Source organism: Streptomyces sp. NPDC045899 (assembly GCF_056431485.1).
Genome location: NZ_JBWKKP010000027.1, coordinates 1 through 114,453, shown reverse-complemented (window position 1 = coordinate 114,453; position 114,453 = coordinate 1). Strand labels below are relative to the sequence as shown.

Genomic DNA, 114,453 nt, shown 5'->3' with positions numbered 1-114,453 from the left:
GAGCGCGAGGTAAACGGCGGCGAAATCCGTGATGGCGAGAAGCTCAGCGGCGCTCTCCAGCAGGCTGCTGCCCTCGGCCGGTTCGAGCTCGCTGAACGCCGTGTCATGGGCGAGCGCCAGCTCCCGGGCGTTCGGCACGGCCGAGACCTGGTTCACCGGCTCCTCGTGGAGCAGCACGATCCGGGCCCGCAGCGCCTCGGGCTCGTCGACCCGGTCGCGGAAGAAGTCGTCGGGGTCGGCACCGCCCGCGAACGACCCGGCCAGCAGCGTGCCGTGGGCGGCCAGCGCCCCCGGCAGCTCGGAGACCAGCGCGGGCCGCCCGGCGAGCGCCGCGATCAGCCCGGCGAAGCGCCGTCCGGTCGCGGCCGCGAGCGGGCCCTCGGTCCACAGCAGCGGCAGCGCGCCGGCCAGCTCGGCCGCGAGCGTCTTGGCCGGGTTGGTGTAGGTGGCGATCGCCGGGCCGCAGCGCTCGGCGACCTTGTCCAGCCGGTCGGCGACCTGCTGGAGCGCCGCGGGCGGCGCGGACACCAGGCCGATCCGGTCCACGAGCACCAGCAGCGGGGTGAGCAGCGCCCAGAGCGTGCCGGGCAGGGCCGGGCCGGTCACCTCGTCGGGTGCGGTGCCCGGCGGTTCGGTGTGCTGGTGCTGCGGGACGGCGGTGGTGTCGTGCGGCGGGGGCTCACCGATGGCGCCCTCGGGCGGCGCGCCCTCCGGCCGCGGGGGCTGCGGGGCGTCCCCGCCCTCGTCGCCGGCGTACGGACTCGTGGTGGACGGGCCGGTGGCGTACGGGTTGGTGGTGTACGGGGCCGAGGAGTTGGAACTCGCGGCCAGCGGCACCATCAGACCGCGCGCCTGCGCGACCGCGTCCGCCAGCGGTGAGTGGCCCGGCGCGACGGAGACGAGCGCGCAGCCCCGCCGGTACGCCTGCTCCACCAGCAGCGGCAGCCCCGGTTCCGTACCGTCCGGGGTCGCGATCACCAGCAGGTCCAGCGGGCCCGCCCAGCCGGGCAGGGTCCAGCGCAGTGCGCCCGGCGCGGGCGCGACCCCGGTGGGGGCGATCAGACTCACCGGGCAGTTGCCGCCGCTGAGCGCGCCGAGCAGGTCGGCGGTGCAACTCCCGGCCGCCCCGGGCCCCGCGACCAGGACCGTGCGCGGTCTGCCGTCCGGTTTGAGATCCCCCACCCCGGCCTCGGCGGCGTGCCGGGCGGCGGTACGGACCCGCGCCCCGGATTCGGCGGCTGCGCGGAGCAGTCCCCGGGTGTCGGCCCGTGCGAGGGCCTCCGGGGCATCCAGGAGGGATTCGTCGAGCATGGTGCTTCGGCCTCCGATCGCCGGTGGCGGGGCGGTACCGAGGGACCGCGGGCGTGACGGGACTGGGCTGACTGCGGCGCGGTCGGGGCGCCGCCGGGGCCTGCCGTCAGGCGGGGCGGCGCGCCTCGTCGACGAGCAGCACGGGGATGCCGTCCCGGACCGGGTACGCGAGCGCGCACCCCTCGCCCGTGCACACCAGCTCGGGGTTCTCCGGGGTCTGCTCCTCACGCAGCGGGGCGTGGCACGCCGGGCAGGCGAGGATCTCCAGGAGACCGGCTTCGAGCGGCATGGGATGTCCCTTCGGGTGTGGGTCCGGCCGGATACGACTCCGGCGTGGTCAGCGTACCGCCGGGCGGCCCCCCGGCGGGGACGGCCGCCCCGCCGGAACCGGACGGCCCGGCCCCGCCGCCCGGGCACCCGGCGGACGGGGCCCGGCGCGGCGGGGGAAGGGTCAGGCGCGGACGAGGGCGAGGACCTCGTCGCGGACGCGGTCGGCGGTCTCGGTGTCGCGGGCCTCGACGTTGAGCCGCAGCAGGGGCTCGGTGTTGGAGGGGCGGAGGTTGAACCACCAGTCGGCGGCGGTGACCGTCAGCCCGTCCAGCTCGTCGAGGGTGACGCCCTCGCGGCCCTCGTACGCGGCCCTGACCGCCTCGGCGCGTGCGGTCTGGTCGGCGACGGTGCTGTTGATCTCGCCGGAGGCGGCGTAGCGGTCGTACTGCCCGACCAGCTCGGACAGCGGTCCGTCCTGGCCGCCGAGGGCGGCCAGCACGTGCAGCGCGGCGAGCATGCCGGTGTCGGCGTTCCAGAAGTCCCGGAAGTAGTAGTGCGCGGAGTGCTCACCGCCGAAGATCGCACCGCTGCGGGCCATTTCGGCCTTGATGAAGGAGTGGCCCACCCGGGTGCGGACGGGGGTGCCGCCGTTCTCCTTGACGACCTCGGGGACCGACCACGAGGTGATGCAGTTGTGGATGATCGTTCCGCCCGGGTGCTTGGCCAGCTCCCGGGCGGCGACCAGGGCGGTGATGGCGGAGGGCGACACCGGCTCGCCGCGCTCGTCGACCACGAAGCAGCGGTCGGCGTCGCCGTCGAAGGCGAGGCCGATGTCGGCGCCGGTCTCCCGGACCCGGGCCTGGAGGTCGACGATGTTCTTGGGGTCGAGGGGGTTGGCCTCGTGGTGGGGGAAGGTGCCGTCCAGCTCGAAGTAGAGGGCGTCCAGGTCGAGCGGGAGGCCGTCGAAGACGGTGGGGACGGTGTGGCCGCCCATGCCGTTGCCCGCGTCCACGACGACCTTCAGCGGCCGGATGGCGGTGAGGTCGACCAGCGAACGCAGATGGGCGGCGTAGTCGGCCAGCACGTCCTGCTGGGTGATGGTGCCGGGCCGGGCGGCGGGCTCGGGCGCGCCGTTCGCGGCCCATCCCTCCACCAGCGAGCGGATCTCGGCGAGGCCGGAGTCCTGGCCGACCGGGGCGGCGCCCGCACGGCACATCTTGATGCCGTTGTACTGCGCGGGGTTGTGGCTGGCGGTGAACATCGCGCCGGGCAGGCCGAGATGGCCGCTGGCGAAGTACAGCTCGTCGGTCGAGCAGAGCCCGATCTCGGTGACGTCCACGCCGAGGGAGGCGGCGCCGCGGGCGAAGGCCCGCGACAGACCGGGCGAGGAGGGGCGCATGTCATGGCCGATGACGATCGCGTTCGCCTCGGTCACCCGGGCGAACGCCGCGCCGAAGAGTTCGGCGAGCGGTTCGTCCCACTGGTCCGGGACCACACCGCGCACGTCATACGCCTTCACGATCTGCGACAAGTCGGGCACAGCCAACCCCTTCTCGAGGTCTACTTGGAGGTCTCCACGGACCTCAGAACCTACCCGGAGGACTCCCGCGGCCACCACGAGGCCGATCGTGCGGCGCGGCACGCGGCGGAGGGCGGGGACGGACTGACGCCTCGTCGGGCTTCGCATCCGGGAACGCGGGGGCGGGCCGGTGCGGAGCGGACGGGGGTCAGGAGTCGGGTGAGCGCAGCACCCGCAGATGGCCCCGGCGCGGCACCTCGCGCGGATCGCCCTCGCGGCCGCCCTGTCCGCCGCCCCCGGACGGTCCGGAGCCGCCGACCGCGCCCGCGGCGCGCTCATGCGGCCGGGCGGCCTCACGCACCGCGTTGGCCAGGGCTTCGAGGTCATCGCTGCTGGGCCGGGGCGGACCGGTGTCGACGGCGAGCCGGACGACCTCCCAGCCGCGGGGTGCGGTGAGCCGCTCCGAGTGCTCGGAACAGAGGTCGTAGCAGTGGGGTTCGGCGTAGGTGGCCAGCGGCCCAAGGACCGCGGTCGAGTCCGCGTAGACGTACGTCAGCGTCGCGACGGCGGGGCGGCCGCAGGCGGTGCGCGAACAGCGACGTACAGGGCTCACGACGTTGGACGGTACCGCACTCTTGAGCGGGCCGCGACGACTCTCCACCAGCTCACTCCGCCGTGTCGTCCTGGTTCGCCCCGTGCACCCCATACGTGAACTTACTGGCTGACCAGCGGCTCCGTCCGGCGGAACGGGAGCCGCCGCCACTGATTCCGGTCAGCACACGCATGGAGAGGAGTCAGTCTGAGTCAAGGAAGCGAATCAAGAGACGTCCGTTTCTGGACGCAACCATGGCTGGAATGCTCATTTGGCGACATGCGCCAAGGCTGTCCGGGAAGCGCATGCCGGCCGCCCCGCGGCGGCTACCCTCAGGAGTGATGACCAGGTCCGTACCGCCCCACCAGTCCGAGCCGCGCCCACGCCGCCGCGATCGGCACGGTCGGGGTATGCGCGGTCCGATCGCGCCGCCCCAGGTGCCCCTTTCGGTCAGCCGCGCCGAATCCTTCGTCGATCTCGTGCAGGACTCGGCCGAGCGGCTGGAGAGACGCTGGCCGCAGCTGTCGGGCGTGGACTTCACCGTGCTGGACGTACCCACCTCGGGCAACGGCGGCGGAACCGGCTCCGGCGGACAGGACGGATGGGACGAGGAGTCCGTTCCGCTCGGACGCTTCATCGCGGCCCGCGGGGACACGCCGGACCGGATCGTGATCTACCGCCGTCCGGTCGAGATCCGGGCCAAGAACCGGGACGAGCGGGCGCTGCTGGTCCACGAGGTCGTCGTGGAGCAGGTCGCGGAGCTGCTGGGGCTGGCCCCGGAATCGGTGGACCCGCGGTACGGGCAGGAGTAGCCCCGCCCGCCGGTCACTTCCCGCCGTCGTTCAGCACCGACAGGTCCTGCCGGGCGTCGGGGACCACCACGGTCCCGCCGTCGTCCGGCATCCCCTGGATCGTGAACATCGGCACGCCGTCCTGCGGCAGCGCCAGCATCCGGGAGGCGTGCACCGGACCGCCCGAGAGCCGCTCGACGGTCACCGCGTAGCCGCCCTTGCCCGAGGCCGGACGGGGCGGGGTGACGGAGGTGCTGGTGCCGCCCTTGACCGTGTACGTCTTGCCGGCGGGGGTGCCGCCGCCGCTCGCCGCCGACGCGGTCACCCGCACCCGCGCGGTGGCGCCGGGCGCCACCAGGGAGAGCGTCGAACCCTTGGCACGGTTGTCCGCCGCGGTGGCGGTCCGGTCGATCCGGGCCGTGGCCGGGATGAACGCCGACTCCTGGGCGCTCCCCTTGCCGCGGGTGACCCGCAGCCCGGCGACCACCGGTGTGGCCCGGCCCTCGCCGCCCTCGGGGGTGAGCAGCAGGGAGCCCGGTTCGCCCTTGGTCACGTCGCCGAGGTCGATCGCCGCCGTCATCCCGCTCTTGACGTGCAGGGACTCATGTCCGGCAGGGGTGATCGAACCGGTGCGTCCGGCCAGCCGCACCTTCAGGTCCGCGTCATCGGACCCGGGCGCGAAGACGACCAGGCGGACCGAGGTCGCGTCGGCCGGGACACCGGGGAGCACCACGCTGGTGGCGGGCTCCGCGGAGGCCGGGATCCAGTCGCCGCCGGTCTTCTCGTCGGCCGACTGCACGGCGGCGCCGACCCGCCCGGTGCGGGAGGTCACGCGGAGCGAGACATCGGCGGCCCGCTGGTCGGTGAGGGTGGAGAGCAGCACCGGCACGGTGGCGCGGGGCGGCACGGTGATCGACTCGTCGGTCGACGGCTTGAGCCGGCCGCGTACGCCGTAGAGCTTGAGGTCCACCTCGGCCGCGGTCTCGTCCGGGTTGGTCAGGTGGACGAAGTCCTGGCGGCCGCGGGCGGTGCTGGCGCCGGGGAACCAGAAGTCGGTGTCGGGCGCCGTACACGCGGTGCCCATGATCCCGCGTCCGCTGCCCGCCGCGATCGTGGTGGTCTGCTGGACGGTCCAGCCGGGGGCGAAGCGGCCGTCGGCGGTGCCGATGAGGGCGGGGGCGTCGGAGCGGTCGGTGTCGGTGGTGACCGGCTTGCCGGGCTGCTTCAGCGGCAGCACCGGGGTGCCGTCACCCCCTGCCGCGGTCCGCCGCTCGCCCTTGCCGTCCTTGCCGCCCTCGCGGTCCTTTCCGCCGTCGTCCCCGGCGCCCGGACCGGTCACGTCGTCGGACGGGCCCTGGGCGGGCAGCAGCGCGGCCGCCCCGTCCCCGCCGCCCGTCGCGGCCGTACCGCTCCGCCGCGGGGTGTACGCGGTGTAGGTGGTGCCGGCCACCTCCGAGGAGGTGGGCGTCGGGCACAGCAGGGTGGAGCGTTCGACGGGCATCCGGCCGGCCGCCTCGGCCGAGCCGTCGGCGCCGTCCGGGGAGCCGCCGGTGAGCGTGGCGACGCCGGTGACGGCGGCCAGCGCGGTGGCGGCGCCGATCAGGGACAGGGTGGTGCGGTTCATCGCTGCTGATCGCTCCCGTCGCGGCGGTCCTCGGGCCCGGCGCCGTCGTACGTCGTGTCGCCCTGCTGGGGGTACGTCCCGTCGGCATAGGGCCGCTGCTGGTCGTAGCCGTACGGATCGGCGTACGGGCCGCCCGCGTACGGATCGGCCGGGTACTGGCCCTCCCGGTACGCGGCGCCCTCGGGGTACGAAGCACCCTCCTGGTACCCGGCCGGATAGCCGGTCCCCTGGTAGCCGCCCTGGTACGGATCGCCCGGGTAGCCACCGCCCTGCTGGTACTCGCCGCCCTGCTGGTACGGGTCGCCCTGGTACGGCCCGCCCTCCGGGTACGTGCCGTACCCGGGCTCCGCGTACGGCCCGCCGTCCCACTGCTGTCCGTAGCCCTGCTGCTGCGGCACCGCGTAGGGGGCGCCCGCCGGGGGCTGCGAACCGTCGTAGGGATCGGTGGCGGGCGGCGGGGCGGCCGGGGGCGCGGGCGGCTGCGCGGGGATGGTCACGCCCTCCCCGGGCACGGGCCCGTCCTCGGGTCCGGGCCGTCCGTCCGCGTCCGCCGGTGCCTGCTGCGCGGCCTGCGCCTCGGCGGCGGCCCGCAGCCGCCGCGCCCGGCGCCCGTCACCCGCCAGGTCCTCGGCGGTGACGGCCGGTGCGGCCGCGGTGCCGTCCGCCTCCGGGAGGTCGTCGTCGACCCGGCGGCGGCGCCCCGGCAGCGCGAGCACCACCAGCACCACGGCCAGCAGGCCCTGCGCCCAGACCCATGCGCTGTGGGTCATCGGCGTGTCATAGGTGAGGTCCAGCCGGCCGCCGTTCGCGGGGAGTTCGAAGCCCTGCGCCCAGCCGTCGACGGTCTTCGCCGTCAGCGGGCGGCCGTCCAGCGTGGCCCGCCAGTCCGGCGCGGCCTTGTCGGCGATCCGCAGTACCCGTCCGGCCGTGCCGTCGGGCACCGTGGTGTGCGCCTCGACGGGGCCCGACGCGACGTGCACCGGCGCGCCCGCCGAACCGGGGGCCGCCGACGCGCCCTTGGCGGACCCGGCCGGGACGATGGAGACCCGCGAGACCCGCTGGTCGACCCGCCACAGGACACCGCCGTCCGCCTTGCTGAGCTGGGTGAGGCCCGGGGTCGCGTTCAGCACCCGCGTCATCCCGTCCGGGGCGCCCTTCTGGACGTAGACGTAGCGCACCGCGTAACCGCCGAGCTGACGGGTCTGGTCGGCGCCGGAGCCCGCGATCAGATGGGCCACCACACTGTCGAGCCGGGTGTCGCGGCCGCCCTCCGCGGCGAGTTCCGCGTCGCCGAGCCGGGCGCCGGAGCCGCGCACCAGGACGTAGTCGGCGCGGGCCGCACCGCCGCGGCCGCTGAGCACCAGCGTGCGGGCCTGGTCCTTGGTGGCGCTCTCGGCCGCCACGAACGCCGGGACCTGCGAGGGGTTGTGCCGTCCGACCGGACCGTCCGCACCGCCCGTCATCCAGACGACGGCGGCGTACAGCGGGGCGGCGGCCGAGGCGACGGCGATGAGCAGGGCCACCGGCTGGCGCCAGCCGAAGTTCTGCGCCGCGACACGCTCCCGCGCGCCCTCGGCGCCGACCACGGCCGCGGTCAGCAGTGCCAGACCGTAGACGAGGGTCGCGGGACCGGCCCAGGCCGAGCCGTTGGCCAGGGCCGCGAAGAGGAAGCCGGTGAGCGCCACGGTCCAGGCCGCCCCCACCACGAGCTGCCGCTCACCGCGCATCACGGCGGCCAGCGCGGCCAGCACGAAGCCGATCAGCAGCAGACTGCCGCCGCCGCCTGGGCCGCCGGGGCTGAGCGAGAGCAGGTCCAGGGCGGAGGCGGAGCCGCCATCCGCGTCGAGCCCGGCCTCCTGGAAGAAGCGGCCGGGGTCGGTGAGGAGCCCGAGCGACCAGGGCGCGAGCACCACCAGCGGGGTGCCCAGCACGGCCAGGAACCGCAGTCCGTACGCCAGCAGCAGCTCACGGCTGGTCAGGGCGCGCAGGACGAGCACACCGATGCCCAGGACCAGCGCGATCGGCCAGACGACCGGGGTGAACGCCATGGTGAAGGTGAGCAGCAGCGCGTAGGCCCACGCCGCGCGCCAGCCCGGCGGCCGCCCGCCGGTGCCGCCCGCCCGGAGTCCGGCGGCCGCCGCGGCGGCCCGCGCCATCAGCGGCAGCAGGACGGCCAGGACGGCGGTGCCCAGCCGGCCCCCGGCGAGCGCGCCGGTGGCGGCCGGGAGGAAGGCGTACGCGACGCTGCCCCAGGCGCGCAGCAGCCGGGACTCGACCAGCGGCCGGGAGGCGAAGTACGCGATGAACCCGGCCAGCGGCACCGAGCACACCAGCAGCAGGGTCAGGGTGAATCCGGTGGAGCCCAGGAAGAGCGTCGCCAGGGCGGCCAGCGCCGCGAGATAGGGCGGGGCGGTCTGGGTGCCGCCGGTGCCGACCGGATGCCAGCCGTCCGCGTAGGCGCCCCAGAGGTCGGAGACCCGGTCGGGCGCCGGGAGCAGTCCGCCGCCCGACAGGGCACCGCCGCCGAACAGGTCCCGGCAGGCGACCAGCGAGACCACCAGCAGCACCACGAAGAGCATCGGACCCGGTTTGCGGGCGATCCGCTTGAGCCGGGCGAACTGCTCGACCTCCAGGAAGTCCGCGTCGTCGTCGCCCGGTCCGGACTCGACGGCGCCGTGCCGTCCGCCGGCGGACAGTTCGGGCTCCGAACGTCCGCCGACGTTGCTGGCGACCTGTTCCACGGTGGCCCGTACGGTCGCGCCGGGCGGCGGGAACAGCGGTCGCAGTTCGCCCTTGTCCAGCGTGGCGCGGCCCCTGCGCTTGCGGGCGGCGAGGATCCGCTCCGGCCGCAGCAGGGTGCCGAAGAGACCGGCGACCTCGTCCAGCGCCTGCCCCGGCACCTTGCCCACCAGATAGGCCAGGGTGCGCAGCAGGGTGCCGAGCAGCAGCCGCAGCATCACATACGGCAGCAGCGCGCCACGGGTGTTGACCAGCAGGGTGTAGACGGCCCCGGCCTTGTCGACGCGGTGGGGATTGGCCACCGACCGGCCCACGCAGTCGATGGGCCGCCGCTCGCGCGAGGACGCCTCGGCGTGGCGCAGCACCGCGTCCGGCGCCACCAGCACCTGGTGCCCGGCCTCGTGGGCGCGCCAGCACAGGTCGACGTCGTCCCGCATCAGGGGCAGCTTGGGGTCGAAGCCGCCGAGCCGCTCCCACACATCGCGGCGCACCAGCATGCCCGCGCTCGACACCGAGAGCACCGGGCGCACCTGGTCGTGCTGGCCCTGGTCCTGTTCGCGGCGCTCCAGTCCGGTCCAGCGGCGGCCGCTGCGGGCGATGCTGACGCCGACTTCGAGCAGCTGCCTGCGGTCGTACCAGCCGCGCAGCTTGGGGCCGATGATCGCGGGCTGCCGGTTGGCGGTCAGCTCGGCGTCGGCGACCCTCAGCAGCTCGGCCAGCGCGTCGGGGGCCGGGGCGCAGTCGTCGTGCAGCAGCCACAGCCACTGCACGGGCTCGCCGTGCGGCAGTTCCGGCATGTCGTAGGCGTCGTCCCGCCAGGCGCGGTTGACCGGGTCCCAGCCGCTGGGGCGCTTGAGGTACTCCAGTTCGCCGGGGCCGAGCACCGGGGCGGTGCGGACCGCCTCGGCGACGGCCGTGCCGAAACCGCTGCGGCGTGCGAGGTGCAGCACCCGCTCCTCGCCGAGGGCCTCGGTGAGCAGCCGGGCGGAGTCGTCGGCGCTGCCGGTGTCGGCGGCGATGACGTTCTGCACCGGGCGCTCCTGCCCGAGCAGACCGGACAGCGCGTCGGGCAGCCAGCGGGCGCCGTCGTGGGCGACCAGTACGGCGGTGACGACATGACGCGGGTACGCCGGTGCCTCGGCGGATGCGGACGCGGCGGTGGCGGCCGGGTATTGGGCCGCCGGATGGCTGTGCACGGACATCGAGGTACGGGCCCCGGTTCGCTGGACTGCGGTGGACGCGCGCGCCCCGTGGGGACGTTGGCGCGTCTCGGACGGGCCCCCACACTAACGGCTGCGTACGCAGGCGGTCCGCCGCCCGTCGCGGAGGCGCGGGAGGCGGACCGTTCGCCCGGTGGCCGCTTCGTCCAAGCGGTGCGGATATGTCAGACAGCGGCCTTCTTCAGTCGGCGGCGCTCCCGCTCGGACAGACCGCCCCAGATGCCGAAGCGCTCGTCATTGGCGAGGGCGTACTCGAGGCACTCGGACCGGACCTCGCAGGCGAGGCAGACCTTCTTCGCCTCACGCGTGGATCCGCCCTTTTCCGGGAAGAACGATTCGGGATCGGTCTGGGCGCACAGCGCGCGCTCCTGCCAACCGAGCTCCTCGTCCGCCTCTTCGACCAGCAGTTGCTGGAACAACTCGGTCATGTGCGCCCCTCGTCTGTTTTTGCGTCCCCATGTCCGTTGCCGTCGTGAAGCGGCAGAACGACACGAGTGAAATTACAAGTGTGCCGATCCAGGCCAGTCAAGCCGAGATCTGCTATTGGGCCTCTTATTCACTCTGCGGAACCAAGGCTGCGCGGAAAGTGTTCAAATCGGCCTAAACGAGACACTTCCCTGTTTGCCGCCCCGGGTTCCTCTCCGTGACTCACCAGAGAGGACGCCCTCGGCGCCGATCCCGTTGCGTGTCGCGTGCGGATGCTGCGCCACCTCTCCGCCTAACGCATGCACAAACCTTTCTGCCACGCCGGCTACCGGAAGAGGTGAAAGATTGCGCCAAACAGGAGATCAAGTTGACAGGACGGCGCGTGACCCGCTCTCCTTGTCCCATGTCAGTGACCCACGCGCCCCTCGCGACCCGTGCCCACGGGTTCCGCTGCGCTGTGCAGGCTCGCTGTCGCTGTTCCAGCTGTTGATGCCTCCGAGCTCCAGCTATCTCTGCGCCCTTCCCGCATCTTTTTCCTGCCGAGGAATCCCGCATATGAACAGCGACGTCCAGATCGCCGGTGACCCGCTCGCCATCCCGCATCTGCTGCCGCCCGTACCCGCACACCCCTCCACCGTCTCCGCCTTCGCCGGGCTCGCCCGCGCCGTCGCCGCCGACCGCGACGGCTGGGCCCCGCTCGTCCAGTACGACGCCACCAGCCGCTGGTACCACCGGCTGCGCACCGGCCCCGGCTATGAGGTCTGGCTGCTGAGCTGGGTGCCCGGCCAGGGCAGCGGCGCCCATGACCACGGCCGCTCCTCCGGTGTGCTCACCGTCCTCCAGGGCGAGCTGACCGAACGCGTCGGCCACCAGGGCACGCGCCACACCCTCACCGCGGGCGCCCAGCGCGTCTTCGCCCCCGGCTACGTCCACGACGTCGTCAACGACTCCCTGGAACCCGCCGTCAGCCTCCACATCTACTTCCCCGGACTGACCGAGATGCCGCTCCACCCCACCCAGAACGCCGGCGCCGGCGCGGCACCCGCGCTCGACGGCGTCAACGCGCTGGACGCGCTCGGCGGCTGACCCGCTCCGCTCCCACCTCCGCCGACCGCCCCGAACCTCCTCGGCACTCCGGGCGACTGCAAGACTGTCCCCCATGCGCATTGTGGTTCTGGCAGGTGGCATCGGCGGTGCCCGTTTCCTCCGCGGACTGAAGTCGGCCGCCCCCGACGCGGACATCACCGTCATCGGCAACACCGGTGACGACATCCACCTCTTCGGGCTCAAGGTCTGCCCCGACCTCGACACCGTGATGTACACGCTCGGCGGCGGCATCCACGAGGAGCAGGGCTGGGGCCGGACCGACGAGTCCTTCGCGGTCAAGGAGGAACTGGCCGCCTACGGGGTGGGACCCGACTGGTTCGGTCTCGGCGACCGTGACTTCGCGACCCACATCGTCCGCACCCAGATGATGGGCGCGGGCTATCCGCTGAGCGCCGTCACCGAGGCGCTGTGCGCCCGCTGGCAGCCGGGGGTGCGGCTGCTCCCGATGACCGACGACCGTGTCGAGACCCATGTCCTCATCGACACGGCGGACATCGGCGGCTCCGCCGCGGGTGAGGGCGACGGGCGCAAGGCCGTCCACTTCCAGGAGTACTGGGTCCGGCTGCGCGCCTCCGTACCCGCCCACGCCGTGGTCCCCGTCGGCGCCGACCAGGCCAAACCCGCGCCCGGCGTCCTCGAGGCCATCGCCGGGGCCGATGTCGTCCTCTTCCCGCCGTCCAACCCCGTCGTCAGCATCGGCACCATCCTCGCCGTGCCGGGGGTGCGCGAGGCCATCGCCGACGCCGGGGTACCGGTCGTCGGCCTCTCCCCCATCGTCGGCGACGCGCCCGTGCGCGGCATGGCCGACAAGGTGCTCGCCGCCGTCGGCGTCGAGTCCACCGCCGCCGCGGTCGCCCAGCACTACGGCTCCGGGCTGCTCGACGGCTGGCTCGTCGACACCGTCGACGCGGGCCGGGTCGACGCGGTCGAGGCCGCCGGGATCCGCTGCAAGGCCGTCCCGCTGATGATGACCGACACCGAGGCCACCGCCCGGATGGCGGCGGAGGCGCTGGCGCTGGCCGAGGAGGTGCGCGCATGAGCCCCTCCCCACGGCCCGGCGGGGCCCCCTCGTACCGGGTGTGGGCCCTCCCCGGCCTCCCCGAGGTCCGGCAGGGCGACGACCTCGCCAAGCTCATCGCCGACACCGCGACCGCCGACGGGCTGCCCGGACTCGCCGACGGCGATGTCCTCGTCGTCACCTCGAAGATCGTCAGCAAGGCCGAGGGGCGGATGGTCGAGGCCGCCGACCGCGAGGCCGCGATAGACGCCGAGGCGGTGCGGGTGATCGCCCGGCGCGGCGCCACCCGGATCGTGGAGACCCGGCACGGGCTGGTCATGGCCGCCGCCGGGGTCGACGCCTCCAACACCCCCGCCGGGACCGTGCTGTTGCTCCCGGAGGACCCCGACGCCTCCGCGCGCGCCCTCCGCGACGGGCTGCGGGACGCGCTCGGCGTCGAGGTCGGCGTCCTCGTCACCGACACCTTCGGGCGGCCCTGGCGCAACGGCGTCACCGATGTCGCCATCGGCGCCGCCGGGGTGCGCGTCCTGGACGACCTCCGCGGCGGCTCCGACGCCCACGGCAACCCGCTGAGCGCCACGATCGTCGCCACCGCCGATGAGCTGGCCGCCGCGGGCGAACTGGTCAAGGGCAAGGCGGACGGACTGCCGGTGGCCGTGGTGCGGGGGCTGCCGCATGTGGTGGCCCCGGACCGGGACGACCCCGACGCGGATGCGGATGCGGGTGGGGGTGCGGGTCCGCGTGGCGCGCGGGCGCTGGTGCGCGGTGCCGCCGACGACATGTTCCGGCTGGGCACCTCCGAGGCCGTACGGGAGGCCGTCACCCTGCGGCGTACGGTGCGCGAGTTCACCGACGAGCCGGTGGACGGCGCGGCGGTACGGCGTGCCGTGGCCGCCGCCGTGACCGCCCCCGCGCCCCACCACACGACGCCCTGGCGATTCGTGCTGCTGGAGTCCGCCGAGTCCCGGATCGCACTGCTCGACGCCATGCGGGACGCGTGGATCGCGGACCTGCGCGGCGACGGCTTCTCCGAGGAGTCCGTCGCCAAGCGGGTACGGCGTGGGGACGTGCTGCGCAAGGCGCCGTACCTGGTGGTGCCGTGCCTGGTCGCGGACGGCGCGCATACGTACCCGGACGCGCGGCGCAATGCGGCCGAGCGCGAGATGTTCGTGGTGGCGGCGGGGGCCGGAGTGCAGAACCTGCTGGTCGCGCTGGCGGGTGAGCGGCTGGGGTCGGCCTGGGTGTCGTCGACGATGTTCTGCCGCCCGGTGGTGCGGGAGGTGCTGGGCCTGCCGGAGGACTGGGACCCGATGGGCGCGGTCGCCGTCGGCCACGCGGCGGCTCCGCCGAGAGAACGGCCGGATCGGGACGCGGGGGCGTTCGTGGTGGTGCGGTAGGGGTTCGGTCTCGGTGCTGAGTGCGCCGCTGCGGCGCTCGGGGCGCGCGAGTGCGAGGTGCGCGCCGTGGGTGGGGGCGCGCGTTGTGCGGGGTGGGGTGCGGGGGTGCGGTGGGTGCGGGGCTGGGTGGCCGGGTGCGGGTGCGGGGCCTCCGGGGTACACGAAAGTGTCCAGGACCCCACCCCTGCGACCCCGCACCCTCCCGTCTCGTCGCCGACCACCCGCTGGACCGGGGCAAGAGGCGATGTGCGCGCCCCTTCCGTCTCGTCGCCGACCAACCGCGAGGCCGACGGACCAGCCGGGATGTCTCAGGAGGGTCGTAGGGTGGCGGCGTGTCTGTCAGCCGTACCTGGACGCCCTCGGGGCCCTATGACCTCGCGCGCAATCTCTGCGTACTTCAGCGGGGGCCGGGAGATCCGGCGTTCCGGGTCGATGGGGACGGCGCGTTCTGGCGAGCGACCCGGACCCCGGAAGGGCCCGGCACCCTCCACGTCGCACGCCGCGGCGGCGAGATCGAAGCACACGCCTGGGGACCGGGTGCCGCGTGGCTGCTCGACGGGCTTCCCTCGATGCTCGGGGCACACGACGACCCGTCCGGGTTCACCCCGCGCCACCTCCTCGTCCACGAGGCCCACCGCCGCAACCCCGGGCTGCGCCTGATCCGCACCGGACTGGTCCTCGAATCGCTGATCCCCTCGATCCTCGAGCAGAAGGTCACCAGCGACGAGGCGTACCGCGCCTGGCGGTTGCTGCTCCAGCGGCACGGCGAGCCCGCGCCCGGACCGGCCGAGCGGATGCGGGTGATGCCCGATCCGCGCGCATGGTCGCTGATCCCGTCCTGGGAGTGGCACAAGGCGGGCGTCGACTCCAAGCGCTCGGCGACGATCCTCCGGGCCGTCCGGGCCGCGCGGCGGCTGGAGGAGGCCGCGGCCATGGATCTCGCCGCCGCGTCCGCCCGTCTCCAGCTGATACCGGGCATCGGACCCTGGACCGCGGCCGAGACCCTTCAGCGCAGCAACGGCACTCCGGACGCGATCACGGTCGGGGACCTCCATCTGCCGCGCATCGTGGGCTACGCGCTCACGGGTCAGCGGGGTACGGATGACGCGGCGATGCTCGAACTGCTGGCCCCGTACGCGGGGCAGCGCCACCGGGCGGCCCGGTTGATCCTGCTGTCCGGCCGCACTCCGCCGCGCCGCGCGCCGCGCTTCGCGGTCCGGGACTTCCGCGCCATGTAGCGGGTCCGGCGGGTGGTCGGCGACGAGACGGGAGGGTGCGGGGTCGCAGGGGTGGGGTCCTGGACACTTTCGTGTATTTGTGGCGCCGATCTCCGGCCCAGGCGCACGTCTCCGGGCACCGGCGCCGTAAATAGACGGTCCAGGACCCCACCCCGGAGGCCCCGCACCCGCACCCGCACCCGGCCCACCGACCACCTACTGGTCGGAAGAGAACCGCACCGCACCCGCCGGGATGTCCGCCCCGCACCACACCCGTACGCCGTCGTGCAGTTCGTTGTCCGCGCCCACCACGGCGCCGTCGCCGATGACGGCGCCCTGGAGGACCGTGCGCGCTCCGATACGGGCGCCCGCGCCGACGAGGGAGTCGCGCACCTGCGCGCCCTCCTCGACGATCGCGCCCTCCAGCACCGCGCTGCCCTCGATACGGGCGCCCGCGCCCACCCGGGCACGGGGGCCGATCACCGTGCCGCCGGAGAGCTTGGCGTCGTCCGCCACGGACGCGCTCTCCAGGACCAGCCGCTCACCGCAGCGCCCCGGCACCGCCGGGGAGGGGGCGCGGCCCAGGACCAGGTCGGCCGAGCCGCGGACGAACGCCTGCGGCGTGCCGAGGTCCAGCCAGTACGTGGAGTCGACCATGCCCTGGAGGTGGGCGCCCGCCTCGAGCAGTCCGGGGAAGGTCTCGCGCTCCACGGAGACGGGGCGGTCGGCGGGGATGGCGTCGATGACCGAGCGGTTGAAGACGTACGCGCCCGCGTTGATCTGGTCGGTGACGATCTCCTCGGGGGTCTGCGGCTTCTCCAGGAAGGCGGTGACCCGGCCTTCGGCGTCGGTCGGCACCAGCCCGAACGCACGCGGGTCGCTGACCCGGGTGAGGTGGAGGGAGACATCGGCACCGGTGGTGCGGTGGGTGTCCACGAGGGCGCGGATGTCGAGGCCGGTGAGGATGTCGCCGTTGAAGATGAGGACCGGGTCGTCGGGGCCGGAGCGCAGCCGGGAGGCGACGTTGCGGATGGCTCCGCCGGTGCCGAGCGGCTCCTCCTCGGTGACGTACTCCAGATGCAGCCCGAGTGACGACCCGTCACCGAAGTAGGGCTCGAAGACCTCGGCGAGGTAGGAGGTGGCGAGCACGATGTGCTCGACCCCCGCGGCACGGGCACGGGCGAGTTGATGGGTGAGGAACGGCACGCCCGCCGCCGGGACCATCGGCTTGGGGGTGTGCACCGTCATGGGTCGCAACCGGGTCCCCTTGCCGCCGACCAGGAGGATCGCTTCTGGCGTTGATGGCGCTGTGGTCACGTATCGTCTCTGCTTCCTGCTGGGGCTCGCCGGGCCGGGCCAGTGTAGGCAGATCCGTGGACCGCGCCTGGTCAGCGCCCCTGGAGCCGGGCCGCCGCACGGCGCACCGGGCCGAGCTTGTCGTAGAGACGCCGCCCGGGGCAGTCGGTGGCGAAGCCGTCACGATGTCCGGAGACCACGTTGAACCTCACACTGGTGCCCTTTGTGTACTTGTTCCCGCCGCCGGACACCAGGTGGACCACGGCCTTCGGGTTCCTGTCGAAGAGACCCAGTTTCCACGCGGTGAGCCCGGCGATCGCGTTCACCGCCTTCTTGGACGGCCGCTCGGTGTCGAAGGTTCCGAGGACAGCGACTCCCATGCTCTTCGCGTTGAACCCGCGGGTGTGCGCGCCGATGACGGCTTTGGCCACACCGCCGGCGCGGCCTTCGTAGATGTTTCCGCACCGGTCGACGGTGAAGTTGTAGCCGTAGTCACGCCAGCCCATGCTCTTGACGTGGTAGCGGTAGATACCGCGCAAGAGGGAGGGGACTTCGGAGCAGCGGTAGGTGTTGCCCGTCACGGTGTGGTGGAGGAAGGCGACTTTGACCGTCCTGCTGTAGGCGTGCCCCTTCTCACGGAGGGTCTCGTCGGCCCCCCATGCGGCGCGGGTGATGATGCGGGGCCTGGGGGCGGTGTGCGGCGCGGCGGTGGCCGCGGGGGACGCGGCGGGGCGGTGCGCCGGGGGCGTCGACGGCTTCGCGGGCACCGCGGGCTTGAGGGGTTTGGCGGGTTTCACCGGGCGGACGGGCCGCAACGGTTTCGCGGGTCGCGCGGACCGCACCGGTTTCGGGGTGACCGCCGGGCCGCGCGTCACGGGTGCGGGGAGGGGGCGGTGCGCGGCCGGTGCGGCTTCCCCGGGGTTCACCAGGTCCAGCCGCATACCCGCGGGCAGTGCCGGTGCGGACCGGGTGGTGGCGGGCAGGACGCGCGCCTGCACCCCGTCGGCGTCGCCGACCCACAGCGGTGCCGTACCGCCGTGCGCGGGGGCGGTGCCGCGTTCGGGCAGGGCGGGGTCGGGGGCCTCGTCGCCGTACGGTGCGAGGTTCTGCCATGCGGACCACAGACCGGTGCCGGTGGCGCGCGTCCGTACCTGCACCTGGGCGCCGAGTTCCTGGTCGGCACGGTCCCAGACGACGCCGACCAGCGAGAACGGCCGTACGCCGCGTGCGGCGACCCCCTGGGCGCCGCCGGGCGCGACCGCGCTCCGCGCGAGGCCGCCGCCCAGGGCGCGCAGGGGCAGTGACTGGGTGCCGCCGGGCTGGACGGCACGGGGGTGGGCGGCGGCGCTGTGCAGGGCGAGCGGGACGACGAGGGCGGCGGTACAGACGACGCCGGTCGACAGGGCGAGAAAAGCGCGCATGTGAAAAATCGTGGACATACAGCAACAAGGCTGTCCATTCGGGAGCGGACGCCGCGCCGAGCCGGTCCGGGGGCCGGACGTGCGCATCCCCGTTCGGGGCGGACGGCGGCCGCGTACGCTTGCGCGCGTGAACGCCACCGATCGCACCCCTGCCGACCTGCTGCGATCCGCGCTCGCCGCGGATCCGGCCCGCCCGCTCGTGACCTTCTACGACGACGCGACGGGTGAACGCGTCGAACTCTCCGTGGCCACTTTCGCCAATTGGGTGGCGAAGACCGCCAACCTGCTCCAGGACGATCTGTCGGCCGGGCCGGGCGACCGGCTGGCGCTGCTGCTGCCCGCCCACTGGCAGACCGCGGTGTGGCTGCTGGCCTGCTCGTCGGTGGGCGTGGTGGCGGAGGTCGGGGGCGACCCGGCCACCGCCGATGTGGTCGTGAGCGGCCCGGACACCCTGGAGGAGGCACGGGCCTGTTCCGGGGAGCGGATCGCGCTGGCGCTGCGCCCGATGGGCGGGCGGTTCCCGCAGCCGCCGCCGGGGTTCGCGGACTACGCGGTGGAGGTGCCGAGCCAGGGCGACCGCTTCGCGCCGTACGCCCCGGTGGACCCGGACGCGCCCGCGCTGACCGTGGGCGGGCTGGAGCTGACCGGGGCCGGGCTGGTGGAGCGGGCGCGGGCGGACGCGGCGGCGCGGGGGCTCGGACCGGGCTCCCGGGTGCTGTCCGGGCTGGCGTACGACGGCTGGGAGGGGCTCTCGTACGGGCTGTTCGCCCCGCTGGCCTCGGGCGGCTCGGTGGTGCTGTGCCGCCATCTGGACCAGCTCGACGAGCGGGCGCTGGCCGGGCGCCGGGAGAGTGAGCGCGTCACCGAGAGCGCCTAGTTGCGGTCCGGGCGGCCCTCCCGGACCGCCCGGATCCCCCCTGACCCGTCCGGCGGACCCGCGGGCCGAGCCCACGCGCCCCGCCGTCCACCCCGCGCGATGATCGACGGATACGTACAACCATGTGCGGGGTTCGCATGTCTGTCCCAATAATTCGGGACCCCGGCACGCGACGCGAATCCGCCCTGCCGGGGTGGACCACGGGTTGGGAGGACGCGGACGTGACGAGTGACAGCCCGGACACGGCGCCCAGAGGTGGGCGTCGATGGCTGCGCGTGCTCGCGCTGGGCGTGGCCGTACTGGTGCTGTCGATCGCCGGGACGGGCTGGTGGTTCTACGAACGCCTGAACGGCAACATCCGCACCGACACCCGCACCGCGGACGAGCTGCGGAAGTACGAGGCGGAGCGGCCGGTTTCGGTGGTGCGGGACGCCCAGAACATCCTGCTGATCGGATCGGACGACCGCGGCGGCAAGGGCAACGGGAAGTACGGCCGGGACACCGGCACCCAGCGTTCGGACACCACGATCCTGCTGCACCTCCAGGCGAACGGCAGGGGCGCTACGGCCGTCTCGATCCCGCGTGACCTGATGGTGGACATCCCCGGCTGCGACCGCGCGAACGGGAAGCGGATGGCCCCCCGGTTCGCCCAGTTCAACTGGGCGTTCGAATACGGCGGGGCGGCCTGCACGATCCGCACGGTGGAGAAGCTGACCGGGATCCGCGTGGACCACCACATGATCGTGGACTTCAACGGCTTCAAGAAGCTGGTGAACGCGGTCGGCGGGGTGGAGGTCTGCCTCAAGGAGTCCGTCGACGACAGCGACGCGCATCTGCGGCTGCCGGCGGGGCGCCAGGTCCTCCACGGCGAGCAGGCACTCGGTTATGTACGGGCCCGGTACAGCATCGGTAACGGGAGCGATACCGAGCGTATCGGCAGGCAGCAGGAGTTCCTCGGCTCGCTTGTGAAGAAAGTGCAGAGCAATGGTGTACTGCTGAACCCGCGAAAGCTGTATCCCGTGCTCAACGCCGCGACCTCGTCGCTGACCACCGATCCGGGACTGGATTCGCTCAAGGACCTGTACGACCTGGCACGGGGGGTCCGGAACATCCCCCGGGATAAAATCCGATTCCTTACGATTCCGCGACAGCCCTATACGTACAACAGGAACCGTGATGAGCTCGTCCAGCCCGACGCCGACCGCTTGTTCCGGCAGTTGCGTCTCGACCAGCCGGTCTCGGTGACCCGTTCCGTCACGTCCACGACGGCGGAGGACCCGAAGGCGGTGGACCGCAACCCTTACCAGGGCACGACCGCGGCGCGTGACATCTGCGACTAACCGCGCGAAGCGTGGGGCACGGACTCGTGAAGGATGGCGAAAGGATTGGGCAGAATGCCCAGTTGTAGGGGAGTGGAATTTGTCACCGGCGTCACTAGGCGCTGAACTGGGCGGATAGTGTGAGCGATCCGGTGCGCTCTACGAGGTGGCCGCGCACTGCACAGAAGTACGGATGGGAGCGCCTTGAGGGGGAGGCGCCGCGTGGCACCAACGGAGGACACAGGCGACCGTGGACGCGCAAGGCCAGGGTGGGGCGGACGGTATCGACCCCGCCGACCAGTGGGTGTTCGATCCGAACACCGGGAACTACGAGCTGCGGCTGAACAGCGCCGGGACATCGGCGGACGCCGCCGAGCCGCCACGCGCCCCGAGAGCGAGCCGCCGCCGCGCCCCCGAGCCCGAGCCGGGGGGTCGGCGCCGGGCGGGGGGCAAGCGGGGGCAGGAGGCGCCCTCGGGGCCGGCGAGCCGGCGCAAACCGAAGCCGAAGAAGTCCAAGGGGAAGAAGGTCCTCTACTGGACCAGTGGCACGCTGGCCTTTCTGCTGGTCGGCGGGTCGGTGGCGGCGTATGTCCTCTACCAGCAGCTCAACGGCAACATCAACAAGGTCGATATCGGCGAGAACAACCCCGCGGTCTCCGACGGCCCGATGAACATCCTGCTCATCGGCACCGACCGGCGTGATGGCAAGGGGAACAAGGGCTATGGCGACGCGGGCAGCGTCGGCCATGCCGACACCACGCTGCTGTTCCATGTCTCGGAGGACCGGTCGAACGCGACCGTGCTGAGCTTCCCCCGCGACATGATCACCGATATCCCCGAGTGCAAGACCAAGCAGGACGACGGCTCGTTCAAGAAGATCCCGGGTGAGAAGGAAGTGCGCTTCAACACCAGCCTGGGACAGGAGGAGCGGGACCCCGGCTGCACCTGGCAGACCGTGGAGAAGATCACCGGCCTGAACATCGACCACTTCATGATGGCCGACTTCAACGCGGTCAAGGAGATGTCCACCGCGGTCGGCGGAGTCGACATCTGCCTCGGCAAGGACATCAACGACCCCAAGTCGCATCTGAACCTGAAGAAGGGGCGGCACACGGTCGAGGGTGAACAGGCCCTGGCGTTCGTCCGGACCCGGCACGCGGTGGGCTACGGCGGCGATCTGGACCGGATCAAGCTGCAACAGCAGTTCCTCAGTTCGCTGATGCGCAAGATGAAGGCCAGCGGTTCGCTCACCAGCCCGACCAAGACCTGGAAGCTGGCGCAGGCCGCCACCAAGGCGCTCACGGTGGACCCCGGGATCGGCACGCTCAGCAAGCTGGCCGATCTGGGCAAGAACCTGAGCAAGGTGGATCTGAAGAACATCACCTTCGCCACCGTCCCGGTCGTGGACAACACCGACGGTGCCACCGTGCTGCTCGACCAGACCAAGGCCGAGCCGCTGTTCTCCATGGTCCGGCAGGACATCTCGCTGACCGAGGTCAAGAAGAAGGAGAAGGCGGCCAAGAGCAAGCAGGCCGCCCTGCTCAAGGGCCCCAAGGCCGCGCCCGCGGACGTCCGGGCCAAGGTGCTCAACGGCAGTGGCAAGTTCGGCGCCGCACAGGAGACCGTCGACTGGATGCAGAACGTCCAGGGGATGCTCCGCACCAGCAACGGCGGCAACGCCGACGCGGAGCAGAAGAAGACCACCCTGGAGTACGCGCCCAACCAGGCCGACCAGGCCCGGCGGCTCGCGGACAGCATGGGGCTGCCCGCCTCGGCGATGAAGCGGGGCGCGAAGGACGCCGAGCCGATGGCGGAGATGACGCTGACGCTCGGGGCGGACTTCAAGGAAGCCGGTACGCCGATCGCCGCTCCGAAGAAGGCGCCGAAGGACATCCAGAGGGTCGAGGCCGACGACAAGAACCTCTGCGCCAAGTGACCGTCGCCGGCCGGCGGCGCAGCCTCGGACCGGCCCACAACTGAAGCAGGAGCCGGGGAGGCCCGATGCGGCAGAGCAATGTGCGGGGGGAAAGACAGCGGCACGCCGCCGTGCCCGAACCCCGCGATCCTGGTGGGGATGACAGCCCGCCGGAAGGGGAGGGCCCCGCGTCACACGGCGCGGGGCACCGCAGGGGCGGCTCGCGCCGTCCCCAGCGCGGCCGAGGCGTGCGAATACTGCGCTGGACCGCGCTGACCCTCGCCGTGCTGGTGCTCGGCGCGGCGGGGGCCGGATACCTCTACTACCAGCACCTGAACGGCAATCTGCGGAAGGAGGAGCTGGACCTCGGCGACAGCAAGATCGGCAAGCCCGAGCCCAATGCCGCGGGCCAGACCCCGCTGAACATCCTCCTCATAGGTTCCGACAGCCGTAACACCGCGGAGAACGTCAAGCTGGGCGGCGCCAAGCAGGACGCCGACCGCAAGCCGCTGGCCGATGTGCAGATGCTGGTCCACGTCTCGGCCGACCGCGCCAACATGTCGGTGGTCAGCATCCCGAGGGACACCCGGGTGACCATCCCCAAGTGCACCGACCCCGAGACCGGGAAGGTCTACCCGAAGACCGAGGCGGCCATCAACCAGTCGCTCCAGCACGGCGGTCCGGGCTGTACGGTCGCCGCCTGGAAGGAGCTGACCGGGGTCTACATCGACCACTTCATGATGATCGACTTCTCCGGGGTGGTGTCCATGGCGGACGCCGTCGGCGGTGTCCCGGTCTGCGTCCGGGACAATGTCTACTCCCATGACAGCAAGGGCCACGGCTCCGGACTGAAGCTCACCAAGGGCACCCACAGCGTCAAGGGCGTCCAGGCCCTCCAGTGGCTGCGCACCCGCTACGGCTTCGAGGACAACACCGACATCGGCCGGGCCAAGGCCCAGCACATGTACATGACCTCGATGATCCGTCAGCTGAAGTCGGGCACCAAGCTCAGCGACCCGGGCAAGCTGATGGACCTGGCGGAGGCCGCGACCGAGGCGCTGACCGTCGACCACGGCCTCGGCACCGTCAAGAAGCTCTACGACCTGGGCAACGACCTCAAGCGGGTGCCGGCGAAGCGCACCACCATGGTCACCATGCCCTGGGAGTACGGCGGCGGCGGTGAGTATGTGAAGCCCAAGCCGGGCGAGGCCGAGCAGACCTTCTCGCTGCTCCGCAATGACATCGCGATGGACGGCAAGGACAAGAAGAAGCCCGATCACACCCCGGCCCCCACCGCCCCCAAGGGCGAGCTGCCGGTGGTGGTGCAGAACGGCACCTCCAGCACGGTCCTGGGGCCGGTCTCGGGCCGCGCGGGGGTCATCACCTCCGAACTGGTCCGGCTCGGCTACGCCAAGGCCACCGCCAACACCGTCCTGACCTCACAGGCCGACACCACCGTGGCGTACCCCGATGAGGCCAAGCAGGGTGACGCGCTGGCCGTGGCCAAGGCGCTGAAGCTGCCGAAGTCCGCGGTGAAGTCGTCGAAGTCGGTCCAGGAGGTGACGCTCGTGGTCGGCAACGACTGGCGCGAGGGCGCCGTCTACCCCAAGCCCGCGAGCGAGGACGACAGCAGGACGCCGGAGAGCGCCGACGCCCTGAACGGCGAGGACAAGAAGGCGTGCATGAAGGTGAACCCGCAGTACACCTTCTGAGGACGACGGTATGACGAAGGGGCCGGACCCATGGCCGGGTCCGGCCCCTTCGCAGAAGAGCGGGAGAGCGGGAGAGAAAGCGGTCAGCCCTCGGCCATGACCGCCGGGCGGCGGCTGGCGATGACCTTCCTGGCGAGCGCCCGCGGGCTGGTGAGGAAGCCCCAGCCCCACGACATGTGCATGGTGGCCAGTGCGACCGGGATCCGCAGCCGGGCCGCGAGCGGCAGCCCCTTGCCCGCCGGGACCGAGCCCGCGGCGATGGCCGCCACATAGCCACCGGGGATCACCAGGGCCCACGGGGTGACGGCCGCGCCCACCACCAGGCCCGCCGCGATGGCGACCACGGCGGTCGGCGGGGCGAGATAGCGCAGATTGATCGAGCCCTGGTGGAAACGGGCCACGACATGGCGCCAGCGGCCGTAGTCCTTGTACTGCTTGGCGAGCGCCCGCACGCTGGGCCGCGGCCGGTAGGAGACCTTCAGCTCGGGCGAGAACCAGATCAGCCCGCCCGCCTCACGGATCCGGAAGTTCAGCTCCCAGTCCTGGGCGCGGATGAACTCCTCGTTGTAGCCGCCCTGTTGCTCCAGCGCCTCGCGGCGGAAGACACCCAGGTAGACGGTCTCGGCCGGGGCCGCCTCACCGCCGGTGTGGAACGCGGCGTTGCCGACCCCGATCTTGGAGGTCATGGCGGCCGCGACGGCGTGCTCCCAGTCGTTCTCGCCCTCGGCGTGCATGATGCCGCCGACGTTCTGCGCGCCGGTCTCCTCCAGCAGCCGCACCGCGGTCGCGATGTAGTCCGGGGAGAGCATGCCGTGGCCGTCGACCCGGACCACCACCGGATGGCGGGACGCCTTGATCGCGGCGTTCAGCGCGGCGGGGGTGCGGCCCGTGGGGTTGGGCACCGTGTGCACCCGGGGGTCCTCGGCGACCAGCTCGGCGGCGATCTCGTCGGTCCGGTCGGTGGACGGACCGAGGGCGATCACCACCTCCATCTCACCGGCGTACTCCTGCTCCAGGATGTGCCGCACGGAGTTGCGCAGATGGCGTTCCTCATTGAGCACCGGCATGATCACGGAGACGGCCGGGAGCTGATGCGGGGGCATGGCACCTCGGGGTATGTGGGGGTCACCCCCCAGCGGACTGCGGGTATCGGGCCCACGTTACCGCGTATGGGGGACACCGGAGCGCGCCGCCCGGGTGGCAGCGGACGGCACCGGCGGCGTGGGGCCGCCAAGGTGCTCATCGTATGGGCCTACGGTGAGGCGATTCGGCCCCGCCCGCCCGTCACGGAGGTCCCCGGAGTGAGAGCACCGGCCCGTTCGCCGCGCCCGTCGCGCACCCGCTCCGGCCGCCGGCCCCGCTGGGGGCTGCGGATCGCCGCCGGGGCCTCCGGCCTGGTGCTGGCCATCAGCGGTATCGGGCATCTGCTGGTCCGGGAGCTGGAGTCCGGGATCCACCGGGTCGATGTCTTCGACGATCTGGACAACCGGCCCCGGGGCGGCGGCGGGGGCGTCAACTTCCTGGTGGTCGGCACCGACGGCCGGGACCGGATCAGCCCGCGCGAGAAGGCGCTCTACCGGCTGGGCGGCGCGCCCTGCCACTGCACCGACACGATCATGCTGGTGCATCTGTCCGGCGACCGCCGCCGGGCCAGCGTGATCAGCCTGCCGCGGGACTCCTACGCCGATATCCCCGCGTACACCGACACCACCGGCAGGCGGCACCCCGAGCATCCACAGAAGCTCAACGCCGCGTACGCCGAGGGCGGGCCCGGTCTGACGGTGCGCACCGTGGAGCATCTGACCGGTGTCCACATCGACCACTACCTCGAGGTGGACTTCACCAGCTTCATGAAGACGGTGGACGTGGTGGGCGGGGTGAAGGTGTGTACCGCCCGGCCGCTGAAGGACGACCACACCGGGCTCGACCTGCCGGTCGGCAGCCATGTACTCAACGGTGGACAGGCGCTGCAGTACGTGCGCTCCCGGCATATCGACGGCACCTCGGACCTGGGGCGGATCCAGCGCCAGCAGCGGTTCATGGCGTCGGTGATCGAACAGACCACGGCCGGGGGCATCCTCTTCAACCCGGTGAAGTTCAACAGGGTGGCGTCCACCCTGCTGGGCTCGGTCCGCGCCGACCACGGTTTCGGGGCGGAGGACCTGGTGGAGCTGGGCCGGGCGATGCACGGGTTCACCCCGGCGTCGTCGGAGTTCGCCTCGGTCCCGGTGGATCTGCCGGGCACCCCGGTCAGAGGGGTCGGCTCCACGCTGCGCTGGAACGAGGAGAAGGCCGGGCGGCTGTTCACGGCCATCCGCGAGGACCGGCCGCTGACCGTGCGGCACGCCAAGAAGCCGCGTGGTGTCCCGGTGGACGTCGAGCCCGCCCGGGTCAAGGTCCATGTGCTCAACGGCACCACCGCGTCGGGGCTGGCCCGGCGCGCGGACCGGGACCTGCACGGCGCGGGCTTCGCCACCACCGGCTCCCCGGCCGACGCGGTGACATCGGACGTGGCGCGCACGGTGATCGCCTACGACCCGGTCTGGAACCGCTCGGTCCGCTCGCTGGCGGCCGCGCTGCCCGGTGCGAAGCTGCGGCCGGTCGCGGGACAGGGTGCCGTGATGCAGGTCACGGTGGGCAAGGACTACGACGGTGTCCGGAAGGTGCGGGCCGAGAAGCCGCACGCGGACAAGGACGGTATCGAGGCCGTCACCGGCGATGAGGTCGCCTGCTCATAACCGGGCGGCGGGCCGGTCCGCTTACAGCTCGATGCCCTCGGCGGTGCGGCGGGCCCGCAGCTCACGGATGGCGCGGCGGCGGGCGAGGCGGTGGGTGCGCCGGATCTCGGCCTCCTGGTAGCGGCGCTCGTCACGTTCGGTCTCGGGTATCACCGGCGGTACGGCGCGGGGCTTGCCGTCCGCGTCGACCGCGGCGAAGACCAGATAGGCGCTGCCGACCTGGGTGGCGGGGGTCGATTCGTTCCAGCGCTCGGCCAGCACCCGTACCCCGACCTCCATGGAGGACCGTCCGGTCCAGTTGACCTGGGCCTTCACATGGACGAGATCGCCGACCCGGACCGGCTCCAGAAACGCCATCTCGTCCATCGAGGCGGTGACGGCGGGGCCCTCGGAGTGGCGTCCGGCGACCGCCCCGGCCGCGTCGTCCACCAACTTCATGATCACGCCACCGTGCACGGTGCCGAGGAGATTGGTGTCACTGTTGGTCATGATGTGGGACAGCGTGGTACGGGAGGCGGAGGTGGGCTTGCCCGCAACCTCCGGTTCCGCTCCCTTGGCCTGAAGGGTCATGCCGCCCACCTTATGCGGACCGGATTCTTATCAGCTCTGCAACAGCCGGGCCCCGATCCCGCACCCGCCCTGTATGGGGACCCCCCGACCAGGCACACTCTCTTGCATGAGCGATTGGCCCCAGGGATGGACCGGCGACCGCAACGACCGGTACGGACGCGGCAGCGGCAGCTCCGAGCCGGAGGGGGCCCGCGCGATGCCGCAGGTCCGGCGTACGGCGCCGGGCGCGGGCGGCCCGCACGGCGAGCCACCGCTGCCGCCGAGCATGTCGCCGCGCGGCACGGTGCCGCGGCAGCAGCCGTCCCAGGGCTATGACGACCACGATCCGTACGACGACGGTTACAACACCGGTCAGGTCTACGGCCAGGGCGGCGGACCGGGCGCCGGCGGCCCCGGCGGCACCCCCGGCCCGGCGCGGCCCAAGAACTGGAAGCGCCGGATAACCATCGGCCTGGTGACCTTCCTCGTCCTGCTGCTGGCCGTGGGCATAGGCACCTACTTCTGGGCCGACTCCAAGCTGCGCCGCGAGGTCGACCTGAGCAAGGTCGAGGACCGGCCCGAGGGCGGCAAGGGCACCAACTACCTGATCGTCGGCTCCGACAGCCGTGAGGGTCTTTCCGCCGAGCAGAAGAAGAAGCTGCACACCGGCTCCGCCGAGGGCCGCCGCACCGACTCCATGATCCTTCTCCATGTCGGTGACAACGGGAACACCATGATCAGCCTCCCGCGTGACTCCTATGTCACGATCCCGTCCTTCACCGGCTCGGAGACCGGCAACCGGATCCCCGCGAGCAAGAACAAGCTGAATGCGTCGTACTCCTCCGAGGGCCCCTCGCTGCTCGTCCGCACGGTCGAGTACAACACCGGGCTGAAGATCGACCACTACGCGGAGATCGGCCTCGACGGCTTCGCCAACCTGGTGGACGGAGTCGGCGGGGTGGAGATCGACATCCCGCAGGACATGAAGGAGAAGAAGTCCGGGACCGACCTGAAGAAGGGCAAGCAGACGCTGGACGGCCAGCAGGCGCTCGCCTTCGTCCGGCAGCGCTACGGCCTGGCGGGCGGCGACCTGGACCGCACCAAGAACCAGCAGAAGTTCCTGTCGGCGCTCGCCAACGAGGCGGCCTCGCCGAGCACGCTGATGAACCCCTTCAAGCTCTACCCGACGATGGGCGCCGGTCTGGACAACCTGGTCGTCGACAAGGACATGGGCCTGTGGGACGTGAAGGACATGTTCTTCGCGATGAAGAGCGTCTCCGGCGGTGACGGCAAGCAGATGAACATGCCCGTCTCCAACCCCGGCCTCTCCACGCCCAAGGGCAGCGCGGTGCAGTGGGACATGGTCAAGGTCAAGGAACTGATGAGCCAGCTGAAGAACGACGAGAAGGTCACCGTCTCCTCCGGCAACTAGCGGATACGACGAAAGGCGGGGCATCGCGTCCGCGATGCCCCGCCTCCGTCGTATGTGCCCGCGGGCCCTACGGCAGGTTGCGCGCCATCACGATGCGCTGCACCTGGTTGGTGCCCTCGTAGATCTGCGTGATCTTGGCGTCCCGCATCATCCGCTCGACCGGGTAGTCCCGGGTGTAGCCGTAGCCGCCGAGCAGCTGTACGGCGTCGGTGGTGACCTCCATCGCCACGTCCGAGGCGTAGCACTTGGCGGCGGCGCCGAAGAAGGTGAGGTCACCGTCGACGCGCTCGGACTTGGCGGCCGCCGCGTAGGTCAGCTGACGGGCGGCCTCCAGCTTCATCGCCATATCGGCCAGCATGAACTGGATGCCCTGGAAGTCGGCGATGGCCTTGCCGAACTGCTTGCGCTCCTGGACGTAGCCCTTGGCGTAGTCCAGCGCGCCCTGGGCGATGCCGATGGCCTGGGCGGCGATGGTGACGCGGGTGTGGTCGAGGGTCTTCATCGCAGTGGCGAAGCCGGTGCCCTCGGCGCCGATCATGCGGTCGGCGGGGATCCGGACGTTGTCGAGGTAGACCTCGCGCGTCGGGGAGCCCTTGATGCCGAGCTTCTTCTCCGGGGCGCCGAAGGAGACGCCCTCGTCGGACTTCTCCACGACGAAGGCGGAGATGCCCTTGGAGCGCTTCTCGGGGTCGGTGACGGCCATCACCGTGTAGTACTCGGAGACCCCGGCGTTGGTGATCCAGCGCTTCACACCGTTGAGCACGTAGTGGTCGCCGTCACGCACGGCCTTGGTCTTCATACCCGCCGCGTCCGAGCCCGCGTCCGGCTCGGAGAGGCAGTACGAGAACATCGCGTCGCCCTTGGCGAGCGAGCCCAGGTACTTCTTCTTCAGCTCCTCGGAGCCGGAGAGGACGACCGGCAGCGAGCCCAGCTTGTTGACCGCGGGGATCAGCGAGGAGGAGGCGCAGACCCGGGCGACCTCCTCGATGACGATCACGGTGGCCAGGGCGTCCGCGCCCGCGCCGCCGTAGGACTCGGGGACGTGCACCGCGTGCAGGTCATTGGCGACGAGCGCCTCCAGCGCCTCCTGCGGGAAGCGGCCCTCTTCGTCGACCTCGGTGGCGAAGGGGGCTATTTTCGCCTCGGCGAGAGAGCGGACCGAGTCGCGGAGCATGTCGTGCTCCTCCGACGGCCGGTACAGGTCGAAGTCATTAACCGAGGACGCCAAGGTCTTCTCCACTCCCCTGAGTGTGCTAACTACCGTTAAGTAACTGAATTCTAGGGGTGCTGCCCCGACAGGTATACGTGAGTTAGCCGACAGCCGGGGCTCCGGCCGGGTGCGCGTCCCGACTATGCTCAGTCAGCGCATCTGCGACCGACCGCCCTGGAGCACTCCATGCCCCTCAAGATCACCGTGATCGGCACCGGCTACCTCGGCGCCACGCACGCCGCGGCCATGGCCGAGCTGGGGTACGAGGTGCTGGGTCTGGACATCGTCCCCGAGAAGATCGCGATGCTCTCGGCGGGTTCGGTACCGATGTACGAACCGGGCCTGGAGGATCTGCTGCGGCGCCATGTCGTCGGGCACGAGGGCGCGACCGGGCGGCTGCGCTTCACCAGCTCCTACGAGGAGGCCGGTGAGTTCGGCGACATCCACTTCATCTGCGTGAACACCCCGCAGAAGCACGGCGAGTACGCATGTGACATGAGTTACGTCGACTCCGCCGTGGAGTCCCTGGCCCCGCATCTGCGCCGTCCCGCGCTGGTCGTGGGCAAGTCCACGGTGCCGGTGGGCAGCGCGGACCGGCTGGCGGCCCGGCTGGCGGAGCTGGCCCCGGTGGGCGGGGACGCGGAGCTGGCCTGGAACCCGGAGTTCCTGCGCGAGGGCTTCGCCGTCCAGGACACCCTGCACCCGGACCGGATCGTGGTCGGCGTCACCAGCGAGCGGGCCGAGAAGCAGCTGCGCGAGGTGTACGCCACGCCCATCGCCGAGGGCTCGCCCTTCGTGGTCACCGACTACCCGACCGCCGAGCTGGTGAAGACCTCGGCCAACTCCTTCCTGGCCACCAAGATCTCCTTCATCAACGCCATGGCCGAGGTCTGCGAGGCCGCGGGCGGCGATGTGGTGAAGCTGGCCGAGGCCATCGGCCACGACGACCGGATCGGAAAGAAGTTCCTGCGGGCCGGGATCGGCTTCGGCGGCGGCTGTCTGCCCAAGGACATCCGGGCGTTCATGGCCCGCGCCGGTGAGCTGGGCGCGGACCAGGCGCTCACCTTCCTGCGCGAGGTGGACTCGATCAACATGCGCCGCCGCGGCCATATGGTCGAGCTGGCCCGCGAGGCCGTGGGCGGCGCCTTCCTGGGCAAGCGGGTGGCCGTGCTGGGCGCGACCTTCAAGCCGGACTCGGACGACGTCCGGGACTCCCCCGCGCTCAACGTCGCCGGGCAGATACAGCTCCAGGGCGCCCAGGTCACCGTCTTCGACCCCAAGGGCATGGACAACGCCCGCGCCCTCTTCCCGACCCTGGCCTACGCGCCGAGCGCGCTGGAGGCCGCCCGGGGCGCCCATGCGGTGCTGCACCTGACCGAGTGGCGCGAGTTCCGCGAGCTGGACCCGGCCGGGCTCGGCGAGGTGGTCGCCGAGCGCCGTCTGCTGGACGGGCGGAACGCCCTGGACCCGGACCACTGGCGTGAGGCGGGCTGGCAGTACCGGGCGCTGGGCCGCCCGCTGGCCTGACCCCGCGCGGACCTTCCGCGGACACGCCGCGGCGCCACCGGGTACGGTCCCGGCGGCGCCGTTCCGCGTCGGCCGACGGGGTCTAGGCCCTGCCGTCCAGCTGCTCGATCGTGGCCACCGAGGCGGCCCGGGATTCCCGCAGCCCCCGTGCCACATCCTCCGCGGAGCGCAGCGTACGGACCGCGTTCTCCCAGGTCAGCTTGGCGAGATCGGCCGGTGACCAGCGGCGGTCCAGCAGTTCGGCGATGAGGTTCGGATAGCCCGTGACATCGGCGAGGTCATCGGGGGTGAAGGCGGTGCCGTCGAAGTCGCCGCCGATACCGATGTGGTCGATGCCCGCCACCTCGCGCATATGGTCCAGATGGTCGGCGACGGTGGCGGCGGTGGCGCGCGGCCGCGGATTGGACTCCTCGAAGGCGCGGTGGACCGCTATTCCGGCCTCCGACATCTCCAGCGGGTGCAGTCCGTGGGCGCGCATGTTCTCGTCGGCCGCCCGGGTCCAGGCGACCGCCTCCGGCAGGACGAACTTGGGCACGAAGGTGACCATCGCCACCCCGCCGTTGGCGGGCAGCGAGGCCAGTACGTCGTCCGGGACGTTGCGCGGGTGGTCGCAGACGGCACGGGCGGAGGAGTGCGAGAAGACCACCGGCGCCTCGGTGACCCGGAGCGCGTCGCGCATGGTGTCGGCCGAGACATGGGAGAGGTCGACGAGCATGCCGAGCCGGTTCATCTCCCGGACGACCTCCTCGCCGAAGCGGGTGAGGCCGTTGGCGCGCGGCTCGTCGGTCGCCGAGTCCGCCCAGGGGACGTTGTCGTTGTGGGTGAGCGTCATATAGCGCACCCCGAGGTCGTACAGGGCGCGCAGGGTGGCCAGCGAGCAGTTGATGCTGTGGCCGCCCTCGGCGCCCATCAGGGAGGCGATCCGGCCCTCGGCGCGCGCGGCCTCCATGTCGTCGGCGGTCAGCGCGGGACGCAGCTGATCGGGGTGGGCCGCGGTGAACCGCCGGACCACGTCGATCTGTTCGAGGGTGGCGCTGACCGCGGTGTCCCCGCTGAAGTCGGAGCGGACGTAGACCGACCAGAACTGGGCGCCGACGCCTCCCGCGCGCAGCCGCGGGAGGTCGGTGTGGGTGTGGGCGCTCAGATCGGCGGCGATATCGCGCCGGTCGAGGTCATAGCGGACCTGCTCACGCAGGGCCCACGGGAGGTCGTTGTGGCCGTCGACCACGGGGTGGGTGGTCAGCAGTGCACGGGCTTGCGCGAGACGATCGGTCATCGTCACATCTTGCAATGTGGAATGACCGAAGTCACGCCCCATCAGTTCGGTTGCTTTCGCCCTGCTACGACACCGCTGACCAGCGCTTGATCAGTGCTTGACCCGCCGTTGACGCAACGGGCCAGGGGGACGGTCAGGCCCGGTCCGCCGCGCTCATTTGCCGAAGCCGAAGGAGCCGGAGCCGCCCACCTTGGCGCGCAACCGCTTGCCCTTCTCCGTGGCCTGCTGGTTGAGGTCCTCCTGGAACTCCCCCATCCGGGCCTGGAGCTCGGCGTCATGGGCGGCCAGGATCCGCACGGCCAGCAGTCCGGCGTTCCGGGCGCCGCCGACGGAGACCGTGGCCACCGGCACCCCGGCCGGCATCTGCACGATCGACAGCAGCGAGTCCATCCCGTCCAGGTACTTCAGCGGGACCGGGACGCCGATCACCGGAAGCGGGGTGACGGAGGCGAGCATGCCCGGCAGATGGGCGGCGCCGCCCGCACCGGCGATGATCGCCTTCAGTCCGCGGGGGGCCGCGTTCTCCCCGTAGGAGACCATCTCGCGCGGCATCCGGTGCGCGGAGACCACGTCCACCTCGTACGGGATCTCGAACTCGTCGAGGGCCTTGGCCGCCTCTTCCATCACGGGCCAGTCGGAGTCCGAACCCATGACGATGCCGATCGCAGGAGCGCTCATTCGGTGATGGTCCCTCTGAGGTAGTCGGCGGCGTGGCGGCCGCGCTCACGCACATCGGCCAGATCGTCGCCATAGGTGTTGACGTGGCCGACCTTGCGTCCGGGCTTCACGTCCTTGCCGTACATGTGGATCTTCAGCCCTGGATCGCGCGCCATGCAATGGAGATACGCCGCGTACATGTCGGGGAAGTCACCGCCGAGGACGTTGGTCATCACCGTCCACGGGGCCCGGGGGCGCGGATCGCCGAGCGGGAGGTCGAGCACGGCCCGCAGGTGGTTGGCGAACTGCGAGGTGACGGCGCCGTCCTGGGTCCAGTGACCGGAGTTGTGCGGACGCATCGCCAGCTCGTTGACCAGCAGCCGCCCGTCCCGGGTCTCGAAGAGCTCCACCGCCAGGTGTCCGATGACACCCAGCTCGGCGGCGATCCGCAGGGCCAGCTCCTGGGCCTGGGCGGACAGCTCGCCGGAGAGTCCGGGCGCGGGGGCGATCACCGTGTCGCACACCCCGTCGACCTGGATGGACTCCACCACGGGGTAGGCCACGGCCTGGCCGTGCGGGGAGCGCACCACATTGGCCGCCAGCTCACGGCTGAAGTCGACCATCTCCTCGGCGAGGACGGGCACCCCGGCGCGGAACGGATCGGCCGCCTGCTCCGCGTCCCGGACCACCCAGACCCCCTTGCCGTCGTAGCCGCCGCGCACCGTCTTCAGGACGACGGGGAAGCCGTCGCCCTCCTCGGCGAACCGCACCACGTCCGTGGGATCCGTCACGATGCGGTGGCGCGGGCAGGGCACCCCCGCGGCGCGCAGCCGCTCCCGCATCACCCCCTTGTCCTGGGCGTGGAGCAGGGCTTCCACCCCGGGGCGGATGACCACGCCGTCCGCTTCCAGGGCGCGCAGATGCTCCGCCGGGACATGCTCATGATCGAAAGTGACCACGGCACAGCCTTGTGCGAACGCACGAAGGGTGTCGAGGTCACGGTAGTCACCGATGACCACATCGCTGACCGCCTGGGCCGCAGAGTCCTGCGGGGTGTCACTGAGCAGCTTGAACCTGATACCGAGGGGGATGCCCGCCTCGTGGGTCATACGGGCGAGCTGGCCGCCGCCGACCATGCCGACTACCGGGAATGTCACCCTCCCAGAGTAACTTCCTCCCGCGACCACCCCTGACCGGCCTTGGAGGATCATCCAGAAACCGGGACCGGACCATGACGATGCCTTGCGGGCGAGAGCGCGGGGCGCTGGTTAGCATGGGGCCGTTGTTGAACGCTGACGGACGGGGCGGAACGATCACCATGAGTGAACGGCGCACACTCGACGGGCTGCGGGCCCGGGTGGGCCAACTCGCCCGCGAGATCGCGAAGTTCGGGGTGGTCGGCGGTGCCGGCGTCTTCGTCAACCTCGCGGTCTTCAACCTGGTCCGGGAGTTCAGCACGCTGCCGGTGGTGCGGGCGTCCATCGTGGCCACGGTGGTCGCGACGGGCTTCAACTACCTGGGCTACCGCTACTTCACCTACCGGGACCGGGACAAGCAGGGGCGCACCAAGGAGCTCAGCCTCTTCCTGCTGTTCAGCGCGATCGGCCTGATCATCGAGAACGGTGTGCTCTACACGGCCACCTACGGCTTCGGCCTCGACAGCCAGCTCCAGAGCAATGTGTGCAAGTTCGTCGGCATCGGGGTGGCCACCCTCTTCCGCTTCTGGTCCTACCGCACCTGGGTGTTCCGGGCGATGCCCGCCCGGGAGGCCGTGGAGTGTGCGGAGTCCTTTCTCACCGACGTGCCGCCCGCGCAGGCCACCCGCAAGCAGCCGGTCCGGAAGTGACCCGGCCGGGCGGATGCGCTGACCGGCGGATCAGGAACCGCCCTGGCACTCCGCCTCGCGGCTGAGGAAGAGCGCGAAGACCGGGGGATGCTGCTGGAGCAGCTCCAGCCGGCCGCCGTCCGCCTCCGCCAGATCGCGGGCGACCGCGAGCCCCAGACCGGTGGAGTTCCGTCCGCTGACGGTGCGCTCGAAGACCCGCGCACCGAGGTCGGGCGAGACACCCGGGCCCTCGTCGGACACCTCGACCACCGCCTGGTTGCCGGTGACCCGGGTGCGCAGCGCGACCGTGCCGTCCCCGTGCATCAGTGAGTTCTCGATCAGGGTGGCCAGCACCTGCGCGACCGCGCCCGGGGTGCCGACCGCCCGCAGCCCCTTCTTGCCCGAGCGGACGATGGCACGGCCCTCGCTGCGGGAGGCCGGGCGCCACTCCTCGATCTGCTGCTTGACCACCTCGTCGAGGTCGAAGGCGACCGCGGAGCCGCTGCGCGGATCGCGGGAGTTGGTCAGCAGCCGCTGCACCACGTCGGTGAGCCGCTCGACCTGTCCCAGCGCGATGGTCGCCTCCTCCTTGACCGTCTCCGGGTCGTCGGTGAGCGTGATCTCCTCCAGCCGCATGGACAGCGCGGTCAGCGGGGTCCGCAGCTGGTGCGAGGCATCGGCGGCCAGCCGCCGCTCGGCGGTGAGCATCCGGGCGATGCGTTCGGCGCTGGAGTCCAGCACGTCGGCGACCCGGTCCAGCTCCGGCACGCCATAGCGGCGGTGGCGCGGCCGGGGATCGCCCGAGCCCAGCCGCTCGGCGGTCTCGGCGAGATCGGTGAGCGGGGCGGAGAGCCTGCGCGCCTGCCGTACGGCCAGCAGGACGGCGGCCACGACGGCGAGCAGCGCCACCGCCAGGATGATCAGCATGGTGCGGCCGATCTCCCGGCTCACGGTGGAGCGGGACTCCTCGACCCGCACCACCTCGCCCTGCTCACCGTGCTCCTCGGCGGAGATGACACTGCCCTCGGGCCGCTCGCCGATCTCCACCGTGGGGTGGTCCGGGATCCGGATCAGGGCGTAGCGGCCGGGTTCGATCTGTTCACGCAGCACCTTGGCGGTGACGCCCTCACCGCCCAGCAGCCGGCTGTCCACGATGCTGACCAGCCGCACCGCGTCGGAGCTGACGCTCTCCTGGGCGCTGTTCTCGATGGTCCGCGTCTCCACGAGGACCAGGGACAGCCCGAAGACCGCGATGACGACGAGCACCACGGCGAGGGTGGAGTTGATCAGACGACGGCGCATGGTCCTACCGTCTCAGCCACCGTCAGCTCTTCTCGAAACGGAAACCGACGCCCCGGACGGTGGCGATGTAACGGGGGTTGGCGGCGTCGTCCCCGAGCTTCTTGCGCAGCCAGGAGATGTGCATGTCGAGGGTTTTGGTGGAGGACCACCAGGTGGTGTCCCACACCTCGCGCATCAGCTGGTCCCGGGTGACCACCCGGCCCGCGTCCCGGACCAGGACGCGCAGCAGGTCGAACTCCTTCGCCGTGAGCTGGAGCTCCTCCTCGCCCATCCAGGCGCGGTGCGACTCCACGTCGATCCGCACCCCGTGGGTGGACGGCGCCTGCGCATGGGTCTCGACGGCGCCGCGCCGCAGCAGCGCCCGGACCCGGGCGAGCAGCTCGGCGAGGCGGAAGGGCTTGGTCACGTAGTCGTCGGCGCCCGCGTCCAGCCCGACCACGGTGTCCACCTCGTCCGCGCGGGCGGTGAGCACCAGCACCGGGAAGCCGTGGCCCTCGGTGCGCAGCCGGCGGCAGACCTCGAGACCGTCCATGCCCGGCAGGCCGAGATCGAGGACGATCAGATCGATACCCCCTTGCAGCCCGGCGTCGAGCGCGGTGGGTCCGTCCTCCCGCACCTCGACCTCGTACCCCTCACGGCGCAGGGCGCGAGCGAGCGGCTCCGAGATGGACGCGTCATCCTCGGCGAGCAGTACTCGGGTCATGGAGTGATGGTAGTCCGCCGAGGTCGGAGCACGGGCCGCGCACGGGACCACAGCCGGGGCTCACATGGTTGCCCGCCCCATCCGTGAGGTATGTCTCATCGCTCCAGGGATGCGCGTAAGCCCTGTGTAAGGTGAATCTACGTCTGTAGCTCTTTCGGGGACCTTTGGCCGCTACACGCCGCCGAAGGTCTCTGTCGTGTCCGGAGCCGGACAGGGCGACCGAACTGACCACATGAGCGCCACCTGACCCCCCACACAAGGAACCCCCCATGGCGTCCAGCCTCACGAAGGGCGCCACCGCGCAGGGAACCCCTGCCGGCGGTGGCAAGACCTTCTTCGGCCACCCGCGTGGCCTGGCAACCCTCTTCATGACCGAGATGTGGGAGCGCTTCAGCTACTACGGCATGAGAGCCCTGCTCGTCGTCTACCTGATCTCCGGCGGCCCGGACGCCAAGAAGGGTGCTCAGGGCGGCGGCCTCGGGATGACCGAGGTCAACGCGGTGGCCATCTACTCGGTCTATCTGGCCCTGGTCTATCTGCTGGCCATGCCCGGCGGCTGGTTCGCCGACCGGGTCTGGGGCCCGCGGCGGACGGTGGCCATCGGCGCCGGTGTGGTGATGGCGGGCCATCTGTCGCTCGCCGTACCCGGGCAGGGCCCCTTCTTCGCCGGTCTCGCCCTGGTGGCCCTGGGCTCCGGGCTGTTGAAGGCCAATATCTCCACGATGGTCGGCCAGCTCTACGACGGTCCCCAGGACCCGCGCCGGGACGGTGGCTTCACCATCTTCTACATCGGCATCAACGTGGGCGCCTTCGGTGCCCCGCTGGTGATCGGCACCGTCGGCCAGAGCTACAACTGGCACCTGGGCTTCGCGCTGGCCGCGCTCGGCATGGCTCTGGGCCTGGCCCAGTTCCTGATCGGCACCCGCCATCTGAGCCCGCAGAGCAGTGTCGTCCCCACCCCGCTGGCGGCCGAGGAGCGGCGCGCCTGGCTGCGCAAGGGTCTGATCTGGCTGATCGCGACCACGGTGTTCTACGGGGCGGTCGTCCTCAGCGGCCACTGGACGCTGAACTGGGCGCTGGTCCCGATCACCATCGCGGGTCTGGTCATCCCCACCGGGGTGCTGATCCGGATCAAGCGCGACAAGGAGCTCACGGCGGTCGAGCAGACCAAGGTGAGCGGCTACATCTGGTTCTTCGCGGCCGCGGCCGTGTTCTGGATGATCTTTGACCAGGGCGGCTCCACGATGTCCGCCTTCGCCGAGACCAAGACCGCCGACAATGTCTTCGGCGTGCACTTCCCGTCCTCGTGGTTCCAGTCGGTGAACCCGCTGTGGGTGATGGCGCTCGCCCCGGTCTTCGCGTGGCTGTGGCTGTGGCTGGCCCGGCGCGACCGGGAGCCCAACACCACGGTGAAGTTCGCGATGGCCCTGGTCCTCATCGGGGCGTCGTTCTTCGTCTTCGTGGTGCCGATGGCGATGGCCTCGGACGGCAACACCGTCAGCCCGATGTGGCTGGTGTCGATCTACATGATCCAGACGATGGGTGAGCTGTGCCTCTCGCCGGTCGGTCTGTCGGTGACCACCAAGATGGCCCCGGAGAAGTACGCGAGCCAGATGATGGGCGTGTGGTTCCTCGCCGTCACCGCCGGTGACTGCGTCACGGGTCTGCTGTCCATCGCGGGTGTCGACATGAGCGGTACGGGTGTGATCGCGCTGGAGGCGACCCTCGCGGCGCTGGCCGGATTCGCGGTCTACCTGTACCGCAAGAAGATCGTGGCCCTCATGGCCGACGTGCACTGACACGTTCGCGGCCCGGGGATCGAGGGGCCCGGCGCGGGACGACCGCGCCGGGCCCCTCCTCCGTTCCCCGGTTCGCGTCAGCGGCTGCCGCGCAGCCTGCGCCACGGGGTGAGGGTGAAGACCGCGCCGCCGAGCAGCACGGAGGTGCCGGCGATCAGGGCGAGCGCCTTCAGCCCGCCGTGGTCGTTCGCGCCGGTCTCGGCCAGTCCGCCGCTGGTGCCACCGGACGAACCACCGCCGGACGAACCGCCGGTGCCACCGGAGGTGCCGCCGGAGCTGCCGCCCGAACCGCCGGAGGTGCCGCCGGACGTACCGCCGGGCTGGGCCGTGGTGTCCAGCTCCAGCGAGGCGCCGGGGTCCTTGGCCGGGGTGCAGGTGGTGGTCGTGCCGAGCGCCTTGACGGTCAGCACCCCGGGGGTGAGCGTCGCCTTGCCGCTCGCGCCCGGCTTGTAGGTGCCGGTGAGATCCGGGATCTCGATCGGGTCACCGGACTTGATGGGCCCCTTGTTGGTCGGGCCCTCCACGGCGACCTCGCCCTTGTCGGCACCGCCGACCTTCACCGCCATCGCGGGCTTGACGGAGTCGGCGGGGATGTCGGCCGGGCTGTCCATCACGGACTTGCCGAACTTGACGGTGAGGTCGAAGCTGCCGCCCTTCTTGGTGGCGTTGATCTGGACCGGGGAGGTGGCCTCCTTGTCGCCGATGGGGGTCTTGCAGCGGTAGTCGACGCTGACCTGCTTACCCGTCTGGGTGTCACCGTCGCCGCCACCGCCGCCGCTCGTCGAACCACCGGTCGTCGAACCACCGGCGGTGGAGCCACCCGTGGTCGTACCACCGGTCGTGGTGCCGCCCGTGGTGGTCCCGCCGGTCGTCGTGCCGCCCGTGGTCGTACCGCCGGTGGTGGTCCCGCCGGTCGTGGTGCCACCGGTGGTCGTACCGCCCGTGGTGGTCCCGCCGGTGGTCGAACCGCCGTCGGTCACCTTGATGGTGGCGGCGGCCTTGACCGTCTCCTTGGCCGAGCACTTGGTGTCCGTGGAGATCGGCTTGCTGACGTTGATGGTGTACGCACCGGGGGTCAGCGTGACCTCCCCGGCCTTCGTCAGCTTCAGCTTGGCCTTCATGTCGGACAGCTTCATCGGGCTGTCCTTGGGGATCGGCGGGTTCTCCCGCGCCCCCTCCACGGCGAGTTCACCGGTCTGCGCCCCGCCCACCGTGAGGGTGCCGGTGGGCTTCACGGTGTCCTTCTCCAGATCGAGGATGGGCGGGTTCTTGGAAGCGGCCTGCACCGTCTTCCACACCACCTCGACCTCGTCGCCGACCTTGGCGGTGGCCGGGGCCTGGACGTCCACCGTCGTGGTGCCCTGCACCGGCGGCATACCGGAGATCGGCGGTGGCAGGCACTCGGTCTTGTACGAGACCTCGGCGCCTTGTGCGGTACTCGCGCCGAACAGCACGCCCGCACCGCCGAGTACCAGCGCGGCGACGGCCGCGCCCACTCTTCGTTGCGTACTCACGTCGATCCTTTCGGGGTCGGTCGGTCGTTCTCGGACGGTGCGGAAGGGTGGTGCGTCTGCGACCCCGGGAGGGTGTCCGGGGTGAACCAGGGCAGGGCCGGGGCCCGTGCGTCAGGGGCGGGGGCGACGGGGCCGGTCCGGGCACGGCCGCGGCCGCGGCGGCGGATACGGGAACGGCGGGCGCGGGCGTGCGCGGCGGATGCCGCCGGACGCGGCGGGCGCATCCGGTCCACGACGGCCATGCCGATCCGGAAGACCGCCGCCGGGATCACCACGCCCAGCAGGACCCAGAAGAGCGTGACACCCCACGGCCGTCCGACCGTCCACGGCTGTTCGACCAGCAGCTTGCGGCCGTACTCCAGCGAGACGACGTAGTCGCCATGGGCCCCGGCCGACAGTTCCACCTCCAGCTCGACCCGGGCCTTCTTGCCCGGCTGGATGGTCCCCCGCCACTGCCGCTCCTCCCACGAGGGCGCGAAGACACCGTGCGAGGCGCCCACCCGGAAGACCGGATCGCGGGCCGGGGTGGAGCCGAGGTTGGCGACGGTGACCACCAGCGTGCGGCGCGGGGGAGCGCCGAACCACGTCAGCAGCCCGCTCGAACCGTCGAGCCGGGCCGAGAGCGCGCTGAGCCGCTCACCGCCGGTGCGCTTGTGGGGCAGCGGTTTCACCGGGTGTCCGGCGACGCGGAACGCCACATCGGCGGAGGCGGCGTCACCGGTCACGGTCGCGGCGTGGACGACGCAGGGGCAGGGCTCGGGCGGATCGGCGACCGGCAGCTTCCGGCGGAAGGTGCCGTCCGCTCCGGTGGTGACCGCCCTGCCGTCGGAGTTGGCGCAGGAGTTGGTGCCGCCGATCATGTTCTGACCGCAGATGAGCAGGGTCAGCAGGGCTTTCGGCCGCCAGCCGCGGCCGGTCACGGTGATCGAACCGCCGGTGCCCGCCTCGCGCGGGGAGACCGCGACGGTGGGCCCGTCGGAGGCCGCGGCGGCGGGGCCGGTGAACGGTACGGCGAGGGCGCCCAGGAGCAGGGCGAGGACCACCAGGGCGACGACGGCCGGGGGCGTGTGGTGACGTGTCATCCGTCGGCCCCCGCCCCGGCCGCTCCCGCTGCCGCTCCTGCGACGGCCGCCTCCGCCTCCGGTGCGGCCGCTTCCGTGTCCCGGGCGCGGCGGCGCCGTCGTACCAGCCGGCCGCCCGCGCCGGTGCCCGCGCCCAGGGCCCCGAGCGCCGCCGTGAGGAGCAGCCACGGCGGTACGGCGGTGTAGGTGGTGGACGCGGCGTCATGCGCTCCCCCGGCCGCGGTGACCGTCAGCCGCACCGCCACCCGGTCGGCGGCGGGCGCGTCGGGCCACCGCTCGGTGAGCCGCACCCGGCGGCCGGGGGCCAGTTCGAGCGGCAGGGTGCGGGCGTCGCGCCGCAGCACGGCGCCGAAGAGGCCGTCGGCCCGGACCGCGAGCCGAGGGGTGAGCGCGGTGGTGCCGCGGTTGACGAGGGCGTAGCGGATGGCCGCCCCGTCGCCGTGCCGCTCCACGCGCACGTCCTCGACGGAGAGCGAGGTCATCGTGGGGCCGTTGACCCGCAGATGGGTGCGGACGGCGATCTCGCGCCCGTCCCCGGAGACCCGGACCGCTCCGGTGCGCTCACCGGGTGCCGCGTCGGCGGGGACGGTGACGGTGAGCGGGACGTCGGCGCGGGTGCGGGGCGGCACCGTCACCCGGTGCTCGGCGAGCGTGACGCGGACGCCGCCGGTGCCGCGCAGCCGCACGGTACGGGGCCGGGCGCCCTCGTTGGTGACGGCGAGCGTGTCGCGGAGGACGGCGCCGGGGCCGCCCTCCAGATAGAAGTACGCCCGGTCACCCGCGCCCGGGGCGCGTCCGCCGCCGGGCGCGGGCGCCGCCGACCAGCCGTGTCCCCCGGGCACGGCGGGGGCCGCGGTGGCCACCGCCGTGGGGAAGACCGCGAGGGCCAGCAGGGGGGCGGTCAGCAGCGCGGCGGCGCGGACGCGGAGGTGGACGACGGTGTGGGTACGCGACGGCATCGGCGGCTCCTCGGTTGCTCGTCCTCATGCGGCCCGGCCGGAGCTGCGCTAGGCCGCCCGGCCGCGGCGCCGGGAGAGCCAGAGGGCTCCGGCCACTCCGCTGAGCAGCACGGTTCCGCCGAGGGTGCCGAGCGCGAGGGCGGAGTCGGCGGGTCCGGTCTGCGGCAGCTGGGAGCCGCCGCCTGATCCGGAGCCGCCCGCGCCCTTGACGTCCAGGGACAGCGAGGGCTTGGGACCGTTGCCGGGGGTACAGGTGGTGGTCGTGCCCAGGGCCTTGATGGTGAGGGTGGAGGCGGTGAAGGTGACCTTGCCGCTCTTCTTCGGTGTGTAGGTGCCCGTCAGGTCACGGATCTTGATGGGGGTGTTGGCGGGGATCGCCTTGTCGTTGGCGGGTCCCGAGACCGCGACCGTGCCGGTCTCCGCTCCGCCCAGCTTGATCAGGGCGCTGGGGTGCATCGCGCCCTTGCCGAGTTCGACCGGGCTGGAGGAGACGCCCTTCTCGAAGGACATGGTGAGCTGGTAGCCGCCGCCGCTCCGCACGCTCTTGATGTCGATGGGCGACACCGCGCTCTTGTCGCCGATCGGCGTCTTGCACTTGTAGTCGACATCGACGGTGGTGGCGTGGGCGGCCGGGGCGCCGAGGAAGACCGCGGAACCGGCCACGGCCGCGGCGAGCGTGAGGGCGCCGCCACGGCCGACCGTACGGCGTTGGGGGTGGGACACCACGAGATCCCCTCTCGTCGGGCGCCGCAACAGCAGAACTGACGGCACATCAGATCGGGCGCCGACAGTACGCCGGGGACCTTGGAGAGGGAAGACAAAGAACGCGCCGGATCGGCGCGAAGAGGGAGAAGACCGGGTGAAGCGGAAGACGCGGACGCGGCGGCCTGCGCAACGGACGGTGGAGTCGCGGCGCGGGCGGGCGCACGGGGTGACCGCGGAGGCGGCGGGCCGCGACGGCGGCGGGGGTGGCCGCGGCGGATCAGCCGGACCCGAGGGCGCAGAGCGCGCGGGGGGATACGGGCCGGGGCCGTGCTCTTCAGGCCGGAGCGGCGAGCTCCGCCCAGACCGTCTTGCCGGAGCCCTCCACGTTCCGCACCACGCCCCAGTCGAGGCACAGCCGCTGCACGATGAACATGCCGTGGCCGCCGGGGCGCCCCGCGCGGTGCGGGGTGCGCGGCGCGGGCGTACCGGTGCCGAGGTCGACCACTTCGAGGCGGAGCACCTTGGCGTTGCAGCTGACGCGCAGCTCCTCCGGGCCGTCGGCGTGCAGACAGGCGTTGGTGACCAGTTCGGAGACGACGAGCAGTACATCCTCCGCGGCCGCCCGCTGGTCCGCGGTCGCGGCCGGCAGCCAGCCCCAGTCACGCAGCGCCTCACGCGTGAAGTCACGGGCACGCGGGACCGCTCCACTGGCTCCGATCAGATGGAGCCTGCGGACCTGGCGGATCCGCCCGGCGGCCGGAGTGCCCGGTGGGATGGCCGAAGCGGCGGGACCATCCGGGTCCGGGCCGCGGTCGCCCGGCGGGTACGGCCGGGTGGTGCTCATCAGCGCTTCACCTCACCGATTCACCGATTCAGGGACAAGGGTTACCTGATCTCTTCAACAGTTTCAGCCTGTCTCCTGCCCGGCCAAAGCGTGAGAACACCCACTTCTTCGACACCGCTGATGTGACGCGGGCAACGCATGACGGCGTACGCGGGACACACCGGAGTCAGGAGTGACGTAGATCACTCGACTAGCGCGGCGTCCAGCGAGTCATGCAGCGTGAAGACGGCTTCCGCTCCGGTGATCTCGAATACGCGCGCAACGATGGGCTGCATCCCGGCCAGGTGGACTCCGCCACCCTCGGCCTCGGCCTTGAGGCGGGCGCCCAGGAGGACGTTCAGCCCGGTCGAATCGCAGAACTCCAGCTTGGAGCAGTCCACGACCAGCCGGGCGCGTCCACCTTCGACGCACCTCTCCAGCGGCTCGCGCAGCACGTCGGCGGTGTGGTGATCCAACTCACCTGCCGGTGTGACGACCGCACTCGCTCCGTGGTGCCGAACCTCGACCTGGAGCCGGCCCTTGCTGGCGCTGCCGACCATCCCGCGGTCCATGTGCGCACCTCTTCTGGCGTCTCGTTGCTTTCGATTGCGCGCATCGAACCCTACGCCTTCTACCCGGTCCTCCGGTACCCGAACATTTCGCATACTTCGGCAAATTCAACAAATATGGACAACGTGGACTTGCCACACGATGGCCAATACGGGTAGGCGTAGTAGTGACCCGCTCGAACACGACCGGCTTTGGAGGCGCCGCTCCCCGAGCAGCACGTCATGGCACCGGCAGCCATATGCCGAGAACGACGGAGGAGACTATGTCACCCCAGCTCGACGAATCGCGTACCGATCCTTCCTGGAGTACCGGCGCCTCGTCGGCCACCGTACCCGCGCAGTTCACCCCTGACACGGACGCCCAGGCCCTCACCGGAACCGCGTTCGACGAACTGCCGGAACTGTCCGATCTGCCGGAGATCCCCCCGTATGAAACGGTTGGTCCGGTAGATGCGAGGGCTCTCTCCAAGACCCTCTTCGAACGCCTCGAGATGCTGGACGAAGGCACCCACGAGTACGCGTACGTCCGCAACACGCTCGTCGAGCTGAACCTGGCACTGGTCAAGTTCGCCGCCTCGCGCTTCCGCTCCCGCAGCGAGCCGATGGAGGACATCGTGCAGGTCGGCACCATCGGACTGATCAAGGCGATCGACCGCTTCGAGCCCGGACGCGGTGTCGAGTTCCCCACCTTCGCGATGCCGACCATCGTCGGCGAGATCAAGCGCTTCTTCCGGGACACCAGTTGGTCCGTGCGCGTTCCCAGGCGGCTCCAGGAGCTGCGGCTGGACCTGGCCAAGGCCGGTGACGAGCTGGCGCAGTCGCTCGACCGCGCCCCCACCGTGGACGAGTTGGCCAAGCGCCTGGACATCAGCACCGCCGAGGTCGTCGAGGGCATGGCCGCGAGCAACGCGTACACCGCCAGCTCGCTGGACGCCCAGCCCGAGGAGGACGACACCGAGGGCACCCTGGCGGACCGGATCGGCTACGAGGACCACGGTCTCGAGGGCATCGAGTACGTGGAGTCCCTGAAGCCGCTGATCGCCGAACTGCCCCCGCGCGACCGGAAGATCCTGTCGCTGCGCTTCGTGGCCAATATGACGCAATCGGAGATCGGTGAGGAGCTGGGTATCTCCCAGATGCACGTCTCCCGGCTGCTGTCGCGCACCCTCCGTCGGCTCCGCAAGGGACTGATGATCGAGGAGTAGACGCCGCCGCAGACGGATAAGGACCCGCCCCCGCTCAGCCGGGACGGGTCCTTATTCGCGTCGGCGTCCGGGCCGGCGCCGCCTCGGCCACGCCGGCCCGGAGGGGCCGTCAGACGAGGGTTCCGCCGCGCCAGACGGCCGACACCAGCGGGACCCCGGGCCGGTAGGCGAGGTGGACGTGGGACGGGGCGTCCAGCAGCGCCAGATCGGCGCGGGCGCCCGGGGTGATACGGCCGACATCGGTACGGCGCAGGGCGCGCGCTCCGCCCTCGGTGGCCGCCCAGACCGCCTCGTCCGGGGTCATCCCCATGTCGCGCACGGCCAGCGCGACGCAGAACGGCATGGAACTGGTGAAGGACGAGCCCGGGTTGCAGTCCGGGGAGAGCGCCACGGTGACGCCCGCGTCCAGCAGCCGCCGCGCGTCCGGGTACGGCGAGCGGGTGGAGAACTCGCAGCCCGGCAGCAGGGTGGCCACGGTCTCGCTGCGCGCCAGCGCGTCCACGTCCTCGTCCGTCAGATAGGTGCAGTGGTCCGCGGAGGCGGCGCCCAGCTCCACGGCGAGCTGCACCCCGGGGCCGTACGAGAGCTGGTTGGCGTGCACCCGCGGGATCAGCCCGTGCCGCTGTCCGGCGGTGAGCACCGCCCGCGCCTGGTCGCCGTCGAACGCGCCCTTCTCGCAGAACACGTCCACCCAGCGGGCGTACGGTGCGCACATCTCCAGCATCGGGCCGGTCACCAGGTCCACGTACGCGGCCGGGTCGTCGGCGAACTCGGGGGCGACGACATGCGCCCCCAGGAACGTCACCTCGTCGGTGTGGGCGGCGGCGATGGACAGGGCGCGCGCCTCGTCCTCCGACGTCAGCCCGTAGCCGGACTTGATCTCCAGGGTGGTGGTGCCCTGGCGCAGGGCCTCCATCACATAGCGGGCGACATTGGCGTTGAGCTCGTTGTTGGAGGCCGCCCGGGTGGCGGCCACCGTGGTGCGGATCCCGCCCGCGCTGTACCGCCGCCCGGACATCCGCGCGTTGAACTCCTCGGTCCGGTCGCCCGCGAAGACCACATGGGAGTGGGAGTCCACGAAACCGGGGACGGCGGCGCGTCCGGCCGCGTCGACCCGGTTGTCGGTGGCGGGTACGTCGCGGGTGGCGCCGACCCAGGCGATCCGGTCGCCGTCGATGACGACGGCCGCGTCCCGGATCAGACCGAGCGGGCCCTCGCCGAGGGCGGGGTCGTTGGTGACGAGGCCGGCGATATGGGTGATGGCGGTCGTCGCGGGCGTGGCGGCCGCGTCCGTCGCGGTGGTCATCGTGAGGGTGCTCCTTCATGGGCCGCCCGGGCGGCCCGTCGTCGCTCAGCCGTGCAGGGCCGCGATGGACGCGGCCAGCGCCTCGGGCACACGCGGGACGAGCTGATGGGCGCCGTCCCGTACGACATGGCGGCCGCCGACCACGGTGTGCCGGACATCGGCACCGGTCGCCGCGAACACGGCCGTCTCGGCGCCCAGCCGGGACGGCGGTCCCGCGGTGCGCACCGAGTCCAGCGCGATCGTGGTGAGGTCGGCCAGCGCCCCCACCTCGATCCGGCCCGCGTCATCGCCCCAGCCCAGCGCCGCATGGCCGTCGGCCGTCGCGGCGCGCAGCAGCTGGGGCGCGGTCCAGTGGCCCCGGGCGCGGGTGTGCAGCCGCTCGTCCAGCTCCATGGCGCGGGCCTCTTCGAGGATGTCGATCACGGCGTGGCTGTCGCTGCCGAGCGACAGCGGTGAACCCGCGCGCTGGAGTTCGGCGGCCGGGCCGATGCCGTCGGCGAGGTCCCGTTCGGTGGTCGGGCACATGCACACCCCGGTGGCCGAGTGGCCCAGCAGCCGGATGTCGCCCGGGGTGAGGTGGGTGGCGTGCACCGCGGTGGTGCGCGGCCCCAGCACCCCGTGGTCGGCGAGCAGCCGGGCCGGGGTGAAGCCGTGGGCCTCCACACAGGCGTCGTTCTCGGCGGTCTGCTCGGAGAGGTGGACATGGAGCGGGGCGAACCGCTCCTCCGCCCAGCCCGAGACGGTGGCCAGCTGGTCGACGGGGACGGCCCGCACCGAGTGGATGGCCGCGCCGATCCGGGCGGTGCCGTTGCCCTTGAGCGCGGAGACCCGCTCGGCCCAGGCGTCGGCGCTGCCGTCGGAGAAACGCAGCTGGTGCTGGTCCGGTTCGGCGCCGAACCCGGAGGAGAGGTAGCAGGTGTCGAGGAGGGTGATGCGGATCCCGGCCTCGCCCGCCGCCGCGATCAGGGCCTGCCCCATCGCGTTGGGGTCGCCGTAGCGGGTGCCGCCGGGGGCGTGGTGCAGATAGTGGAACTCACCCACGCAGGTGATGCCCGCCATGGCCATCTCGGCGTAGACCGCGCGCGCGAGTTCGAAGTAGCTCTCCGGGGTGAGCCGGTCGGCGACCTCGTACATCACCTTGCGCCAGGTCCAGAAGGAGTCCGGCGCGCCCTGTCCGTGCCGGTCCGCGGCCGCCGCCCCGCTCCCGGCCTGCACATAGCCGCGCAGCGCCCGGTGGAAGGCATGGCTGTGCGCGTTGGCCAGGCCGGGGACGGTGAGGCCGCGCAGGGTGACCGAGCCCGCGGGCGGGGCCGGGCAGCCGGGCCGCACCGCGGTGATCCTCCCGTCCGTCGCGGCCACGATCACCACGTCCGGCCGGACGCTTCCGCCCAGCCAGGCGTACTCCGCCCAGTAGGTCTGCGCCGTCAGTGACACGCCAACCCCTCCAGTACCTGCGCGAGCGCGGCCACACCGGCGAGGCAGTCATCCTCGCCCGCCGTCTCCGCGGGTGAGTGCGAGACGCCGGTGGGGTTCCTTACAAACAGCATGGCGGTCGGAACCGACGCGGACAAAATGCCCGCGTCGTGTCCGGCGCCCGTGGGCAGTACCGGAACCCCTCCGAGCAGGCCGGACAGCCGGTCCCGCAGATCATGGGCGAATTCCACGACCGGGGTGAAGGACTCCCGGGTGACCCGTACCTCCACCCCGTCGCGCTGTCCGCGCTCCACGGCGGCCCGCTCGACCTCCTCGACGACGGCGGCGAGGGTCTTCTCGTCCGCCGCCCGTGAGTCCAGCCAGCCGCGTACCAGCGAGGCGATCGCGTTGACCCCGTTGGGCTCCACGCTGACCTTGCCGAACGTGGCCAGGGCGCCGGCCAGCCGGGCCTTCTTGCGGGCGGCGAGCACGGTGTTGGCGTAGGTGAGCATCGGGTCGCGGCGGTCCTCGAGCCGGGTGGTCCCGGCGTGGTTGGCCTCGCCGTGGAAGTCGAACCGCCAGCGGCCGTGCGGCCAGATCGCGGAGGCGACGCCCACCGGGTCTCCTGTGTCCGCCAGGGCCCGGCCCTGCTCGACGTGGAGCTCGACGAAGGCGCCGATCCCGGCCAGCCGGCCGGGGTCCGGGCCGATGGCGTCCGGGTCGTATCCGGCGCGCTCCATGGCCTGCGGCAGCGAGATCCCGTCGGCGTCACGCAGGGTGTGCGCCTGGTCCACACCGAGCTGTCCGGCGGTGAGCCGGGAGCCGGCACAGGCCAGCCCGAAGCGGGCGCCCTCCTCGTCGCCGAAGTTCACGATCGCGAGCGGTCTGGCGGGCTTCGCGCCGCGGGCGCGGAGCTCGTCGAGCGCGGCGAAGGAGGACACCACACCCAGCGGGCCGTCGAAGGCGCCGCCGTCGGGCACGGAGTCCAGGTGGGAGCCGGTGACGACCGCGTCCCCGGCGGCGGGGTCGCCGAGCCAGGCCCACTGGTTGCCGTTGCGGTCCACCTCGTAGGTCAGACCGCGGGTCTCCGCCTGGGCCCGGAACCAGGCGCGGCAGTCGGTGTCCGCGCCGGTCCAGGCGTAGCGGCGGTAGCCCTTGGTGGTGGCGTCGCGGCCGATGGGCGCGAGGTCGCGCCACATCTCCAGGAAGGACGGGGGCTGTTGGGCGGGTGCGGTCACGCCGTCCCTTCCTCACGCATCGGGACGTGCACCTCGCGCTCCGCCGCCACCTCGTCGGCGCGGTCGTAGCCCGCGTCGACATGGCGGATCACGCCCATGCCCGGGTCGTTGGTGAGCACCCGGCGGATCTTCTCGCCCGCCAGCGCGGTGCCGTCGGCCACGGTGACCTGTCCCGCGTGGATGGAGCGGCCCATGCCGACGCCGCCGCCGTGGTGGAGGGAGACCCAGGAGGCGCCCGAGGCGACGTTGACCATGGCGTTGAGCAGCGGCCAGTCGGCGATGGCGTCCGAGCCGTCGAGCATGGCCTCGGTCTCGCGGTACGGGGAGGCCACCGAACCGCAGTCCAGGTGGTCACGGCCGATGGCCAGCGGGGCGGCGAGGGTGCCGTCGGCCACCATCTCGTTGAACCGCTCGCCCGCCTTGTCGCGCTCGCCGTAGCCGAGCCAGCAGATACGGGCGGGCAGCCCCTGGAAGTGCACCCGTTCCCCCGCCAGCTTGATCCAGCGGGCCAGCGACTCGTTCTCCGGGAACAGCTCCAGGATCGCCTTGTCGGTGGCGGCGATGTCCTTGGGGTCTCCGGAGAGCGCGGCCCAGCGGAACGGGCCCTTGCCCTCGCAGAACAGCGGACGGATGTAGGCCGGGACGAAGCCGGGGAAGGCGAAGGCCCGCTCGAAGCCCGCCAGCCTGGCCTCGCCGCGGATGGAGTTGCCGTAGTCGAAGACCTCGGCACCGGCGTCCATGAAGCCGACCATGGCCTCGACATGCCGGGCCATGGACTCCCGCGCCCGCTGGGTGAAGTCCGCGGGCTTCTCGGCGGCGTACGAGGCCATCTCGTCGAAGTCCACGCCGACCGGCAGATAGGCCAGCGGGTCGTGGGCGCTGGTCTGGTCGGTGACGATGTCGATCGGAGCGTTCATCGCGAGGAGCTGGGGGACCAGTTCGGCCGCGTTCCCCAGGACGCCGATCGACAGCGGGCGGCGGGCGTCGCGCGCCTCGGTCGCCAGCTGGAGGGCGTGGTCCAGGCTGTCCGCCCGGACGTCCAGGTAGCGGTGCTCGATCCGGCGCTCGATGGCGCGCGGGTCGCAGTCGATGCAGATCGCCACCCCGTCGTTCATGGTGACGGCGAGCGGCTGGGCGCCGCCCATCCCGCCGAGACCGGCGGTGAGGGTGATGGTCCCGGCCAGGGTGCCGCCGAACTTCTTCGCGGCCACCGCGGCGAAGGTCTCGTAGGTGCCCTGGAGGATGCCCTGGGTGCCGATGTAGATCCACGAGCCCGCGGTCATCTGGCCGTACATGGTCAGGCCCAGCGCCTCCAGGCGGCGGAACTCCTCCCAGTTGGCCCAGTCACCGACCAGGTTGGAGTTGGCGATCAGCACCCGCGGCGCCCACTCGTGCGTCTGCATCACACCGACCGGACGGCCCGACTGGACGAGCATCGTCTCGTCCTGCTTGAGCGTGCGGAGGGTGCGCACCATGGCGTCGAAGGAGCGCCAGTCGCGGGCCGCCTTGCCGGTGCCGCCGTAGACGACCAGCTTGTCGGGGTGCTCGGCCACCTCCGGGTCGAGGTTGTTCTGGAGCATCCGGAGGGCGGCTTCCTGCTGCCACCCCCGGGCACTGAGCTCCGTACCGCGCGGTGCCCGTACGGGTCGCGGACCTGACATGGGCCGTGCCTCCCTGACGTCGACTGGATCGAGATATTCACATCTTGGCTTCAGTGAATAGAGCTAGTCAATAGCGCCGCGTCCGGGCCTCCGCGCGCACCCGGGTGGTTCACCGCGCCGTCCGCCCCGGACGCGCGGTGGCCTCACGGCCCCGGGCCGCGCCAGGACATAGCGTCACGGCGTCGCCGCCCGCGCCGGGGCTTCCCGTCCCGAACCCCGCCGGGGCCACGGACCACCGCCGAGGAGCCCCCCGTGCCGCAGCCCGCCGCCGCCCCGGTCCCACCGCCCCTCAGCCACCGCGAGGTGCGGCTCACCGCCCGGCCGTCCGACGGAACGCTCACCGCCGGCCACTTCGACGTGGTCACCGTTCCACTGCCCGCCCCCGGCCCCGGCCGGCTGCTGGTGCGCAACCGCCTGATGAGCGTCACCGCCGCGATGCGTCCGCTGCCCCGGGGTGGTCCGGGCGCCCTCGGACTGCCGGGGCCGCTGCCGTCGGCCGAGCCCGGCGCGGTACCGCACGGCCCCGCGGTCGGCGAGGTGATCAGCGCGCCGGACGGCACCGGCCCCGCCACCGGCACCCTGGTACGGCACTCCCTCGGCTGGCGCGAGTACGCGGTCGTGGACGCCGCCGGGGCCCTGCCGATCGACGGCGACGGGCTGCCCGACCCCGCCGCCCAGCTCTCCCAGGGCTTCCCCGCCTGGCTGGGGGTGGTGCGCGGGGCGGGCGTACGCCCCGGCGACACCGTCTTCGTCACCGGGGCAGCGGGCGGGGTGGGCTCCCTGGCCGGGCAGTTCGCCCGGCTGCACGGCGCGGCCCGGGTCATCGGTTCCACCGGCTCCCCGGCCAAGGCCGGGCGGCTGGTCCGGGAGCTGGGGTACGACGCGGTGGTGCTGCGCGGCGGCGGGCCGATCGAGGAACAGCTCCGGGCGGCGGCACCCGACGGGATCGATGTGCTCGTCGACACCGTCGGCGGGGAACAGTTCCAGGCGGCGCTCGCGCTGGCCCGGCGCGGGGCCCGGTTCGCGATCCTCGGCGCGCTGTCCGCCCAGCTGTCCGGTGACCCGGCCGCCCGCACCGGGATCAGCACGCTGTCCCTGGTCACCCGGGGGGTCACCCTGCGCGGCATCAGCGGCCACGACCACCAGGACGCCCGGCCCGACTACACCCGCGCCTTCGGCCGGGCGCTGCGCGAGGGCACGGTGGTCTATCCGCACACCCGGCTGACGGGGATCGGCCAGGCACCGCGCGCGCTGGTCGAACTGCTCGGGGGACGGCACCTGGGGGCGGTCCTGGTGGAGCTGTGACCGCGCGGGCGCACCACTGGCCAGGCCACCGGGCGGGTGATTGGCTGAAGTCATGACGTCGAACACGCTCGCGGGGGACGGGCCCGAGCGGCGGGCCGCCCGGCGCGAGACCGCCGTACGGGCCGCCGTGGAGCAGGGGCTGCTGGGCCCCGGGGAGCCGGTCGTCGGACTGCTGGACGTGACCGCGATCCGCGCCGCCGCGGCGGCGCTGCGGACCGCCTTCGACGAGGTCACCGCCCCCGGCACCGCCGTCCTGCACGCCTTCGCGGTGAAGGCCGCCGCACTCGTGCCGGTGCTGCGGCTGCTGGCCGACGAGGGGCTGGGCTGTGAGGTGGCCAGCCCCGGTGAGCTGGCGCTGGCCCGCGCCGCGGGCGTGCCCCCGGAACGGATCGTGCTGGACTCCCCGGCCAAGACCACCGCCGAGCTGCGCGAGGCACTGGCCGCGCGGATCGCCGTCAACGCCGACAACCCCGAGGAGCTGGACCGGCTCGACGCGCTGATCACGCCGCGGGGCGACACCACGCCCGCGAACCCGCACGGCCCGGTCGGGCTGCGGGTCAATCCGCAGGTGGGCGGGGGCAGCATCGACGCGCTCAGCACGGCCACCGCGACCTCCAAGTTCGGGATCGCGCTCCAGGACCCGGGGGTGCGCGAGCGTGTCGTCCGCGCGGTCGCGGAGCGGCCGTGGCTGACCCGGCTGCACGCGCACACCGGCTCCCAGGGCATCCCGCTGGAGCTGATGACCGCGGGCGTCCGGGCCGTGTACGAACTGGCCGAGGAGATCAACGCGACGGTCGGCCACCGGCAGATCGACACCCTGGACATCGGCGGCGGACTGCCGGTGAACTTCGGCTCCGACGAGTTCACCCCCGGCTACCGGGACTACGCCCAGCTGCTGCTGACCACCGTTCCCGGGCTCTTCGACGGCCGGTACGGACTGGTCACCGAGTTCGGGCGGTCGCTGCTCGCCAAGTCCGGCACGGTGCTGGCCCGGGTCGAGTACGCGAAGTCCGCGGGAGGGCGGGCGATCGCGGTCACCCACGCGGGCGCCCAGCTCGCCACCCGCACGGTCTTCGCCCCCGAGTCCTGGCCCCTGCGGATCACCGCCTACGACGCGGCGGGCCGCCCCAAGCCGACGACACCCGGCGGTCTGGTCGCCCAGGACATCGCGGGGCCGTGCTGCTTCGCGGGCGACCTGGTGGCCCGTGACCGCCCGCTGCCCCACCTCGCCGCGGGCGACCTGGTGGGCCTGCTGGACACCGGCGCGTACTACTTCTCCAACCACTTCGCCTACAACAGCCTGCCGCGCCCCGGCGTCTACGGCTTCACCGTGGACGGCGACGAGGTGCGGTTCGCGACCGTGCGCCCGCCCCAGACGGTCGAGGAGATCGTCACGGAGAGCGGCGGCGAGCACGCCGGGAGCCTGCTGGAGGTCTGACGACCCGCGCCGGACGGCTCACGCATACGGCCGCCTCCGGCCGGTGTCCCGCGGCGCGCGGCGACGGTGGGGTGGCGCGGGCGACTGCCGGTGTTCGCCGTCCGGCGGCGGTCGCCGGGCCGTTCGCGCGGCGGAACGCGGCCACCGGGGCGGCGGTCAGTCCACGAACAGCCCGCGGGCCGCCGCCTTGCTGTCGAACTCCTCCAGCCGGGCCTGGGCGTCCGGGAGGCCGTCGCACATCGCTTCCAGCAGCACCCGGCCCAGCAGCATCGGGGCGCAGGCGGTGTCGAAGGCCAGCCCGGTGCCGACGGCGGCGGGCAGCAGCAGATCGCTGTGGCGGGCGACCGGGGCGAAGGCGCTGTCCGCCACGGTGACCACGGTGAGCCCGGCCCCGCGGGCGTACTCCAGGGCCTCGACGACCTCGCGCGGATGGCGCGGCAGCGCGAAGCAGAGCAGGGCGGTCGCGCCCGCGCGCTGGGCGGCGTCGATGCGGTCGGGGAGCATCGTGCCGCCCTCGTCGAGCAGCCGGACGTCCGGGTGGACCTTGCGCGCGAAGTAGGCGAAGCCGCCCGCCTGGGCGGAGGCGGCGCGCAGCCCGAGGACCGGGAGCGGCCGGGACCCGGCGAGCAGCCGGCCGGCGCGTTCGACCGGCGCGGGGTCGGCCAGCAGGGCGGCGAGGTGGCGCAGATTGTCGATCTCGGACTGCACCGCCTGCTGGTACTCGTTGTACGCACCCTCCTCCGCCGGCGGTTCGGCGGGCGCGACCTCGCGCAGGTGCTTGCGCAGCGCGGGGTAGCCGTCGAAGCCGAGCGCGACCGCGAAGCGGGTCACCGACGGCTGGCTGACGCCCGCCAGTTCGGCGAGTTCGACGCTGGAGAGGAACGGGGCGTCCGCCGCCCGCCGCACCATGCAGTGGGCGATCCGGCGCTGGGTCGGGGTGAGCCGGTGGCCCTCGAAGAGCGCCTGGAGCCGGGCGGCGCCGCCCCCGGCGTCGGTCCCGCCGTCGGTCCCGGCGGCGTCCGGCGCCGCCCCGTTGTCGGTCCTCATCGCGTCCGTCCTCCTGGCCTCGCACTGTCCGGCATATGAGACATCCTCCCGGCCGCTCCGGCCCGAACGCGCCCTACGCCCACGGCGGCCCGGCGTTCCGTCCCATATTGCGAACAGAAGATACCGCCGATCAACGCAGACCTCTTGACTCCTATTCACTCGCGCATGACTGTGCATGACTATATGCAGACAGGGCAAGGGGAAGCGAATGTTCCGCTTCACGTGCCGCGTCGGCCCGTGTGCCCCCTCCCCTGCCCCCGCGAAGAACCAGCCGCAGGAGCACCGTATGCCTGACTCCCTGGTCGAAAGACGCTCCATCGACGTCGTTCCCGACGCGGAGCGCCACGGCACCGCCTTCAGCCAGTTCACGCTGTGGGTCGGCGCCAACCTCCAGATCACCGCCGTGGTCACCGGCGCGCTCGCCGTCGTCTTCGGCTCGAACGCCTTCTGGGCCGTCCTCGCCCTGCTGCTGGGCAATGTCCTGGGCGGTGCGGTGATGGCCCTGCACTCGGCCCAGGGGCCACGGCTCGGCCTGCCCCAGATGATCTCCTCCCGGGCGCAGTTCGGGGTGCGCGGGGCGATCGTCCCGCTGCTGCTGGTGATCGTGATGTATGTGGGGTTCTTCGCCAGCGGCAGTGTGCTGGCGGGGCAGGCGGTCGGTGAGCTGACCCATCTCGGCGAGACCACCGGCATCGTGCTCTTCGCGCTGGTCACCGCGGTGACCGCGACCATCGGCTACCGCCTGATCCACACCCTCGGCCGGATCGCCGGAGTGGTGTGCGCGCTGGCCTTCGTCTACCTCGGCATCCGGCTGCTGGACCGTGCCGACCTCGCCACCCTGCTGCACGACCGGACCTTCGACATCCCGCTCTTCCTCCTCGCGATGTCGCTCTCCGCCTCCTGGCAGCTCGCGTTCGGCCCGTACGTCGCGGACTACTCCCGCTACCTGCCCCGTTCCACCTCCCCCCGGGCCACGTTCTCCTGGACGCTGGCGGGGACCGTCCTCGGCTCCCAGTGGTCCATGACCTTCGGCGCCCTGGCCGCCGCCGCGGCCGGGGACGCGTTCATCGGCAACGAGGTCTCCTACGTGGTCGGCCTCGGCGGCGGCACGGCCGTGATCACCTCGCTGCTCTACTTCGTCATCGCCCTCGGCAAGCTCACGGTGAACGTCCTCAACACCTACGGCGGCTTCATGTCGATGGTGACCAGCGTCAGCGGCTTCCGGGGCCGCACCACGCTCTCCCCGCGCGGCCGCGCCGCCTACATCGGCACGATCATGGTGGCCGGTACGGCGGTCGCCCTGCTGGGCAAGGACAGCTTCCTGTCGTCCTTCAAGGACTTCCTGCTGTTCCTGCTGACCTTCTTCACCCCGTGGAGCGCGATCAACCTGGTCGACTACTACGCGATCGCCAAGGAGCGCTACGACATCCCCGCGCTCAGCGACCCGGACGGCCGCTACGGCGCCTGGCGCTGGCGGGCCCTGATCACCTACGCGGTGGGGGTCCTGGCCCAACTCCCCTTCCTCGCGACCCACTTCTACACCGGTCCGCTCGTGGAAACGCTGGGCGGCTCGGACATCTCCTGGATCGTCGGCCTGGTCGTCCCCGCCGCCCTGTACTGGCTGCTGGCCCGGGGCGACTCCGACCGGGTCCCGGACCGGATGATCCTCGCCCCGCACCAGACCGGGCCCCGCCCGTCCTCCCCCGTCGGCTAGGCCCCGGGGGCCCCGGGGCCCCCGGGCGCTCAGACCGGGGGCAGCAGCTTCTTCTGCGGTTTGCCCATGGCGTTGCGCGGCAGGGCGTCCAGGAAGCGCACCACCCGGGGGCGCTTGTGGACGGAGAGCTCGGTGGCGACGAAATCGATCAGGTCCCGTTCGGTGACGCCGTCGGCGACGACATAGGCGACGATCTGCTGGCCGAGGTCGTCGTGGGGAGCGCCGACGACGGCCGCCTCCTGGACGGCGGGGTGGTCCAGCAGGACGTTCTCGATCTCGCCCGCGCCGATCCGGTAACCACCGGACTTGATCATGTCGGTGGAGGCACGGCCGACGATCCGGTGGAAGCCGTCCGCCTCGACGGTGGCGATGTCCCCGGTGCGGAACCAGCCGTCCTCGGTGTACGAACCGGAGGTGGCCTCGGGGCGGCCCAGATAGCCGTCGAAGAGGGTGGGCCCGGTGAGCTGGAGCTCGCCGATCGCGGCGCCCTCCTCGGCGGCGATCCGGGTGCGGATCCCGGGCAGCGGGACGCCGACCGAGCCCGGCCGCCGCTCACCGTCGGCGCGGGTGCTGATGGTGATCAGGGTTTCGGTCATGCCGTAGCGCTCGACCGGGCGCTGTCCGGTCAGCCGCTCCAGCTCGCGGAAGACCGGTGCCGGGAGCGGGGCGCTGCCGGAGACCAGCAGCCGGGCCCCGGACAGGGCACGGGCCGCGTCCGGGTCCCGGACGACACGGTTCCAGACGGTGGGCACGCCGAAGTAGAGGCTGCCCCCGGCCGCCGCGTACGCCGTCGGCGTCGGCTTCCCGGTGTGCACCAGACGGCTGCCGGTCCGCAGCGCGCCCAGCACGCCCAGCACCAGACCGTGCACATGGAACAGCGGCAGTCCGTGGACGAGGGTGTCCTCGGCGGTCCAGGCCCAGGCACCGGCGAGCGCGTCCAGATCGGCGGCGACGGCGCGGCGGGAGATCACCACACCCTTGGGCGCGCCGGTGGTCCCGGAGGTGTAGAGGACGAACGCGGCCGACTCCGGCTCCGGTTCGGCCTTGGTCCACTCCGCGCGTTCGGCCGGGTCCACCCGCACGGTCTCCAGCGGTACCTCCGCGACCTCCGCCCCGGCCCCCGCGAGGAGCAGCGCAGCGCCGGAGTCCCGCAGGATGTGGGCGCGCTCGGCCGGGCCGGAGTCCGGCGGTACGGGCACCGCGGGGACGCCGGCGAGCAGTGCGCCCACCACCGCGACCACCGTCTCCGGGGTCGCGGACGCGTGCACCGCGACGGCCGGCGCCCCGGCGACACGGGCGGCGACCGCGCCCGCGGCGCCGAGCAGTTCCTCGCGCGAGAGGCGGTGGCCGCCGACGGTGACCGCGTCGGGGCGGTCCCCGCCGGGTGCGGCGAGGGACGTCAGCAGGGGGGTGGTCACGGATGGGACTCCTTCCACGGCGGGCCGGGGCTCCGGTCGGTCGTGTCGTTCGGATCTTCGTGGATCAGGCCGCGGCGTCGGATGCAGGGGGCACCTCCCAGCGTTAGCTGGGGGAGCATCGCAAGGCGGAGCCTGACCCGCGTACTGGGCGTACTCGGGTCCGGCGACAACGCAGCGAGGTGCCGTAGCCGGCGTCGCGGACCCGCGAAGATCCAAACGACACGACCGTCGCCCCCTCCCCGGTCCGGGGGCTAGCCCTACCGACACAGCCTCCCCGGGACCGTACCGTCGTCAAGCATGGACCCCCGTGACCCCGGACCGAAACATGACCCCGGACTGAAGAAGGAACTCGACGCGACGCTCCGGACCCGCAAGGAGCTGGGCGCGGAGTACGAGTCGGAGCTGGTCGACTCCTTCATGGAGAAGGTCGAGCAGCGGCTCGGCGACGCCGCCGACCGGCACCAGCGGCGGCAGATGGCCGAGCGGCAGATGGCGGCCGCGCGGGGGCCCCGCCCGTTCGGCGCCGACGGCCGGACCACCGCCGCCGGTATGGGCGCGGAGGGCTTCGGCGAACGGTTCGCCTTCGTCGGCGTCTCCCTGGTGCTGGCCATCCCGCTGTCGGCGATCGGCGCGGCCAACGAGGGACTGCCCGGGCTGCTGGTCACCTGGACCGGGATCGTCGGGGTCAACGCGGTGCACGCGGCCGGCCTCTTCGCCCGGCTGCGCCGCGGCGGACGCGGCAGGGACGGGGACGACGGGCGCGGCGACGGCGGGGGCGAGGGGACATGACCCCGCGCTGAGCGATGGATGACCGCGGGGACCGCCGCACCCCGGTGCCGCACACCGAGGGCGGGACGACGGCGGTCCCCGCGGGGACGCGGGCCGGGTCAGGCCGGCCGCCGCGCCCGGGCGACCGTGGAGTCCGGGAGCCGCTCCGGAAGTCCTTGCCGCCGCTGTGGGTGTCGGGGTCGTCCGTTCCCGACGAACCCCAGTCTCCCGCAGCCGTGTTAACCCCGTGCTGCGAGCGCGTGACACCCGCGTACCAGTTACCGGAAAGGCCCCATCCGCCGTGCGGGCCACGGCGGTTGGGGCCTCGGTGGCAGCGTTCCCTGCGCGGACCGCGCTACTTGGGGGTGCGGGCCAGGTAGGCCAGCAGGTCCTGACGGCTCACCACACCGGTGGGCTTGCCCTCCACCAGCACGACCGCCGCGTCGGCCCGGCCCAGCACCGCCATCAGGTCCGCCACCGGCTCACCGGAGCCGACGTGCGGCAGCGGCGGGCTCATGTGCTTCTCCAGCGGGTCGGTGAGCTCGGCGCGGTGCGCGAACAGCGCGTCCAGCAGCTCGCGCTCCACCACGGAGCCGATGACCTCGGCGGCCATCACGTCCGGGTGGCCGGCGCCGGGCTTGACGATCGGCATCTGCGAGACGCCGTACTCACGCAGCACCTCGATCGCCTCGCCGACGGTCTCCTCCGGGTGCATATGGACGAGCGAGGGCAGGCCGCCCTCCTTGCCCTGGAGGACGTCGCCGACGCGCACCGCCGGGCCGTCCTCCTCCAGGAAGCCGTAGTCGGCCATCCACTCATCGTTGAAGATCTTCGAGAGATAGCCGCGGCCGCTGTCCGGGAGCAGTACGACCACCACATCGTCCGGGCCCAGGTCCTTCGCCACGCGCAGCGCGCCGACGACCGCCATTCCGCAGGAGCCGCCGACCAGCAGCCCCTCCTCCTTGGCCAGCCGCCGGGTCATCTGGAAGGCGTCCTTGTCGGAGACCGCGACGATCCCGTCGGCGACCTCCTGGTCGTAGGCGGTCGGCCAGAAGTCCTCGCCGACGCCCTCGATCAGATACGGACGGCCGGAGCCGCCGGAGTAGACCGAGCCCTCGGGGTCGGCGCCGATGACCTTCACCCGGCCGTCGCTGACGTCCTTCAGGTAGCGGCCGGTGCCGCTGATGGTGCCGCCGGTGCCGACACCCGCCACGAAGTGGGTGATCTTCCCCTCGGTCTGCTCCCACAGCTCGGGACCGGTGGTCTCGTAGTGCGAGCGCGGGTTGTTGGGGTTGCTGTACTGGTCGGGCTTCCAGGCCCCCGGCGTCTCGCGTACCAGGCGGTCCGAGACGTTGTAGTACGAGTCGGGGTGCTCGGGGTCCACGGCGGTCGGGCAGACCACGACCTCGGCGCCATAGGCCCGCAGCACGTTGATCTTGTCGGTGGACACCTTGTCCGGGCAGACGAAGATGCACTTGTAGCCCTTGCGCTGGGCGACCATCGCCAGGCCGACACCGGTGTTGCCGGAGGTCGGCTCCACGATGGTGCCACCGGGCTTGAGCTCGCCGGACGCCTCCGCCGCCTCGATCATCCGTACCGCGATGCGGTCCTTCACCGAACCGCCGGGGTTGAAGTATTCGACCTTGGCCAGGACGGTCGCCCGGATGCCTTCGGTCACGGTGTTGAGCTTCACCAGCGGGGTCTTGCCGACCAGCTCAATCATCGATTCGTAGTACTGCACACCTGCTCCTGGTCCGGTTCCGCGGGATCTCCGCGTGGGGGCGGCCGCGTCGCGGGCCCGTGCAATCAGCTTATTGCGCCCCCGGACCCTCCGACCGGCGCGTTGCGAGGAAGCCTTCACCGGGAAACAAGGTGTTAGCGGGCCGTACCGACGGCCCCGCGGCGTGTGCGGACGGAGGTGGGCTGGACCCATGTCGATGTCGAGGGCGAGGGTGGCGCGGCGGATCGCCGCCGCCGCGGCGTACGGGGGCAGCGGGATCGGGCTGCTGGGCGGGGTGGCCGTCGGTCTGGTGCTCACCGAGCTGTCGCTCGCGAAGCGGGTGGTCGGCGGCTCGGAGTCCGGTCCGCCCCGGGCGGACGGGCGGTACGGCTTCGCCTTCGCCCGCAGGACCGGCCAGCCGCCGCTGCGGCTGGCCTTCCTCGGCGACTCCACGGCCGCCGGACAGGGCGTCCACCGCCCCAGTCAGACGCCGGGCGCACTGCTGGCCTCCGGGCTCGCGGCGGTGGCGGAGCGCCCGGTGGACCTGCGGAACGTGGCGCTTCCCGGTGCCCAGTCCACCGATCTGGAGCGCCAGGTCACCCTGGTGCTGGACGATCCCGAGCAGCCGCCGGACGTCTGCGTAATCATGATCGGCGCCAATGACGTCACCGGGCGGATGCCGCCCGCCCAGTCGGTGCGGCTGCTGTCGGAGGCGGTGCGCAGGCTGCGCGAGCCCGGCTGCGAGGTGGTGGTGGGCACCTGTCCCGACCTCGGCACCATCGAGCCCGTCTACCAGCCGCTGCGCTGGATCGCCCGGCGGCTCAGCCGCCAGCTGGCCGCCGCGCAGACCATCGGGGTGGTCGAGCAGGGCGGCCGTACGGTCTCGCTGGGCGATCTGCTGGGCCCGGAGTTCGCGGCCAATCCGCGGGAGCTGTTCGGCCCGGACAACTACCACCCCTCGGCGGAGGGCTACGCGACAGCCGCCATGGCCGTGCTGCCCACCCTGTGCGCCTCCCTGGGCCTGTGGCCGGAGGAGGCGCCGGAGACGCGCGACGAGGGCATCCTGCCGGTCGCCAAGGCCGCCGCGGAGGCCGCGGCCGAGGGCGGTACCGAGGTCACGGCGGCCCGCGGCCCCTGGGCCCGGCTGCTGCGCCGCCACCGCCCCTCCGAAGCCGGTGCCGGAACCCCCGCCCCGGCCCCCTCGCCCCCACCCCTCACCCACTGAGCCCGCCAGGCCCCGCCGGCCGGTACGAGCGGCCCGGCCGCGGCCCGTTCCGGGGGCGGTCGCGGCGGCTGAGCGTACGCTTGGAAAAAGAGTTCCGCGTCACAGGCCGGAGCCCGTGACCCCCGGGGTACGTGCGGGTAATTTCCCAGACAGTCCAGCCAATCCCTTCCGTCCCATGGAGCTGTGATGCCCGAAGCCGTGATCGTCTCTGCCGCCCGTTCACCCATCGGCCGAGCCTTCAAGGGATCGCTCAAGGACCTGCGGCCGGACGACCTGACCGCCGAGATCATCAAGGCCGCGCTCGCCAAGGTCCCGCAGCTCGACCCGCGCGAGATCGACGACCTGATGCTGGGCTGTGGTCTGCCGGGCGGTGAGCAGGGGCACAACCTGGGCCGGATCGTCGCCGTGCAGATGGGGATGGACCACCTCCCCGGCTGCACCATCACCCGCTACTGCTCCTCCTCCCTGCAGACGTCGCGGATGGCGCTGCACGCCATCAAGGCGGGCGAGGGCGACGTCTTCATCTCGGCGGGCGTCGAGACGGTCTCCCGCTCGGTGAAGGGCAGCTCGGACGGACTGCCGGACACCCACAACCCGCTGTTCGCCGAGGGCGAGGCCCGTACCGCCGCGCGCGCCGAGCAGGAGGGCACCGACTGGCACGACCCGCGCGAGGACGGTCTGCTGCCCGACCCGTACATCGCGATGGGCCAGACCGCCGAGAACCTCGCCCGGCTCAAGGGGATCACCCGCCAGGAGATGGACGAATTCGGCGTGCGGTCCCAGAACCTCGCCGAGGAGGCCATCAAGAAGGGCTTCTGGGAGCGTGAGATCACCCCGGTGACCACCCCCGACGGCACCGTGGTGGCCACGGACGACGGTCCGCGCGCGGGCACCACGCTGGAGGGCGTCCAGGGCCTGAAGCCGGTGTTCCGCCCCGACGGCCTGATCACCGCGGGCAACTGCTGCCCGCTCAACGACGGCGCCGCGGCGCTGGTGATCATGTCCGACACCAAGGCCCGTGAGCTGGGGATCACCCCGCTGGCCCGGATCGTGTCCACCGGTGTCTCCGGGCTCTCCCCCGAGATCATGGGCTATGGACCGGTCGAGGCGTCCCGCCAGGCGCTGTCCCGGGCCGGGCTCTCCATCGGCGACATCGACCTGGTGGAGATCAACGAGGCGTTTGCCGCCCAGGTCATCCCCTCCTACCGGGACCTGGGCATCGATCTGGACCGGCTGAACGTCAACGGGGGCGCCATCGCGGTCGGCCACCCCTTCGGTATGACCGGCGCCCGGATCACCGGCACGCTGATCAACTCGCTGCAGTTCCACGACAAGCAGTTCGGCCTGGAGACCATGTGCGTCGGCGGCGGCCAGGGCATGGCCATGGTCATCGAGCGGCTGAGCTGAGCCGAGGCCCCCGTGCCACCGCGTGCGGCGCCGCGAGGCCGCCGTACCGGGCCGCGGCGGGGTCGTGACCGAATCTCCCCCAGGATGTGACATAAGTCCTGGGGGAGGCTTGTCTCCCCAGCTCAGCCACGGTCGTCCAGGCCCTTCCGGCCCTGAATTCCGTCCCTTTAGTGACGTTATGCACTGACGCCGAGAGGCGCCGCACGTCAAGCTGAGGTAGGAATTCGGGGGATCCATAGCAACCGGGAGTTAAGTCAGTGAGCCCCATGACCCTTGCCGTCCTGCTGGCCGCGGTCACCGCCACGGCCGTGGGCGCCGCTGCCCTGCACACCGCACGAGGTGTGCGGCGGCAGATCACCGAGCTGCGCGCCGACCTCGCCGCGACGGTCGCCGCCGCGGGCCGGGCTGCCCGGGACGGCCGGGGCGACGCCCCCACGGTGCCCGCCGCCCGCACCACCCCCGCCGCCGAGATACGAGCCGCCGTGGCGGACGCGCTCGCGGAGGAGCGGGAGCGCGAGCTGGCCGAGGCACGGGCGTTCTGGGCCGCTCAGGAGGCCCGCGACTCCGCGGGGTCCTCCGACGGCCTTCCGCTGCTCGGCGGCGTCCCCGGCCCCGGTGACGACTCCGTACCGGACAGTCAGCTCTTCGTGCCCCGCCAGGCCGATCTGGCCGGTCTCGAACCGCTGCTCGGCCTGGACGCGCTGGGCCATGACACCCTCGACCCGGCCGGTGAACCGGAGCCCGAGGCCGAGGTGGAGTTCGAGGTGGGCGCCGAGGTCGGCGCGGAGGTGCGCGCCGAGGCGGAACTGGAGACCGAGGCCGTGGAGTCGGCCGAGCTGGCCGCCGCCCGCCGCCGCCACCCCTCGCACCCCGATTTCACGCCCTCCTCGCCGGTGGCCGACCACGACCGCACCGTGACCCGGCTCACCGAGCTGGCCGAGGACCGCGTACCGCTGGCCGATGTGCGCCCCGGTCCGCTCGGCACCCTGGATGTGTACGTCTTCGCCGACGGCACCACGATCTGTATGACACCCGGCCACCGCGAGACCGCGGAGCGGCTGGCGGACGCGCTGCGCGCGGGCACCGCACCGGTGCTGCTGGGCGGTTCGGGCGTCTCCGGCGCCTACGCGCTCACCTTCTGCTGCGGCACCGACAAGGTCTACGTACTGGCCGACCGCGTGATCGCCTCGCTGTAACCCCACGCGGGACCGGCCCGCCGGACGACCCGGTCACATCCCGCAGCGCGCGGCCGACTCCGTCACCAGCGTGACCGCCTGCGCGAGCTCCCGGGCGCCGTCCCGCGCCGCGCGCTCCAGCGCATGCGCCAAGTCATGGCCCGCCACCGCCAGCTGGTCCGCGACCGCGAACACCCCCGCGTCCGGTATGACCCTGGGCGTGGCGTCCGGCTCCTCCAGCCGCTGGGCCCGCAGGGACAATTCCCTTGCCAGCGCCAGTCCTTCCGCCGCCGCCCCCTGTCGCAGCCGGGACTGGGGAAGGGTGCGCAGCCGGTCGGCGAACCGGTCGACGGCCGTGAGCAAGGGGGTCACATCATCCACGGCCGAAGCGTATGCGCCACCGACGGACTGTTGCCAACGGCCGGACACTCAGGCACGGTGAGCTGAAGGACCCCACCCGGGTGTCGCACCCGGGTCCGGCATGGACGCGTCCGGAGGCGCCGATGTCCCAGATCTTCTCCGACGAGACTCACCGGAACCTACTTTCCCGCATTCCCCAGTGCACGGGCCGCGAAGTCGCCGACTGGCTCCGCACCGTCGACGAAGGCCCCGCGTTCTTCCGCTTCGAGGAGAAGGTCAGCTGGCTGCGCGGTGAGCATCAGCTCGCCTACGGCCACGCCAAAGCGATCATCCATGAGCACGATCTGAGGCGCGCGGCACGCAAGCTGCTGTAGCCGCGCCCCCCTTCCGGGAGGCACCCACGTGTATCCCAGACGGACCACCAACAGTCGCACCCAACGGGGTGGCTCACGCCACAGAAGAAGGGCCCGCGGAGGCAATCGCCTCCGCGGGCCCTTCGCCGTGTGACCACCGGCCGCGGCCGGTGGTCACGGCGGCTAGTCCCGGAAGATGGAGATCAGCCGGAGCAGCTCCAGGTAGATCCAGACCAGCGACAGCGTCAGACCGAACGCGGCCAGCCAGGACTCCTCGCGCGGAGCGCCGTACTGGACGCCGTCCTCGATCTGCTTGAAGTCCATGGCCAGGAAGGCCGCGCCGAGCACCACGCCGATGATGCCGAAGACGATGCCGAGACCACCGCTGCGGAAGCCCAGACCGTCACCGCCGCCGATGGCGGCGAACAGCAGGTTGACCGCCATCAGCAGCACGAAGCCGATGGCCGCCGCGAGCACGAAGCGCTGGAAGCGCGCGTTCACCCGGATGAGCCGGGTCTTGTACGCCACCAGCACACCGACGAACACCGCCATCGTGCCGAGCACCGCCTGCATCGGGATGCCGGACCAGCGCTCGTTGTACACCTGGCTGATGACGCCGAGGAAGAGCCCCTCGAAGAGGGCGTAGCCCATGATCAGCGCGGGCGAGGCGGTGCGCTTGAACGACTGGACGAGGCCCAGGACCATCGCCACCAGCGCGGCGCCGATACCGATGGCGACCGGGAGCTCCGCGATCCAGGCGGCCACCGCGGCGACGATGACGGTGCCCAGCGTCATACCGGTGCGCATGACGACGTCGTCCATCGTCATGACGCCGGTCCGCGGACCCGTCGGCGGCGCCCCGTACATCTGCTGGAGCTGCTCGGGCGTCAGATTCTGCTGTGCGCCCGCCGCGTAGGGGTTGGTCGGTGCCTGTCCCTGCGCGTACGGATTGCCACCGGCGTACGGATTTCCCTGACCTGCGGCGGGGCCCCCGGCCTGCGGCGCCGCGCCGAAGCCGGCGTAGCCGCCGGTGCGGCTGAACCCCCGTCGCGAGAAGACCGGGTTGCTGCTCCTCATCTCACTCCTCCATGGCCGCCCTGCGCGACCTTGACTCAAGAGTAATAGGTAAGCAAAGAATGCACCCTAGTGCCCAAGGAGGATCTTTTCACGCATGGCGAGCGCACGCGAGGGCCCCATGAACCCCGCGGCGGAGCAGCGGGCGACCATCCGCGCACGCTGAGTGCCGTTCAACGATCTGGAGGTGCCCGGAACCGGACTTGAACCGGTACGCCCGCGAGGGGCAGCGAGGTTTAAGCTCGCCGTGTCTGCATTCCACCATCCGGGCAGCGGCTCCCTGGGCCGTACCATCCGCGTACGACCCTCCCCATAGGAGAGCAGCACGAGCCTATCCGGGGACAAGCCCCCGAACAGCGAATCCCCAGACCGAGGTTGTCTTATTTTATTGGCAACTGAGTGTCCATCAGCGGCGGGGCGGGGTACCGGCGGATACCGGTCGGCGATCGGACCTGCCCATATGCCGGGCACCGCGCTGATGAGGGGAATGACGCAATCTCGATGCCCCCGGACGGGGGCCCTCTCCTACCCAGGGAGGAGGCGCCCGGCGGCTCCTACGACCCCAGTGCCGGGCGGAAACGGGAGCAACGGCGGATCCGGCCCGGCCGGGCGGCAGGGACCATGGAGGGACATCCCCGCGAGGTCCCGCAGCACGGGCCTGTCCCCCCACGGTGCGGGGAACGTCCCGTACCGCACGACAGGAGCCCTTCACCGTGACCACCACTCCCTCCGGCGTCGAGACCGCCGCCCGCCCCACCACGGCGGCGGCCCGCGCCACGGACCTCTCCAAGGTCTACGGACAGGGCGAGACCCAGGTCATCGCCCTGGACGCCGTGTCCGTGGAGTTCCGGCAGGCCGAGTTCACCGCGATCATGGGCCCCTCCGGATCGGGCAAGTCCACGCTGATGCACTGCATGGCGGGTCTGGACACGGTCTCCAGCGGCTCCACCCGGATCGGTGACGTCGAACTCACCGCGCTGAAGGACAAGAAGCTCACCCAGCTGCGCCGCGACAAGATCGGCTTCATCTTCCAGGCGTTCAACCTGCTGCCGACGCTGAACGCGATCGAGAACATCACCCTCCCGATGGACATCGCGGGCCGCAAGGCCGACCAGGCGTGGCTGGACCGGGTGGTGGAGACCGTCGGGCTGTCCGGGCGCCTCAAGCACCGCCCCAACCAGCTCTCCGGCGGTCAGCAGCAGCGGGTGGCGGTGGCCCGCGCCCTGGCGGGCAAGCCGGACATCATCTTCGCCGACGAGCCCACCGGCAACCTGGACTCCCGGTCCGGTGCCGAGGTCCTGGGCTTCCTGCGCAACTCGGTGCGGGAGCTGGGCCAGACGGTGGTGATGGTCACTCACGACCCGGTCGCCGCCTCCTACGCCGACCGGGTGGTCTTCCTCGCCGACGGCCGGATCGTCGACGAGCTGCACGACCCCACCGCCGAGGCGGTTCTGGACCGGATGAAGCGGTTCGATGCCAAGGGCCGCACCAGCTGACACCGGACGCTCCGTCCGGTGCGGCCCCCGCGCACGCTCCGCCGACCCCCCAGACCCGTCAGGACTGACACCTCATGCTCCGTACCGCCTTGCGCAACGTGCTCGCGCACAAGGCCCGGCTGCTGATGACCACGCTCGCCGTGCTGCTCGGCGTGGCCTTCGTCTCCGGCACCCTGGTCTTCACCAACACCATCTCCGACGCCTACCAGAAGAGCTCCGAGAAGGGCTTCGCCGGCGTCGACGTGGCCATCACGCCCGACCGCGACTCCGACGACGACACCGGCAAGCCCGGTGAGGCGCCGCGACTCGGCCAGCGGGTGCTGGACCGGGCTGCCCAGGTGCCCGGTGCCGCCTCGGTGACCGGCAGCGTCTCCGGCTACACCGCCCTGTCCGAGAAGGACGGCGATCTGCTCGGCGACGGCTTCTCCAACCTCGGCGGCAACTACTACCCGGACAAGAGCGGCAAGGACCCGCGGTACACCATGACCGACGGCCGCGCCCCGAAGGCCGCGGGCGAGGTGGCGCTCGACGCCAGGTCCGCCGAGCGCGGCCACTACGCGGTCGGCGACACCATCCGGGTGTCGGTGGACGGCCCGGTCCGCAAGCAGAAGGTCGTCGGCGTCTTCCGCACCGACGACGGCAACGTGGCGGCGGGCGGCAGCCTCGCGCTGTTCGACAACACCACCGCCCAGCGGCTGTTCGCCAAGCCGGGACAGTTCGACGAGATCGATGTCAAGGCCGCGGCGGGCACCTCGCAGACCGCGCTGAAGTCGGCGATCGACAAGATCCTCCCCAAGGAGGCCGAGGCCGAGACCGGTCAGAAGCTGGCCGATGACCAGGCCGAGCAGATCAAGCAGAGCATGAGCGGAATGCAGACCGGCATGCTGGTCTTCGCCGGGATCGCGCTCTTCGTCGGCATCTTCATCATCGCCAACACCTTCACCATGCTGGTCGCCCAGCGCACCCGGGAACTCGCCCTGATGCGCGCGGTCGGCGCCACCCGCCGCCAGGTCACCCGCTCGGTGCTGATCGAGGCCACCATCGTGGGCGCCATCGCCGCCGTCACCGGTCTCGCCGCCGGTGTGGGCATCGGCGCCGGACTGCGCTCCCTGCTCAACGCCACCGGGGCCACCGTCCCGGACGGCCCGCTCGTCGTCGACACCAACACCGTGCTGGTCTCGCTGGCCGTCGGTGTCGTGGTGACCGTGCTGGCCGCCTGGCTGCCGGGCCGCCGCGCCGCCAAGATCCCGCCGGTCGCCGCGATGAACAGCGTGCACGCCCCGCCGAGCACCCGCGGTCTGGTGGTGCGCAACACCATCGGCGCGATCCTCGCCGCGGGCGGTGTCGCGCTGGTGCTGGCCGGTGCCGGAATGGGCACCGACGGCAAGGGCTTCATGGGGATGGGCGCCGCGGTGCTGGTCATCGGGGTGTTCGTCCTCACCCCGCTGCTGTCCCGGCCGCTGATCGCCGCCGCCGGGCCGGTGCTGCGGGTGTTCGGCATGCCCGGCAAGCTGGCCCGGCAGAACGCGGTGCGCAACCCGCGCCGTACCGCCGCCACCGCCTCGGCGCTGATGGTCGGTCTCACCCTGATCACCGGGATGACCGTGATCGCGGGCAGCGTCCAGAAGGGCATCGACAGGATGGCCACCGACGCGCTCAAGTCCGACTTCGTGGTCAGCATGGGCGGTTTCGACGGCCAGCGTCCGCTGTCGCCGGATGTGGCGCGCACCATCGCCGAACTGCCCGAGGTCACCGCCTCCAGCCCGCTGCGCAACTCCGCCTCGCGGATCGACGGTGACATCGAGTACCTGACCGGGGTCAACGGCAAGGCCATCACCGACCTGGTGGGCCTGGACTTCTCGGCGGGCTCCTTCTCGGGACTCTCCGGCGGCAAGGCGGTCGTGGACGACAAGACGGCCGAGGACCACGGCTGGAAGCTGGGCTCCACGATCCCGGTGACCTACGAGGACGGCCGCCACGGCAAGCTCACCGTCCAGGGCGTGTACACCGGCAACGAGATGATCCGCGGCATCATGCTGGACTCCGCGACGCTCACCCCGCATATGTCCACCGTCACCGATATGCAGGTGATGCTGAAGACGAAGGGCGGCGCCTCGGACGAGACCAAGGAGTCCCTGAAGAAGGCGCTCGGTGACAACCCGGCGATCCAGGTGCAGAACAAGAAGGACATCTCCGATGGGATCGCCCAGTTCTTCACCCTGATGCTCAACATGCTCTACGGCCTGCTGGCCATGGCGGTGATCGTCGCCGTGCTCGGGGTCATCAACACCCTGGCCATGTCGGTCTTCGAGCGGTCCCAGGAGATCGGGATGCTGCGGGCGATCGGCCTGGACCGGCGCGGCATCAAGCGCATGGTCCGGCTGGAGTCGCTCGTCATCTCCCTCTTCGGCGGAGTGCTCGGCCTCGGGCTGGGTGTGTTCTTCGGCTGGGCGGCCGGAGAGATGATCGCCAGTGGGATGCCGACCTACGAGCTGGTCCTGCCCTGGGGCCGGATGGCCATCTTCCTGGCACTGGCCGCGTTCGTGGGCGTGCTGGCGGCGCTGTGGCCCGCCCGCCGGGCCGCGAAGCTCAACATGCTGGCGGCCATCAAGGCCGAGTAGCGCGGCGCTCGCGCCATGAGGACGGCGTCCCCGTCCGCCCCGCACCGGGGCGGACGGGGACGCCGTCGTTCCGGCCCCCGGCTACTCCCGCCAGTCGCGGCTGCGCAGCGGCAGCCCGGACGTCCCGTCACCGGGGGTGCGCACGGCCAGGACCTGGTTGACGCCGATGCGGTTGCGCTCGAAGGAGAGCGCGCACGCGGCCATGTAGAGCCGCCAGACCCGGGCCCGGCCCGGGGAGGTGAACCGCACCGCCTCCGTCCAGTACCGCTCCAGATTGGCCACCCAGGCGCGCAGGGTGAGCGCGTAGTGCTCGCGGATGGCCTCCACGTCCCGCACCTCGAACCCGGCCTGCTCCAGCTGGCTCACGGTCCGGCCGAGCGGGGCCAGCTCACCGTCGGGGAAGACATAGCGGTCGATGAACGCGTCCACCCGGTACGCCTCTTCGTCCGCCTCCGGGCGCCGGGCGATCTGGTGGTTGAGCAGCCGCCCGCCGGGCGCCAGCAGCCCGTGCAGGATGGCGGCGTACTCGGCGTAGCGGACGGCGCCGACGTGTTCGGCCATACCGATCGAGGAGATCGCGTCGAAGGGGCCGTCGGCGACCTTGCGGTAGTCCTGGACGCGGATCTCGATCCGGTCGGTGAGCCCGGCCTCCGCGATGCGCTTGCGGGCGTACGCCGCCTGCTCCTCGGAGAGCGTGATGCCGACGGCGGTCACCCCGTACTCGCGCACCGCGTGCAGCACCATCGAGCCCCAGCCGCAGCCCACGTCCAGCAGCCGCTGCCCGGGGCGCAGCGCCAGCTTGCGGCAGACCAGGTCCAGTTTGGCGTGCTGGGCGTCCTCGAGCGTGCCGCCGGGTCTGTCCCAGTAGGCGCATGAGTAGACCATCGAGGGGCCGAGCACCCGCTCGTAGAAGTCGTTGCCCACGTCGTAGTGGTGGCTGATGGCCGCCTTGTCGCGGCGCAGGGTGTGCAGCGGTCCGCGGCCGGGGACGCGGGCCTCCTCGCGCGGCGGGGGCGGCGGCAGTCCCGGTCCGGCGAGCGCGATGAGTCCGCGGGCGGCGGAGCGCAGGGCGGGGTCGCGCACCGCCCGGAGGGCGGCGGTGAGCCGGGACTCCCGGGGCCCGGAGCCGCGCTCCCACAGCAGTCCGGCGAGAACCTCCAGCGCCTGGTACAGATCGCCCTCGATGTCCAGGTCACCGGCCACCCAGGCACGGGCCATGCCCAGTTCGCCGGGCTTCCACAGCATCCGGCGCAGCGCCCGGCGGCGCCGTACGACGAGGGTCGGGGTGCCGGGCGGTCCGGCCTCGCTGTGGTCCCAGGCGCGGATGCGGAGCGGGAGCGGGGCTCCCAGCGCCTCCTCCGCCAGGGCGGCCAGCCGTCCAGCGGCGTCGGTCATGTCGCACACCTCCGTGATGGCGAGTCAGCGAGGATTCACTCACCACGTAAACACCACGGAACCATCCGTACAGTCCCGGCGACACGTCTGGAATCGGTAAAAGTCATCCCGCGCTCCGGTGGACGCCGGGGTGCGCGCATGACGAAGGGCGCCCGCCCCACGGATGGCGGACGCCCTCGGCGTCAGACGTGCGTGTTCAGACCGTCAGGTCAGGACGCCTTGGCCTTCTCGGCCTTCTCGGCCGGAGCACCGGCCGGAGCCGGTCGCGCGGCGGCGGCAGCGGAGACCGGGGCGGCCGCCTCGTAGAACTCCTCGCGGGGGTTCTCGATGGCGCCCATCGAGACGACCTCGCGCTTGAGGAACATCCCGAGCGTCCAGTCGGCGAGCACGCGGATCTTGCGGTTGAAGGTCGGCATCGCCATGCCGTGGTAACCACGGTGCATGTACCAGGCGAGACGGCCCTTCAGCTTGATCTTCATCTTGCCGAAGACGATCATCGCCACGCCCTTGTGGAGGCCGAGGCCCGCCACGGCGCCCTTGTTGGCGTGCTTGTACTCACCCTGCGGGAAGCCCCGCATACCCGAGATCACGTTGTCGCCGAGCACCTTGGACTGGCGCAGCGCGTGCTGGGCGTTGGGCGGGCACCAGGCGCCCTCACCGACGGCGAGGTCCGGCACCTGGGCGTTGTCGCCGGCGGCCCAGATGTAGTCGGTGCCCTTGACCTGGAGGGTGGGGTCGACGTCCACGTGGCCGCGGGGGCCGAGCGGGATACCGAAGCGGGCGAGGGCCGGGTTCGGCTTCACACCGGCGGTCCACACGATGGTGTTGGAGTCGACCTCGAGGCCGTTCTTCAGCACGACATGGCCGTCGATGCAGGAGTTCATCGAGGTGTTGAGGTAGACCTCGATACCGCGCTTCTGGAGGTGCTCCAGACCCCACTGGCCCAGCTTCGGGCCGACCTCGGGGAGGATCTTGTCCGCGGCGTCGACGAGCACGAAGCGCATGTCCTCGCGCGAGACGTTGGGGTAGTACTTGGCCGCGTCACGGGCCATGTCCTCGACCTCGCCGATGGTCTCCGCACCCGCGAAGCCACCGCCGACGAAGACGAAGGTGAGCGCCTTGCGGCGGATCTCCTCGTCGGTCGTGGAGTCTGCCTTGTCGAGCTGCTCGAGAACGTGGTTGCGCAGGCCGATGGCCTCCTCTATGCCCTTCATACCGATGCCGTTCTCGGCGAGACCGGGGATCGGGAAGGTGCGGGAGACCGCGCCGAGCGCGACGACCAGGTAGTCGAAGGGCAGCTCGTACGCCTCGCCGACGAGCGGCTGGACGACGGCGACCTTGCGGTCCTGGTCGATGGTCGACACGCGGCCGGTGAGGACCTCCGCCTTGGGGAGCACCCGCCGCAGCGGGACCACGACGTGACGGGGGGAGATGCTGCCGGCCGCAGCTTCGGGGAGGAAGGGCTGGTACGTCATGTACGAGCGAGGGTCGACGACCGTGACAGTCGCCTCGCCGTACCGCATCTTCTTCAGGATGCGGCGCGCCGCGTACAGGCCAACGTACCCACCGCCTACTACGAGGATCCTGGGACGCTCCGTGGTGCTCATGTTTCGAGTATCCAGCACCCCCCGGGGCAGGGCTCGTGAGCCCCTTCACAAGCGTCCAGGGGGCATCTGCTACACTCCGCCGCCCCCGTGACGGACGCCATACTCCGGTAGGGGAACCACCTGTTGGTCCGAGGCGTTCCCACCCCGCTGAACAGGGCTTGTGCATGAACGCGGGAGTAGCCCAGGGCCCCCGGGCGGGGTCGGGCGGAGTCACCCACACCGGCCAGGATCCGGTCAGCGGCGGGGCGGGCCCGCCGAAACCACGCCGGAGCGCCGCCATGGGCGGCGACCAGGGGCCTTTTTCATGTGAAGGATTTCACGAACTTTCTTCCGAGCGACACGCGGAAGCCCCCCGGACGGGCCTCCGCGGCCGCTCATACGTCGCTCGCCGCGCTCAGGCGATGCTCCAGGCGATGCCGTCGAGGATGTCGTGTTCACTCACCACGACCTCCCGGGCGCCGGTCCGTTCCATGATCGAGAGCAGTACGAGTGCCCCGGCGGCGATCACATCGACCCGCCCCGGGTGCATCACCGGAATCGCCGCCCGCTCGGCATGGGTGGAGGCCAGCAGCCCGGTGGTGATCTCCCGGACCCGGCCGACCGGGATCCGCGCGTGATGGATCGCGGTGGAGTCGTACGCGGGCAGCTCCAGCGCGATACCGGCGATGGTGGTCACCGATCCGGCGAGACCCACCAGGGTGTGCCCGCCCTCCTGGGGTCCGCAGACCCCGTCGAGCGGCACGGTCTCCCCGGCCAGGTCCAGCGCCCGGGCGGCATCGGCCCGTATCGCGGCGATCTGACCGGCCGTCGGCGGGTCGGTGACGGTGCCGCCGGAGACCAGATGGCGCTCGGTCATCCGGACACAGCCGATGTCCACACTGCGGGCGGCACGGACCGCGGTGTCCCCGGAGACGAACTCCGTGGAGCCACCGCCGATGTCCACCACCAGATAGGGACCGCTCAGCCGCTCGTGTCCGGACAGCTCCTTGGTGGCGCCGGTGAAGGAGAACTCCGCCTCCTGGTCACCGGTGATCACCTCGGGCTCCACGCCCAGGATGTCCACCACGCCGTCCACGAACTCCTGGCGGTTCTCGGCGTCGCGGGAGGCGGAGGTGGCGACGAACCGGACGCGCTCGGCGCCCTGTTCCCGGATGACCTCGGCGTACTCCCGGCAGGCCGCGAAGGTGCGCTCCAGCGCCTCGGGCGCCAGCCGCCCGGTGCGGTCCACGCCCTGGCCCAGCCGGACGATGGTCATCCGGCGGTCCAGTTCGGTCAGCTCACCGGTGGCCGGATCGGCGTCGGCCACCAGCAGCCGGATGGAATTGGTGCCGCAGTCCACGGCGGCGACACGGGTCATACCCCGTCCTCCCCCGCACCGGACGGCCCGGACGCGCAGGCCCCGCCGGACTCCTCCGATCCGCAGGGCGCGACACACGGACCCTTGCGCCACCACTCGGGCAGCATCGCGATCGCCTCGTCGCCGAGCGGATTGACCCCGGGGCCCACCGCGAGGGAGTGGCCGACCAGGACGTGCAGGCACTTCACCCGGTCCGGCATACCGCCCGCACTGGGGAAGCCCTCCAGCACCTCGATGGCATCGCGCCGGGCGATGTAGTCGTCATGGGCGGCACGGTAGCCGTCGGCCAGCTCGGGATCGGCCGCCAGCCGCGCCGTCATCTCCTTCATCACACCCTCGGCCTCCAGGGTGCCGATCGCGGAGGCCGCGCGCGGGCAGGTCAGGTAATAGAGGGTGGGGAACGGCGTACCGTCCTCCAGGCGCGGCGCGGTCTCGACGACATCGGGGTTGCCGCAGGGGCAGCGGTGGGCGACCGCGCGCAGCCCGCGCGGAACCCGGCCGAGCTGCATCTTGACCGCGGCGATGTCCGCGTCGGTGGGCGCGGTGGGCTCCGTCTGCGGAGGGGGCGTATCCATGAGTGGGAGTGTTCTCTATCGATCGGTTTCGGACCGGGCGCGAACGGAGCGCGAACGGTGCCGCATCAGCGGGGTGTGAGCGCCGCCGACGGCGCGTCCGCCGCGTCCACGGCGTCCCAGAAGTTGGTGTACCAGGGGCGTCCGGCCGCCCCCTGGTCGGTGGTGTGCTCACTGTCGGCGCTGCCGTCCACCACGCTGAAGCCGGTCTCCCCCGGCATCAGGAAGTGCAGCCGCTCCCGGGCCTGCTGCTCGGTGTAGGCCGGGTCCTGGAGCCGGACCTTCTGCTCCCGCAGCTTCTTCACGTCCTCGCGCGCCTGCTGCGCCTCGCGCCGCTGGTCGGCGATCTGCGAACGCTGGGAGATGTACTGCCGCATCGGGTAGGCCAGCGCCACCACCAGTGAGCAGACCACCAGCGCGAGCAGGGCGGCCCGGCCGGTGAGCCGGCCGCGGCGGCGCCGGGTGCGCACCCGGTAGACCCGGGCGGCGGCGTGCTCGCCGAGCGCCTTGAGTCTGGTCGCGGTGGAGAACCGGTCCCGATCCGCCGGCACATCGCCTCCCCGGTGATGACTTCGCTTGAGTGACGCCGTCCCCGGCCACGGTACGGGACCGCGGCCGGGGACGTGCGTCAGACGTGCCTGCTACTCAGGTCGAGCGCGTCCTCGCGTCCTTCGGCGGACGCTCGGAGGCGGGCTCAGCCCTTGTAGCGCGGGAAGGCGGAGCGGCCCGCGTACACCGCGGCGTCGTCCAGGATCTCCTCGATGCGCAGCAGCTGGTTGTACTTGGCCACGCGCTCGGAGCGGGCCGGGGCGCCGGTCTTGATCTGGCCGCAGTTGGTGGCGACGGCCAGGTCGGCGATGGTGACGTCCTCGGTCTCACCGGAGCGGTGGGACATCATGCACTTGAAGCCGCTGCGCTGGGCCAGCTCGACGGCGTCGAGGGTCTCGGTCAGCGAGCCGATCTGGTTGACCTTGACCAGCAGCGCGTTGGCGGTGTCGTTGTCGATGCCACGGGCCAGGCGCTCGGGGTTGGTGACGAACAGGTCGTCGCCGACCAGCTGGACCTTGTCACCGAGCTGCTCGGTGATGGTCTTCCAGCCGTCCCAGTCCTCCTCGTTCAGCGGGTCCTCGATGGAGACCAGCGGGTACGCGGCGACCAGGTCGGCGTAGTAGGAGGTCATCTCGGCGGCGGTGCGGGACTTGCCCTCGAACTCGTAGGAGCCGTCCTTGTGGAACTCGGAGGCGGCCACGTCGAGCGCCAGCGCGATGTCCTGGCCCGGCTGGTAGCCGGCCTTCTTGATCGCCTCGACGATCAGGTCCAGGGCCTCGCGGTTGGAGTCCAGGTTCGGCGCGAAGCCGCCCTCGTCGCCGAGACCGGTGGACAGGCCCCGCTCCTTCAGCACCGACTTCAGGGTGTGGTAGACCTCGGTGCCCCAGCGCAGCGCCTCGGAGAAGGACTCCGCGCCGATCGGCGCGATCATGAACTCCTGGATGTCCACGTTGGAGTCCGCGTGCGAACCGCCGTTGAGGATGTTCATCATCGGGACCGGCAGCAGATGGGCGTTGGGGCCGCCCAGGTACCGGAAGAGCGGGAGGTCGGACGCCTCGGAGGCGGCGTGCGCGACGGCCAGCGAGACGCCGAGGATGGCGTTGGCGCCGAGCGAGGACTTGTCCGGGGTGGCGTCCAGGTCGAACATCGCCTGGTCGATCAGCCGCTGCTCGGTGGCGTCGTAGCCGACGAGCTCCGGGCCGATCTGCTCGATCACGGCGAGGACGGCCTTCTCGACGCCCTTGCCGTTGTAGCGGTTCTTGTCGCCGTCACGGAGCTCGAGGGCCTCGAAGGCACCGGTGGAGGCACCGGACGGAACGGCGGCACGGCCCGTACTGCCGTCGTCGAGGCCGACCTCGACCTCGACCGTGGGGTTGCCTCGCGAGTCGAGGATCTCGCGAGCTACGACGACGTCGATGGACGGCACGAGGTTCTCCTTCGTATGTGTCTGCGGTAGCGACACGAGCCTAACCGGACCGGAGGGCCGTACCCCCCGTTCGCCCGTCCCGCGAGACAGGACGTGGCATAAATAGCCAGTTTTGGGTGCCGATATCTACATTTTCCGTGAACCGACGAACCCCGGCCGGAACGCACCGCGGGAACGGCGCGCCCGGCCGGGGCTCGTGGTCGACATGTGGCCGCCGGGACCCGGATCCGGCCACGGTCGGCCGGACCGCGGTCAGCTCAGGTGGAGCCGCTGGCCCGGGTAGATCAGGTCGGCCTGCTCGACGATGTCCTTGTTCCGCTCGAAGAGCTTCTTCCAGCCGCCCTCGACATGCTCGGCCTTGGCGATCTTGCCCAGGGTGTCGCCCGGCTTGACCTTGTACTCGCCGTCGCCCTTCTTCACCGGTCCGCGGGCCTCGGAGCGGGCGGCGCGGTCGGACTCGGAGCGGGTCTCGGCCTTCGGCTGCGCGGGCTTGGGCGCCGGGGCCTTCGACTCCTGCTGACCGGAGTCGGCGGGGGCGGACGGGGACGGGGTGCCACCGGTGGTGAGCCCGGTGCCGCAGACGGGCCAGGCGCCCTTGCCCTGGCCGGCCAGAACCTTCTCGGCGACCTGTATCTGCTGGTCCTTGCTGGCCTTGTCGGCCGTGGGGGCGAACGAGGTACCGCCGTAGGCGGCCCAGGTGGAGCTCGAGAACTGCAGTCCGCCGTAGTAGCCGTTGCCGGTGTTGATGGACCAGTTGCCGCCGGACTCGCACTGCGCGACCTTGTCCCACTGGGCGGTGGTGGCCGCGGAGGCGGAGGTGGCCCCGATCAGCGGGGCGGCCACGGCGGCGCCCGCGAGACCGGCGAGCGCGGCGATACGGGTGGCCTTGGACGGGCGGCGGTGCTTGCCGTTGGACTTGAGCATCGTTGGTTCGTTTCCTCACCGACGCCTACGAGGTGAGCTGTCGGGTTCGGGCGTGAGTTGCCCGGCCGGTCACCACCGATCGACGAATGATCGACGATCGATCACACCGGCTTCACCCCAAGCCGACGAGCCCGTTTCCACAGGCCATTCGGCACCTACCTTGGGTCCCCCGCTCCTGCCTTCGGCGCTGACGCGTCGGTTCCCCCCGACCGCCGGCAGGACTCGGCGTGACGATCGACGGTGCCCGCGGTGGCGAGCGGAACGACGGTAAGCACAGCCCCCGGGAAGGTTCAAACACCCCATTCACAGCGAGAGCTGCTGTATCTGATCTCACCCGGCCCACATCCACGCAGGTGGGGCCGGGTGCGGAGAGAACGGACAGGGGGTGCGCACCGGGAGATGTGACGAGATGTATGTCTCACCGTCGCCAGACCGGGCAATTCACCCATAACTACCGCTCCTTGGCGCTGAGGTCCAACCGCTGACCGGGGAGGATTAGATCCGGATTGTCCCCGATGAGGCTTTCGTTGCCTTTGTAGAGGCCCCGCCACCCGGTCGGCAACTGCTCGCGCCGGGCGATGTCTGAGAGGTTGTCACCGGGCCGGACGGTGTAGCCGCCCTCCGAGGCCTCCTCCGCGCGTTCCCCGCTGTCCCGCGAGGCATGCCGTCCGGAGGGCCGCGGGGCCGCCTGGTCATCGTCGTCGGCCTCGTCCGGGTCCGCGGCACCGCGGTGGCGTCCGGTGGGCCCGGGGTCGGCGCTCTCGTCCGGGGACTCCGAGGCGTCCGGGATGCCGGAGGAGTCGGAGGACTTCGTATCCGACGGGGACGGGGACGGGGAGTCCTCGTCGTCCTCGCGGTCGGAGGCGGACGGGGAGGGCGTCTCCCGCCCCTCCCCGCCGTCGGGCGTCCGGCGCTCGCCGGAGTCGTCCGAGGGATCCGCGGAGTCCTGGGAGTCCGAGGGCTCCGTGGCGTCCGCGGAGTCATCGCGGTCCTCCGCCGCGGAGCCGTCACGCTCCCCCTCCCCGCCGTCACCGCGCTGACCGGTCGACGGCGGAGCGGTGTAGCCGGGGTCCACCTCGGGGGCGTCACCGCCGTCGGACAGCCCCGCGTTCACCGCGCAGCTGGGCCAGGCGTCCGGACCGCGGTCGTCCAGGATCGACTGGGCCACGGATATCTGCTGGGAGCGGCTGGCCAGATCGGGACGCGGGGCGTACGCGGTGCCGCCGTACTCCTTCCACATGGACAGGGTGAGCTGCAGACCGCCGTAGAAGCCGTTGCCCTCGTTGGCGCTCCACATGCCGCCGCTCTCGCACTCGGCGACGCGGTCCCAGGTGGCGGTGGAGGCGGCCTGGGCGCCACTGGCCCCGAAGAGGGGGATGGCGAGTCCGGCACCCGTGATGCCCGCCGCGACGACGATGGCCGGAGCCTGACGGGGGCGGCGGTGTCGACCGTTCCCGGAACGCATGTGGTGGCCTCTCGTGTCGGCGGTTGAGTTGTCGGTTGAACATAGCGACGGCACCCGATCATCACAAGCCGGTGTATCCCAGGTCACGCCCCGGTCACGCCACTGATCATTCGTCACTTATGTCGTCCGCCAAGGGCCTTCGCCGCCTCAGCCGCCAGGGGAATTCCAGCTCACCGGAAGGGTGCGCAGCCCCCGCATGATCAGCCCGCCGCGCCAGCGCAGATCGTCCGGATCCGCCGCAAGCCGGATATCGGGGATACGCCGCAGCAGGGTGCCGAGGGCGGCCTGGGCCTCCAGCCGGGCGAGCGGGGCGCCCAGGCAGTAGTGGATGCCGTGGCCGTAGCCCAGGTGCTGGTTGTCGGTGCGGGTGAGGTCCAGCACATCGGGGTCCCGGAAGCGCTCCGGATCACGGTCGGCCGCGGCGAGCACCACCAGTACCGGCTCCCCCTCGGCGACGCGCTGTCCGCCGAGGGTCAGCGGCTCGGTGGCGAACCGCCAGGTGGCGATCTCCACCGGACCGTCGTAGCGGAGCAGCTCCTCGACGCCGGCGGCGAGCAGCCGCTCGTCCCCTTCTTCCAGGGCCCGCTGGAGCCGGGCGCGTTGAACCGGATGGCGCAGCAGTGCGTACATCCCGTTGCCGATCAGATTGACCGTGGTCTCGAACCCGGCGAACAAGAGGATGAAGGCCATCGCGGCGGCCTCGTTCTCGGTGAGGTGCTCCCCGTGGTCGCTGGCCCGGATCAGTCCGGAGATGAGGTCCTCGTCCTCCCCTTCCTCTCCGAGCGTCTCCCGTTTGCGGTGGATCAGCTCGGCGAGATAGGCGCGGATGTGCTTCACGGCACGGGCGACACCGCCGCGCGGACCACCGCCGTGCCGGATCATGGAACCCGCCCAGTCCCGGAAGTCGTCCTGGTCCTCGCGGGGCACCCCGAGCAGATCGCAGATCGCGTAGATGGGGAGGGGGAAGGCGAACTCATGGATCAGATCGGCCTCTCCCCTTTCCTCGAACGCGTCGATGAGCTGATCGGTCAGCTCCTGGACCCGCGGGGCGAACGCGGCGACCCGGCGCGGGGTGAAGGCCTTGGACACCAGCCGCCGCAGCCGGGTGTGGTCCGGGGGATCGATATTGAGCAGATGTGTCATCAGATCGGCGCGCTGTTCACCGGGGATGCCCACCTTGCCCCGGGCATGGGCGGATTCACTGTGGGTCCTCGGGTTCTTGGAGAGCCGAGGATCGGCCAACGCCTGTCGCGCATCGGCGTATCGGGTCACCAACCACGCCTCCACACCACTGGGCAACGTGGTCCTGCGGACCGGGGCGTGATCGCGGAGCCAGGCGTACGCGGGGTACGGATCGGCGGCGAACTCCCAGGTGAAGAGGGTCGGCTCGGGAATGTCACGGGGCTGCTCTGGCACCCCCCGACGATACCGGCAGCCACCCCCTCCTCCACCAATACAGCCCCTATCACCCCTAGCGGGATGAATACGGATCAATACCGCCATCAGGGTAATTCCCTAGGGTAATCCCTGGGCTACCTCCACACTCCCTCCACGAATCGCCTGCAACCCGGGCTGATTGCCCGGATATGAGGCGGCTACGGAGGGCACCTCTCGGATCTTGCCCAGCGCGCCGTATGACATGCCGTTACACGCGCTGACGTCGGTCAACGCGCGTAAAAAGCGCCATGGCTGAAATGACGTCAGAGGTCCGAATGGGACTCAGGCACATGCACGGGGCCACCCGTTACTGGTGATACGATCACCGCGCTTGCCAGGCGAGCCATGGGCGCGTAAGACACACGGCGATCCGGAAATCAGCCGAGAAGGTCCCCACTCTGAGGAGCATTATGCCGCCAGTCGGGCATACGGAGCCGTTTAGGCGCACCGTCGCCTGCACGCTGCCGTCGGCAAGACGAGTGCGATGTCCCCGGACCATGCGGGCACCGTTCGGGCACTGATTCACCACCGTTCGGGCAGCGATTGACCGCCGCCCTCCGCGGGTCCGGAACCACCAGACGTGAACACCTCCCTTTCAGTCCCTGGCGGTCTAGTCGTTAAAGAGAGTCTCATGACGCAATACATACAGGATCCAGCATTCTGGGCCCTGATCGCAGGCACGCCTCTCGCCGCAACTGCCATATTCCGCGGGCGAAAGACGCAGGCGAAACTGCGTTCCGAGAAGGCGGAAGCCGAAAACCGCTACACAGATCTCGAGAACCAGTACTCCGCTGCGGTACAGGAGGCTCAGGTCCGCGCGGAGGAAGCCACCAAGAGTGCGCTGAAGTCCGCCATGCGAACGCTTCAGGGTCTCGCCAACGAACAGCAGCTGGCGATTTCCAAACTCCAGGACAGATACGGCGAGCACCATATTCTCCAGGATCTGCTGGAGATCGACCATATGAACTCGCAGTTCGGTCGGCGCGCCCAGTCCATCGCCGTTCTCTGTGACGGGTGGCTCGGCCGTCAGCGGGCCGTCGCCTCGGTCTACGACGTGGTGCGCAGCGCCAAGGGCCGCATCCGCCACTACACACGTGTCGAAATCCGTTCCCAGAGCAATTTCGCGCTCACCAGCCGCGCCGTCGAACCGGTCGCGCTGGCACTCGCCGAACTGCTGGACAACGCCACGAGCTACTCGGCGCCGGATTCTCCGATCGACATCACCATCCGCACCGTTCCCAAGGGCGTCTGCATCATCATCGACGACGCCGGTGTCGGAATGAACGAGGAGGAGAAGAACCGGGCCGATCAGCTGCTGTCCGCGCAGCGCGCGACCGGTGTCACCGGACTGGGGAACCCTCCGCAGTTCGGTTTCGCGGTGATCGGTGTGCTGGCCGCCCGGTACGGCTTCAACGTGTCCGTCGATTCGGCCTCGCCCTACGGCGGTGTGCGCGCGGTCGTGCTTCTCCCCGAGGACCTGCTGACCAATATGCCCGAGCCGGAAGAACCGCCGGTGTCCCGTACGCCCGCCGCAGCCGTGCCCGAGGAGCCCGGTTCGACCGCCGGGGGTCTGCCGAAACGTCGCCGTAAGGGATCGATCTCCATCGTGCCGCAAGCGGATACCACCGCGCCCGTCCGGTCGAGCGAGGAAACCGCCTCGATCATGGGCGCTTTCCAGCGCGGTACGCAGTCCGGTCGCTCCGCAAATCCGAACAGGGAAGGGCATGATCCGCAGTGAACAACGACCTGTCCTGGATGCTTGACAGCGCCCTGGAAGTGCCCGGTGCACGTCATGCGCTCCTGGTCTCCGCCGACGGTCTGCTGATGGCCCGTTCGCAGGAGGTCCGGAAGGACGAGGCCGACACCGTGGCCGCCGCCATGAGCGGTATCCAGTCGCTGAGTCGCACCATGGGCGGTTTCTGCGGTGATCCGCAGATGACCTGGCGGCAGACCCTGGTCGAGTTCGACGGTGGCTGGGTCTTCCTCATCTCCGCCGGTGAGGGCGCGTATCTGGCGGTCTCGTCCGCCCCCGATGTCGACATGGCCGACATCACCTTCCGGATGCAGCAGCTCGTCGGGCAGCTCGGCAAGGTACTGACCACTCCGCCTCGCGAAAACACGAGTATCCAGGCATGACCGCAGCAGAAGAGCAGGAGCCCGAGTCGGCCCAATTAGTACGGCCGTACGTCATCACCAACGGCCGCGGCCGGCTGGACAACGATCAGTTCAACCTGATCACTCTGGTCACCGCGTCCGACCAGGTCCGCCCGGGCCATCTCGACCCCGAGAAACGCCGCCTGCTGGACCTGTGCGCGGGGGGCTACCTCTCGGTCGCCGAGATCGCCGGGCATATGGGACTTCCGATCGGCATCGTCAAGATCCTGCTGTCGGATCTGTCGGCGGACGGCTATCTCCTGACCCGGGCCCCGGCCCCGCCCGCCCAGCTAGTCGATGTTTCGCTCCTTCAGGAGGTACTGGATGGGCTCCAGGCCCGTTTCGGATGATGACGTCTATCTCGCCGACGAGGTGCAGATCGCGGCCAAGATCCTGGTCGTGGGGCATTTCGCGGTCGGCAAGACGACCTTCATCGGCACCATGTCCGAGATTCCTCCGCTGCGCACCGAAGAGCGCATGACGCAGGCGGGTGCCCATGTGGACGACCTCATGGGCACCCGGGGCAAGACGACCACCACCGTGGCCATGGACTTCGGCCGTCTCACCCTCAGCGAGCGGCTGGTCCTCTATCTCTTCGGAACACCCGGGCAGGAGCGCTTCGTCCAGGTGTGGGAGGACATGACGCGGGGTGCGCTCGGGGCGCTGATCCTGGTCGATCCGGAACGGCTGAAGGAATCGTTCCCCGTGATCGACCTGGTGGAACAGTACGGCCTGCCCTACGCGATTTCCGTCAACCACTTCGACGGCACTCCGGTCCGCCCCGACGGGGAACTGCGTGAGGCGCTGGACCTGTTGCCGGATACACCCATCGTCACCTGTGACGCACGTGACGAGAAGTCATCGGCCAACGCGCTGATGGCCCTTGTCCGCTATCTACAGGAACGTTCTCGCTAGGAGCAAGTATGGACACTCAATCGGACTTCACGGCACCGCCCCCCGGCTGCCCCGCCCACCACACCGGCGAGCGGGTCCCGCTGTACGGGCCGGAGTTCGCGGCCGATCCGGGTGCCTTTTACGCGCATCTGCGCAAGTACGGAGCGGTCGCGCCGGTCGAGCTGTCCCCCGGCGTGGACGCCATGCTCGTCACCGACTACTCGGCCGCTCTCCAGCTGCTCCAGAACCCCGACACCTTCCGGAAGGACGCGCGCCGCTGGCGTGAGTTCAACGAGGGCCGGGTCAGCCGGGACAATCCGGTGGTGCCGCTGCTGGAGTACCGGCCGAACTGCATGTTCAGCGATGGCGCGGAGCATATGCGGCTGCGCCAGGCGGTGACCGACAGCCTGGCCCGGGTGGACTCCCACCGGCTGAGCCGCCATGTCGACCGCGTCGCCGCCTACCTGATCGACCAGTTCATATCCCGCGGCTCGGTCGATCTGCTCAACGACTACGCCAAGCTGCTGCCGCTCTTCGTCTTCAACGAGCTCTTCGGCTGCCCGGCGGAAATCGGCGACCGAGTCATCTTCGGTATCTCCGGAATCTTTGACGGGGTCAACGCCGAGAAGGCGAACGAAGTCCTGACGCAGAGCGTCATCGAATTGGTCGCGCTCAAGCGCAGCCAGCCCGGGGAGGATGTCACCTCCTGGCTTATGCAGCACCATGCCCAGCTGACCGATGAAGAGCTGGCGCATCAGCTCGTCCTGCTGCTGGGAGCCGGTGCGGAACCGCAGCGGAATCTCATCGCCAACGCACTGCTGCTCTTGCTTTCGGATGAGCGTTACGCGGGCGGCGGCATGCTGGTCGAGGACGCCATGGACGAGGTGCTGTGGAACAGCCCGCCGATGTCCAATTACGCCCCGCATTACCCGGTTTCGGATGTGGACTTCGCCGGGACCCAGCTGCGCGCGGGTGACCTCGTGCTGGTGAGCATCGCGGCCGCGAATACCGATCCGAGCCTCTCCGCCTCCCGTCAGGTGCTCAGTAAGCGAGCCCATCTGGCCTGGAGCGCGGGACCGCATGCCTGCCCGGCCAAGGACCCCGCCCAGCTCATCGGCCTGGTCGCCATCGAGAAACTCCTCAACCGGCTGCCCGATATCGAGCTGGCGGTTCCCGAGTCGAGCCTGACATGGCGCCCGGGGCCGTTCAACCGTGGGCTGTCCACCCTGCCTGCCCGTTTCACCCCTGTTGCGGCGGATAAGCAGGTGCATATGCCTTCTGCACATGAAACCACCTCGGTGAACGAATCCCACGGCCATCGCCGCAACAAGCCTGAAAAAGGCGGCTTGTGGAGCTCCTTCCTGGCCTGGTGGCGTGTATGACCCACACCACACGGTGACACTGTTTCAAACTGCATGAATGTTCAATCGGTCGGGTATGCCATAGCGCGGAATTCATGTTGGCCGAAATCCCATAAGGAGCTGTCGTGGGGTCTGTCGCCGTCGGCAACACCATCGATCGACACCGTTCTGTGGTTTCACTCATATCCCGGCCGAGCGCACTCGATAATCGAACTGCCATGCCATCCATATCCCCCTCCATACCGGGGGAGGCGCCACCTGATACGAACACGGGTGCGATAGGAATGGCCGGAGCTCACCCCCGCACCGCATCGTGAACGCGGCACTTTCCGGATTCCATCCGGACGGCCACGGAGAATCGCGGGCGCACACCGGGCAGCTCGGCGGCTTCGCCGCCGAGCAACTCCTCCGGCTGTGCGAGGTGGTGCGACTGAGCCCCACCGACGCGACGGCCTACGCGCAGGTGCTGACCGACGCTCTCGGACCGGTGGCCGAAAGGCCGTTGGCGCTTCCGCCGCCCGCCCGGAGCTTCCTGTCCGACGACCACACCCCGGTCGAGTTCTCACTCGCCTTCCTCCCCGGTACGACCCCGGGGCTGAGGGTGCTGCTGGAACCGGGTTGCGGAAGCGATGACCTGGTGGAGAACGGCCGGATCGGCCTCGGCTCCATCCGGACGATGGCGGACCGCTGGGGGTTCTCCACCGGGCAACTCGACCGCCTGGAGGATCTGTTCTTCCCCGCCTCACCCGAAGGGCCACTGGCCCTGTGGTGCGCGCTGGAGCTGCGCCCCGGCGGCGTACCCCGCGTCAAGGTGTACCTCAACCCCGCCGCGAACGGCCGGGACCGGACCGCGGAGACGGTACGGGAGGCGCTGGCCAGGCTGGGGCACCGCCGGGCGTTCGACGCCCTGCCCCCGGCCGACGCCTATCCGTTCCTCGCCCTGGACCTCGGGGACTGGGACGCACCGCGGGCGAAGGTCTACCTCACCCACCACGGACTGTCCGCCGCCGAGGCCGGTGTCCTCCCCCGGACGACACCCCATCCGGGCCGGCCGCGGGTCGAGGAGTTCTTCCGCACCGCCGGGGGCTTCGCCGCGGACGGCACCGGACGGCTGAGCGGACGCCCGGCCCTGTCCTGCCACTCCTTCACGGAGACGGCGACCGGCCTGCCCAGCGGCTTCACCCTGCACGTTCCCGTCCGCGACTACGTCCGGCACGACGGACAGGCGCGGGAGCGGGCGGTGGCCGTACTGCGGCGCCACGGCATCGACGGCGCCTGGCTGGACAAAGCCCTGTCCGCCGTGACCTCCCGCCGGCTGGAGGACGGCGTGGGCCTGATCGCCTATGTGGCACTGGTCCACGAGGGCGACCGGCCACCGCGGGTGACCGTCTACGTCTCCTCGGAGGCGTACGAGGTAAGGCCGCCCCTTGAGGCGCTTCCGTCCCACGAGTGTGCGGGCGCGGCGCTGTGACACAGCACCAGGACAGAGAAACAAGAGAAAGACAGGAGCAGCGGTCAGCGTGGAACCGTACCGGATCAAGGTCGTCGAACCCATCCCCCGCACCACCCGTGAGCAGCGCGAGGCCGCGCTGAAGCGCGTCAACTACAACCTCTTCGACCTGCGCGCCGACGAGGTGACCATCGATCTGCTCACCGACTCGGGCACCGGCGCGCTGTCCGCCGCGCAGCTCGCCGCGGGCATGGCCGGGGACGAGTCCTACTCCGGCTCCCGCTCCTTCTACCGGTTCCACGAGACCGTCACCGAACTGACCGGCTACGCCCATGTGCTCCCCGCCCATCAGGGCCGGGCGGCCGAGCGCGTGCTGTTCTCGTCGCTGCTGGAGCCGGGCTCCATCGTCCTGTCGAACACGCACTTCGACACCACGCGCGCCAATGTGGAGCTCAACCGGTGCGAGGCCCGGGACCTGCCGTGTCCCGAGGCCAAGAACCTCGACAGCACCGAGCCGTTCAAGGGCAACATCGACCTGAACGAGCTGAACCGCCAGCTCACCGGGCCGGACGCCGCCCGGATCGCCGTGGTGGTCATGACCATCACCAACAACGGCGGCGGCGGTCAGCCCGTCTCCATGGACAACCTCAAGCGGACCGCGGCGCTCTGCCGCCAGTACGGCGTACCGCTGTTCCTGGACGCCGCCCGGTTCGCCGAGAACGCCTGGCTGGTGACCCGCCACGAGGAGGGCTACCGCGACCGCACCCCGCGCCAGGTCGCCGAAGAAGCGTTCCGCCTGGCGGATGGCTGCATGATGAGCGCCAAAAAGGACGGCATCGTCCACATCGGCGGCTTCATCGGGATGAACGACCCCGAACTCGCCCAGCGGTGCGAACTGCTCCTCATAGCCACCGAGGGGTTCGCGACCTACGGCGGTCTGGCCGGCCGGGACCTCGACATGATGGCCCAGGGTCTCTCCGAGGTGACCGAGCCCGCCTACCTGGCCGAGCGGGCCGATATCGCCGGACACCTTGCCCACCGGGTGCGCTCCGCGGGCGTCGACATCCTCGAACCGCCGGGCCTCCACGCGCTCTACCTCAACGCCGGGCGGCTGCTGCCGCACATCCCGCCCCACCACTACCCCGGCCACGCCCTCGCCTGCCGGATGTACCTGGAGGGCGGTATCCGTTCGGCCGAGCTGGGCTCGCTCTACCTCGGCGAGGAGGACGAGGACGGCAACCCGGTCAAGAGCGCGCCCTACGAGCTCGTCCGGCTGGCCCTGCCGCGCCGGGTCTACACCCGCAGCCACTACGACCACGTCGGCGAGACCCTGGCGAAGATCGCCAAGGAGGCCGACACGGTGCACGGTTTCCGCATCACCGACCAGTCACCCATCCTGCGTCACTTCCGCGCCACGCTGGAACCGGTGCCGGTGGCGGGCTGACGCCCCCCCGCGACGGGACGGGCCCGGCACCGGTGAACCCCGGTGCCGGGCCGGTCGGAGTCGGATCCGGCTCAGCCCGATTCCCGGGTGCCCGAACCGCCCAGGTCGTGCGGGCGGCGGCGGGCGCCGTCGCGCGGGAGGGCGTCGGGTTCGCGGTGTTCGGTGACATAGCCGACCGGGGCGTCGTCACCCTGGTGGCCCGGGCCATGGCCCGATTCCCGGGCCGCGCGGTCGGTTTCGCCCGGCTCCTGCCAGGCGCCGGAGCGGGGCTGCGGGCGGCGGGGGGCCATCGGCTCCCGGGCGCGGAGCCGTATCCCCCACCAGACGGCCGCGACGCACAGCACGACGACCACCAGGCCGACGACCAGCGGACCGGTCCCGATCAGCAGGTCCCGGGGGGCGGCGAATTCCATGGTGTGAGCGGACATGGCGCCCGGGTACCCCCTGGATACCGCGGTCACTCCCCCAGCCGGCTCAGCCCGCCGCGGACTCCTCCGCGGCGCGGATCGCGTCCCGGTAGGCGCGGGCCGCGGCGCGCAGGGCGGTCTCCGGTTCGACGCCCTCGGCCTCCGCGCGCGCCGCCAGCGCCAGCAGTTCGTAGCCGACGCCCTCGCCCGCCGGGAGCGGGACGCCGAGTCCGGCGGTCCGGGCGCGGGAGGCCAGTTTGGCGGTGAGGGCCAGTGCGGGCTGACCGAGCGGCACCCCTTCGGTGACCGAGGTGCGCTGCTTCTCGGCCGCCTTGGTCCGCAGCCAGTGCGCCTTGACGTCCTCGGGGGTCTCGGCCGCCTCTTCGCCGAACACATGCGGATGGCGGCGGATCAGCTTGTCCACGATGCCGCCCGCCACATCGTCGATGGAGAACGGCCGCTCCGGGTCGTCCTCGGCGATCCGGGCGTGGAAGACGACCTGGAGCAGCACATCGCCGAGCTCCTCGCGCAGCGCGTCGCGGTCGCCCTCCTCGATGGCCTCGACGAGTTCGTACGCCTCCTCGATGCCGTACTTGACCAGTTCCTCGTTGGTGCGGGTGCCGCTCCACGGGCACTCGGCCCGGATCCGGTCCATGATCTGCACCAGGTCGAGCAGCCGCGCGCCCGGCAGGTCGTAGGAGCCGGGCAGCAGTTCCAGGTCCGGCATCGCCTCCCGGCCGGACCCGGCCAGCCGGGCGAGACCGTCGGTCAGCGCGGACCCCCCCTCCGCCGAGGTGATCACCACGACATCGCGGCCGCCCCCGGTCCGGCAGTGGTCGACCAGTTCGCGCGCGGTCGGCACCGCGCGCTCCACCGTGATGCCCGCCTCGCGCAGATAGGGCAGCTGGGGATGGCCGGAGTCGCCGCACAGCACCCGGTCGGCCGCGCGCAGTGCCTGCCACGCGGGCCAGGACAGCAGTCCCGGCGCCACCCGGTGGCTGGTGGTGAGGAGGACGATACGGCCGGTCGCGGCGGCCTCGGCCGGGGCGGCGGAATCTGGTGCGGTCACCCTTGCAACGTAACTCACGCCTGCTCGGGGGAGCCGCCCGAGGTGCGCAGCCATGCCTCCTTGGCGATCACCGCGGTGCCCTGGTCGTCGTCCCACTTGCCGTAGCGGGGGTTGACGTCGATGTGGAGCGCCTTGGAGGTGCCGGCGAAGACCGTGTTGACCTTGGCGGTGCCCAGTTTGCGGAGCAGTGCGCTGCGGGTGAGGTCCATCCGCACGGCCTCGTCGATGGTGTCCGGCGCGATGCCCTGCTCCAGGTAGAGGGCGCGCAGCGCGGCGCCGCCGCCCGCCTGCCGCTCGGCGGCGGCGCGGGCCCGCTGCACCTCGCGGCGGGTGACGGTGACGCCGTTGTCCTGGCCGGCCCGTTCGATGACCCGGAACTGGATCATGCGGATCAGGGTGTCCTGGCTCAGCCGGCCGCCGGCCGAGAGGAGCTGGTCGGCCTTGGCCGAACCCCGCTGCGCGTCCCGTACGTCCTTCACCTGAGCCTGGAGCTGCGAGACGGTGATCCGGTCGCCGTCCACCACGGCGGCGGCACCCGCGCGCGGGGCCTCACCGCAGGCGGTGAGCAGCGGGGCGGCGAGCAGCAGGGCGGACGCGGCGGAGACGGAGAGCGCAGTACGGCGGCGGATCATTGAGCCTCCCGGCAGAGATCGTGCGGCGCGACAGACGATCTGGCGTTGATCGATGGTATGGAGTCGGCGCGGCCTAGGCCACAGCTTGGACAACGATTCACAAGCGTCTTGGTCAGCGCCGAGCCCTCCGGAACCGTCGAGCCCGCGAAGACCGGCAGGACAGGACCTAGCGCACCTGTCCGAGCCAGTGCAGGGTGCGGCGGATCTCCTCGGGGAGCGGATGGTGCGGTCCGTGCACCCGCTCGGCGTCATGCAGCAGCCGGACCAGGGTGTCGTGCGCGGCCGGGCGGTCGCCGAGGGAGAGCAGCAGATGGCCGATCCGGCGGCGGATGTCCAGCGGTGGACCGGGGTCGGTGGCCGCGTACCGCTCGAAGTACGGCAGCAGGCGCCGGTATTCGTACAGGGCGGCGGACGCCTCGCCGAGCTGCTCCAGGCACTGGGCGGCCTCGTAGCCGGACCGGAGCGAGCGGTGGGCCGCGTCCGGGCCGGACTCGGCGGCGTACTCATCGGCCAGCCGCCGCAGTTCGGGCAGGGCGCGGCGGTACTGGCCGTCGTCCATCAGGGTCGCCGCGTACTGCGCGCGCAGCGACCGTACGACGGTGGACCGCTCACCGTGTTCGGCGGCGGCGACCGGCAGGACGGCGCCGAGGAGGTCCACGGCCTGGGTGATCCGGCCCAGATCGAGCAGCCGTCTGACCTCGTCGACGGCGGAGGCGACATCCGGCGGTCCGGCCGGTCCGCCGGGCCGGGGCAGCGGTACCGGGACCGGCGGGGCCGCCACGGACCGGTCCGGGCGGTCCGGCCAGGGGGCGTGCGGACGCAGGAAGGGACGGGTGGGGTCCATCGGGCCGGTGGCCGGGCCGGGACCCGCGTCCGGCCGGGGCAGCAGCGGCACCAGCGCCTGGTAGACCTCCTGGGCGCCGGCGGGGCGGGCCTGCGGATCCTTGGCGAGCAGCCGCAGCACCAGCGTTTCCAGCGCCTCCGGTATGCCGGGGCGGAGCTGACGCGCCGGAACGGGCGGCTCGTGCAGATGGCGGTGGAGGACGCCGAGCGCGGTGGACCCGGCGAACGGCACGGCCCCGGTGAGCAGTTCATGGAGCAGTACGCCCAGCGCGTACAGATCGGTGAACGGGCCGACGGCCCCGCCCATGGCCTGTTCGGGGGCCATGTAGGCGGGGCTGCCGATGGGCGATCCGGTATGGGTGAGCCGGGTGGTGTCGGTGTCCAGGACGGCGGCCACACCGAGGTCGAGGACGGTCACCGTGCCGTCCGGGCGCACCATCACGTTCCGTGGCTTGAGGTCGCGGTGGACGATCGGCACCGCGTGCACGGCGGAGAGCACGGCGCACAGCTGGGCGGCCACGCAGACCGCCCAGGGCCAGGGGTAGGGGTCGTGTTCGGCGAGGTGGTCGGCGAGGTCGGCGCCCTCGACATGGCTCATGACGAGGTAGAGGTCCTCGCCGTCGCTGCCCGCGTCGTGGACGGTGACCAGACCGCGGTGGTCGACCTGGGCGGTGACCCGGCATTCGCGGACGAAGCGGCGGCGCAGCTCGTCCACGGCGTCCCCCTCCCCGCCGGAGCCCGCGACCCGGTCGGGGCGCAGCAGTTTCACGGCGACGCGGCGGTCGAGCCTGCGGTCGTACGCGGTCCACACCTGGCCCATCCCGCCCTGGCCGAGGAGGGTGGCCAGTTCGTAGCGGTCGGCGATGACCCGTCCGTTCAACGCCCCTGCTCCTTGCGGAGGTAGTCGCTCAGCTCGTCGAGTTCGGCGCGGACCCGCTCGATGCGCTGGGGCCGGTGCGGCGGTGCGGTGGGCTCGGGGTACCCGGTGGGCTGCGGCAGGATGTAACCGTAGGGCGCGGGGCCGTACCCCTGGGGCGGACAGGGCGGGGGAGCGACCGCGGAGACGAGCCGGTGGTGGCGGATGTCGGCCATCAGGTAGTGCACGGGCACCCCGGTGGCGAGGGCGAACAGCACGGCCAGGGCGATGTACCCCAGGGTGCCGGGGTCGTCGTCGGGTCCGGTGCCGAACACCACCAGCGTGGCCACGACCGTCACGCAGGTGGCCCAGAACAGCGCCCAGTCCAGCGGGCGGCGGCGCAGGATCGCCAGCCGCAGCATGGCGATCCAGGACAGGATCCCCAGGCTGAGCAGGGTCACCGCGACGAAGACCACCCGCTGGGTGACCGCGAGGGCGGTGGTGGCGGGGCGGGGCTGCGGCGGCGCGGGGAGATGGCCGTGCATTGCTGCTCCTGAGGGACCTGGTACCGGGACGTTGACGCGAAGGTGAGCGTATACGGGGACATGGCGCGTCAAAGCCGGGTTGTATGGTTCCGCTTTCGGACGGGTCACACACACGCCGTCCGGCGCGGTCACCCCGGCGGTACGGTGCCGTCCGCGAGACCGTCGTACAGTCCGCGCACCAGCTGCTCGCCCAGCCGGGCCGCGAGCCGCAGGGTCTCCTCGAACGAGGCCAGGGTGCGGTAGCGCTCACCGTAACGCCGCTGGTCGGCCAGGGGCAGCCGGGGCAGCCGCAGCCGCCGGACATCCAGCCGGGTCGCGGTGGACGCGTAGCTGCTGGCCTGCCGCTGGTTGGCGCCGCCGCGCAGATGCCCGGCGAGGAACCAGGGGTCGAGCGCCCCGGGGTCCGGCCGCAGCAGGGAGAGGTTGCGGCCGAGCGCGGCCCCGGCGGCGGCCTCGTCCACGACCCGCGCCACGGTGCCGCCGCCGATCAGCGGGACCACCACGTCACCGGAGCGCAGGAGCACCGGTTCCCCGGCGGATCCATCGGGGGCGGCCTCGGTGGGCGCGCCGGTGGGGCCGGTGCCCGCGAGGACGTCCTGTTCGGTGAGGAGGGCGACCCCGGAGCCGCCCGGCGCGCCGCCGGTGCGCAGTTCGAGGGCTCCGGCGCGGACCAGTTCACCGACGGTGGTCATGGGCCAGCGGCCGCCCGCGGACTCCCGCGCGGCGGGTTCGGCGGGCGCGGCCGGGGTCAGTTCGGCGGTACGGGCCAGGGTGGCGGTCAGCCGGTCGCGTACGGCGGTGAGTTCGGTGGCGCTGCCGCCCGCGGTGGGCGGTGGGAGGTGCCGGGCGGGGGCCAGGTCCACATCGTCGTCGAGGAGTTCGATGACGGGCAGGGCGCGGCACACCCCGGGCCGCTCGGGGGCGGTGCCGTCGCGGTCGAAGGCGTACCAGGCGTCCAGCACCGTGGACCGCACCGTCCGCCAGGGCAGTTTGTCGCGTCCGGGTGAGACGGGGGCGGCGGGGGCCGGATAGCCGGGCGGCACCGCGCCCTCGGGCGGCGCGGTCTCGGCGGCGACCGCCGCGGCGGCGTCCACCAGCAGCAGCCGGGGGGCGGCGGGCGCTCCGGCGCCGGGGCGGCGCAGCACCCACAGGTGCAGCGGGATGCCGTACGGCGGCGCGGCACCGGCGGGCAGGGCGACGACGGCCCGCAGCGCGCCGCGGCGCAGCAGATCGGCGCGGATCCGGCGGCCGGAGCGGCGGGACGCGGCGGCGGGGGGCATCAGCAGGACGGCGGTGCCGCCGTCGCGCAGATGGGCCAGGGCGTGCTGCACCCAGGCGAGTTCGGATTCGGTGCGGGCCGGGAAGCCGTACTCCCAGCGCGGGTCGTAGGCCAGTTCGTCATGGCCCCAGTTGCGCTCGTTGAACGGCGGGTGGCAGACGACGGCGTCGGCGGTGAGCCCGGGGAAGGCGTCGGCCCGCAGACTGTCCGCGCCGCGCACCCGCACCTGGGCGTCGGAGTGCAGGGCCAGCCGCAGCGCGGTGAGCGCGGCGAGGTCGGGGTCCTGCTCCTGGGCGTGGAGCGTTTCGGCGGATCCGGTGGCGCGCAGCAGCTCGCCGGTGCCGGAGGCGGGGTCGAGCACGGCCCGGGGGCCGGTACCGGAACCGTCGTCGGTCCGGCCCGCGAGGGCGGCCATCAGGTCGGCGGGGGCGGCCGGGGTGAGGGTGTACTGCCGTGGGTTGGCGTCCAGATGACGGCCCAGCAGGAACTCGTACGCCTGGCGGGGGCCGAGTTCACCGGCCAGTTCGGCGGCGCCGCGCAGCAGCGGGACGGTGGCGCGCAGTCCGGCCGCGTCGGGGGTGTGCACCGGGTGGCCCTCGCCGAGCCGCGCGGTCAGGGCCGGTTCGAGGGCGAGCGGCAGCAGTTCGGCGAGCTGGTCGTCGGTGGCACCGCCGACCCTGCTCCACACCGCGGGCCGGTCCCGTACCAGCAGCAGGACGGCTCCGACCTGGCAGAGCGCGGCGGGGGCGCCGGCCGGATGTCCGGCCAGCAGCTGCCAGACGCGTTCGCGCAACGGGACCTCGGCCAGCTTGCCCTGGGCGCGCAGCCAGTGCTCGATGTCGCCGAGGGCGAAGGTGGGGCTGGTCTCGGTGCCGCCGACCGGCTTGGGGAAGTCGGCATGGCGGCGGCGCCAGTTGCTGACGGCCGCGCGCCCGACCCCGGCGAGCCGCGCGATCCCGGCCGCGGTCACCTCGCTTGCGTTCTCCGCTGCGTTCTCCGGCACCTGGCTGACTCCCGTCCCGTGGTGCTGCTCCGGCGCCGAGCATACCGGCGGCGATCTCGAAGAGACCCCTTCACGCTGTGAACTCTACGCTCCACATGATTCTTGTTGACTCGGTTCACAGACTCTGTTCTTATTAACCCATCGGTTCACGGAGTTCCTCCAACGCCCGAAAGGTGCCCTTGGTCATGGCTCAGCAGCGCAGACAGCGGCAGAACTGGTTCGCACGGCACAAGGTCCTCACCGCCACGGGCGCGCTCGTCGCCGTCATCGCCGTCGGCGGTGTCGCGGCGGGCGGCGGAGGCGATGACACGAAAGGCGGGAGCGAGTCGGGCACGGTGGCGTCGGCGGGCGGCGGAGGGTCCGCCGACGGCAAGAGCGGCAAGGACGGCAAGGACGGCGCCAAGGACGACGGGAAGAAGGCCGGACCCGCCCTCGGCGGCGACGGCACCTTCGAGGTCGGCGCCGAGGTGAAGCCCGGCACCTACCGGTCGACCGGCAACACCATGTGCTACTGGGAGCGGGCGAAGGACTCCTCCGGGGAGCCCGACGCGATCCTCGCCAACGACAATGTCACCGGCAGCACTTATGTGACGGTCAAGGCGAGCGACAAGATCTTCAAATCCGAGGGGTGCGAGGACTGGGAAGCCGTTCCCGTCACCCCCTCCGGAAGCCCCAGGACAGGGATGACCGGTGACGGTATGTACCGGATCGGTGCCGACATCGCCCCCGGCACCTACAAGTCCACCGGCAACGGCGGGGACGACGGCTGCTATTGGGAGCGCAGCAAGGACGCTCTGCACGGAGTCGACTCGATCATCGCGAACGAGAACGTCTCCGGGAACGCCATCGTCACCATCGGCGCCAAGGACGCCTATTTCAAGACCAACGGCTGCAAGAACTGGAAGAAGACGGGCTGATGCGCTCCACCACCACCCTGGCCGCCCTGTGCGCCACCGCCGCCACCGCCCTCGCCCTGACCGCGTGCGGAGGCGGCGACGACGACGGCACCGGGAACACGCCCTCCCGCGGGGCCACCACCGCCCCGAAGGGCGGGCTGGCCGACCTGACCGGCCCGCAGATCCTCGACAAGGCGGTCAAGGCCACCAAGGCGGCGACCTCGCTGACCGTGGATCTCGACGGCGTCGTCGACGGCGGCGCCCTGAAGTACCGGATGACCTCGGACACCAAGGGCGAGTGCAAGGGGACGATGGACCTGGGCGACGAGGGCGCTGTCGAACTGATCAAGACCGGTGACACGGCCTATCTGAAGTACGACGCCACGTTCTGGGAGTCCCAGGGCGAGGACGGCAGGGCCGCGGCGAAGCTGATCGGCAACCGCTGGACCAGGACCGACGCCTCCGGCCCGGACGCCAAGGACCTCGTCGACGCCTGCGACGCGGGCAAGATGACGGCCGGGTTCGTCACCGGCCCCAGCGACGCCCGCAAGGGCGGCTCCACCACCGTGGACGGTGTCCCCGCCATCACCCTCACCGAGCGCGGCGGCGGCGAGACGACCACCATGTACGTGGCGGCCCGGGGCAAGCCCTACATCCTCAAGGTCGTCATCAAGGGCGGTGACCAGCCCGGCACCCTGCTGCTCAGCGACTTCGACGAGCCGGTGGGCGCCAAGGCCCCCACCGGGGACGTCGTCGACCTCGACGAACTGGCCGGCTGAAGCCCCGGCCCGCCGACCGGAGCCTTCCACCCGCGCCCGGCGCCGCCTAACGGCCGCCGCGCGCGGGCAGCCCGGTGTCCGGACACCGGTCCAGTACGCGCGTCATCGCGTCCTTCTCCGCGCGGGTCACCCACACCCCGTACTTCTTCTTCACCGCGACCTGGTGCGCCACGTAGTCACAGCGGTATCCCTTGTTGGGCGGCAGCCAGGTCGCCGCGTCCCCGTCGCCCTTGCCGCGGTTGGCGGCGGAGTCCACGGCGATCAGATTGAGCGGATCGTTGGCGAACGCCACCCGCTTCTCCCGGTCCCACTCCCGCGCGCCCTTCTGCCAGGCGTCGGACAGCGCCACCACGTGGTCGATGTCCACCCTGCTGTGGCCGCGGACGAACCGCACGCTGCGTCCGGTGTACGGATCGTCGTCCAGCGTGCCGGAGACGACCAGGCAGTGGCCGTCACGGAACCGCACCTTCGCCAGGTCCCGCCTGAGTATGTCGTCCCGCGTGCCACAGCCGTTGTCATCGGTGTCCACCCATGGACTGCCGAACGCGCTGCGCTCATAACCCGTCCTCGGCGCCCGCCCCTTGACCGTGAGCGACGCCACAGCGGAGAGCGCCGGACCGGACGGCCGCCCGCTCCCCGGCGTGCCACCCTCCTCCGACCTGCCCCGCTCCCCGTCCTTGCCCGGCTGGCAGCCCGCCACGGCGAGCAGCGCGGCCAGCGCCACCGCGGTCACCCGCCCCGATCGCCCGAACCGTCGACGCAACCGTCTCACCCCCTTCGCGTATCTTTTCGCACAGACCGCCCACACGATAAGGACCCTGGATGGACACGGCCGCAGCACGCCCGCCCGGCACCACCTCGGACGGGGCGCCCGCGGCCACGGGCCGTGCCCGGCTGCTCACCCGGGCGAAGGAGCTGCGCGGCCCGCGGCGGGACCCGTACTGGCTGGCCCTCGTCCTCTTCGCGCTCTACACGACGCTGTCGGTCACCCGGTACCGGCGGATGGCCACCATGTCCTGGGACCTGGGCATCTTCGAACAGGCGATACGGGCGTACGCCCACTTCCAGGAGCCGATAGCCGACCTCAAGGGCCCCGGCGCCAATATCCTCGGCGATCACTTCAGCCCCGTCACGGCCCTGCTCGGCCCGGTCTACCGGGTCTTCCCCGGCCCGGTGACCCTGCTGGTGGCGCAGGCCGCCCTGTTCGCCCTCTCCGCGGTCCCCGTGACCCGGGTCGCCGCCCGGCTGCTGGGCCGCGGCCGCGGACTGGCGATCGGCATCGCCTACGGCGCCTCCTGGGGTCTCCAGCGCGCCGTGGACTTCGACTTCCACGAGATCTGCTTCGCCCTCCCGCTGCTGGCCTTCTGCCTGGAGGCGGTACTGCGCGAGCGCTGGTACGCGGCGATGCTGTGGGCCGCGCCGCTGGTGCTCGTCAAGGAGGACATGGGCGCCACGGTGGCCGCCATCGGCGCCGTCATCGTGATCCGCACCTGGCGGACCCATGAGCAGCGGATCACCTCGTACGCCATCGCCCTGATGGTCTTCGGCGTCGTCGCCTCGGCCATCGCCCTGGGCGTCATCATCCCCGGCTTCAACGGCACCGGCTCGTACGACTACTGGGAGAAGGTCGGCGGCGGCGCGGAGCAGACCGGCAGCATCCCCTTCGGCACCGCGCTGCGCACCCTGCTGTGGATCCTGCTGCCGACGACCGGACTGCTCGCCCTGCGCTCACCGCTGCTGCTGGTGGCCGCGCCCACGATCGGCTGGCGCTTCCTCTCCCACGACGACCACTACTGGGGCACCGACTGGCACTACAGCGCGGTGCTGATGCCGGTGGTCTTCCTGGCCCTGGTCGACGCCGTGCACCGGACCCGCGACAGCCGCCGGGCCTGGCTCGCCGCGTACTCCCGCCAGCTGCCCGCCGCGGTGTGCGGGGCGGCCCTGGCGCTGTCGTCGTCGATGCCGCTGTACGAGCTCACCAAGGAGGCCACGTACCGCAAGCCGCCGGAGGTCGTCGCGGTGGAGCGGCTGCTGGACCGGATCCCGGACGGGGCGTCGGTGGAGGCCAACGTGGGTCCGATAGCCCGGCTCACCGACCGCTGCCGGGTGCTCTGGGTGGGGGCGACCCACGGGGTCGAACCGGACTACATCGCCGTCCAGGAACCGGAGCGCAGCATGAGCGAGGTGGTGGCCTACGCCCGTCAGCTGCACCCCGGCGCCACCTATGAGCCCTACGGCTCGTCCTCGGGCTACTTCGTCGTCAAGCGGCGCTGACCGCCGCCCGGCCTAGCCCATCGGCTGCGGGGCGATGACGGCGAACGCCGCGCCCTGCGGGTCCCGCACCACCGACATCCGGCCCGCCACCATGTCGAACGGCGGCTGGAGCACCTCCCCGCCCTCCGCGGAGAGCTTGGCCACGGTGCGGTCCACCTGCTCGACCGCGAAGTAGACCATCCAGTGCGACGGGGTGTCGGGCGGCATCTCCTCGCGCAGCGGCTGGAGCCCGCCGACCGTACGGCCGTTGACGGACAGCGAGTAGTAGCCGTCGGCGCCCTCCATGGGCGCGGTCTCCAGGCCCAGCGCCTCGGCGTAGAACGTGGACGCCGCCTCCCGGTCACGGGTGTTGAGCTCGTTCCAGATCAGCGCGCCCGTCTCGTTCACCAGCCCGGCACCGGCGAACTCCTGCGGCTGCCAGACGCCGAAGACGGCCCCGGTGGGGTCGGCCGCCACCAGCATCTTCCCCAGGTCCATCACGTCCATCACCGGCAGCAGCACGGTGCCTCCGGCACGGCTGATCGCCTCCGAGGTGGCCTGGGCGTCGTCGGAGGAGAAGTAGGTGGTCCACACGGTGGGCGGCGGGGGTTCCTCGCCCATCGCCCGGGCCGACATGATGCCCGCGACCGGCTTGTCCTTCAGGGCGCACAGCGCGTAGCCGCCGCTCTCCGGCGGGCCCACCTCCCCGGACCAGCCGAAGAGCCCGGAGTAGAAGTCCAGGGCGGCCTGCTGGTCGGGGACCATGAGATCGATCCAGCACGGCGTCCCGGGCTGGTAGGACGTGATGTCGGGCATGGCCGCCTCCCGGATGCAGGTCCGGCCGGCCCGGCGCCGGACGGGACCACCCGCTCCACCCCACCCTTCCCCCGATCCGCCCCGGCCGCCACTCGGCCGTGGCGGCCGGGAGGAACGGTGGACGGACCCCTTTGACAGAATTCCAGCCATGATCGATTCACGGGGGCCGCAACAGCCCTATGGACCGCCACCGTCCTCGCCCTACGGACCGCCGTCCTCGCCCTATGTCCTTCCGCACGCACCGCCGGGGCCCCCGCCGCCGGGCCCGCGCGTCCCCGAACCGGCCGGTGACGAGCGCCGCATGCTGGCGGCGACGGTCGATTTCCTCCTCGCCGCCGGTGTCGGCTCAGCCCTCGCCCTGCGGGTGCTTCCCCAGCTCAAGGTCGAGGCGAACGCCCTGGTCCTGTGGCTGGCCTGTGTGTTCGGACTGTCCTTCGTCAACCAGGTGCTGGGCGCCTGGATCTTCCGGGTCTCGGCGGGCAAATGGCTGCTGCGGATGCGGGTGGTACGCGCTCAGGACGCCCGACGGCCGGGGTTCTGGCGGCTGGTCCACCGCTGGCTGCTGGGACTGACCTGGCTGCCGGTGCAGCCGGTGCGCAGTCTGATCGGCGCGGACGGCGAGCCGTACGAGGACCACTGCGAGCTGGTGTACGTACGGCTCAAGGATCTGCGGCGGCTGGGCCACCACCGATGAAACGCGCCGGGCGGCGGCCGGCCTTCGGGGCCGACCGCCGCCCGGCGGTGCTGAGGAGAGGGTGCGTCAGGCGCCGGTGGCGCTCCCGGCGACCCACTTGTCCCAGTCCATGTTCCATCCGTTGAGGCCGTTCTCCGGCTGGATGGTGCGGTCCGCGGAGTTCTTCACCACGACCACGTCACCGATCTGGGAGTTCTCGTAGAACCAGGCCCCGTCGGTGTTCGGGTCGCCCGCGCCCTTGGTGTCCGACAGGCCCACACAGCCGTGGCTGGTGTTGACGCTGCCGAAGATGGACTTGGCGCCCCAGTAGTTGCCGTGGATGAAGGTGCCCGAGGTGGACAGGCGCATGGCGTGCGGCACGTCCTTGATGTCGTACTCGCCCTTGCCGTCGTCGTCCTTGAAGCCGACCGTGGCACCGTTCATCCGGGTCTCCTTGAACTTCTCGGAGATCACCATCTGACCGTTGTAGGTCGTGTTCTCGGGGCTGCCCGCCGAGATCTTGATGGTCTTGAGGGGCTTGCCGTCCCGCAGGACCTTCATCGTCTTGGACTTGGCGTCGACCGTGCTCACCTGCGAGTGACCGACCTTGAAGGTGACGGTCTTCTCCTGGACGCCCTTGACGCCGGGCGACGCCTCGACACCGTCCAGGTTGAGCTTCAGGGTGACGGTCGAGTTGGCCTTCCAGTACTCCTCGGGCCGCAGGTCGAGCCGGTTCGGGCTGAACCAGTGGCCGACCACCTGCTGACCGCTGGTGGAGGTGACCTTGATGTGCGACTCGACGGCCTTCTTGTTGGAGACCGGCTTGTCGAAGTTGATGGAGACCGGCATGCCGACGCCCACCTTCGCACCGTTCTCCGGCGTGAAGTTGCCGATGAAGCTGTTGGAGGGCGAGACGGTGGTGAAGGACGAGTGCTCGGTGGCCTTGCGGCCCTCGGAGTCCTTGGCCGAGGCAGTGATCTTGTACTGGGTGGACCGCTCCAGCTGACCGTTGGGCTTCCAGGTGGCCCCATCCGGCGATATGGTGCCCGCCACGGTGGACCCGGTGGCCGGGGCGGTCATCTTCACGGAGGTGAGCTTGCCACCGCTGACCTTGACCTTGGTGTCGCTGTTGATGCCCGTGCCGGTGGCACCGGTCTTCGGGGTGATCTTGATGTGGGCGTCCGACGCGTCCTTGGCCGCCGCCTCGTCGACCTGCGACTGCGACTTGCCATTGCCGTCGTTCTTGCCGTCATCCCCGTCGTCACCGCCGCCGCAGGCTCCGAGTGTCAGCACACCCCCGAGCACGGTGGCCACGGCCACCAGCCCCCTACGGCGCTTGCCGTCCGTCATCACACGCTTCTCCATTTGACCTGGTCTTGATCTTGACCCCAGAACCCCGGACCTATCCCACAAGAACGCCTGTACCTTTTGGCCGGTTCCTCGCACAGTAAAACTGTGCGCAAGGCCACTTAGCAAAGGCGCCGGTCAAGCCTATGACCCGCCGGTACCCACAGGGGGGCGGCTCAGTCCCCCGCGCCCCACATCAGCGCGATCGGACCACCCACCCACTCACAAAACCAGACAAACCGCGAACTCTCGGTACACGTTCCTTGGCGGAGCGTGCGCACCCCGCCGGACTCGCTTCCACCCGGCCCGCCCTTGTCACTACGATTCGCTCCGACGGGGGTCAAGTCACCGCAGCCTCAAGGAGGATGCCGTTGTGCCCGCACGCCGACCGCTGCTGACCGCCGCCGCTGCCGGTTCGCTGCTGTGTGCCCTGTGGTTCGTCCCGTCGGCGAACGCCACGGTCGAACGGACCCGGCAGTCGGCCGCCCCCGCGTCACAGCCCCAGAACCCGGCCCGGGCCGGGCAGTCGGCCGCCACGCCCGGCGAGAACCTCGCGGACTCCGGCAGTGTGGACGTGACCCCGTACCTCGTCGGCGGTACGGCCTTCCTGGGGCTCGGGGTCACCATGGTGACCGCCTCCGTGCGCCGGGCGCGCCCGGAGGCGTACTGATCACCCCTCGGTTCACCCCCCGGGCCGTCAACCGGCCCGTCCGGACCGTCCGGCCCGTCGGGCGTCCGCCGGTTCAGGCCAGCGGACCGGTCACCGACTCCACGGCCTCGGCCAGCTTCCCGGACCGCACGAAGGCGTCGGCGGCGGCCAGATCCGGTGCCAGATAGCGGTCCCCGCCCGGCCCTTCGACCCCGGCGGCGCGCACCGCGTCCAGCACCGCGCGGGTGGCGGGTGCGGGCACCAGGCCCTCGCGCAGCTCGACCCCGCGGGTCGCCGCGACCAGTTCGACGGCCAGCACGCGGGAGAGGTTGTCCACCGCGGTGCGCAGCTTGCGCGCCGCGGACCAGCCCATGGAGACGTGGTCCTCCTGCATCGCGGAGGACGGGATGGAGTCCACCGATGCGGGTACGGCCAGCCGCTTCAACTCGCTGACCAGGGCGGCCTGGGTGTACTGCGCGATCATCAGACCGGAGTCCACCCCCGCGTCCCCCGCCAGGAACGGCGGCAGCCCGTGCGAGCGGTTCTTGTCCAGCAGCCGGTCGGTGCGGCGCTCGGCGATCGACGCGAGATCGGCGGCGGCCACCGCCAGGAAGTCCAGTACGTAGGCGACGGGCGCCCCGTGGAAGTTGCCGTTGGACTCCACCCGGCCGTCCGGCAGCACCACCGGGTTGTCCACGGCGGCGGCCAGCTCACGGTCGGCGACCAGCCGGGCGTGCGCCAGGGTGTCCCGCCCGGCGCCCGCGACCTGCGGGGCGCAGCGGATCGAGTACGCGTCCTGCACCCGCGGCGCGTCGTCCTGGTGGTGCCCCGTCAGCCCCGAACCGGCCAGCACCCGCAGCATGTTGTCGGCGCTGGCGGCCTGGCCCGGATGCGGGCGGATGGCGTGCAGCTCGGGCGCGAGCACCCGGTCGGTGCCGAGCAGCGCCTCCAGCGAGAGCGCGGCCGTCACATCGGCGACGGTGAACAGCCGGGCCAGGTCCGCACAGGCCATGACGAGCATGCCGAGCATGCCGTCGGTGCCGTTGAGCAGCGCGAGCCCCTCCTTCTCGCGCAGCACGACCGGCTCGATGCCGTGCTCGGCAAGCAGTTCGGCGGCGGGCCGCAGGGTGCCGTCGGGCCCCTCGGCCTCGCCCTCGCCCATCAGCGCCAGGGCGCAGTGGGAGAGCGGCGCGAGATCGCCGGAGCAGCCGAGCGAGCCGTACTCGTGCACCACCGGGGTGATCCCGGCGTTGAGCATCGCGGCCATCGTCTCGACCACCAGGGGGCGCACTCCGGTGCGGCCCGAGGCGAGGGTCTTCAGCCGCAGGAACATCAGCGCGCGCACCACCTCGCGCTCGACCCGCGGGCCCATCCCCGCGGCGTGCGAGCGCACGATATTGCGCTGGAGCTCGGCCCGCAGATCGGGGGTGATGTGCCGGACGGCGAGCGCGCCGAAGCCGGTGGAGACCCCGTAGACGGGCTCGGGCTTGGCGGCCAGGTCGTCGATCACCTGCCGGGCCGCGGCCACGGCGTCCAGCGCCTCGGCCGACAGCTCCACCCGGGCGCCGTCGCGCGCCACGGCCACGACGTCCTCGGCGGTCGTCCCGGACGACCCCACCACCACAGTGTGCATATCCATATTCAGGCACCCTAGAGACTGAATCGCGACCTGTCACCTGTCGGATCGAACGGCTTTGCGTCCGCCCGCCCGGTGCGGTGCCGGGGGCCGGTCACGGACGGCGGCCCCGGAACCTGCGGCGCTCCGGAGGATGGTCGGCCGCGGAGTCGGCGAGCCGGACCACGGGGTCGTCGGCGCCGCCGTCCCGCCCGGCGACGACCGGTTTCGCGGACCGGGCCGCCTTGGCCCGGTACTGGGCCGCGTCCGCCAGCCGGAACAGCCGCCGGGCCGACCGTATGGGCCCGATGGGGTCGCCGGTGGACGCGACCCCGCAGGCGACGCCCTCGCCCATCTCCAGCTCGGCGGCCCGGCGGCACAGCTCGTCCGCCACCCGCACCACCTCGTCGGCCGGGGGCCCCACCCCCAGCAGACAGAACTCATCGCCGCCCAGCCGGGCCACCAGGGCCCCGGGCAGCATGGCGCCGCACAGCGAGAGCACCGAGCCGAAACGCTCCAGCAGACGGTCGCCCACGGCGTGGCCGAGGCTGTCATTGACCCGCTTGAGGCCGTTGAGGTCGCAGACCACCAGGCTGACCACGGTGCCGTGCGCCCGGTGCACCTCCAGCGCCTCGTCCAGCCGGATGTCCACCGCGCGCCGGTTGCCGAGCCCGGTCAGCGGGTCGGTGAAGGCCAGCCGGCGGACCTCCTCCAGCCGCTCGGTCTGGGCGAGCCCGGCCGCGGTCACGGCGGCCAGGACGGTCGCGAAGTCCGCGTCGTCCCGTCCGAACACCGCACTCCCGGCCGGGCGCGCCACATACAGCTCGCCCCACGCCCGCCCGTGCAGCACGACCGGCGCCACCACACAGCTGCCGCGCCCGCGCCGCCGCAGCGCTGCCACGCGCTCGTGGCGGTACGCGCCCGAGCCGGTGCGACGGCCCTCGGAGGTCTCCACCCAGGCGTGCGGCTCCCCGCCGGAGGCCCAGCGCTCGTGCAGGAACTCGGTGATCTCCGGGAACTGGTGCACCGGGTACGACTCGTCCTCCGGCAGCGACTCCTCGCCGTCCATCAGCTCGCCCACGTTCACCAGGACCCGCAGCCGGCCGCGCTCCCGCTCCCAGACCGACACCGCGGCGAAGGTGCCGTCGAGGGCGCGCCGGGCGCTGTCGGCGGCGGCTCCGACCGCCTCGCGCGGGGTCTGCGCCGCCGCCATCGCCTGGGCGAGCGCCACCACGGCCCGCAGCCGCCCGTCCACGCCACCGGGGCGCCCGGACCGGCGGCCCCCGTCGTCGCCGTAGTCGCCGTTGTCGCTCACGACGGCCTCGCATTCTCACCGCACCGCAGCTCTCGCTCTGCCCTCCAGCGTAAGAACGTCGGGGACAATCCGCTGCGGCCCGTGCACGGCGGGTGGGCGTCGGGCGGGCCCGGGGGCTACTCCCCCGGCCAGTCGGGAGTGCGCTTCTCGTTGAACGCAGCCACGCCCTCGGCACGGTCCCCGGAGAACGCCACCGTGCGCCAGGCGGCGTCCTCGACCTCGAGACCGGCCTTCAGGTCCAGCCCGTGGCCCAGCCGCAGCGCCCGTTTGGCGGCCCGCAGCCCGACCGGCGAGTTCGCGGCCATCCGCCCGGCCAGCTCCAGCGCCTCGGTACGGTCCGCGCCCTCGGCGGCGAGCAGGTCCACCAGGCCCAGCTCCCGGGCCTCGGCGGCGGGCACCCGGCGGGCGGAGAAGATCAGCTCGGCGGCGCGCGCCGCCCCCACCCGGCGCGGCAGCAGCTGGGTGCCGCCCCCGCCCGGGATCACCCCGACCGACACCTCGGGCAGCCCCACCACGGCGGTCGGGTCGGCGACGATCACGTCGCAGGACAGCGCCAGCTCGAAGCCGCCGCCCAGCGCATAGCCGTGCACGGCGGCGACGGTGGGCATCGGCAGCTCCAGCACCCCGGTGTACGCGGCGCGCGAACCCGGCCGGTGGCGCACCAGCTCGGCGTCGGTGAGCGAGTTGCGCTCCTTGAGGTCGGCGCCGACGCAGAAGGCCCGCTCATGGCTGGAGGTCAGCACCACCGCGCGGGCGTCGCGGTCCTCCGCCAGGGCGGCGCAGGCCGTGGCGATGCAGCGGGCCATCTCGGAGGAGACGGCGTTCATGGCCTTGGGACGGTCCAGGACCAGTTCGGCCACGAAGCCGTGCCTGCGGACCGCGACCCATTCGCCGTACCGCACCTCGTCGTGCTGCTCGCCCATCGGAAACCCTCCCGGTTAACGACCGTGAACCTGTTCCGAGGATCATCGCAGCCCGGCCCGTCATCCGGAACCCGCGCCCGCCACCGTCTCCGGCACCGGCCCCGCTCCGCCTCAGCGCGGACGGACCGACTCCAGGTAGTCCACACAGCGCCCCAGCAGCGCCACCAACCGCTCGCGCTCCTCCTCGCCGAACTCCGCGGAGAGCCCCCGCTCCACCCGCACCGCACGGGCGTCGGCGTCGGCCAGCACCTCCTGGCCGCGTTCGGTGAGCCGGGTCTCCAGGACGTTCCGGTGCCACGCGTGGGGGGTGCGCTCGATCAGCCCGCGCTCCTGGAGGTTCTTCAGCAGCGTGTTCATCGTCGGCGGCGTCACCATGCACGCCCGCGCCAGCGCGGCGGCCGAGATGCCCGGGTTCTCCGACAGGCACAGCAGCGCCGCGTACTGCGGAACGGTCAGACCGGCGGGCTTCAGCACGGCGTGCTTGGTCGCGTTCAGCGCTTGCTCGGCTCGTTTGAGGTGGGAGCCCAGCCGCTCGCTAGCGGGCATCGAGGTCATCTGCGCATCGTACGGCGGCATCAAGGATAAGCACCTTGACGATCATTAGAACTCTAATTACTGTTCGAACACACCTCAAGGAGAGAGTTCAACCACAGAGAGGCATTCATGCCCCGCGCTCTTCCGCTCCGCACCCTGGCCGTCGCGGTCACCGCCCTGGCCGCCGTCCTGCCACTGGCCCCCGCGGCCCACGCGGGCGGTCCCGCCGTCCATCCCGCCGCCCACCAGCCCGCCCCGCCCCGGATCTCCCCGGCGTACGAACTCCCCGGCGACCGGGTCTATCCCGAGGGCATCGCCGCCGACCCGCGCACCGGGACGCTCTACGCCGGATCGTTCGCCGACGGCACGGTCTACCGGATGACGCCCGGTCACCGGGCCGCCGAGGTCCTGCTGCCCGCGGGCACCGACGGCCGCACCACCGCCAACGGGCTCAAGGTGGACACCGCGGGACGGCTGTGGGTGACCGACTCCACCGCCGGGGTCTCCGTCTACGATCCGCGCACCCGTCGGCTGCTGGCCCGCTTCGATGTCCCCGGACGGGCCGCCCGGTTCGTCAACGACCTGGCCATCGCCCCGGACGGCAGCGCGTATCTCACCGACAGCGCCCGCGCGGTGGTCTACCGCGTCACCCCGCACCAGCTCGCCCGTGCCCGGGCGCACGGCGGACACGCGGTCCTCACCCCGCGCTTCGACCTCGGCGACGCGCTGGATCCGCACGGTCCGGGCACCTACACCCTCAACGGCATCGTCGCCGACCCGACCGGGCGCCATCTGCTCACCGTCGACATGACCGGCGGCGATCTCTACCGGCTGGACCTGGCCTCGGGCGGCATCCGCCGGGTGGCCCTGCACGGCGGCGACCTCCGCCTCGCCGACGGTCTCGAACTGCGCCACGGGACCCTGTGGGCGGCGCACAACACCGATGACGCGATCAGCCGCTGGCGGGTCGCGGCGGACGGCCGCACGGCCCGCCAGGAGCGGCGGTTCACGGACGAGTCGCTCCAGGTGCCGACCACGCTGATACGCCGGAACGGCACGCTCTACGTGGTCCGCTCCCAGTTCGACAAGGGCGGCCCGCTGGGCGACGGCACACCGCGGACCCCGTTCACGGTGGCCGCGGTCACCGGTATCTGAGCCTTCCCGGCTCATCCGGCCCGGACCGCTGGGGCCACCGGGCCCCCGCCGCCACCACGCGTCCGGCGGCGGAGGGTTGGGGCTGTGGTGCCGAAGCAGCGCCGTACGCCCGGAGGGCGGGTCCCGCTGCGTCAGGGACACCTCCCGGGGTGCACCTGCCCGGACGCCCCTGACAACGCCGCGAGCGTGCGTGCCGGCCGACGCGGGGCCCTAACGCAGGCGGCGCCAGCGCTTCAGCGCGGCCAGCACGGACGGGCGTCCCCGTGCCACGGAGTCGCCCGACTCCTCCGGCTCCTCGGAGTCGTCGGCGGGCGCCGCCGGGGCTCCGGCCGGGTGCGGTACGTCCGGGTCACCGGACCGCCCTCCCGGGACACCCGGCCCCGGGGGCGCGTCAGCGGGACCGGATGGTTCGCGTCCGGGCGCGGCCGGGCCGGGGGCCGGTGCCGCCGGGCGCTCTTCCGGCTTCATCCCCGCGGGGGCGGAGTCCCCCGCGGGGACCGCGTCCCGGGTGGTGGCGGTCTCCGCCGGGGGGAAGTTCGCCGGGAGCGCCACCAGGCCGCGCTGATAGATGCCCGGCCGCCACAGCAGTTCCTCCGGCGGGACGGCCAGCGTCAGGTCCGGGAGCCGGTCCAGCAGCCGTTCGATGGCCACCGCCGCGATCAGCCGTGCCGAACTGCGCCCCGGGCACATATGCGGCCCCGCGCTGAAGGCCAGATGGGCGCGGTTGCCCTGCGGGCTGCCCGCCACCCGCAGCGCGTCCTGGTTGGCCCCGGCGAAGCTGATCACGACGGGCTCGCCCTCGCGCAGCCGCACCCCGGCCAGGTCCACATCGTGCCGGGGGAAGTGCACCGCCAGGTTGGCCAGCGGCGGATCCGTCCACAGCACCTCGTCGAGCGCGTCCTCCACGAGCGTGCTGCCGCCGGAGAGCCCGCCCGCGAAGCGGGCGTCGGTCAGCAGCACCCGCAGGGCGTTGCCGATCAGGTTGATCACCGGCTCGCTGCCGGAGGCCATCAGCAGACCGAGCTGCTCGACCAGTTCCTCGTCGGTGAGCCGCTCCGGGTGGGCGATCAGCCAGGAGGTGACGTCGGCGGCCGGGCGGGCGCGTTTGAGGCCGACCAGCTCCCGGAGCGCGTCGGCCACCATCACATCGGCGGAGCCGACGTCCGTGCCGTCGAGCATGTTGGCCAGCCCGGTGAAGAGCCGGTCGGCCGTCGCCCGCGGACAGCCGAAGAGCTCGCCGAGAACCAGCAGCGGCAGCAGCGCCCCGTAGTCGCCGACCAGATCGGCCTCCCCGGCGGCACAGAACCGGTCGATCAGCGAGTCGGCGATCCGCTCGACGTAGCCGCGCAGCGCGCCCGGGTCGATCCGGCCGGTGCTGTCGTCGATCGCGGCGCGGTAGCGGCGGTGCTCCTCGCCGTCGACCGCGGTGGCCATCGGCCGGTACCGGATCATCTGCCCGGCGTGGCTGGTGTCGGGAACCCGGCCCTCGTTCCTGGCCCGCCAGCGCCGGGGGTCCTTGGAGAACGTATCGGGCCGCCGCAGGATCTCCAGCGCGGTCTCGTAGCCCACGCACAGGGTGGCGGTGACGCCCGGGTCCAGTTCGACGGGGACCAGCGGGCCGTGGGCCTCCCGCAGCCGCTGGTAGACGGCGAACGGATCCCGGCCGAACTCCGGGGTGTCCAGCGGTACCGCCCCGGTGCCGCCCTCGGACCGCGCGGGGCGGCGGGGCTCCGGCACCGCTCCCGGCTGAGACGGGGGGCCGGGCTCATCGGGCTCGGTCACACAGGGCTCCTGGGATCCGGGGGGCGGGTCGGACAGGCGGCGTCCGCACCGGGGGCGGTCAGCGCACCCGGACCCGCCCGCTCGCCGGGACCCACTCGTGGATCTTGGCGCGCAGACTAGCCGAACCGGCTTCCGCGCCGGAGCCAGTTGTCACATCGCACACACGGTCAGCCGCGGCGGCTCAGCAGCCAGGGCTCCACGACCCCGAGACCACGCACCGGCCGCTGCCACATCGGCTGGAGCGCGAAGCGGTAGGCGGGGGGCTCCTCGCCCTCCTTCTCCGCCGCCGCGGCGGCCTCCGCGGCCTCCGCCTCCGACACCGGGGCCTCTCCGGTGCGGCTCAGCTCCTCCGCGAAGGCGCCGTCGACCAGCACCGCGTTCTTGGGCGCTATGGAGGTCAGCCGGGCGGCCAGGTTCACCGTGGTGCCGAAGACGTCGCCCATGCGGGTCGTGACGGTGCCGAAGGCGATCCCGACCCGCAGCTCGGGCATGGTCTCGTCATGGGTGAGGGTCTCGATCAGCCGCAACCCGATCTCGGCGGCGATCCCCGCGTCGTCGGCCGCGTAGAGCACCTCGTCGCCGAGGGTCTTGATCAGCCGTCCGCCGTGGGCGGCCACCAGGTCGGCCGCCGTGGTCTCGAACGCCTCGACCAGCTCGCCGAGCTCCTCCTCCTCCAGCCGCCGGGTCAGCCGGGTGAAGCTCACCAGGTCGGCGAAGCCCACCGCGAGCCGCCGGTCGACCATCTCCGCGTCGTCCGCGGCCTGGACGACCCGGCCGGTCGCCGCGGCGAGCTGCCGCCGGTAGACGTAGACGAGGAACTCCTCCAGCTCCGGCAGCAACAGCTCGACCAGCGGGTACGCGATCTCGGTGCGCGTCATCCCGGTCTCCTGCGGCTCGGTGAGCCCTTCCAGGAACGAGTCGATCTGCCAGTCGGCGAGCCGGGCGGTGGTCTGGCCGGTGGAACGGGCCACCTGGATCGCCATCGGCTCGCTCAGCAGCCCGGCCTCCACCAGACCGGACAGCCGCCGCAGGGCCAGCACATCGGCCTCGGTGAGCGCCTTGGCCTGGCCGATGTCGGCGAAGCCCATGGCCCGCCAGAAGCGGGTGGCCAGCTCGACCGAGACGCCCGCGCTCCGGGCGGCCTGGAAGGGGGTGTAGCGCCGCTCGGCACCGAGGATCAGCTGCTCCAGCCGGAGCGCGATCGGATCCGGCGCGTCGGCGTCATCGGCGTCGCCACTGTTGTCGGCGTCGCCACTGTTGTCGGCGCCGTCGCCGTCCGAGGCGCCGTCGGCGTCGCCTGCGTTGTCGGTTTCAGCGGTGTCGTGCCCGGCGGCGGGCTCCCGCGCCCCGGTGTCCCGTACGGCCGCGTCGTCGGCGGCGTCCCGCGCACCGTCCGTCTCGGCCGTGCCGGAACCCGTGTCGTCGGCGGTCACCGCCCGCCCCCTGTCCGATCCCTGCGCACTGCCTTCCGTTCCCTCTTCCGGTTCGGTTCCGGCTCGCCCACGGCCGCCCCGAACTGGACCGACCGCGACAACGATACGTCAGGTGTGCCGTAGCTCACTCTCCACTTGAGTGCTCATTCGTCCCTCGGTACGGAGCGTAGGTGCACGATGTCCCCGGCGGAGACCGGCTCCTGCACTCCGCCCTCGGTGGCCAGCACCAGCCGTCCGTCACCGTCGACCGCGACGGCCTCACCGATCCGCTCACCACCGCCGGGCAGCTCCGCGCGGACCCGGCGGCCCAGGGTGGAGCAGCCCGCCGCGTACGCCTCCTGGAGTCCGCAGGGGCCCGGGTCGCCCTCGAACCGGCGCCATTCGCCGTACCACTGCTCGATGGAGCGCAGCACGGCCCGCAGCAGCGGATCGCGGTCGGTGGAGACCGCGTCGGCCAGGGCCAGCGATCCGGCGGTGGGCACCGGCAGCTCCTCGGCGCGCAGGGTGACGTTCAGACCGACCCCGATCACCACCGCGTCCCCGGACCGCTCGGCCAGGATCCCGCCGAACTTCCGCTCCTCGCCGCCGACCGTCACCAGCAGGTCGTTCGGCCACTTCAGGGCGGTGTCCACCCCCGCCGTACGGCTCAGCGCCCCGGCGGTGGCGACCCCGGCCAGCAGCGGCAGCCAGCCCCAGCGCTCGGTGGGCACCCCCGCCGCGCCCGGCCGCAGCAGCACCGAGAAGAACAGCCCGGAGCGGGGCGGGGCGGTCCAGGCGCGGTCCAGCCGTCCGCGTCCGGCGGTCTGCTCCTCGGCGATCAGCACGGCGCCCTCGGGGGCTCCGGCCCCGGCCCGGGTGACCAGGTCGGTATTGGTCGAGCCGGTCGCCCGCACCACCTCCAGACCGGTCCACAGCCCGCCCGGACGCACCAGCGCCCGGCTCAGCGCGGCGGCGTTCAGCGGCGGCCTCTCCAGATCGGACCACCGGCCGTGTGGATCTTCCGGGCTCCCCGGGGTGTCAGAAGGCGTCATACGGGCCAGCCTAGGGTCAGGAGGTGTGGCCAACGACGCAGTGCCACCACGCAGCCCCGCCGATACGCTACGAGCCGGTAGCCCAGCCAGCTCAACAGCCACCGAACCGGTCCGAAGCCCCTATCGACCCCGTCGTTCGCTGAATCCCCTGTACCCACCCCCAGGACGAGCAGGAGCCGCATCCCGATGTCCGAGCCGGAGATCGCCCCCGAGATTCCAGACCGTCACACCACCGCGGGGAAGCTCGCGGACCTGCAACGCCGCATCGAGGAAGCGACCCACGCGGGCTCGGCGCGGGCAGTGGAGAAGCAGCATGCCAAGGGCAAGCTGACCGCGCGCGAGCGGATCGACCTCCTCCTCGACGAGGGGTCCTTCACCGAGCTCGACGAATTCGCCCGGCACCGCTCGACCAACTTCGGCATCGAGAAGAACCGCCCCTACGGCGACGGTGTGGTCACCGGCTACGGCACGGTCGACGGCCGCCCGGTCTGCGTCTACTCCCAGGACTTCACGATCTTCGGCGGTTCGCTGGGCGAGGTCTACGGCGAGAAGATCGTCAAGGTGATGGACTTCGCGCTGAAGACCGGCTGCCCCATCGTCGGGATCAACGACGGTGGTGGCGCCCGCATCCAGGAGGGTGTGGTCGCGCTCGGCCTGTTCGCCGAGATCTTCCGCCGCAATGTGCACGCCTCCGGGGTGATCCCGCAGATCAGCCTGATCGTCGGCCCGTGCGCGGGCGGTGCGGTCTACTCCCCCGCGATCACCGACTTCACGGTGATGGTGGACCAGACCTCGCATATGTTCATCACCGGCCCGGACGTGATCAAGACGGTCACCGGTGAGGACGTGGGCTTCGAGGACCTGGGCGGCGCCCGCACCCACAACACCACCTCCGGGGTGGCGCACTACATGGGCGGCGACGAGAAGGACGCCATCGAGTACGTCAAGACGCTGCTGTCGTACCTGCCGTCCAACAACCTCTCCGAGCCCCCGGCCTTCCCCGACGAGGCCGACCTCGAGGTCAGCGACGAGGACCGGGAGCTGGACACGCTCATCCCGGACTCGGCGAACCAGCCGTACGACATGCACAAGGCGATCGAGCATGTCCTGGACGACAACGAGTTCCTGGAGACGCAGCCGCTCTTCGCGCCGAACATCATCACCGGCTTCGGCCGGGTCGAGGGCCACCCGGTGGGCATCGTGGCCAACCAGCCGATGCAGTTCGCCGGCTGTCTGGACATCGACGCCTCGGAGAAGGCCGCGCGGTTCGTGCGCACCTGCGACGCGTTCAACGTGCCGGTGCTGACCTTCGTGGACGTGCCGGGCTTCCTGCCGGGCGTGGAGCAGGAGTACAACGGCATCATCCGGCGCGGCGCCAAGCTGATCTACGCCTACGCCGAGGCCACCGTGCCGCTGATCACCGTGATCACCCGCAAGGCGTTCGGCGGCGCCTACGACGTCATGGGCTCCAAGCACCTGGGCGCGGACCTCAACGTGGCCTGGCCGACCGCGCAGATCGCGGTCATGGGCGCCCAGGGCGCGGTCAACATCCTGCACCGGCGCACCATCGCGGCGGCCGAGGACCCGGACGCCACCCGTACCGAGCTGATCGCCGACTACGAGGACACCCTCCTCAACCCGTACATCGCGGCCGAGCGCGGCTATGTCGACGCGGTCATCATGCCGTCCGAGACCCGCCGCCACATCGTCCGGGGCCTGCGCACCCTGCGGAACAAGCGCGAGTCGCTGCCCCCGAAGAAGCACGGCAACATCCCCCTGTAGGAAGGGCTGTTTCCATGATCCGTATCGTCCGGGGCAATCCCACCCCAGAGGAGTTGGCCGCCGCGCTCGCGGTGGTCCAAGCACGCGCGGCGGCCGCCTCGGCCGTCGCGCAGGGCGAAGGCGTACCGGAGGAGTGGTCCGATCCGGCACGCACCGTCCCCAGCCGCCGGATGCCCCATCCCGGCCCCAAGGCGTGGCGCACGACGTACTGGCCCGCCTGAACCGCCACCGCCGGACCTCCGGGGATCCGGAAATAGTGTCTCCGCGCCGTGGGGGGGGGGGGGGGGGGGGGGGGGGGGGGGGGGGGGGGAGGGGGGTGGGGGGGGGGGGGGGGGGGGGGGGGGGGGGGGGGGGGGGGGGGGGGGGGGGGGGGGGGGGGGAGGGGTGGGGGGGGGGGGGGGGGGGAGGGCCGCAGG

The 114,453-nt window shown here is 71.9% G+C and carries 97 protein-coding genes, 1 tRNA gene and 1 riboswitch (1 of these 99 only partly in view); of the genes, 40 read left to right on the top strand and 58 right to left on the bottom strand.

Annotated features, from left to right (window positions below; all coding sequences use genetic code 11):
- The 4 genes from AC07FT_RS30655 to AC07FT_RS30640 all read right to left on the bottom strand — a co-directional run.
- Positions 1–1,311, bottom strand: the 5' portion of a protein-coding gene (locus tag AC07FT_RS30655) for an SIS domain-containing protein (protein ID WP_479179218.1). It extends 21 nt beyond the left edge of the window; 1,311 of the gene's 1,332 nt are visible here — the first part of the coding sequence; its start codon is at positions 1,309–1,311; its stop codon lies off the left edge, out of view.
- A gap of 106 nt (positions 1,312–1,417) precedes the next feature.
- Entirely contained in the window at positions 1,418–1,600 is a 183-nt protein-coding gene (locus AC07FT_RS30650) for a Trm112 family protein (protein WP_431776059.1), read from the bottom strand.
- Between the two features lie 162 nt (positions 1,601–1,762).
- On the bottom strand, positions 1,763–3,121 hold the full coding sequence (locus AC07FT_RS30645) for a phosphomannomutase/phosphoglucomutase (RefSeq protein ID WP_479179217.1): 1,359 nt from the start codon (positions 3,119–3,121) through the stop codon (positions 1,763–1,765).
- 187 nt (positions 3,122–3,308) lie between these two features.
- Positions 3,309–3,761 (bottom strand): DUF3499 domain-containing protein, encoded by a 453-nt coding sequence (locus tag AC07FT_RS30640; protein WP_479179216.1) that lies wholly within the window; start codon positions 3,759–3,761, stop codon positions 3,309–3,311.
- A gap of 272 nt (positions 3,762–4,033) precedes the next feature.
- On the opposite strand from AC07FT_RS30640, the gene AC07FT_RS30635 reads away from it, so the two are divergent.
- A complete protein-coding gene (locus tag AC07FT_RS30635) occupies positions 4,034–4,504 on the top strand; it encodes a metallopeptidase family protein (RefSeq protein ID WP_471205227.1) in 471 nt (156 codons plus the stop codon).
- 13 nt (positions 4,505–4,517) lie between these two features.
- Here the strand turns inward: AC07FT_RS30635 and AC07FT_RS30630 are convergent, their stop codons facing one another.
- The 3 genes from AC07FT_RS30630 to AC07FT_RS30620 all read right to left on the bottom strand — a co-directional run bounded on the left by AC07FT_RS30630 (position 4,518) and on the right by AC07FT_RS30620 (position 10,494).
- The gene (locus AC07FT_RS30630; RefSeq protein WP_479179215.1) at positions 4,518–6,107 is read right to left on the bottom strand and encodes a DUF5719 family protein; all 1,590 of its coding nucleotides are present in this window, start codon (positions 6,105–6,107) and stop codon (positions 4,518–4,520) included.
- Entirely contained in the window at positions 6,104–10,048 is a 3,945-nt protein-coding gene (locus AC07FT_RS30625; RefSeq protein ID WP_479179214.1) for a glycosyltransferase family 2 protein, read from the bottom strand. Before AC07FT_RS30625 ends, AC07FT_RS30630 begins: the two co-directional genes overlap by 4 nt.
- Before the next feature lie 182 nt (positions 10,049–10,230).
- On the bottom strand, positions 10,231–10,494 hold the full coding sequence (locus AC07FT_RS30620) for a WhiB family transcriptional regulator (protein WP_004952403.1): 264 nt from the start codon (positions 10,492–10,494) through the stop codon (positions 10,231–10,233).
- 553 nt (positions 10,495–11,047) lie between these two features.
- Between AC07FT_RS30620 and AC07FT_RS30615 the strand changes: the two genes are divergently transcribed.
- The 4 genes from AC07FT_RS30615 (at position 11,048) to AC07FT_RS30600 (ending at position 15,252) form a co-directional block, all read left to right on the top strand.
- On the top strand, positions 11,048–11,578 hold the full coding sequence (locus AC07FT_RS30615; protein WP_479179213.1) for a cysteine dioxygenase: 531 nt from the start codon (positions 11,048–11,050) through the stop codon (positions 11,576–11,578).
- A 73-nt stretch (positions 11,579–11,651) separates the two neighbouring features.
- Positions 11,652–12,638 (top strand): 2-phospho-L-lactate transferase, encoded by a 987-nt coding sequence (cofD, locus tag AC07FT_RS30610; RefSeq protein ID WP_479179212.1) that lies wholly within the window; start codon positions 11,652–11,654, stop codon positions 12,636–12,638.
- Entirely contained in the window at positions 12,635–14,014 is a 1,380-nt protein-coding gene (locus AC07FT_RS30605) for a coenzyme F420-0:L-glutamate ligase (protein WP_479179211.1), read from the top strand. Before cofD ends, AC07FT_RS30605 begins: the two co-directional genes overlap by 4 nt.
- A 332-nt stretch (positions 14,015–14,346) precedes the next feature.
- A complete protein-coding gene (locus AC07FT_RS30600) occupies positions 14,347–15,252 on the top strand; it encodes a DNA-3-methyladenine glycosylase family protein (protein ID WP_479179209.1) in 906 nt (301 codons plus the stop codon).
- 195 nt (positions 15,253–15,447) lie between these two features.
- Here the strand turns inward: AC07FT_RS30600 and manB are convergent, their stop codons facing one another.
- Together manB and AC07FT_RS30590 are read right to left on the bottom strand one after the other, a co-directional pair.
- Positions 15,448–16,548, bottom strand: a complete 1,101-nt coding sequence (manB, locus tag AC07FT_RS30595; RefSeq protein WP_479179207.1) for a mannose-1-phosphate guanylyltransferase — start codon at positions 16,546–16,548, stop codon at positions 15,448–15,450.
- Positions 16,549–16,619: 71 nt separating this feature from the next.
- Positions 16,620–17,948 carry a peptidoglycan recognition protein family protein gene (locus AC07FT_RS30590; RefSeq protein WP_479179205.1) on the bottom strand — a complete coding sequence of 443 codons (1,329 nt, stop codon included), beginning with the start codon at positions 17,946–17,948 and terminating at the stop codon, positions 16,620–16,622.
- A 127-nt stretch (positions 17,949–18,075) separates the two neighbouring features.
- On the opposite strand from AC07FT_RS30590, the gene AC07FT_RS30585 reads away from it, so the two are divergent.
- From AC07FT_RS30585 to AC07FT_RS30570, 4 genes are all read left to right on the top strand, one after another.
- The gene (locus AC07FT_RS30585) at positions 18,076–18,825 is read left to right on the top strand and encodes a TIGR03089 family protein (protein WP_479179204.1); all 750 of its coding nucleotides are present in this window, start codon (positions 18,076–18,078) and stop codon (positions 18,823–18,825) included.
- A 221-nt stretch (positions 18,826–19,046) separates the two neighbouring features.
- Positions 19,047–20,165 (top strand): LCP family protein, encoded by a 1,119-nt coding sequence (locus AC07FT_RS30580; RefSeq protein ID WP_471205212.1) that lies wholly within the window; start codon positions 19,047–19,049, stop codon positions 20,163–20,165.
- Between the two features lie 229 nt (positions 20,166–20,394).
- A complete protein-coding gene (locus tag AC07FT_RS30575; protein ID WP_479179202.1) occupies positions 20,395–22,080 on the top strand; it encodes an LCP family protein in 1,686 nt (561 codons plus the stop codon).
- A gap of 65 nt (positions 22,081–22,145) precedes the next feature.
- The gene (locus AC07FT_RS30570; RefSeq protein WP_479179200.1) at positions 22,146–23,771 is read left to right on the top strand and encodes an LCP family protein; all 1,626 of its coding nucleotides are present in this window, start codon (positions 22,146–22,148) and stop codon (positions 23,769–23,771) included.
- Between the two features lie 83 nt (positions 23,772–23,854).
- On the opposite strand, the gene AC07FT_RS30565 is transcribed toward AC07FT_RS30570, so the two are convergent.
- On the bottom strand, positions 23,855–24,874 hold the full coding sequence (locus tag AC07FT_RS30565) for a glycosyltransferase family 2 protein (RefSeq protein ID WP_479179198.1): 1,020 nt from the start codon (positions 24,872–24,874) through the stop codon (positions 23,855–23,857).
- 198 nt (positions 24,875–25,072) lie between these two features.
- Between AC07FT_RS30565 and AC07FT_RS30560 the strand changes: the two genes are divergently transcribed.
- Positions 25,073–26,509 carry an LCP family protein gene (locus AC07FT_RS30560; protein WP_479179196.1) on the top strand — a complete coding sequence of 479 codons (1,437 nt, stop codon included), beginning with the start codon at positions 25,073–25,075 and terminating at the stop codon, positions 26,507–26,509.
- A 21-nt stretch (positions 26,510–26,530) separates the two neighbouring features.
- Here AC07FT_RS30560 and AC07FT_RS30555 read toward each other — a convergent pair whose 3' ends face one another.
- Positions 26,531–27,079, bottom strand: a complete 549-nt coding sequence (locus AC07FT_RS30555; RefSeq protein ID WP_471205205.1) for an acyl-CoA thioesterase — start codon at positions 27,077–27,079, stop codon at positions 26,531–26,533.
- A 106-nt stretch (positions 27,080–27,185) separates the two neighbouring features.
- Between AC07FT_RS30555 and AC07FT_RS30550 the strand changes: the two genes are divergently transcribed.
- On the top strand, positions 27,186–28,490 hold the full coding sequence (locus AC07FT_RS30550) for an LCP family protein (protein ID WP_479179195.1): 1,305 nt from the start codon (positions 27,186–27,188) through the stop codon (positions 28,488–28,490).
- Between the two features lie 67 nt (positions 28,491–28,557).
- Here the strand turns inward: AC07FT_RS30550 and AC07FT_RS30545 are convergent, their stop codons facing one another.
- Positions 28,558–29,718: an acyl-CoA dehydrogenase family protein gene (locus AC07FT_RS30545; protein WP_432014959.1), complete on the bottom strand. Its 1,161-nt coding sequence runs from the start codon at positions 29,716–29,718 to the stop codon at positions 28,558–28,560.
- Positions 29,719–29,886: 168 nt separating this feature from the next.
- On the opposite strand from AC07FT_RS30545, the gene AC07FT_RS30540 reads away from it, so the two are divergent.
- On the top strand, positions 29,887–31,227 hold the full coding sequence (locus tag AC07FT_RS30540; RefSeq protein ID WP_471205201.1) for a UDP-glucose dehydrogenase family protein: 1,341 nt from the start codon (positions 29,887–29,889) through the stop codon (positions 31,225–31,227).
- An 82-nt stretch (positions 31,228–31,309) separates the two neighbouring features.
- Here the strand turns inward: AC07FT_RS30540 and AC07FT_RS30535 are convergent, their stop codons facing one another.
- The 3 genes from AC07FT_RS30535 to AC07FT_RS30525 form a co-directional block, all read right to left on the bottom strand.
- Positions 31,310–32,503 (bottom strand): dipeptidase, encoded by a 1,194-nt coding sequence (locus tag AC07FT_RS30535; RefSeq protein WP_479179193.1) that lies wholly within the window; start codon positions 32,501–32,503, stop codon positions 31,310–31,312.
- A gap of 153 nt (positions 32,504–32,656) precedes the next feature.
- Positions 32,657–33,181, bottom strand: coding sequence for a 5-(carboxyamino)imidazole ribonucleotide mutase (gene purE / locus AC07FT_RS30530; RefSeq protein ID WP_471205198.1), 525 nt, complete (start codon positions 33,179–33,181; stop codon positions 32,657–32,659).
- Entirely contained in the window at positions 33,178–34,371 is a 1,194-nt protein-coding gene (locus AC07FT_RS30525) for a 5-(carboxyamino)imidazole ribonucleotide synthase (protein WP_471205196.1), read from the bottom strand. The genes purE and AC07FT_RS30525 overlap by 4 nt, the downstream gene beginning before the upstream one ends.
- A 107-nt stretch (positions 34,372–34,478) precedes the next feature.
- Between AC07FT_RS30525 and AC07FT_RS30520 the strand changes: the two genes are divergently transcribed.
- Positions 34,479–35,006 (top strand): GtrA family protein, encoded by a 528-nt coding sequence (locus AC07FT_RS30520; RefSeq protein WP_479179191.1) that lies wholly within the window; start codon positions 34,479–34,481, stop codon positions 35,004–35,006.
- 30 nt (positions 35,007–35,036) lie between these two features.
- On the opposite strand, the gene AC07FT_RS30515 is transcribed toward AC07FT_RS30520, so the two are convergent.
- Together AC07FT_RS30515 and AC07FT_RS30510 are read right to left on the bottom strand one after the other, a co-directional pair.
- Complete coding sequence (locus tag AC07FT_RS30515; protein WP_471205193.1) at positions 35,037–36,287, bottom strand: ATP-binding protein; 1,251 nt, start codon at positions 36,285–36,287, stop codon at positions 35,037–35,039.
- A gap of 22 nt (positions 36,288–36,309) precedes the next feature.
- A complete protein-coding gene (locus AC07FT_RS30510) occupies positions 36,310–36,990 on the bottom strand; it encodes a response regulator transcription factor (RefSeq protein WP_471205191.1) in 681 nt (226 codons plus the stop codon).
- Positions 36,991–37,259: 269 nt separating this feature from the next.
- Between AC07FT_RS30510 and AC07FT_RS30505 the strand changes: the two genes are divergently transcribed.
- Positions 37,260–38,789: a peptide MFS transporter gene (locus AC07FT_RS30505; RefSeq protein ID WP_479179189.1), complete on the top strand. Its 1,530-nt coding sequence runs from the start codon at positions 37,260–37,262 to the stop codon at positions 38,787–38,789.
- Positions 38,790–38,866: 77 nt separating this feature from the next.
- Here the strand turns inward: AC07FT_RS30505 and AC07FT_RS30500 are convergent, their stop codons facing one another.
- The 6 genes from AC07FT_RS30500 to AC07FT_RS30475 form a co-directional block, all read right to left on the bottom strand.
- Complete coding sequence (locus tag AC07FT_RS30500; RefSeq protein ID WP_479179227.1) at positions 38,867–40,285, bottom strand: hypothetical protein; 1,419 nt, start codon at positions 40,283–40,285, stop codon at positions 38,867–38,869.
- A gap of 14 nt (positions 40,286–40,299) precedes the next feature.
- Positions 40,300–41,385 carry a hypothetical protein gene (locus tag AC07FT_RS30495; protein ID WP_479179188.1) on the bottom strand — a complete coding sequence of 362 codons (1,086 nt, stop codon included), beginning with the start codon at positions 41,383–41,385 and terminating at the stop codon, positions 40,300–40,302.
- Positions 41,382–42,344 (bottom strand): COG1470 family protein, encoded by a 963-nt coding sequence (locus AC07FT_RS30490; protein WP_479179187.1) that lies wholly within the window; start codon positions 42,342–42,344, stop codon positions 41,382–41,384. Before AC07FT_RS30490 ends, AC07FT_RS30495 begins: the two co-directional genes overlap by 4 nt.
- 48 nt (positions 42,345–42,392) lie before the next feature.
- Entirely contained in the window at positions 42,393–43,067 is a 675-nt protein-coding gene (locus tag AC07FT_RS30485; RefSeq protein ID WP_479179186.1) for an LPXTG cell wall anchor domain-containing protein, read from the bottom strand.
- A gap of 316 nt (positions 43,068–43,383) precedes the next feature.
- Positions 43,384–43,893, bottom strand: coding sequence for an ATP-binding protein (locus tag AC07FT_RS30480; protein WP_479179184.1), 510 nt, complete (start codon positions 43,891–43,893; stop codon positions 43,384–43,386).
- 182 nt (positions 43,894–44,075) lie between these two features.
- Positions 44,076–44,444, bottom strand: coding sequence for an STAS domain-containing protein (locus AC07FT_RS30475; RefSeq protein WP_362447729.1), 369 nt, complete (start codon positions 44,442–44,444; stop codon positions 44,076–44,078).
- 260 nt (positions 44,445–44,704) lie between these two features.
- Between AC07FT_RS30475 and AC07FT_RS30470 the strand changes: the two genes are divergently transcribed.
- The gene (locus tag AC07FT_RS30470; RefSeq protein WP_479179182.1) at positions 44,705–45,646 is read left to right on the top strand and encodes an RNA polymerase sigma factor SigF; all 942 of its coding nucleotides are present in this window, start codon (positions 44,705–44,707) and stop codon (positions 45,644–45,646) included.
- A gap of 109 nt (positions 45,647–45,755) precedes the next feature.
- On the opposite strand, the gene hutI is transcribed toward AC07FT_RS30470, so the two are convergent.
- The 4 genes from hutI to hutU are packed head-to-tail and all read right to left on the bottom strand — an operon-like array spanning position 45,756 to position 51,264.
- Positions 45,756–46,952 carry an imidazolonepropionase gene (hutI, locus tag AC07FT_RS30465; protein WP_479179181.1) on the bottom strand — a complete coding sequence of 399 codons (1,197 nt, stop codon included), beginning with the start codon at positions 46,950–46,952 and terminating at the stop codon, positions 45,756–45,758.
- Between the two features lie 45 nt (positions 46,953–46,997).
- Complete coding sequence (locus tag AC07FT_RS30460) at positions 46,998–48,380, bottom strand: formimidoylglutamate deiminase (RefSeq protein WP_479179226.1); 1,383 nt, start codon at positions 48,378–48,380, stop codon at positions 46,998–47,000.
- On the bottom strand, positions 48,377–49,564 hold the full coding sequence (locus tag AC07FT_RS30455; protein ID WP_479179225.1) for an allantoate amidohydrolase: 1,188 nt from the start codon (positions 49,562–49,564) through the stop codon (positions 48,377–48,379). The genes AC07FT_RS30460 and AC07FT_RS30455 overlap by 4 nt, the downstream gene beginning before the upstream one ends.
- Before the next feature lie 35 nt (positions 49,565–49,599).
- A complete protein-coding gene (gene hutU, locus AC07FT_RS30450) occupies positions 49,600–51,264 on the bottom strand; it encodes a urocanate hydratase (RefSeq protein WP_479179179.1) in 1,665 nt (554 codons plus the stop codon).
- Between the two features lie 252 nt (positions 51,265–51,516).
- Between hutU and AC07FT_RS30445 the strand changes: the two genes are divergently transcribed.
- Complete coding sequence (locus AC07FT_RS30445) at positions 51,517–52,569, top strand: zinc-binding dehydrogenase (protein WP_479179178.1); 1,053 nt, start codon at positions 51,517–51,519, stop codon at positions 52,567–52,569.
- 52 nt (positions 52,570–52,621) lie between these two features.
- Entirely contained in the window at positions 52,622–54,007 is a 1,386-nt protein-coding gene (locus AC07FT_RS30440) for a type III PLP-dependent enzyme domain-containing protein (RefSeq protein ID WP_479179176.1), read from the top strand.
- Positions 54,008–54,163: 156 nt separating this feature from the next.
- On the opposite strand, the gene AC07FT_RS30435 is transcribed toward AC07FT_RS30440, so the two are convergent.
- Positions 54,164–55,054 (bottom strand): MurR/RpiR family transcriptional regulator, encoded by an 891-nt coding sequence (locus AC07FT_RS30435; protein WP_479179174.1) that lies wholly within the window; start codon positions 55,052–55,054, stop codon positions 54,164–54,166.
- Positions 55,055–55,340: 286 nt separating this feature from the next.
- On the opposite strand from AC07FT_RS30435, the gene AC07FT_RS30430 reads away from it, so the two are divergent.
- Positions 55,341–56,768, top strand: coding sequence for a purine-cytosine permease family protein (locus tag AC07FT_RS30430; protein ID WP_479179173.1), 1,428 nt, complete (start codon positions 55,341–55,343; stop codon positions 56,766–56,768).
- Between the two features lie 29 nt (positions 56,769–56,797).
- On the opposite strand, the gene AC07FT_RS30425 is transcribed toward AC07FT_RS30430, so the two are convergent.
- Positions 56,798–58,186, bottom strand: coding sequence for an acyl-CoA synthetase (locus AC07FT_RS30425; RefSeq protein WP_479179172.1), 1,389 nt, complete (start codon positions 58,184–58,186; stop codon positions 56,798–56,800).
- 297 nt (positions 58,187–58,483) lie between these two features.
- Between AC07FT_RS30425 and AC07FT_RS30420 the strand changes: the two genes are divergently transcribed.
- Positions 58,484–58,975, top strand: a complete 492-nt coding sequence (locus AC07FT_RS30420; protein ID WP_479179170.1) for a hypothetical protein — start codon at positions 58,484–58,486, stop codon at positions 58,973–58,975.
- A gap of 334 nt (positions 58,976–59,309) precedes the next feature.
- On the opposite strand, the gene AC07FT_RS30415 is transcribed toward AC07FT_RS30420, so the two are convergent.
- A complete protein-coding gene (locus AC07FT_RS30415) occupies positions 59,310–60,695 on the bottom strand; it encodes a cystathionine beta-synthase (protein ID WP_435243493.1) in 1,386 nt (461 codons plus the stop codon).
- 190 nt (positions 60,696–60,885) lie between these two features.
- Between AC07FT_RS30415 and AC07FT_RS30410 the strand changes: the two genes are divergently transcribed.
- The 3 genes from AC07FT_RS30410 to AC07FT_RS30400 all read left to right on the top strand — a co-directional run bounded on the left by AC07FT_RS30410 (position 60,886) and on the right by AC07FT_RS30400 (position 64,502).
- Positions 60,886–61,899 carry an SGNH/GDSL hydrolase family protein gene (locus AC07FT_RS30410; protein ID WP_479179168.1) on the top strand — a complete coding sequence of 338 codons (1,014 nt, stop codon included), beginning with the start codon at positions 60,886–60,888 and terminating at the stop codon, positions 61,897–61,899.
- A 186-nt stretch (positions 61,900–62,085) separates the two neighbouring features.
- A complete protein-coding gene (locus tag AC07FT_RS30405; RefSeq protein WP_471205163.1) occupies positions 62,086–63,306 on the top strand; it encodes an acetyl-CoA C-acetyltransferase in 1,221 nt (406 codons plus the stop codon).
- Positions 63,307–63,563: 257 nt separating this feature from the next.
- The gene (locus tag AC07FT_RS30400; protein WP_479179166.1) at positions 63,564–64,502 is read left to right on the top strand and encodes a hypothetical protein; all 939 of its coding nucleotides are present in this window, start codon (positions 63,564–63,566) and stop codon (positions 64,500–64,502) included.
- A 33-nt stretch (positions 64,503–64,535) separates the two neighbouring features.
- On the opposite strand, the gene AC07FT_RS30395 is transcribed toward AC07FT_RS30400, so the two are convergent.
- Positions 64,536–64,862: a hypothetical protein gene (locus AC07FT_RS30395; protein ID WP_479179165.1), complete on the bottom strand. Its 327-nt coding sequence runs from the start codon at positions 64,860–64,862 to the stop codon at positions 64,536–64,538.
- Between the two features lie 122 nt (positions 64,863–64,984).
- On the opposite strand from AC07FT_RS30395, the gene AC07FT_RS30390 reads away from it, so the two are divergent.
- Complete coding sequence (locus AC07FT_RS30390; protein WP_037954490.1) at positions 64,985–65,215, top strand: DUF4287 domain-containing protein; 231 nt, start codon at positions 64,985–64,987, stop codon at positions 65,213–65,215.
- 162 nt (positions 65,216–65,377) lie between these two features.
- Here the strand turns inward: AC07FT_RS30390 and AC07FT_RS30385 are convergent, their stop codons facing one another.
- Together AC07FT_RS30385 and AC07FT_RS30380 are read right to left on the bottom strand one after the other, a co-directional pair.
- A complete protein-coding gene (locus tag AC07FT_RS30385; protein ID WP_479179163.1) occupies positions 65,378–66,271 on the bottom strand; it encodes a Bax inhibitor-1/YccA family protein in 894 nt (297 codons plus the stop codon).
- Between the two features lie 185 nt (positions 66,272–66,456).
- A tRNA-Leu gene (locus tag AC07FT_RS30380) sits at positions 66,457–66,539 on the bottom strand.
- A gap of 442 nt (positions 66,540–66,981) precedes the next feature.
- Here AC07FT_RS30380 and AC07FT_RS30375 point away from each other — a divergent pair.
- Positions 66,982–67,764, top strand: a complete 783-nt coding sequence (locus tag AC07FT_RS30375; protein ID WP_254749037.1) for an ABC transporter ATP-binding protein — start codon at positions 66,982–66,984, stop codon at positions 67,762–67,764.
- A gap of 74 nt (positions 67,765–67,838) precedes the next feature.
- A complete protein-coding gene (locus AC07FT_RS30370) occupies positions 67,839–70,385 on the top strand; it encodes an ABC transporter permease (RefSeq protein ID WP_479179161.1) in 2,547 nt (848 codons plus the stop codon).
- Positions 70,386–70,466: 81 nt separating this feature from the next.
- Here the strand turns inward: AC07FT_RS30370 and AC07FT_RS30365 are convergent, their stop codons facing one another.
- From AC07FT_RS30365 to AC07FT_RS30325, 9 genes are all read right to left on the bottom strand, one after another.
- Positions 70,467–71,780, bottom strand: a complete 1,314-nt coding sequence (locus AC07FT_RS30365) for a class I SAM-dependent methyltransferase (RefSeq protein WP_479179160.1) — start codon at positions 71,778–71,780, stop codon at positions 70,467–70,469.
- 209 nt (positions 71,781–71,989) lie between these two features.
- Positions 71,990–73,387 carry an NAD(P)/FAD-dependent oxidoreductase gene (locus AC07FT_RS30360; RefSeq protein WP_471205152.1) on the bottom strand — a complete coding sequence of 466 codons (1,398 nt, stop codon included), beginning with the start codon at positions 73,385–73,387 and terminating at the stop codon, positions 71,990–71,992.
- 394 nt (positions 73,388–73,781) lie between these two features.
- On the bottom strand, positions 73,782–74,744 hold the full coding sequence (locus tag AC07FT_RS30355; RefSeq protein WP_479179159.1) for a Ppx/GppA phosphatase family protein: 963 nt from the start codon (positions 74,742–74,744) through the stop codon (positions 73,782–73,784).
- A complete protein-coding gene (locus tag AC07FT_RS30350) occupies positions 74,741–75,319 on the bottom strand; it encodes a DUF501 domain-containing protein (protein ID WP_471205148.1) in 579 nt (192 codons plus the stop codon). The genes AC07FT_RS30355 and AC07FT_RS30350 overlap by 4 nt, the downstream gene beginning before the upstream one ends.
- Positions 75,320–75,384: 65 nt before the next feature.
- The gene (locus AC07FT_RS30345) at positions 75,385–75,867 is read right to left on the bottom strand and encodes an FtsB family cell division protein (protein WP_471205146.1); all 483 of its coding nucleotides are present in this window, start codon (positions 75,865–75,867) and stop codon (positions 75,385–75,387) included.
- Between the two features lie 143 nt (positions 75,868–76,010).
- Complete coding sequence (eno, locus tag AC07FT_RS30340) at positions 76,011–77,291, bottom strand: phosphopyruvate hydratase (protein WP_471205145.1); 1,281 nt, start codon at positions 77,289–77,291, stop codon at positions 76,011–76,013.
- A 252-nt stretch (positions 77,292–77,543) separates the two neighbouring features.
- Positions 77,544–78,215 (bottom strand): transglycosylase family protein, encoded by a 672-nt coding sequence (locus tag AC07FT_RS30335; RefSeq protein WP_471205143.1) that lies wholly within the window; start codon positions 78,213–78,215, stop codon positions 77,544–77,546.
- Positions 78,216–78,222: 7 nt separating this feature from the next.
- Positions 78,223–78,412, bottom strand: a riboswitch (cyclic di-AMP (ydaO/yuaA leader).
- Between the two features lie 254 nt (positions 78,413–78,666).
- The gene (locus tag AC07FT_RS30330) at positions 78,667–79,680 is read right to left on the bottom strand and encodes a transglycosylase family protein (protein WP_479179157.1); all 1,014 of its coding nucleotides are present in this window, start codon (positions 79,678–79,680) and stop codon (positions 78,667–78,669) included.
- Positions 79,681–79,827: 147 nt separating this feature from the next.
- Positions 79,828–81,096: a cytochrome P450 family protein gene (locus AC07FT_RS30325; RefSeq protein WP_479179156.1), complete on the bottom strand. Its 1,269-nt coding sequence runs from the start codon at positions 81,094–81,096 to the stop codon at positions 79,828–79,830.
- Positions 81,097–81,748: 652 nt separating this feature from the next.
- Here AC07FT_RS30325 and AC07FT_RS30320 point away from each other — a divergent pair.
- From AC07FT_RS30320 to AC07FT_RS30290, 7 genes are all read left to right on the top strand, one after another.
- Positions 81,749–82,855 (top strand): ATP-binding protein, encoded by a 1,107-nt coding sequence (locus tag AC07FT_RS30320; RefSeq protein ID WP_471205139.1) that lies wholly within the window; start codon positions 81,749–81,751, stop codon positions 82,853–82,855.
- Entirely contained in the window at positions 82,852–83,253 is a 402-nt protein-coding gene (locus tag AC07FT_RS30315; protein ID WP_254749061.1) for a roadblock/LC7 domain-containing protein, read from the top strand. Before AC07FT_RS30320 ends, AC07FT_RS30315 begins: the two co-directional genes overlap by 4 nt.
- Positions 83,250–83,621 (top strand): DUF742 domain-containing protein, encoded by a 372-nt coding sequence (locus tag AC07FT_RS30310; protein WP_471205137.1) that lies wholly within the window; start codon positions 83,250–83,252, stop codon positions 83,619–83,621. The genes AC07FT_RS30315 and AC07FT_RS30310 overlap by 4 nt, the downstream gene beginning before the upstream one ends.
- Positions 83,596–84,186 carry a GTP-binding protein gene (locus tag AC07FT_RS30305; RefSeq protein ID WP_471205135.1) on the top strand — a complete coding sequence of 197 codons (591 nt, stop codon included), beginning with the start codon at positions 83,596–83,598 and terminating at the stop codon, positions 84,184–84,186. Before AC07FT_RS30310 ends, AC07FT_RS30305 begins: the two co-directional genes overlap by 26 nt.
- 8 nt (positions 84,187–84,194) lie before the next feature.
- Complete coding sequence (locus AC07FT_RS30300) at positions 84,195–85,547, top strand: cytochrome P450 (protein ID WP_479179153.1); 1,353 nt, start codon at positions 84,195–84,197, stop codon at positions 85,545–85,547.
- Between the two features lie 292 nt (positions 85,548–85,839).
- Positions 85,840–86,997 carry a tryptophan dimethylallyltransferase family protein gene (locus AC07FT_RS30295; RefSeq protein WP_479179152.1) on the top strand — a complete coding sequence of 386 codons (1,158 nt, stop codon included), beginning with the start codon at positions 85,840–85,842 and terminating at the stop codon, positions 86,995–86,997.
- 49 nt (positions 86,998–87,046) lie between these two features.
- The gene (locus tag AC07FT_RS30290) at positions 87,047–88,420 is read left to right on the top strand and encodes a tryptophanase (RefSeq protein ID WP_254749071.1); all 1,374 of its coding nucleotides are present in this window, start codon (positions 87,047–87,049) and stop codon (positions 88,418–88,420) included.
- 71 nt (positions 88,421–88,491) lie between these two features.
- Here the strand turns inward: AC07FT_RS30290 and AC07FT_RS30285 are convergent, their stop codons facing one another.
- The 6 genes from AC07FT_RS30285 to AC07FT_RS30260 form a co-directional block, all read right to left on the bottom strand.
- Positions 88,492–88,848, bottom strand: coding sequence for a DUF6479 family protein (locus AC07FT_RS30285; protein ID WP_479179151.1), 357 nt, complete (start codon positions 88,846–88,848; stop codon positions 88,492–88,494).
- Between the two features lie 46 nt (positions 88,849–88,894).
- On the bottom strand, positions 88,895–89,896 hold the full coding sequence (locus AC07FT_RS30280) for a nucleoside triphosphate pyrophosphohydrolase (RefSeq protein ID WP_479179150.1): 1,002 nt from the start codon (positions 89,894–89,896) through the stop codon (positions 88,895–88,897).
- Positions 89,897–89,910: 14 nt separating this feature from the next.
- A complete protein-coding gene (locus AC07FT_RS30275) occupies positions 89,911–90,528 on the bottom strand; it encodes a SurA N-terminal domain-containing protein (protein WP_471205128.1) in 618 nt (205 codons plus the stop codon).
- A 166-nt stretch (positions 90,529–90,694) separates the two neighbouring features.
- Positions 90,695–92,251, bottom strand: coding sequence for a protein kinase domain-containing protein (locus AC07FT_RS30270; protein WP_479179148.1), 1,557 nt, complete (start codon positions 92,249–92,251; stop codon positions 90,695–90,697).
- A complete protein-coding gene (locus AC07FT_RS30265) occupies positions 92,248–92,772 on the bottom strand; it encodes a hypothetical protein (RefSeq protein WP_479179147.1) in 525 nt (174 codons plus the stop codon). Before AC07FT_RS30265 ends, AC07FT_RS30270 begins: the two co-directional genes overlap by 4 nt.
- 128 nt (positions 92,773–92,900) lie before the next feature.
- Complete coding sequence (locus AC07FT_RS30260; RefSeq protein WP_479179223.1) at positions 92,901–95,021, bottom strand: N-6 DNA methylase; 2,121 nt, start codon at positions 95,019–95,021, stop codon at positions 92,901–92,903.
- Positions 95,022–95,239: 218 nt separating this feature from the next.
- Between AC07FT_RS30260 and AC07FT_RS30255 the strand changes: the two genes are divergently transcribed.
- On the top strand, positions 95,240–95,971 hold the full coding sequence (locus AC07FT_RS30255; protein ID WP_479179146.1) for a hypothetical protein: 732 nt from the start codon (positions 95,240–95,242) through the stop codon (positions 95,969–95,971).
- Positions 95,971–96,729 carry a LolA-like protein gene (locus tag AC07FT_RS30250; protein ID WP_479179144.1) on the top strand — a complete coding sequence of 253 codons (759 nt, stop codon included), beginning with the start codon at positions 95,971–95,973 and terminating at the stop codon, positions 96,727–96,729. Before AC07FT_RS30255 ends, AC07FT_RS30250 begins: the two co-directional genes overlap by 1 nt.
- Before the next feature lie 46 nt (positions 96,730–96,775).
- Here the strand turns inward: AC07FT_RS30250 and AC07FT_RS30245 are convergent, their stop codons facing one another.
- The gene (locus tag AC07FT_RS30245; protein WP_479179143.1) at positions 96,776–97,462 is read right to left on the bottom strand and encodes an HNH endonuclease family protein; all 687 of its coding nucleotides are present in this window, start codon (positions 97,460–97,462) and stop codon (positions 96,776–96,778) included.
- 89 nt (positions 97,463–97,551) lie between these two features.
- Here AC07FT_RS30245 and AC07FT_RS30240 point away from each other — a divergent pair, with 89 nt between their 5' ends.
- Positions 97,552–99,003 (top strand): DUF2079 domain-containing protein, encoded by a 1,452-nt coding sequence (locus AC07FT_RS30240; protein WP_479179142.1) that lies wholly within the window; start codon positions 97,552–97,554, stop codon positions 99,001–99,003.
- A gap of 12 nt (positions 99,004–99,015) precedes the next feature.
- Here the strand turns inward: AC07FT_RS30240 and AC07FT_RS30235 are convergent, their stop codons facing one another.
- A complete protein-coding gene (locus tag AC07FT_RS30235; RefSeq protein WP_479179140.1) occupies positions 99,016–99,798 on the bottom strand; it encodes a VOC family protein in 783 nt (260 codons plus the stop codon).
- Between the two features lie 148 nt (positions 99,799–99,946).
- On the opposite strand from AC07FT_RS30235, the gene AC07FT_RS30230 reads away from it, so the two are divergent.
- The gene (locus AC07FT_RS30230; protein WP_479179139.1) at positions 99,947–100,492 is read left to right on the top strand and encodes an RDD family protein; all 546 of its coding nucleotides are present in this window, start codon (positions 99,947–99,949) and stop codon (positions 100,490–100,492) included.
- Between the two features lie 66 nt (positions 100,493–100,558).
- Here AC07FT_RS30230 and AC07FT_RS30225 read toward each other — a convergent pair whose 3' ends face one another.
- Complete coding sequence (locus AC07FT_RS30225) at positions 100,559–101,836, bottom strand: L,D-transpeptidase (RefSeq protein ID WP_471205112.1); 1,278 nt, start codon at positions 101,834–101,836, stop codon at positions 100,559–100,561.
- 355 nt (positions 101,837–102,191) lie between these two features.
- On the opposite strand from AC07FT_RS30225, the gene AC07FT_RS30220 reads away from it, so the two are divergent.
- Positions 102,192–102,488 (top strand): hypothetical protein, encoded by a 297-nt coding sequence (locus tag AC07FT_RS30220; RefSeq protein ID WP_479179137.1) that lies wholly within the window; start codon positions 102,192–102,194, stop codon positions 102,486–102,488.
- A 73-nt stretch (positions 102,489–102,561) separates the two neighbouring features.
- On the opposite strand, the gene hutH is transcribed toward AC07FT_RS30220, so the two are convergent.
- From hutH to AC07FT_RS30200, 4 genes are all read right to left on the bottom strand, one after another.
- Positions 102,562–104,106: a histidine ammonia-lyase gene (gene hutH, locus AC07FT_RS30215; protein WP_479179136.1), complete on the bottom strand. Its 1,545-nt coding sequence runs from the start codon at positions 104,104–104,106 to the stop codon at positions 102,562–102,564.
- Between the two features lie 91 nt (positions 104,107–104,197).
- Complete coding sequence (locus tag AC07FT_RS30210) at positions 104,198–105,295, bottom strand: GGDEF domain-containing protein (protein WP_479179222.1); 1,098 nt, start codon at positions 105,293–105,295, stop codon at positions 104,198–104,200.
- Positions 105,296–105,513: 218 nt separating this feature from the next.
- Positions 105,514–106,320 carry an enoyl-CoA hydratase/isomerase family protein gene (locus tag AC07FT_RS30205; protein WP_471205108.1) on the bottom strand — a complete coding sequence of 269 codons (807 nt, stop codon included), beginning with the start codon at positions 106,318–106,320 and terminating at the stop codon, positions 105,514–105,516.
- 111 nt (positions 106,321–106,431) lie between these two features.
- Entirely contained in the window at positions 106,432–106,875 is a 444-nt protein-coding gene (locus AC07FT_RS30200; protein ID WP_471205106.1) for a MarR family winged helix-turn-helix transcriptional regulator, read from the bottom strand.
- Between the two features lie 108 nt (positions 106,876–106,983).
- On the opposite strand from AC07FT_RS30200, the gene AC07FT_RS30195 reads away from it, so the two are divergent.
- Positions 106,984–108,009, top strand: a complete 1,026-nt coding sequence (locus tag AC07FT_RS30195; RefSeq protein WP_479179134.1) for an SMP-30/gluconolactonase/LRE family protein — start codon at positions 106,984–106,986, stop codon at positions 108,007–108,009.
- A gap of 210 nt (positions 108,010–108,219) precedes the next feature.
- Here AC07FT_RS30195 and AC07FT_RS30190 read toward each other — a convergent pair whose 3' ends face one another.
- The 3 genes from AC07FT_RS30190 to AC07FT_RS30180 form a co-directional block, all read right to left on the bottom strand.
- Positions 108,220–109,791 carry a cytochrome P450 family protein gene (locus AC07FT_RS30190; protein WP_479179133.1) on the bottom strand — a complete coding sequence of 524 codons (1,572 nt, stop codon included), beginning with the start codon at positions 109,789–109,791 and terminating at the stop codon, positions 108,220–108,222.
- 167 nt (positions 109,792–109,958) lie between these two features.
- Positions 109,959–111,224: an adenylate/guanylate cyclase domain-containing protein gene (locus AC07FT_RS30185; RefSeq protein WP_479179131.1), complete on the bottom strand. Its 1,266-nt coding sequence runs from the start codon at positions 111,222–111,224 to the stop codon at positions 109,959–109,961.
- Between the two features lie 143 nt (positions 111,225–111,367).
- Positions 111,368–112,255: a biotin--[acetyl-CoA-carboxylase] ligase gene (locus tag AC07FT_RS30180; RefSeq protein ID WP_479179129.1), complete on the bottom strand. Its 888-nt coding sequence runs from the start codon at positions 112,253–112,255 to the stop codon at positions 111,368–111,370.
- Between the two features lie 186 nt (positions 112,256–112,441).
- Between AC07FT_RS30180 and AC07FT_RS30175 the strand changes: the two genes are divergently transcribed.
- Entirely contained in the window at positions 112,442–114,037 is a 1,596-nt protein-coding gene (locus AC07FT_RS30175) for an acyl-CoA carboxylase subunit beta (RefSeq protein WP_254749119.1), read from the top strand.
- Between the two features lie 14 nt (positions 114,038–114,051).
- On the top strand, positions 114,052–114,258 hold the full coding sequence (locus tag AC07FT_RS30170; protein ID WP_471205096.1) for an acyl-CoA carboxylase subunit epsilon: 207 nt from the start codon (positions 114,052–114,054) through the stop codon (positions 114,256–114,258).
- The last annotated feature ends 195 nt before the right edge of the window (positions 114,259–114,453 follow it).

Excerpts from the sequence above, each read along its gene's own strand:
- AC07FT_RS30615 (WP_479179213.1), top strand. The coding sequence starts at position 11,048 with ATGAACAGCGACGTCCAGATCGCCGGTGACCCGCTCGCCATCCCGCAT.
- AC07FT_RS30200 (WP_471205106.1), bottom strand. The coding sequence starts at position 106,875 with ATGACCTCGATGCCCGCTAGCGAGCGGCTGGGCTCCCACCTCAAACGA.
- AC07FT_RS30170 (WP_471205096.1), top strand. The coding sequence starts at position 114,052 with ATGATCCGTATCGTCCGGGGCAATCCCACCCCAGAGGAGTTGGCCGCC.
- AC07FT_RS30650 (WP_431776059.1), bottom strand. The coding sequence starts at position 1,600 with ATGCCGCTCGAAGCCGGTCTCCTGGAGATCCTCGCCTGCCCGGCGTGC.
- AC07FT_RS30180 (WP_479179129.1), bottom strand. The coding sequence starts at position 112,255 with ATGACGCCTTCTGACACCCCGGGGAGCCCGGAAGATCCACACGGCCGG.
- AC07FT_RS30470 (WP_479179182.1), top strand. The coding sequence starts at position 44,705 with ATGTCACCCCAGCTCGACGAATCGCGTACCGATCCTTCCTGGAGTACC.
- AC07FT_RS30605 (WP_479179211.1), top strand. The coding sequence starts at position 12,635 with ATGAGCCCCTCCCCACGGCCCGGCGGGGCCCCCTCGTACCGGGTGTGG.
- AC07FT_RS30505 (WP_479179189.1), top strand. The coding sequence starts at position 37,260 with ATGGCGTCCAGCCTCACGAAGGGCGCCACCGCGCAGGGAACCCCTGCC.
- AC07FT_RS30195 (WP_479179134.1), top strand. The coding sequence starts at position 106,984 with ATGCCCCGCGCTCTTCCGCTCCGCACCCTGGCCGTCGCGGTCACCGCC.
- AC07FT_RS30205 (WP_471205108.1), bottom strand. The coding sequence starts at position 106,320 with ATGGGCGAGCAGCACGACGAGGTGCGGTACGGCGAATGGGTCGCGGTC.
- AC07FT_RS30230 (WP_479179139.1), top strand. The coding sequence starts at position 99,947 with ATGATCGATTCACGGGGGCCGCAACAGCCCTATGGACCGCCACCGTCC.
- AC07FT_RS30620 (WP_004952403.1), bottom strand. The coding sequence starts at position 10,494 with ATGACCGAGTTGTTCCAGCAACTGCTGGTCGAAGAGGCGGACGAGGAG.
- AC07FT_RS30590 (WP_479179205.1), bottom strand. The coding sequence starts at position 17,948 with ATGCGCGCTTTTCTCGCCCTGTCGACCGGCGTCGTCTGTACCGCCGCC.
- hutI (WP_479179181.1), bottom strand. The coding sequence starts at position 46,952 with ATGACCACCGCGACGGACGCGGCCGCCACGCCCGCGACGACCGCCATC.
- AC07FT_RS30350 (WP_471205148.1), bottom strand. The coding sequence starts at position 75,319 with ATGGATACGCCCCCTCCGCAGACGGAGCCCACCGCGCCCACCGACGCG.
- AC07FT_RS30430 (WP_479179173.1), top strand. The coding sequence starts at position 55,341 with ATGCCTGACTCCCTGGTCGAAAGACGCTCCATCGACGTCGTTCCCGAC.
- AC07FT_RS30275 (WP_471205128.1), bottom strand. The coding sequence starts at position 90,528 with ATGATCCGCCGCCGTACTGCGCTCTCCGTCTCCGCCGCGTCCGCCCTG.
- AC07FT_RS30525 (WP_471205196.1), bottom strand. The coding sequence starts at position 34,371 with ATGATCCTCCAAGGCCGGTCAGGGGTGGTCGCGGGAGGAAGTTACTCT.
- AC07FT_RS30510 (WP_471205191.1), bottom strand. The coding sequence starts at position 36,990 with ATGACCCGAGTACTGCTCGCCGAGGATGACGCGTCCATCTCGGAGCCG.
- AC07FT_RS30565 (WP_479179198.1), bottom strand. The coding sequence starts at position 24,874 with ATGCCCCCGCATCAGCTCCCGGCCGTCTCCGTGATCATGCCGGTGCTC.
- AC07FT_RS30225 (WP_471205112.1), bottom strand. The coding sequence starts at position 101,836 with ATGGAGAAGCGTGTGATGACGGACGGCAAGCGCCGTAGGGGGCTGGTG.
- AC07FT_RS30300 (WP_479179153.1), top strand. The coding sequence starts at position 84,195 with ATGGACACTCAATCGGACTTCACGGCACCGCCCCCCGGCTGCCCCGCC.
- AC07FT_RS30285 (WP_479179151.1), bottom strand. The coding sequence starts at position 88,848 with ATGTCCGCTCACACCATGGAATTCGCCGCCCCCCGGGACCTGCTGATC.
- AC07FT_RS30390 (WP_037954490.1), top strand. The coding sequence starts at position 64,985 with ATGTCCCAGATCTTCTCCGACGAGACTCACCGGAACCTACTTTCCCGC.
- AC07FT_RS30635 (WP_471205227.1), top strand. The coding sequence starts at position 4,034 with ATGACCAGGTCCGTACCGCCCCACCAGTCCGAGCCGCGCCCACGCCGC.
- AC07FT_RS30330 (WP_479179157.1), bottom strand. The coding sequence starts at position 79,680 with ATGCGTTCCGGGAACGGTCGACACCGCCGCCCCCGTCAGGCTCCGGCC.
- AC07FT_RS30385 (WP_479179163.1), bottom strand. The coding sequence starts at position 66,271 with ATGAGGAGCAGCAACCCGGTCTTCTCGCGACGGGGGTTCAGCCGCACC.
- AC07FT_RS30540 (WP_471205201.1), top strand. The coding sequence starts at position 29,887 with ATGCCCCTCAAGATCACCGTGATCGGCACCGGCTACCTCGGCGCCACG.
- AC07FT_RS30625 (WP_479179214.1), bottom strand. The coding sequence starts at position 10,048 with ATGTCCGTGCACAGCCATCCGGCGGCCCAATACCCGGCCGCCACCGCC.
- AC07FT_RS30405 (WP_471205163.1), top strand. The coding sequence starts at position 62,086 with ATGCCCGAAGCCGTGATCGTCTCTGCCGCCCGTTCACCCATCGGCCGA.
- AC07FT_RS30535 (WP_479179193.1), bottom strand. The coding sequence starts at position 32,503 with ATGACCGATCGTCTCGCGCAAGCCCGTGCACTGCTGACCACCCACCCC.
- AC07FT_RS30240 (WP_479179142.1), top strand. The coding sequence starts at position 97,552 with ATGGACACGGCCGCAGCACGCCCGCCCGGCACCACCTCGGACGGGGCG.
- AC07FT_RS30250 (WP_479179144.1), top strand. The coding sequence starts at position 95,971 with ATGCGCTCCACCACCACCCTGGCCGCCCTGTGCGCCACCGCCGCCACC.
- AC07FT_RS30335 (WP_471205143.1), bottom strand. The coding sequence starts at position 78,215 with ATGCTCAAGTCCAACGGCAAGCACCGCCGCCCGTCCAAGGCCACCCGT.
- AC07FT_RS30235 (WP_479179140.1), bottom strand. The coding sequence starts at position 99,798 with ATGCCCGACATCACGTCCTACCAGCCCGGGACGCCGTGCTGGATCGAT.
- AC07FT_RS30570 (WP_479179200.1), top strand. The coding sequence starts at position 22,146 with ATGCGGCAGAGCAATGTGCGGGGGGAAAGACAGCGGCACGCCGCCGTG.
- hutH (WP_479179136.1), bottom strand. The coding sequence starts at position 104,106 with ATGGATATGCACACTGTGGTGGTGGGGTCGTCCGGGACGACCGCCGAG.
- AC07FT_RS30175 (WP_254749119.1), top strand. The coding sequence starts at position 112,442 with ATGTCCGAGCCGGAGATCGCCCCCGAGATTCCAGACCGTCACACCACC.
- AC07FT_RS30310 (WP_471205137.1), top strand. The coding sequence starts at position 83,250 with ATGACCGCAGCAGAAGAGCAGGAGCCCGAGTCGGCCCAATTAGTACGG.
- cofD (WP_479179212.1), top strand. The coding sequence starts at position 11,652 with ATGCGCATTGTGGTTCTGGCAGGTGGCATCGGCGGTGCCCGTTTCCTC.
- AC07FT_RS30550 (WP_479179195.1), top strand. The coding sequence starts at position 27,186 with ATGAGCGATTGGCCCCAGGGATGGACCGGCGACCGCAACGACCGGTAC.
- AC07FT_RS30440 (WP_479179176.1), top strand. The coding sequence starts at position 52,622 with ATGACGTCGAACACGCTCGCGGGGGACGGGCCCGAGCGGCGGGCCGCC.
- AC07FT_RS30210 (WP_479179222.1), bottom strand. The coding sequence starts at position 105,295 with ATGGCGGCGGCGCAGACCCCGCGCGAGGCGGTCGGAGCCGCCGCCGAC.
- AC07FT_RS30435 (WP_479179174.1), bottom strand. The coding sequence starts at position 55,054 with ATGAGGACCGACAACGGGGCGGCGCCGGACGCCGCCGGGACCGACGGC.
- AC07FT_RS30410 (WP_479179168.1), top strand. The coding sequence starts at position 60,886 with ATGTCGATGTCGAGGGCGAGGGTGGCGCGGCGGATCGCCGCCGCCGCG.
- AC07FT_RS30365 (WP_479179160.1), bottom strand. The coding sequence starts at position 71,780 with ATGACCGACGCCGCTGGACGGCTGGCCGCCCTGGCGGAGGAGGCGCTG.
- purE (WP_471205198.1), bottom strand. The coding sequence starts at position 33,181 with ATGAGCGCTCCTGCGATCGGCATCGTCATGGGTTCGGACTCCGACTGG.
- AC07FT_RS30520 (WP_479179191.1), top strand. The coding sequence starts at position 34,479 with ATGAGTGAACGGCGCACACTCGACGGGCTGCGGGCCCGGGTGGGCCAA.
- hutU (WP_479179179.1), bottom strand. The coding sequence starts at position 51,264 with ATGTCAGGTCCGCGACCCGTACGGGCACCGCGCGGTACGGAGCTCAGT.
- AC07FT_RS30420 (WP_479179170.1), top strand. The coding sequence starts at position 58,484 with ATGGACCCCCGTGACCCCGGACCGAAACATGACCCCGGACTGAAGAAG.
- AC07FT_RS30320 (WP_471205139.1), top strand. The coding sequence starts at position 81,749 with ATGACGCAATACATACAGGATCCAGCATTCTGGGCCCTGATCGCAGGC.
- AC07FT_RS30360 (WP_471205152.1), bottom strand. The coding sequence starts at position 73,387 with ATGAGCACCACGGAGCGTCCCAGGATCCTCGTAGTAGGCGGTGGGTAC.
- AC07FT_RS30495 (WP_479179188.1), bottom strand. The coding sequence starts at position 41,385 with ATGACACGTCACCACACGCCCCCGGCCGTCGTCGCCCTGGTGGTCCTC.
- AC07FT_RS30480 (WP_479179184.1), bottom strand. The coding sequence starts at position 43,893 with ATGAGCACCACCCGGCCGTACCCGCCGGGCGACCGCGGCCCGGACCCG.
- AC07FT_RS30490 (WP_479179187.1), bottom strand. The coding sequence starts at position 42,344 with ATGCCGTCGCGTACCCACACCGTCGTCCACCTCCGCGTCCGCGCCGCC.
- AC07FT_RS30265 (WP_479179147.1), bottom strand. The coding sequence starts at position 92,772 with ATGCACGGCCATCTCCCCGCGCCGCCGCAGCCCCGCCCCGCCACCACC.
- AC07FT_RS30455 (WP_479179225.1), bottom strand. The coding sequence starts at position 49,564 with ATGTGGCGCGACCTCGCGCCCATCGGCCGCGACGCCACCACCAAGGGC.
- AC07FT_RS30555 (WP_471205205.1), bottom strand. The coding sequence starts at position 27,079 with ATGACCCTTCAGGCCAAGGGAGCGGAACCGGAGGTTGCGGGCAAGCCC.
- AC07FT_RS30355 (WP_479179159.1), bottom strand. The coding sequence starts at position 74,744 with ATGACCCGTGTCGCCGCCGTGGACTGCGGCACCAATTCCATCCGGCTG.
- AC07FT_RS30255 (WP_479179146.1), top strand. The coding sequence starts at position 95,240 with ATGGCTCAGCAGCGCAGACAGCGGCAGAACTGGTTCGCACGGCACAAG.
- AC07FT_RS30370 (WP_479179161.1), top strand. The coding sequence starts at position 67,839 with ATGCTCCGTACCGCCTTGCGCAACGTGCTCGCGCACAAGGCCCGGCTG.
- AC07FT_RS30475 (WP_362447729.1), bottom strand. The coding sequence starts at position 44,444 with ATGGACCGCGGGATGGTCGGCAGCGCCAGCAAGGGCCGGCTCCAGGTC.
- AC07FT_RS30305 (WP_471205135.1), top strand. The coding sequence starts at position 83,596 with ATGGGCTCCAGGCCCGTTTCGGATGATGACGTCTATCTCGCCGACGAG.
- AC07FT_RS30515 (WP_471205193.1), bottom strand. The coding sequence starts at position 36,287 with ATGCGCCGTCGTCTGATCAACTCCACCCTCGCCGTGGTGCTCGTCGTC.
- AC07FT_RS30630 (WP_479179215.1), bottom strand. The coding sequence starts at position 6,107 with ATGAACCGCACCACCCTGTCCCTGATCGGCGCCGCCACCGCGCTGGCC.